The organism is Bacteroides celer, assembly GCF_002632415.2.
GTDB lineage: Bacteria > Bacteroidota > Bacteroidia > Bacteroidales > Bacteroidaceae > Bacteroides.
The window spans coordinates 1,441,786-1,557,128 of sequence record NZ_CP178209.1 but is presented as its reverse complement, the minus strand read 5'-3'; the positions used below and the strand labels follow the sequence as shown (position 1 = coordinate 1,557,128).

Below are 115,343 nucleotides of genomic sequence, written 5' to 3'. Positions count from 1 at the left end.
AGAAGAGATATCTCCATCAAACAGGTTTTCCGCTATTCCCAAGTTCTTATCAGCTTGTTCGCTGCTTACATAAACGACTTCCCATTTAGTTTTGTCAATCGGCTGTCCCTTATCATCTATCAGTTCCACTTCCGAAATGCAGGCCTGATTATCCTCTGTGTAGGAAGACAGAGTCTCTATACAGAAATGGCGGAGAGTAGTCGCAACCGGTAAATCGAATGACTGCCACTCATTAGTCTCCTGCAAAGTAGTTTTTAATGCAAGATCACCGTCTTCCAGAATCGGAGTGCCTGCCACTGCACGACGCTGGCCCTTCTGATAATTCTTATCAATACCTAGACTATCCAGAATGGGTTGATTCAATCCTTGCAAAACACGCTTACCCGTATCTTCCATTTCAAACACTACAATTTCGTTTTCTCCCTCTTTCAGCCATGGAGCGGGCAGATAGAGTGTTTGTTGAGGGCCGATATTCCAGAAACGTCCCAGAGATTTGCCATTTACCCAGACAGCACCTTTGCCCCATTGACTCATATCCACAAAGCAGTCACCTTTCTTCTCCACCGTAAACGTTCCTTTATGGAAAGCGGGAACGCCTTTGATGGTTTCGCCAAACTCCATTTCCGAAACTTTTTCTTTATACAGAGGCAATGGAGTAATAGACCATCCGGTCAACTTTTCATTTCCCCACAAAACTTGGCTGGTGATACCTTTCCGGTTAAACAGTATATCGGGGCCGTAGTTGACGCGTCCGGTATTTTCTACCAGAATCTCCAGTGTGGCAGGTGTCTTCGGCACATTCAAGGTCACACTGTTCTGATTGTAACGACGATCCAGACTGGCTACCTGCTTACCATCAATGAGGATCACAGCATAGTCACGCAAATCCTGTATGACAAGTTTCTGTTTTCCCGCTTTTTGAAGTGTGGTCTGATAATGAATATATCCGAAATCAACTCCCAAATCCTCCATCGACAGCACATTTTCAGACTGGGTAGTCTGATGAAATGCAGTCCTTAATGGAGCACTTTCCTTTAATTCGACTGTTGCAAAAGTGGTAGTCGGATTATCTGCCGGAACTTCCGGCAGTACTGTTCCCGCAGGCAGGTATTTCTGAATCACTTCCCTGAATGCATGATATTTGGGATAACAATTTCCCCATTCACCCAAGGGAGCGTCATAATCATAGCTTGTGGGCTGGGGCTGATAACCGCCTCCGGTATTGGCTCCATTGGTATACTCAAAGTTTGTACCACCGTGGAACATATACATGCTGACAGAAACACCGTGGCTCAACATCCAGTCCAGCTGTTCGGCGGGACGTTCATAAGCAACAGAGGAATGTCGTCTGCCCCACTCATCAAACCAAGCCGGATAAAACTCCGCAACAAAATAGGGACCGCCCTTTTGGTACTTATCTACCACTTTGAATATATCTTCACCAAACACTCCGTTCAATGTAGGCAGTGCGCCCTCAACATGTCCGGCTTCCACCTGTCCACCACCGTCACAGGTAAATAGCGGAACATTGAATCCTGCTTCTTTAATCATATCGCGGATAGCGGCAAGATACTCTTTATCCGCTGCATACGATCCATATTCATTCTCCACCTGCACCATAATAATATTACCTCCATTATTGATGGTCAAAGGAGACAGTTGTTTGCCAAGTTCTTTGATATATCGTTCACAATAGGACAGGAAACGCGGATCTTTACTGCGATAAGTCATATCCTTTTCTTTCAGCAGCCACGACGGGTAACCTCCGAAATCCCATTCTGCACAGACATACGGACCGGGACGAAGAATCACATACAGTCCCTCTTCCTGTGCCGTACGGATAAATTCCGCAATATCAGCCTGTCCACTAAAGTCAAACTCTCCCGGCTGACGTTCATGGAAGTTCCAGAAAACGTAGGCAGATACCGTATTCAGTCCCATCGCACGCGCTCTCTTCAGGCGGTCACGCCAATACTCGTGCGGAATGCGGGGATAGTGCATTTCTCCACAAATCAACTGGATATCCTTTCCCTCGATAGTAAAAGTACCATTTCCTATTCTAACCTGTTCCTTGGGGGAGGAACAGGAAGAAATTAGAAATGATACTATGATGTTAAGTATAACAAGTACGGTTTTATGATTTTTGTTCATCTTCATTCAAATAAGATGTAAGTTTCGAATACTCCGACCGCAACATGAGATCTGTTCTATACGGTCGGAAGTATTCATCAATTTATTTTTAGAATGTAACTGTTCCGAACAGGTTCACGGCATATTTGTCTGCATCATCATACCAATGAGTCACATTCTCTGTTTTAGCAAACTTAATGGCATATACCGAATTGTATTTCCAATCGGCTACTTTTTCCGGCATCCAGATTCCTACTTTATAGGTCCCGCTCACACCGGCTGCTACACTTCCTTTGATAGTGTATTTCGCAGCCTGATTCGGTTCCTGTTCGGTAGCTGGAATCCAGGTTTTAGGATCCACATCCAGTTTGAATTCTTTCACTACCTGACCGCTTTCGGAAACCAGTACGAGATATACCTCTTTCGGATTAATCACCGTAGCAAAACCGGTATTTGTAATCGTCAGATCGTATTCCAAATTTCCACCTTTTGCTTCTACTTTCGATTCACTTTGAAGATTCAGACGATAGCCCAAATGGTCGCGTACAAAATCATAGAATGAACGGACAACTTCATTGCCCTCCTCATCTTTGAAGTAACTCTCATCAAACAGAATGTGATTATCATTTAATAAAGCGGGATTTACCTTTACCCGTTTCCAACTCATGATATTCAAATCATAGTTTTGCGTCACATCAAATGCCGAGTAACGGTGTTCGCGCAAAATACGCAGTGATTTTATCGGACTAATCAACTCTGCCAATCCCCATTCTGTATCCTCATTATAAGGGATCTCACCACTCATATAGAAATTGTTCACTTTCACCTCTTCCGTTATCTGCTTGTAATCATCCGTATTAGGAACAAAGTCATTGCCCGGTGCAAGCGGATGTTCGCCGGCTGTAAAATAATCATTCGCATATCCGATGCGTCCACGAGATCCTTCCTGTTCCAGTGTCAACGCTTTCTTATGATTCGGATAACGCATTTCTACACAATAAGGTGCAGGCAAGGCTCTCAATAAAGCACTGACGATTGCATTCTTCGCACTCTGGTCATTCATCAACGGAGAAGTATGCCACTCTCCCCAAGCACCGATAAAACCCACCTGCATGGTAGCAATTTGTCCAATGTATTCATTCAACAGAGGAGTCAGTTGTTCGATGTGCCGGAGAATCCATTGTTTGGATTCGCCACCGGAAGTATTCAGTCCGGCGTGATTGTATGCAAAACGAAGAATGGCTTTATATCCCTGCGCTTTCATCAATTCGAATATCTTGCGGATATTTGACAGAGCTTCAGCATCCAGATCCTTACTCACCCAGTTAGTTAAGTAGATATATTGCTGCACAAGAGTCAGGTTATCGTCCTTTGCATCAAATTGCTCTACTTTCTTCGTATACAAATCATTGCCATAAACCTCATAATCATTATATGGACTTTTCATTTGGTCGGCAAGCAAATTACATTCCAAGTGGAATCCCCTATCGGGATTCCTAAGCGACTCGATCGGTACAATATTTCCTGTTACCTCCGGAGTCTCCGGTTCACTCGTTCCGTCTTCTTCTCCATATTGTCCCGCATATACATCTATTGTATCAGAACAAAAGCTACACATAATACCTAATAATAAGGTAGATAATATGGCCATAGTTTTCTTTATATTGATTAACATGATTGATATACTTTTAATTTTCACCCGATTAATTTTCATTGTAGATAAAACGTGCAGGAGCACCGGTTGTCCAAGGACTCCACAATGTTGCCCCTCCATCATGAAGAATACATTGATGAGACATATCATCAGTGACCAACAGATAACAGTACGGTCCGGTATGATTAGTGATTGCATCACCGCTCCATTGACCGGAAGCACACAAATTGAATTTCCAGTCGTTCAAATGCGCCTGTCCTTTTACTGATTCATAATATTCAGGATCTTTCAATACATTCCATTGACCTTCGGCAGTTCCGGCTTCTGCAAACAAATTCTTATATTCCTGTATGGTCGGCAAACGCCATCCCTTAGGTGCTATCTTATCACGAATATCGTAATGATAATGCACTCCATAGGCTTTCACTCTACCTTCTCCGAGCGACGCAGGTGTATTTTTGAAATTATTCGCTTCAATATCTGTACCATCAGCATATTTAGTCGCACGCAGGTTATCCGCCAACCAAACCAATGATGTTTTGTCACTATAAAATATACGAACAACACGATAAGTAATCTTTTCATCTCCACGAACATCTATGAAGCGCATCATTTCTGTCATATTCAGTACTCCGGAAGAACGTGACACCCATTGCCCATCATCAGTCTTCACATTCCAATACACAGAATTGGAAGTCCAACGTTTGATAGAAAGTTTATCGAGCAGTGCCTGAAGTTCTTCATGAGTCAATGATGATTTACCATTCACAACTCCCACACTATGTTCGGCAACCGTCTGTTTCATTTCAGGATCCAGTGAGAAACAAAGCGAGTACGAGGTAGATTCAGGCCATTCCTGGGTATCCCATTCAAACTGCACAGCAGTCTCCGGGGCATTTTCAGCCAAAGAAATCTTAGTCAAATCTTCCGGCTGCACTAATTTGCTAGTCATACGTTTCACCCGAATGGTGCGTGCTTCCGAAGCTGCTGCGGTTATATTACCGGTTTCTTTGACTGTCCAATACAGTACCGCTTCCTGCCCCGCTTTAATTCCCAATTGAGAAAAACTCTGATCGGCAGTCAGTGCAGATATCGCAACAGAAGTCGATTTTCCTGCATCAATTATCACCGGTTCTTTGAATTTCCTGTCAGTACAAATAAGTAGCTTTGCTCCATTTTCCAGAGGTTTCTCCCAAGAGAAACTATATTTCTCAATCGATAAATCATTCAAATCAATGATCGCTCCATCTTGAGGCGCGCTCAAGTAAATATCCGACATCGGAATGATTACATTGTACTTGTCTTCCTTACATCCGGCAAGCAACAAGATTCCTAATAGACTATATAATAAATGTTTCATAATGCTATCTATTTTTTAGTAACCGGGATTTTGAATTATAATGCCTTGTCCTTCAGTAATCAGATGAGTAGGCAACGGGAATTTCTCATATTTATATTGTCCATCCACTTTCGTTTCTATTTTACCTGTCGGCTGTCCAGCAAATCTTGCTTTGGCAAGTGCTGCTTCAATAAATTTTCCGTGGCGGATCAAATCCTGACGACGCACTCCTTCAAAATAAAATTCATGTCCACGTTCTTCCAACAATTTATCCAGAAAATCTTCTACAGATGAAAAATCACTCAATTGATAAGCTTTTAGTCCACCATGAGTAACCCGCACCTGATTCAACAGGCCAATCGCCTCTTGAGTGATACTGTTTCCATTGCGAACGATAGCTTCCGAAAGTAAAGTCAATACATCCGCATAACGATAGATGGGCATATCTATTTCGCACTTCTCACCTACTACCCCCTCAATTTTATATTTCACCGGAATTGCACCGTAGAAGAGTATACCTGTCGTACCACCGTCACGGTCAAGCGCCCGGCTATGGTGTACGCCCTCCGTACCTGTATATTCACCAATAATTCTTTCACGTCTCTTGTCTTTAGGATCATAAGATTCGTATGCAGGCCAGGATATTTTAAATCCTCCCCAGGCAGTCACCGACATTCCGGCAGGAAGCGGATAGTCAGAAGTCAGTACGTGAGCGAACCATTTCTGTTCCATCACACCGGCCTCGGCCACACATGAGAATATGACTTCCGAATTCTTTTCACCAGATAAAGAGAACAGAGAGTTATAATCGTCTACCAATTTATAACCGTATTCCGGTTTTGTCAATTCACGTCCTATTTTCTCCGCCTCATCCCATTGCTTGGTCATCATGTAGAATTTCAGCAATAATGTATTGGCCAATCCTTTGGTGAAGCGTCCGTAATTTGTATCTTCATACTTATAGGGCAACACATTAGCTGCATCTTTCAAGTTGGAAACAATGTATTCACGCATAGCTTCTTCCGACAAACGTGGAATAACAATCTCCGCTTCCGGTTTTTGCAAAGTCTCCAGATCGGCGATAGGTATCGGACCATACATATCATACATCAGAAAAGCCAGGAAACCACGTCCGCATTTCAATTCCGCCATATAGCGAGCTTTCAAGGTTTCATCCATATTCACGTCCTTGATGCGATCCATTGTCAAAGTCATGGAAGCCAAATACTGGGAATAGTCATACACACGACGATAGTCACCGTCGATATGCCAGTCATTAGCTTCATACGAATTGTATACGGTAGTCCATCCCCAAGTGTTTTCCACATAATCGGTTACCATTTCCGAAGTCGTCACATAGCCTGCCGCTACTTCAAAAATTCCCCACGGAGAAAACACATAATAAGCACTCGAATTGACCAAAGCATTTACATCTTCAGCATTTTGGGGAAACATTCCCGGATTAATTTTATTATATACTTCCTGCTCCAGCGTACAAGACGAAATGAGGAACAAGAGAGTTGCTATTGCAGTATAAATTGTCTTTTTCATATTCATCACTTATTAGAAAGATATTGATACACCAAAATTATATGAGGTTACATTCGGATATGCATAGGTCCCGTTGTCCGTTTCCGGGTCCAGACCTGTCCAGTTAGTAATCACAAACGGATTGTTCACGTCTACATATACACGGAGATTCTTGGCAATCTTCTGGCTGACAGGCACTTTATATCCCAATGTAATGCTTCCACAACGAACATAATAGATAGATTTCACATAGTAATCCCCCCATCCGCTTCCACCTCTGACAAATGTCGGATCTGTGGCTGTCAGGTTATTGCTATTAAAAGCTTTCAGGGCATAAGTAGAAACATTGATACCATTGTCCATACGTGTCCAGCCCTCATAATAACTGGCTCCTCTCTTTCTGCCGGCTTCTCCATAGAAATAGATATTCAAGTCGAAGTTCTTATATCTGAACGAGTTGTTCAGACCGTAGATAATTTTGGGATCACCATTACCCATATATACTTTATCCTCATCTCCCAATACTCCGTTTCCATCGCGGTCTTTCAACTTCATCATACCCGGAACCAAGTCTTTTTGAGCGTCCGGGACTTTTTCTCCCGGTTGCAGGATGCCAAGCGCTTCATATTCCCACCATGCACGAATCGGATCATTTTCTTTTTCATAAGGTTTGGGTTTCCAGTTCGGGTCACGTGTCAGCCAACGGTCATTGTAATGTGACAAGGTTAATGTCGTATCCCATTCAAAATCTTTAGTAACGATATTCACCGTATTCACTGTGATTTCCACACCCTGACTTTGTGTTGATCCTATATTACCCGCTATTTTATTTATTTCATTATAAAAAGGCAATGGTTTATTTGTCACCAACAAGTCTGTAATCTTACGTTTGAAATATTCGGCTGTCAACTTAAATCGGTTGTTGAGTATACCTAGATCCACACCTACATTAAATTCCGTAGTCGTTTCCCAAGTCAGGCTCCTGTTGCCCAAATCCGAAGCATATACTCCTGTTGATTCTGCACCTCCGATAATGGCACTTCTTCCCACTTCATAATAGTCGTAAATGCGATAACCGACATTAGAGTTACCCGTCTGTCCATAAGAAGTTCTTAACTTCAACATAGACAACCAGTTTGAAGCCCCTTTCATGAAATTTTCTTCACTTATCATCCAACCGGCTGATACGGACGGGAAATAACCCCAACGATTTTCCGGGGCGAAATTGGAAGCAGCATCAGCACGAACTGTAGCTTCCAGTAAATATCTGCCTTTATACGAGTAAGTGGCACGGGCAAACAAAGAAGCAATGCTGTTAATAGAAGCCCATGAACCTACAGATGGTTTCTTGTAATTTCCTGAACCCAAACTATTATATCCAAAGCCATCTACAAGAAAATCTTCATTTCCGGCACTCAATCCATCATTTTTAAATTTTTGGAACGAATAACCACCAATAGCTTTCACGTTATGATCGCCAAAGCTCTTGGAGTATTGAGCTGTCAGCTCCATCAGATAGGCAGTACTTGTTTCCTGCGAAATATCCGCTCTTCCGTTTTTGGTCTTTCCCTGCAAAGTTGTCTTAGGCAAATAGCTGGAACGTTTCTGGAAACTACGGTCGACACCTAACTGCAACTTCACTTCCAAGTCTTTCAACGGTTTCACGGATACGAATGCAGATCCTATGATCCGGTCTTTTACCGTATTATCCTTAATATCCAACAAAGACACCGGATTCGCAACGAAGGGACGTTTCGGATCAATGAAATAATTTCCTTCAGAGTCATAGATAGGAATTGTAGGATTGGATTGGATAGCACCGGTCAATACACCGGAATATTCATTGGCATTGTCTCCCAGAGGAACATTGTCATACTTATTCTGCGAGTAAGTAGCAGTCAGTCCGAAAGAAACATATTCACTCAATTCCTGATCCAGATTCAAACGGGCAGAAAAACGACTGACACCATTATTCTTGACAATTCCTTCCTGGTTCATATAGTTGACAGAAGCCAGATAACGGGTTTTCTCCGTACCACCATTCACAGAAAGATTGTGCTGTTGCGTATATCCATTGCGCATCACCGCATCCAACCAATCGGTACCGCTAGCAGTCAATATTTCATCATTATTGAAAGTGGGTTTATATTGAGTAGGCGGAGTGTCCTGCTTTTCAACATATCCTTCATAGATACCCATTCCGTTCAACTTTAACCACTCTTCATGCATCTGTTTATTATACATATCCATATACATACGAGTATCAAGCATCTTGTAGTTGGAACGAGCTACCTGCACCGACCCCATACCGGAATAAGTCACTCTGGGCTTTTGACTTTTACCACGTTTAGTGGTAATCAAAACAACTCCATGTCCGGCACGCGCACCATAAATAGCTGTGGAAGCAGCATCTTTCAACACAGAAATGGATTCAATATCATCCGGATTCAATGATTCCAGTACATTATCAATATTACCCGATTCATAGAAACCATTACCAGAACTTAAATTGGAAGTAGAAGACACCGGGAAGCCGTCGATTACAAATAAAGGTTCATTACCAGCACCGGTAGACGCTTCTCCACGAATACGAAACTTCGCCTCACCACCCGGTTGTGCAGAAACCTGGTTCACACGGAACCCCGCTGCTTTACCCGCCAACGCACGAGATACATTCGGTACGGTATTCATCTCCACATCTCCCATGTTTACCATAGAAACGGCACCGGTCAATGTCTTCTTGCTCTGTGTACCGTAACCCACCACTACCACTTCGTCAAGTTGTTTGGAATCTTCCTGCAAAGTGATTCTCATGTTTTTTCCGGGTTGTACGGCAACCGTCTGCGACTGATAGCCGATATAGGAGATATCGAGCTGTGCCTTCGATGAAGAAACGGAGAGTTTGAAATTCCCGTCAATATCTGTTATCGTACCGTTACCCTGTACTCCTTTTTCTAACACACTGGCCCCGATAATCGGTTCCCCCTGTGCATCTGATATAGTACCGGATATGGTTATTTTCTTTTCTTGTTCCGGAGACTGTGCCTCGATGGATAATATTATCTTCTTGTCCAGTACCGAATATTTTACATTAGTGCCGGAAAAGATTTCTTTCAACACACTAAAAATGTTGCTTTTATCAGCGGAAACTGATACGCGACGATTCAAATCGACATGCTTATTATTGAAGAAAAAATCGAAATCAGACTGCGCTTCAATCTCTTTCAAAATGTCCTCCACTCGCTGATTACGTACATCAATACTGATTAAAGCCTTTTGAGCGTAACTATCGGCTGCATAGCTCAATCCGATAGAACATACAAAGAACAAAACCAATAGTCTCATAGATAATGGGATTTTTTTTGAGGTTAGCCAAAGTGACTTTACCACCCACAAAAATTGGATGCTAAAATAATTTTGCATAATTTTGTAATGACTTAAAGTTAATAAAAAGTTTATCTAAGCTTGTCGCCAAACAAGCATCAAAAAGATTTACCGATTTCCATACGGGGAGATACGCCAATATCCTCCCGTATGTTTTTGTTTAAGGGGGTCTGTCTTTCATTGCATTTTTGTTTTAAGGTTAATCAATCAATATATTTCTATTTTACTCTTTTCATCTTTTATATCCGGCGAATCAAGATAACGCCAACGGATTTGAGAAGAAAGCTGGAAATATTCCAGAATACGCTCGAGGCGTTGATTTGTAAACGTGCCAGTAAATGAGTCTCCTTTCAAACGGTCGTTTTTAATAATGAATTCCACATTATACCGCTTCTCCAACATTCGCAATCCCTCTTCGAGAGGAGTATTTCTAAATATAATCTTTCCCTCTTTCCAAGCTATTTCCGACTCACCGGAGGTGGCATAAAGCTGCACTTTACTGTCTCTTATATCATAGACCAGCTTCTGTCCGGGATCCATCAGCACTTTTTTCGAGCCATTGTCAGATGAATAAATAAAACCTATCTTTCCTTCAACCAATGTTGCTGCAATCCGGTCTTCTTTTTCATAAGCCTCTACATTAAAATGAGTTCCCAGTACTTCGATCTGTGATTGGTGGGAAGTAGAAACTATGAACTTCTTTTCCGGGTTCTTGGCTACTTCAAAATAAGCCTCTCCCTGCAATGTTACATTTCTCGTGTCGCTATCGAAGCGTGAGGGATAACTCAAGGTAGATTCGGAATTCAGGAAAACCAATGTGCCATCGGGCAATGTCAGAGAAGTCATCATTCCGGGATTTGTTTTCACTTCCATCATTTGTGCCAATTCCTGTTCGCTTCCTCCCCAATGTTGTACCATCAGAGTAACGAGAAGTGGAATGAACAGCACTGCTGCCGCACGTTGCGCCCATTCCCACCATGTCGTTTTCCTTTGTCTGTTACCTGTCATTCTACTTTTCACCTTTGTCAATGCTTTCTCTGTGTCGACTTTCGTCATGATGTGAACGGTATCTGTAGCAAGATAAAGAGCATGTATCTGTTTGGCCATCCGCCGGTTTTCTTCCGACTCATCCATCCACATCTCAACCTGCAGACGCTCTTCTTCCGTTGCCAGTCCCTCACAATAACGGGGAAGCAATTCTTCTATTGTATTTTTATCAGTCTTATCCATATTCGTATTTTATTGCCTTTTACTATAAGACAAGAGAGACTTGTGGAATTCCTAAACCAAATCTCATTTTTTTTCAGAAAATCTTTGTTTTCTTATAAAAAAGCTATATTTGCAGTGAAATATCAAACTAATACATGAAAGAAGTTCACCTGTCAGAAAGCAATTTCCTATTATCTGCTATACAGCGAGGCGACCAAAAAGCATTTGATGCACTGTTTCGGAGGTATTATCCGGCACTGTGTGCCTACGGCCATCGCTTCGTCAATCTGGAAGATGCGGAAGAAATTGTGCAGGATTCTCTTTTATGGATTTGGGAGAACAGAGAAAATTTGTTTATCGAAACCTCGCTTAGTTCGTACCTCTTTAAAATGATATACCGCAAAGCTCTGAACAAGCTTGCACATATTGACGCCACTCAACGTGCCGACACTCGATTTTATGAAGAAATGCAGGAGATGCTACAAGATACGGATCTTTATCAAGTCGAAGAGTTGACACAACGCATCAAGGATGCCATTGCCACATTGCCGGAAAGTTACCGGGAAGCTTTCGTGATGCATCGGTTCCGGGATATGAGTTATAAAGAAATAGCGGAAATTCTGGGAGTATCTCCCAAAACTGTAGATTACCGCATTCAGCAGGCATTAAAGCAACTACGCGTAGATTTAAAGGATTATCTGCCTTTATTGCTACCAATTCTATTTCCTTAAAATAAACCAACTATCTATTTTCTTATCTATTACGTTCTATTTACTAAAGTACTAATAGATAACTTCCGTTGTATTAGGGATAAACTTACATTCCCCTACTGCCAAACTTCTTTTTGGCTAAGAGAAATCTATAATTGCAAGCTTCATTTATAAAAACGGAAGTTCTGATTATATAATTGCAAGTTTCGTTTATACAATCAGAACTTGCGTTTATAGTTTCTTCTTAGTCAAAGACAACTTATCCAATAAGGGAAAGGAAGTTTGCAATAAGAGCATAGCAACTTATCTACTGATAGATTGGAAAGAAATAAAGCATTAATTCTGCCGATAAGGTAAGGTAAACCAGAAAGTAGATCCTTTGTTTTCTTTCGACTCCACTCCTATTTTCCCTCCCAAGCGGTCTACAATCGTATGGCAGATAGAAAGTCCCAGTCCGGTACCTTGCACAAAGGAATTGTACTTCACAAACCGTTCAAAGACATGGATACACTGTTCAGAAGACATTCCACAGCCAGTATCCGACACATAAAAATAAATCGTTTCGGAGTCTAGCAGACGATACCCCATACGAATGGTACCCACTTCTGTAAATTTGATGGCATTAACAATGAAATTGGCAAGTAACTGAATCAAACGGTTCTTATCCGTATATAATGTACATTCGGGCAGTCTCTCCACAAATATGAAAGTCACATTATTGTGTCGCAGACGTAACTGCATACTCTGCTCGATTTCTTCAAGCGTCTGATTCACATCAATCAAGGCAGGATAGAAATCGAATGTACCGGCTTCAATCTTCGACAAATCCAGAATATCATTAATCAACTGGAGCAACAAATCCGTATTTGTTTCAATGAGGTCTGCATATTCGGACATTTCTTCACGGTTTTCGACATGAGGAAGCATATTGGAGAATCCTACAATAGCATTCAAGGGCGTACGTATCTCATGACTCATATTAGCCAGGAATGCGGATTTCAATTGATTGGCCTGTTCCGCTTTTTCCATTGCTTCATGCAGACGACTATATGCTTTCCGAAGAATGCTGATATAATATATGATAGCAACAATCAATATCAATAAAAAGAAAGAGCAGGAAAGGATTTGAACATAATACTGCTGGAAAAAAGTCCTGGGTTCATTGACATATACCGCATCGTCCGGATAACGGGAAGAAGGTATATTGTAGGATTTCAATACTTGATAGCAGAGATTGGCACTTCCTTGTCCTCCCACCTCACCGGGAATATTACGTGCCTGCTCTCCATCCAAAATACGACCGAGTATTTCCAACAAAGATTTACAGAACGATTCTGTCGAAACGTAATATCCTCCTGCAAAAGTATTGTTCGACAAGTCTTCGGGAGAAAGTAAAAACAATGGAGACGGAGTAAAATTGACAATCACCTCCTGAATATGATCGAAAAGATAGGTATTGTCATTTTTGTTATGTGATTCAAACCAAGAATAATAAATGATCCCCGTATTCGGTTTATAACCATGTAAAGTATCCAGCAACATTTCCGTAGACAACTGAGTGGTGGAAAGTAAATCCAGACGCAAGTCCGGAAAGTTCTCCTTTACAGCTTCCTGTACATCTCTGCGAGTTTCTTCACTGATATACCGATCGTCCGAAATGAATGCCAGACGTTCCATATCAGGTATCAGTTTGTAAATTAAGTCGATTGTCTCCTTTACATAATAATGTTGCTTCAAGATGGTTATATTATATCCGCGCCTCCATTCATCACCGGAAAGGGTATTGGCTTCCGTCAACGGAACGTGAGATAACAAGACCTCAAGGGAAGCCGGTAAATGGTCGCGGGCATTTGTCACGATTACCGGAACTTCTTTCCATACGTCATCAAACAATTCACGGCAGACTATCCATCCTGGATCTCCAATCAACACAACCGCAGTGGGAGGAGTCGGATATTTCTGGCGCAAATGGGTAACCAGAGCATTCACTTCCATCTCATTTTCCAAAGCAGGTACAGAAAGCGACTCCGCTTTGACAGAGATTCCCTGTTTCTGAAGAGCATCATGAAGACACCAATAAAAGTTTTTAGCCCAAGGCAGATTGAAATTAATCGAGTTTAAAACCAGTACTTCTTTATTTGTTTTTTCGGTTCGGGCTGACGCAGGGGATAAGAATCCTTCAATGAAAAGGAATAATCCAAGGAAAAATGGGATGATCCGCAGCGGTTGTTTCATTTGTGATATTCTATAAATAGCGAAAGCAAAGATAGTATTAATTTCTTTAGCGCAAAAAAAAGGCATCCCAAAACGAATTGAGATGCCCTTTATTATATAAAATTAAGTATCAGAGGACTATGATTTCTTCAAAGCCGCAATACTTTCTTTCAAAGATTTGATGATACTCTCCGCATCGGCCTGCTTCTTACGTTCCAGTTCAAGAACGGCAGCCGGAGCATTATTGACGAATTTCTCGTTGCTAAGTTTCTTCATCACTCCCTGCAAGAATCCTTCTTTATGTTTCAATTCGGCTTCCATACGGGCGATTTCGGCTTCCACGTCAATCTTATTGCCCAATGGCACGGCAAATTCGGTCGTTCCTATCATGAAAGAAGAAGCACCTTCTGATTTGCTTTCTACCACTGTTACGGAAGACAGGTTACACATCTTGATAATCACCGGATTCAATTTCTCTACCGGATGAGTGCCTACAACCTGCAATTCGAGTTCTTCTTTCAGAGCAATGTTCTTCTGCAAACGGATGCTACGGACATTACTGATGATTTCCTTAGCTACTTCAAACTCTGCCAGGAATTGTTCATTTGCTCCGACCGGTTCAAACAGTTGAGTAACCATCAAACTTTCACCCGGTTCACGCTCACGCAGTTGTTGCCACAATTCTTCTGTGATAAATGGCATAAAAGGATGCAGCAATTCAAGCAGACGCTCGAAAGAGCTAAGAACCATACTATAAATAAAGCCATTAACAGGCTGTCCATAAGCAGGTTTCACGATTTCCAACAGCCAAGAAGAGAATTCATCCCAGAACAGTTTGTAAACCAGCATCAACGCTTCGCTCAAACGATATTTGGAGAAGAGATCGGCCACTTCAACAGCTGCCGCATCCAGTCTTTGGTCAAACCACTGAACTGCCAGATGTGCATCGGTAGGGATCTCAATAGTACCTTTGGCATTTGTCCAGCCCTTAATCAGACGGAAAGCATTCCATATCTTGTTGCAGAAGTTACGTCCCTGTTCGCAAAGTGCGTCATCGAAAAGAATATCGTTTCCGGCAGGAGCAGAAAGCATCATACCCATACGTACTCCATCGGCTCCGTATTTCTCGATCAACTCCAACGGGTCGGGAGAATTACCGAGTGACTTGGACATTTTACGTCCCAGTTTATCACGAACGATCCCTGTGAAGTAAACGTTCTTAAACGGCATCTGTCCTTCGTACTCGTAGCCTGCCATAATCATACGGGCTACCCAGAAGAAGATAATATCCGGTCCTGTCACAAGGTCGCTGGTCGGATAGTAATAGTTGATTTCTTCGTTACCCGGATTGTTGATTCCGTCGAACAAAGAGATAGGCCACAACCAGGAAGAGAACCAGGTATCCAGACAATCTTCGTCCTGACGGAGATCTTCGATTGTCAAGGCGGCATTGCCGGTTTTCTCTTTCGCTTTTGCCAATGCTTCTTCTGCTGTAGCAGCTACCACATAACCGCCCTCCGGGAGGAAGTAAGCAGGAATGCGATGTCCCCACCACAACTGACGACTGATACACCAGTCTTTGATGTTCTCCATCCAGTGACGGTAGGTATTCTTGTATTTTGCAGGATAGAACTTCAGTTCATCGTTCATTACCGGAGGCAATGCCATGTCTGCAAAATGCTGCATCTTGAGGAACCATTGCATAGATAGTTTCGGTTCGATCACTACGTTGGTACGTTCCGAGTAACCTACCTTATTTGTATAGGCTTCTGTCTTGTCCAGCAGTCCGGCAGCTTCGAGGTCTTTCTCTATCTGTATACGAACATCGAAACGATCCATGCCGATATACATACCGGCAGCTTCGCTCAATGTACCGTTATCGTTGAAGATATCAATGCTAGGCAGGTTGTACTTTTCACCCAGCATATAGTCGTTTACGTCATGAGCAGGAGTCACTTTCAGGCAACCTGTACCAAATTCGATGTCTACATAATCATCTTCAATCACAGGGATGGCGCGGTTTACCAGCGGAACGATCACTTTCTTACCTTTCAGCCATTCGTTTTTCGGGTCGTTCGGGTTGATACACATCGCTGTGTCACCCATGATTGTTTCAGGGCGGGTAGTTGCCACTACGGCATAGCGTCCTTCCGGATCACCTTCTACTTTATAGCGGAGGTAATATAGTTTTCCGTGCTCTTCTTTGTAGATCACTTCCTCGTCAGAAAGAGCGGTCAATGCCTTCGGGTCCCAGTTTACCATACGGACACCACGGTAGATCAATCCTTTATTGAACAGGTCTACGAAAACTTTCAGTACACTTTCACTGCGTTTCTCGTCCATAGTGAAAGCAGTACGATCCCAGTCGCAGGATGCACCGAGTTTACGGAGCTGTTTCAGGATGATACCTCCGTGTTCGTCTGTCCAATCCCAGGCATGTTTCAGGAATTCCTCACGAGTCAGGTCGGTTTTCTTGATGCCTTGAGCAGCAAGTTTGTTTACTACTTTAGCTTCAGTAGCAATAGAAGCATGGTCAGTTCCCGGTACCCAGCAGGCATTCTTGCCTTCCATACGGGCACGACGAACTAAAATATCCTGAATGGTATTATTAAGCATGTGTCCCATGTGCAACACACCGGTGACGTTCGGGGGCGGAATGACGATGGTGTAAGGTTCACGGCCATCGGGTTTCGAACTGAATAAATGATGGTCCAGCCAATACTGGTACCATTTTCCCTCCACGTCAGCGGGATTGTACTTACTTGCTAATTCCATATTGTTTTATGTATATATGATAATGTATATTCTAAAAATAACGGGTGCAAAATTAATAATTTAAATTCAAATCTTACCACCCTCGGGGTGTTTCTTCCTACTTGTAGCCATCTTTTATCCGGTTTATGTTGAATGACTTTTCCTATTACACAAGTAATAAAGCCATTGTTAACAGATTTTTTGCAAATATAGAGGTATTTTTTCGCGCGACGTCTATTTAATGCATATTTTTGTTGACTGATATTAGACAAATGATGAAAAAGAAGCCAAATGTAAGATATTTAGCCCTAGGAGCAATCTTAATCCTGGTGTGGCTAACGCAATGGATTCCTGCTCTGGCAACGATCTATTCTCAAACAATCTATCCCTTTATCTCCTACGTCCTGTCGTTTTTTTCCGGTTTATTTCCTTTTGCCATAGGGGATTTATTTATTTTCCTTAGCATCACAGGCGTGATTGTTTATCCCTTTTATGCCCGTCTCCGCAAGAAGTTGCCTTGGAAGAAAATCTTATTGCGCGACGGAGAATACTTATTATGGATTTATGTATGGTTCTATCTGGCATGGGGACTGAACTACTCGCAGAAAAATTTCTATCAACGAACAGAAATCCCGTATACCGCCTATACTCCCGAGATTTTCCAAGAATTCGTAGATGATTATATTACTCAACTGAACCGTTCGTATACTCCTGTCAATAGTATCAATCAAGATTTGATACGAGAGGAAACTGTGCGAATCTATCATCAGTTAAGTGATAGTCTGGGCGTACATCGCCCTCCACACGAGCATCCGAGGGTAAAAACAATGTTATTCACTCCCTTCATTTCGATGGTAGGGGTAACGGGTAGCATGGGGCCTTTCTTCTGCGAGTTTACACTCAACGGAGATTTGCTTCCCGTTAATTATCCGGCCACTTATGCTCACGAACTAGCCCATTTATTAGGTATCACCAGCGAAGCGGAAGCTAATTTCTATGCTTATCAGGTTTGCACCCGTTCAGAAGCAATGGGAATCCGTTTTTCCGGATATTTTTCTATATTGGGACATGTATTGGGAAATGCGCAAAGATTACTTTCCGAAGAAGAATATACACAGCTTTTCAAACGTATCCGACCAGAAATCATTGAACTGGCAAAAGAGAATCAAGCGTATTGGGCAGCCAAATACAGTCCGGTGGTGGGAGCTGTACAGGAGTGGATATATGATCTTTATCTGAAAGGAAATAAGATAGAGAGCGGTCGGCAGAACTATTCGGAAGTGGTGGGTCTCCTGATTTCTTATCGGGAGTGGAAAAACAAATAAATTTAGATTGTGCCTTATTTTGGCACATCGCTTCACGATATTTGCAGCACTGATATAAAATGGATAAACTAATTTCTTTATGGCAAAAGATCTTTTTAATAGATATCTCTGGTTAGTAGATACAATCTATCGGGCTGGAACAATAACATTAGATGAAATTAACCGTAAATGGCTGCGGTGTGAAATGAGTAACGGAGAAGAAATTCCAAATAGAACTTTTCACAATCACCGGAAAGCCATTGAAGAACTATTCGACATAAATATAGAATGCGATAGACACAACGGATGCAATTATTATATAGAAAACACCGAAGAACTCAAAAAGGAAGGACTCAGAAAATGGTTGTTAAATATATTTGCAGTCAATACAGTCCTTAACGAAAGCCACAAATTAAGAGATAAAATACTACCGGAAGAATATCCTTCAGGAGAACAGTATTTGATACCAATCATTGAATCTATTGATAATCATAAAACATTGGAAATAACGTACCAAGGTCATTGGCAGGATAAATCATACACATTTCAAATTGAACCTTATTGTATAAAGGCCTTCAAACAACGTTGGTATGTGGCAGCAAGAAGTCCGTATTATGACAAAGTATTGATCTACTCCCTCGACCGAATACTCGAAATGGAACAAACAGACTTATCATTCGAGTATCCTCAAACCTTTAACCCTAAAGTCTACTTCGATAATAGTTTCGGGGTTATTGTTGATGAAGAATATGACGTAGAAAAAATCAGCATAAAAGTATATGGAAATCAATGCAAATACTTCCGTTCTCTCCCGCTGCATCATTCTCAGAAAGAAAGTGACACACACAGTAACTATTCCATTTTTACTTATAGATTACGCCCTACTTATGATTTCTGCCAAGCCATCTTATCACATGGAGATTTTGTAGAAGTATTGGAGCCTCAATGGTTCAGAATTCAAATTGGAGCAACTATTCAAAAAATGCATCAACTATATGAATAAGTAGTTATTCATAATTATTTCACATATGTCGAAATTGCATTATCTTTGTCTCGAACCAAACCGCAAGACAAATGAAAATCAAGAAATTGACGTTGAGCGATTCCGAACGTCGGGAACTTACCACCGGTTTCCGTACAGGCGAAAGCCATTGTTTTCGTATGCGTTGCCGCGCCATATTGCTCAAAGCAGAGGGCTTGAGTGCGCCCCAAGTGGGAGCACAAACGGAAATGACCGCCCAAACCGTTGGCAGTTGGGTCAAACGTTTCGAAAACCAAGGAATCCAAGGATTATATACACGTCCGGGACAAGGTCGCAAAGCCATCATGGACTGTTCGGACGAGGAAGCTGTGCGCAAAGCCATCGAGTCGGACCGACAGAGTGTGCGTGCAGCCAAAGAAGCCTGGCAGAATGCTTCGGGCAAGGAAGCGAGCGAATCGACGTTCAAACGTTTTTTATCCGCATTGGCGCAAGATATAGACGTATAAGAAAACGTCCTAAGGGTAAGCCCTCGCCGCAGCTCTATGCGTATAAGACCGAGAAGCTGCAAGAACTTGAAGTACTTTTTGAAAAAGGCTCCATCGACCTCTTCTATGGTGACGAATCTCATATCTGCACGGAAGGCTATGTCCCTTACGGGTGGCAGTTTTCCGGAGAAGACGTTTACATTCCTGTCGAAAAAGCCAAACGGCTCAACATCTTTGGTATGATTGACAGGAATAACCGCTTTGAAGGTTTCTGCACCTGCGATTCTGTTGATGCAGAGAAAGTCGTGGATTTCCTCGACAGGTTCTCTTTCAAGCTCAACAGAAAGACATTTGTTGTGCTTGACAATGCAAGTGTACACCGTAATGAGAAAATAAAGCGAATGCGTCCAATATGGGAAAAACGGGGACTTTTTCTTTTCTACATTCCCCCATACTCTCCTCATTTGAACATTGTGGAGACCCTTTGGCGTATTATGAAAGGGAAATGGCTCCGACCGCAAGATTATGTCACTACAGAATCGCTGTTTTATGCCACAAATAGGGCTTTGGCGGCGATAGGAACACAACTGAATATTAACTTTAGTCATTATGCTGCTTAATTTTGATTAGTTACTTATTAAATTCCTTCATCCACTCATCTCACTAATTTAATTAAGTCTTATTAACTATGAATATCTTATTTGCATTGCTTCAACTGCTCATGCAGATCAGCCGGAGGCACTCCCAATGAAATCGCTTTTTCAAAGTCAGCCTTTGCCAACCCTTTCTTTTTCTGTGCCAGATAAATATTTCCACGCAACAGATAAGCATCAGCCGAGGCAGCATCCAACCGGATGGCTTCCTCCAAATCAACCAACGCCAAATCTTCATGTTTCATCTCACGTTCTACATCGGCACGGGCAATATAGAGTGTCGCATCTTCCGGAGTGGCCGCAAGCATTTTATTCAGAATATCAAGAGCCTCCCGGAATTTTCCTTCTTTCTGCTCTAAAGTGGCCAATCCCAGCCGTCCGCTATAGCTCTGCGGATCAAGTTCCAGCAAACGATTATAATCGATTCTTGCAGCCGGATAATCGCGACGGAGCACATAAATATACGCACGCATCAACAAAGCTTCTTTGTTCTGCTTGTCCTCGTCCAACACCTGGCAATAATCCGTATAAGCACGGTCCGTTTTTCCCATTTCCATATAAATGGCGGCACGGTCGAGCAAAATAGGAACTGCCAAAGGAGCAAAATTCAATGCAAAAGAATAAGATTCCAACGCTTTATCAAACTCACCCAAACGGCGCTGCACTAACCCCAGGTTAGAAAAGAGCAATGCATTCTTAGCGTTCTTCGGTTCTAACTTCAAGGCCTGAAGCAAAAGTTCCTCTGCTTGGGGAAGACTATCTTTCTCGATACATTCAATGGCTCTCTCGGACAATTGCTGATAAGTTTGCGCAAAAGCAACAGCTGGAAAACAAAAAAGCAAAGCTATAATTATTCTTACCATGGTTCAGGTCTTTTTTATATTTAATGAATTAATCCAATGGATATGCATCAAAAGCAAACAGTTCGGTCGACAAATAACGCTCTCCCGTATCAGGTAACAACGCTACTATTTTTTTGTTTTTAAATTCCGGACGTTGTGACAGTTGACGGGCGGCATATACGGCTGCTCCCGAAGAGATTCCTGCCAATAACCCTTCTGTTGCCGCCAACTCACGCCCTGCACGAATCGCTTCATCGTCAGGCACACCCATTACCTCATTTACTACCGAAGCATCATAAAGTTTGGGAATAAAATTCGCTCCGATACCCTGAATACGATGCGGAGCTGCCTCTCCTCCTGCCAATACAGGAGACGACGCCGGTTCTACAGCGACAATATAAATATCCGGATTATGTTTCTTCAAAGCACGAGCTACCCCGCAAACTGTTCCCCCGGTACCCACTCCGGCTACAAAAACAGCCACTTCACCGTCTGTATCCCGCCAGATTTCTTCACCTGTTGTCCGCTCGTGGACAGCCGCATTGGCCGGATTCTCAAATTGTTGCAAGATCACCGAACCGGGAATGCTATCACGCAACTCCTGCGCTTTGGCAATGGAAGCTGCCATCCCTCCTAACCCGTCTGTCAACACAATCTGCGCACCCAGCGCCTTCAACAGATTTCGTCGTTCCAGACTCATCGTTTCGGGCATAGTCAATATCAGGTGATACCCTTTAATAGTAGCTACCATTGCCAACCCAACGCCTGTGTTTCCGCTTGTCGGCTCAATAATCGTTGCACCGGGTTTCAATGCTCCACGAGCTTCCGCATCTTCAATCATCGAAAGAGCTACTCTGTCTTTTACACTTCCCGCCGGATTAAAAGCCTCCAGTTTGGCAATAATATTTTGTTCCAGACCGTACTTTCCACTATAACCGGAAAGTTCCATCAAAGGGGTATTCCCCACTAAATCTGTTAGTTTCTTTGCAATCTTTGCCATCTTATTCCTTCATTCTTGTCACAGACACGACAAAGATATGGAAAAAAAGGTATGTTTTACATCACATCATGAGAAAGATAAGGAAAAGTATAGTAACTTTGTATCCGTTCAATCTTTTTAAGTTTACATATATGAAAAAGAGAATCATACAATTTCTCACGACCTATTTTTTATTTGTTCTTTTATTCGTTCTTCAAAAACCAATCTTCATGGTTTACTACCATGATTTATATACCAACGCATCCTGGGGCGACTACTTCCGCGTCATGTGGCACGGATTACCGCTGGATTTATCTCTTGCAGGCTATCTGACCGCTATCCCCGGCATCCTGCTCATTGCTTCCGCCTGGACTAATTCATCCATACTCCGCCGCATCCGGCAAGGGTACTTCGGAGTTATCTCCTTTGTCATGGCCTGCCTTTTTATCATTGACCTGGGATTGTATGGCTTCTGGGGATTCCGTCTGGACGCCACCCCTATTTTCTATTTCTTCTCTTCTCCCAAAGATGCTATGGCAAGTGTCAGTTTCTGGTTCGTACTACTTGGAATCCTGGCTATGCTGATCTATGCAGCAATCCTATACTGTATTTTCTATTGCGTCCTTATCCGGGAGAAAAAGCCTCTGAAAATACCTTATCAACGTCAGAATGTCTCCCTTGCACTCCTTTTGCTGACAGCAGCACTCTTCATCCCTATCCGGGGCGGATTCAGTGTCTCAACCATGAATTTGAGTAAGGTATATTTCAGTCAGGACCAACGCATGAATCATGCAGCCATTAATCCGGCATTCAGTTTCATGTATTCTGCCACTCATCAAAACAATTTTGATAAGCAATACCGCTTCATGGACCCGAAAATAGCCGACGAATTATTTGCAGAGATGGTAGATAAACCGGTCACAGCAACAGACAGCATCCCCCAATTATTGAATACACAACGCCCGAACATTATTTTCATTATCCTTGAGAGTTTCTCCACACACTTGATGGAAACTTTCGGAGGACAACCCAATGTGGCTGTCAATATGGATAAATTCGCAAAAGAAGGCGTACTATTCAGCAATTTCTATGGCAGCAGTTTCCGCACAGATCGCGGACTGGCATCCATCATCAGCGGGTATCCCGGACAACCAAGTACCAGCATTATGAAATATCCGGAAAAGACGGACAAACTTCCTTCTATCCCGCGCAGCCTGAAAAATGCCGGATACAACCTGGAATATTACTATGGCGGAGATGCCGATTTCACAAATATGCGCTCTTATCTGGTATCTTCCGGCATCGAGAAGATTATTTCCGATAAAGATTTTCCTCTGTCCGAACGTACAGGAAAATGGGGAGCACAGGATCACGTCTTATTCCAACGCCTGATGAAAGACCTGAAAGAAGAAAAACAAGAAGAACCGTTCCTGAAACTCGTACAGACATCAAGCAGCCACGAACCATTCGAAGTCCCGTTCCACAGGCTGGATGATAAAATCCTCAATTCTTTTGCGTATGCCGATAGTTGCGTGGGAGATTTCGTGAAACAGTATCAAGAAACACCGTTATGGAAAAATACACTGTTTGTACTCGTTCCCGATCATCAGGGTGCATATCCGTATCCAATAGAAAATCCGCTGGACGGCCAAACCATTCCGCTGATTTTAATCGGAGGTGCAATCAAACAACCTCTTGTGGTAGATACCTATGCTTCACAGATTGACATTGCCGCCACCTTGCTTGCCCAATTAGGATTGCCGCATGATGAATTTACTTTCAGCAAGAATATCATGAATCCGGCCTCTCCTCATTTTGCATACTTTACCCGCCCGAACTATTTCGGAATGATTACCGCTGATAACCAATTAGTGTACAATCTGGACGCAAATACTGTGCAACTGGACGAAGGTACCGCCAAAGGAGCCAATCTGGAAAAGGGAAAAGCGTTCCTGCAGAAGCTCTACGACGACCTGGCGAAACGCTAGGAAATGAGTTATATTGAATATTTATAAAGTAATATAGGACAATTTTCTATTCTTTATTGTATATTTGCGACATTAAAAATAGATCAATAAAGTCTGATGATACACACCGGAATTGTCCAATATCTTTCGGAGATAGATACAAATATCTTCCTGTATTTCAATGGTATACATTCCCCTTTTTGGGATTATTTCATGAGTTCTTTCACGGGTAAATTCATCTGGATTCCCATGTATGCCACTATATTGTATATTTTATTAAAAAACTTCCACTGGAAAGTAGTACTGTGCTACGTGGCTGCCATTGCACTGACTATCACCTTTGCCGACCAGATGTGCAGCAGCATCATTCGTCCGGTAGTAGCACGTCTGCGTCCCGCCAATCCGGAGAACCCGATTGTAGATCTAGTATATATCGTAAATGGTTACCGCGGAGGAAGCTACGGTTTCCCATCGTGCCATGCCGCCAATTCATTAGGTCTTGCCATGTTTGTCATATTCCTGTTCCGTAAACGTTGGCTAAGCATTTTCATCCTGACCTGGGCAATACTCAACTGCTACACACGTATATATCTGGGTGTACATTATCCCGGTGATTTACTCGTAGGAGGTATTATCGGAGGATTCGGCGGTTGGTTGTTCTGCACTATCGCCCACAAAGCAGCCATCTATCTGGAACCTTCCACCCGCACGAAGAGAAAAGAAATAAAACAATGGTCAGTCACTATTTATGTAGGATTACTGACTATACTCGGTATCGTTCTATACTCCACTATTAAAAGTTGGTAGAACACAACATATTTCGAACTAAAAAGTAAAAGCCTGACACCGTTATCCGATGCCAGGCTTTTACTTTTTTATCCGGGTTTATCAAGCTTTCCTGATATAATCAACAATCCACTGTCCTACTTCTTTTGTTCCGTACTTAGCACCGTCAGCCACCTGGATTTCCGGCGTACGTACATTCTCATCCAAAGAAGCATCTACGGCTTTACGAATCAATGCACCCTCTTCTTTAAGGTCGAAATACTCGAACAACATAGCTACAGAAAGAATCTGTGCCAACGGATTAGCAATGTTCAATCCCTTAGCCTGCGGCCATGAACCGTGAATCGGTTCAAATACCGGAGTACTTTCACCTGTAGAAGCAGAAGGAAGCAAGCCCATAGAACCACTGATTACAGAACCTTCGTCAGTCAGGATGTCACCGAATGTATTTTCCGTTACCATCACATCGAAGAAAGCAGGTTCCTGAATCATCTTCATTGCAGCATTATCCACAAACATATAATCAGTTGTCACTTCCGGATAGTTCGGAGCCATTTCCTGTGCAATCTGACGCCACAGACGGGAAGAAGCCAACACATTTGCCTTATCTACCACAGTCAGATGTTTTCTACGCTTCATCGCATATTCGAAAGCCACCTTCAAAATACGTTCGATTTCCGGACGAGTATAATAGTTTGTATCATACGCCTTATCATTATCCTGGTACTTTTCACCGAAATACATACCTCCGGTCAGCTCACGGATACAGATAAAATCGGCATTCTCTACCAACTCCGCACGCAACGGAGATTTGTGGATCAGGCATTTGAATGTCTGTACCGGACGGATATTAGCGAAAAGACCCAGTTTCTTACGCATAGCCAGCAAGCCTTGTTCCGGACGTACCTTGGCAGTAGGATCATTGTCAAATTTCGGATCACCTACGGCAGAGAACAAAACAGCATCCGCCTCTTTACAAACCTGATAAGTTGCTTCCGGAAACGGATCGCCTACTTTATCAATCGCATCAGCTCCACAGATTGCATATTCGTAACTTACTTTGTGACCAAACTTCTCGCAAACGGCACTCATCACATCTACACCTTGCACAGAGATCTCCGGTCCGATGCCGTCGCCTGCTAATACAGCAATTTTAAAATCCATAATCGTTTATTCTTCTATTTATATATTCTTATAAAAAACATTCTTCGGGCAAGTTGTTTCTCACTTGCTCTTCTCGTATTCATCTTCGATGAGGTTCAACATCTTCATAGTAGCCTTGATGGCAGCCTCTGTCTGGTCGGCATCGAGTCCGCGGGTACGGAACACCTGCTCATCATAACTCCACGTGATAACTGTCTGCACAAATGCATCCGTACGTCCACCGGGAGGAATGGTTACCGCATAATTGGTCAACATCGGGAATTTACGTCCTAATGTCACCTTATATATCTTACGCAGCGCACGAACAAAAGCATCATACTGACCATCGCCGCCTGAACTCTCTTCATACTCTTTTCCGTTGATTTCTATCTTCAACGTTGCCATCGGTTTCAACCCATGAGCCAGATTCACAAAATAGCTCTTCAGTTTAACCTTCTCACCCACTGCTCCATGTTTCAACACATCCGAAACAATGTACGGCAAATCTTCCTGTGTAACCAGTTCTTTCTTGTCGCCCAACTCGATGATGCGTTCCGTTACCTTGCGCATAGCATCTTCGTCCAGCTCCAATCCGAGATCTTCGAGGTTCTTACGGATATTTGCTTTACCGCTTGTCTTACCCAATGCATATTCGCGCTTGCGGCCAAAACGTTCGGGAAGCAAATCATTGCAGTAGAGATTATTCTTGTTATCCCCGTCGGCATGCACCCCGGCCACTTGCGTAAAGACATTCTCACCTACAATCGGTTTATTGGCAGGTATCACAATTCCCGAATAAGACTCCACTACCCGGCTGACATCATTCAAACGGCTTTCGTCGATATTGGTCACCGCATTGAAATGGTCTTTCAGGATAGCCTGCACACTTGCGAGAGGAGCATTTCCTGCCCGTTCGCCCAGTCCGTTGATGGTTGTATGCAATCCTTTGACACCGCTTAATACCGCGGCAAGGACATTACTCACAGCCAAATCATAATCATTGTGCGCATGGAAATCGAGATGAGTATTCGGATAACGTTTCTTCATCTTCCGCATATACTCTATCACTTGCAAAGGATTCAAGATACCCAACGTATCAGGCAACATAAAACGCTTGACACTCGTCTCTTTCAATCCATCCATCAACTGAAATACATATTCGGGAGAATCTTTGATACCGTTGCTCCAATCTTCCAGATAAACATTGACGGTTATATCCTGTTCGTCGGCATAATGCACCACACTTATGATATCCGCCAGATGTTCTTCCGGTGTCTTTTTCAGTTGTTGCGTACAATGCTTCAGTGAACCTTTACAAAGAAGATTTATCACACGGCAGCCGGTACGCTGAATCCAATCGACAGAAGTATGCCCGTCGACAAAGCCGAGCACTTCCACTTTATGGAGCAGACTACGACGGGCCGCCCAGTCGCAAATCATCTTCACGGCTTCAAACTCACCGTCCGACACACGCGCCGAAGCAACCTCCACCCGGTCTACCTTTAAATCTTCTAACAGTAAACGGGCGATCATTAGTTTCTCATGAGGCACGAAAGACACTCCGCTGGTTTGTTCACCATCACGGAGCGTTGTGTCCATGATTTCTATTTTCACGCCTTCTTTTCCCATTCTTCTATTTTATCTTTATTGCTCAACAAGAAATCGATATCGTCCAATCCGTTCATCAAACAAAGTTTCTTGTAAGCATTGATTTCGAAATGTTCACTTTTACCTGTCGCCTTGTTGGTGATGGTCTGTTCGGGAAGGTTCACTTCCACTTCCATCTTCGGGTCCGCTTCTATCGAATCAAACAACTCCTGCAGAAACTCCTCGGTAACAACCACCGGCAGCACAAAGTTGTTCAACTCATTATTCTTATGAATATCGGCAAAGAAACTGGATACCACCACGCGGAAACCATATCCTGCAATAGCCCAGGCAGCGTGTTCACGGCTGGAACCCGAACCGAAGTTTTTTCCTGCCACCAATATCTGTCCGCTATAAGTAGGATTGTTCAACACAAAATCCTTGTTCAGGGAACCGTCAGCATTATAACGCCAGTCACGAAAAAGATTATCACCAAAGAATTTTTCTTCACGAGTGGTTGCTTTCAGGAAACGTGCCGGAATGATCTGGTCAGTATCTACGTTTTCTAAAGGAAGAGGTACACAAGTACTTGTTATTATATTAAATTTTGTCTTAGCCATCGTCTTATTTACAATTTAATGATTTACGAATTACGGTTGAATTACATCAGCTCTCTCGGATCGGTAATCACACCTGTCACCGCAGCAGCGGCAGCTACCAGCGGACTAGCCAGCAAAGTGCGTGCACCGGGGCCCTGACGTCCTTCGAAATTACGGTTGCTGGTAGATACCGAATACTTTCCGGCAGGAATCTTATCATCGTTCATTGCCAGACAAGCAGAACATCCCGGCTGACGGATAGCAAATCCGGCTTCCGTCAATATCTTGTCGATTCCTTCCTTACGGATCTGTGCGTCTACCATCCATGAACCCGGAACCAGCCATGCAATTACATTCTCCGCTTTCTTACGACCTTTCACGATGGAAGCAAATGCACGGAAATCTTCAATACGACCGTTTGTACAAGCTCCGAGGAATACATAATCAATCTTTTTACCCAACAAAGACTCACCCGGTTGGAATCCCATATACTCCATTGATTTCTTGAACGAAACCTGTGCAGCTTCACTCATTCCTTCCATAGTAGGAATATGCTGTGTGATTCCCATACCCATACCCGGATTCGTTCCGTAGGTAATCATCGGTTCAATATCAGCCGCTTCGAAACGGACTTCTTTATCAAACACGGCATCATCATCACTCTTCAATGTTTTCCAATAAGCCAAAGCCTTGTCCCATGCTTCGCCTTGCGGAGCACTTTCACGTCCTTTGATATATTCAAAAGTCACTTCATCCGGAGCAACCATACCACCACGCGCACCCATTTCAATAGAAAGGTTGCAAAGGGTAAGACGTCCCTCCATTGTCAGATTGCGGATAGCCGAACCTGCATATTCCACGAAGTAACCCGTAGCACCACTGGTAGTCATCTTAGACATCATATACAGAGCCACATCCTTTGCAGTCACCCCTTTACCCAGTTCACCGTCTACAGTGATACGCATTGTTTTCGGTCTCGACTGGAGAATACATTGTGAAGCCAGCACCATTTCCACCTCGCTCGTTCCGATACCGAAAGCAATCGCTCCCATTGCACCGTGAGTAGAAGTGTGAGAGTCACCGCAAACAATCGTCATTCCCGGCAAGGTCAAACCACGTTCGGGACCTACCACATGGATAATACCATTCTTCGGATGCATCATGCCGTAGTGTGTCAGACCAAAATCCTTCGCATTCTGCGTCAACGTGTCCACCTGCGTTTTAGAAATCGGATCTTCAATCTCCTTATCCTGATCGTGTGTCGGTGTATTATGGTCGGGCATACAAAATACCTTTTCAGGACGCAATACTCCGATTCCACGTTCACGCAATCCCGCAAAAGCCTGCGGACTAGTCACTTCGTGACAATATAACCGATCAATATAAAGCTGTGTAGGGCCATCTTCCACAGTAGTCACCACGTGGGCATCCCATATCTTATCAAATAATGTATTCATCTGTTTATTTACTATTTTACTAATTACTATTTACTCTTTCAATCAATCTCTGTAATACCAAACCGACTGTCAATCTCTTTTTTACGATTTGAATTTGTTAATACAGTCGATGTAGGCTTCTACCGAAGCAGCAATAATATCTGTATTGGCACCAAAACCATAATAAATCTGGTTATCGTATTCTACCTGCATGTGCACTTTACCTACATCATCACTTCCCTTACTGATAGCCTGAATAGTAAACTCTTTCAGAGTCATGTGGCGTTCTACAATCTTTTTCAATGCTTTGATGGCAGCATCTACCGGACCATTACCACTGGCACAAGCTTCAAACTTCTCACCGGCAATATTCAATCCCAAACTAGCTACCGAACGAACACCGACACCACTCGTCACCTGCAAGTAATCCAGTTTGATACGATGGTTCTGGCTACGGTCTGCACCTGCCAATACTAAAATATCATCATCATTAATATCTTTCTTCTTATCAGCCAACTTCAGGAACTCATCATATACCTTATCCAGTTTTTCCTGATCCAGATTCACTCCCAATATAGAAAGACGATTTTTCAATGCAGCACGTCCGCTGCGGGCAGTCAATACGATAGAGTTATCATCAATACCCACATCATGCGGATCGATAATCTCATACGTCTGTACATTTTTCAATACGCCATCCTGATGGATACCTGAAGAGTGTGCGAAAGCGTTACGTCCAACGATTGCTTTATTGGGTTGTACCGGCATATTCATCAGGCTGGATACCATACGGCTGGTCGGATAAATCTTCTGCGTATTGATATTGGTTTGAATATCTATTTCGTGATGGCTCTTAATAATCATGGCGATTTCTTCGAGAGCAGTATTTCCTGCACGTTCGCCAATACCGTTGATGGTAACTTCCACCTGACGCGCACCGTTCAAAACACCGGCTATCGTATTGGCAGTAGCCATACCCAAGTCATTATGACAGTGAGTAGAAAGTATGGCATTATCAATGCCGTCTACATGGTCAACCAGGTATTTTATCTTGGCGCCATATTCTGAAGGCAAGCAGTAACCTGTTGTATCAGGGATATTCACTACGGTAGCTCCCGCTTTGATGACAGCTTCTACCACACGTGCCAGATATTCGTTATCCGTACGGCCTGCGTCTTCTGCATAAAATTCCACATCGTCTACAAAACGGCGGGCATATTTCACAGCAGCTACTGCACGTTCGATAATCTCTTCACGATTCGAATTGAATTTATATTTAATGTGCGAATCAGAAGTACCGATACCGGTGTGAATACGTTTATGTTTAGCAAATTTCAGTGCATCTACGGCTACATCAATATCTTTTTGAACTGCGCGGGTCAAAGCACAGATAGTAGGCCAAGTCACCGCTTTTGAAATCTCAATTACTGAATTAAAATCCCCCGGGCTCGAAATGGGGAATCCGGCTTCAATCACGTCTACTCCCAACGCTTCCAATGCCTTTGCTACCTGAATCTTTTCTACTGTATTCAACTGACATCCCGGAACCTGTTCACCATCTCTAAGAGTGGTATCAAAAATAAATAACCTATTGTCCATATTCTTATGTATATTATATAATTATTAGCATTAAAAAAAGCCTTTCACACTTGGAAGTGAGAAAGGCTTTCGTATATTTTCATTTATACACATTTACGCGCAGCACTCACTTCCACTAACCTTTGATAGTAGAATAATAATACCGCATAGTAGAATATGTATAAACATCTGATTCATTTCTTGTCTCTTTTATTAGTTTGACGGTGCAAAGGTATGGATTATTTCTTTACCACCAAATAATACGTTACTTTTTTATCGAAAAAAATATCATTTCATAAGTTAAAGCCGATTATTAGCAAAAATGTATCACGAATAAAGCGATATGTTTATTAAAACAGAAAGAGGGAGTAGAATGTTTGAACCATTCTCTCCCTCTCCTTCTTTATTGTTCTAAATCAATAGATTACTTCTTATCGCAACATTCTTTCTTTTCTGCGCAATCAGCTTTTTTGTCGCAAGCAGTAGCACAAGAGTCCTTAGCCTGGCAGCAAGAATCAGTTTCAACAACAGCTTCCACTGTTTCTACAGTTGTCTCTTCACCTTCAGAAGCAGCGTTAGTAGTTTTGTTACCAGTACAAGACATCATTGCAAAAGAAAATGTTACTGCTACAGCAGCCAAAAATAATTTAGTTTTCATACCTTTTAAATTTGCTTTAAACGTTTAATAAAATAATTGTCGGTCGCAAATATAGCACTTTTTTCGCAAAGTACCAAATAACAGAAGCCCCTTGACTCAAAATGAATCAAGGGGCTTCTTAAAAACGGCGGCTACCTACTCTCCCACTGTTACGCAGTACCATCGGCGTGACGAGGCTTAACTTCTCTGTTCGGAATGGGAAGAGGTGGAACCCTCGTGCTATAACCACCTGAATAAGGTTATGACATGATGAAAAGTAAAATCCTAGTGTCTAGAAAGCTAAACGTATATACCCAACCGGTACATGTTCGAAAGAAAGTGAACGGGCAATTAGTAATGCTCGGCTTTGATGTTACCACCTTTACACCTGCATCCTATCAACGTCATCGTCTTTGACGACCCTAAGAAATCTAATCTTGTGGCTGGCTTCGTACTTAGATGCTTTCAGCACTTATCCAATCCCGACTTAGATACCCAGCAATGCACCTGGCGGCACAACTGGTAAACCAGCGGTCAGTCCAACACGGTCCTCTCGTACTAGTGTCAGAGCCACGCAAATTTCATACGCCCACGATAGATAGAGACCGAACTGTCTCACGACGTTCTGAACCCAGCTCGCGTGCCACTTTAATGGGCGAACAGCCCAACCCTTGGGACCTTCTCCAGCCCCAGGATGTGACGAGCCGACATCGAGGTGCCAAACCCCTCCGTCGATATGAGCTCTTGGGAGGGATCAGCCTGTTATCCCCGGAGTACCTTTTATCCTTTGAGCGATGTCCCTTCCATACGGAAACACCGGATCACTATGCTCTAGTTTCCTACCTGATCGACTTGTCTGTCTCCCAGTCAAGCGCCCTTATGCCATTACACTCTACGGACGGTTACCAATCGTCCTGAGGGCACCTTTAGAAGCCTCCGTTACACTTTTGGAGGCGACCACCCCAGTCAAACTACCCACCAAACAGTGTCCTCGTATCTACGAGTTAGAACTCAAATAATCAAAGGGCCGTATTTCAACAGCGACTCCACAAATACTGGCGTACCTGATTCAAAGTCTCCGGCCTATCCTACACATCAATTACCCAAATTCAATGTTAAGCTATAGTAAAGGTTCACGGGGTCTTTTCGTCCCATCGCGGGTAATCGGCATCTTCACCGATACTACAATTTCACTGAGCTCACGGTTGAGACAGTGTCCAGATCATTACACCATTCGTGCAGGTCGGAACTTACCCGACAAGGAATTTCGCTACCTTAGGACCGTTATAGTTACGGCCGCCGTTTACTGGGGCTTCAATTCAATGCTTCTCTTGCGATGACATCTCCTCTTAACCTTCCAGCACCGGGCAGGTGTCAGGCTGTATACGTAATCTTTCAATTTGGCACAGCCCTGTGTTTTTGTTAAACAGTTGCCTGGACCTATTCTCTGCGCCCAACTCTCGTTGGGACCCTTTATCCCGAAGTTACAGGGTCAATTTGCCTAGTTCCTTAACCGTGAATCACTCAAGCGCCTTAGTATATTCAACCCGACTACGTGTGTCCGTTTGCGGTACGGGTACCTTAAAGATTAAGTTTAGCGGATTTTCTTGGGAGTATGCTTACACGCACTATTACCTTATTCCGAAGAATTTGGTATACTATCAGGTTCGACTCTTATCCTGGATTTGCCTGGGATAATCAACATCTACACCCTTCAACGGACTATTCCGTCAGTCCGCGGCGCTGTCACTCCTCCGTCTCCACGTCACTCTTTAAGGTAGTACAGGAATATTAACCTGTTCTGCCATCGGCCTCACCGTTCGGCTGAGCCTTAGGACCCGACTAACCCTGATCCGATTAGCGTTGATCAGGAAACCTTAGTCTTTCGGCGAGGGGGTTTCTCACCCCCTTTATCGTTACTTATACCTACATTTGCTTTTCCACACGCTCCAGCAAAGCTCACGCTTCACCTTCGACGCAGAGTGGAATGCTCCCCTACCGATCATTACTGATCCCATAGCTTCGGTAAATTGCTTGATGCCCGATTATTATCCACGCCAAACTCCTCGACTAGTGAGCTGTTACGCACTCTTTAAATGAATGGCTGCTTCCAAGCCAACATCCTAGCTGTCTTAGCAATCTGACTTCGTTAGTTCAACTTAGCAATTATTTCGGGACCTTAGCTGATGGTCTGGATTCTTCTCCTTTAGGACATGGACCTTAGCACCCATGCCCTCACTCCTGGGATCGAACTACTGCGCATTCGGAGTTTATCAAGACTTGATAGGCGGTGAAGCCCTCGCATCTTATCAGTCGCTCTACCTCACAGTAGTAATTCCCAAGGCTGCACCTAAATGCATTTCGGGGAGTACGAGCTATCTCCAAGTTTGATTAGCCTTTCACCCCCACCCTCAGTTCATCCGGAAGCTTTTCAACGCTTATCGGTTCGGTCCTCCAGTTAGTGTTACCTAACCTTCAACCTGACCAAGGGTAGATCACTTGGTTTCGCGTCTACTCCTTCCGACTAATCGCCCTGTTCAGACTCGCTTTCGCTTCGGCTTCATGTCTTGAGACACTTAACCTTGCCGGAAAAAGTAACTCGTAGGTTCATTATGCAAAAGGCACGCCGTCACAACCGAAGTTGCTCCGACCGCTTGTAGGCGCACGGTTTCAGGGACTATTTCACTCTTCTATTCGAAGTGCTTTTCACCTTTCCTTCACAGTACTGGTTCGCTATCGGTCTCTCGGGAGTATTTAGCCTTACCGGATGGTCCCGGCAGATTCACGCAAGATTCCTCGTGTCCCGCGCTACTCAGGATACCACTACGCTTCGTTTAGCTTCGAATACCGGACTATCACCGTCTATGGTCCCATTTTCCAAAGGGTTCTTCTCACTAAAGTTCTTGCGATATCGTGGTCCTACAACCCCAATATTGCCGTAACAACATTGGTTTGGGCTAATCCCCGTTCGCTCGCCACTACTAGGGGAATCATTATTATTTTCTTTTCCTACAGGTACTAAGATGTTTCAGTTCCCTGTGTTAGCCTCTTGCTATGCAAGATGTCATTCCTTCAGAATGACGGGTTGTCCCATTCGGAAATCTTCGGATCAAAGGTTATTTGCACCTTCCCGAAGCTTATCGCAGCTTATCACGTCCTTCATCGCCTCCGAGAGCCAAGGCATCCGCCATGCGCCCTTGCTTACTTTCTTTCAAACGTTTTATTCTTATACTGGTATTGGTATGGGAATTGCTTCCTTTTATCAATATTGCATACTCGAACACGTACGGTTTGATATATACTTTTAGCTCTTACTAAAATTTTACTTTTTGTACATCATGTCAAAGATCGTTTCTCTTTTCAGAGATGGTGGAGAATAACGGATTCGAACCGTTGACCCTCTGCGTGCAAGGCAGATGCTCTAGCCAGCTGAGCTAATCCCCCAAGAGGTTATCAAGAATTGCTTCATTCCGCTGACGCGTCATTCCTTCGTTCTTGAGCTTGGTAGTCCCAGGCAGAGTTGAACTGCCGACCTCTACATTATCAGTGTAGCGCTCTAACCAACTGAGCTATAGGACTAGTTCAACCTTGTCTACCTGTATGTTAGACTCGGCTTCTTTTTTCTCTTGTTTATCTCTATCTATACTTCTATAGATGGTTGATCTATATGTTATAAATAAACAAGTACCAGTAGTACAAAAAACAGAACCTTTAAAGTCTATAAGTGGCTGTCACGTTTGTGACAGTTACGACATCGCTCCAGAAAGGAGGTGTTCCAGCCGCACCTTCCGGTACGGCTACCTTGTTACGACTTAGCCCCAATTACCAGTTTTACCCTAGGACGCTCCTTGCGGTTACGTACTTCAGGTACCCCCGGCTTTCATGGCTTGACGGGCGGTGTGTACAAGGCCCGGGAACGTATTCACCGCGCCATGGCTGATGCGCGATTACTAGCGAATCCAGCTTCACGAAGTCGGGTTGCAGACTTCGATCCGAACTGAGAGAGGTTTTTGGGATTAGCATCACGTCGCCGTGTAGCTGCCTTCTGTACCCCCCATTGTAACACGTGTGTAGCCCCGGACGTAAGGGCCGTGCTGATTTGACGTCATCCCCACCTTCCTCACATCTTACGACGGCAGTCTCTCTAGAGTCCTCAGCATCACCTGTTAGTAACTAAAGATAAGGGTTGCGCTCGTTATGGCACTTAAGCCGACACCTCACGGCACGAGCTGACGACAACCATGCAGCACCTTCACAAATGCCTTGCGGCTATTCTGTTTCCAAAATATTCATTTGCAATTTAAGCCCGGGTAAGGTTCCTCGCGTATCATCGAATTAAACCACATGTTCCTCCGCTTGTGCGGGCCCCCGTCAATTCCTTTGAGTTTCACCGTTGCCGGCGTACTCCCCAGGTGGAATACTTAATGCTTTCGCTTGGCCGCTTACTGTATATCGCAAACAGCGAGTATTCATCGTTTACTGTGTGGACTACCAGGGTATCTAATCCTGTTTGATACCCACACTTTCGAGCATCAGTGTCAGTGACAGTCTAGTGAGCTGCCTTCGCAATCGGAGTTCTTCGTGATATCTAAGCATTTCACCGCTACACCACGAATTCCGCCCACCTCTACTGTACTCAAGACTGCCAGTTTCAACTGCAATTTTACGGTTGAGCCGCAAACTTTCACAACTGACTTAACAATCCACCTACGCTCCCTTTAAACCCAATAAATCCGGATAACGCTCGGATCCTCCGTATTACCGCGGCTGCTGGCACGGAGTTAGCCGATCCTTATTCATATGGTACATACAAAATTCCACACGTGGAAAACTTTATTCCCATATAAAAGAAGTTTACGACCCATAGAGCCTTCATCCTTCACGCTACTTGGCTGGTTCAGGCTCTCGCCCATTGACCAATATTCCTCACTGCTGCCTCCCGTAGGAGTTTGGACCGTGTCTCAGTTCCAATGTGGGGGACCTTCCTCTCAGAACCCCTATCCATCGTAGTCTTGGTGGGCCGTTACCCCGCCAACAAACTAATGGAACGCATCCCCATCGATAACCGAAATTCTTTAATAAAAATATCATGCGATATTCGTATACTATCCGGTATTAATCTTTCTTTCGAAAGGCTATCCCGGAGTTATCGGCAGGTTGGATACGTGTTACTCACCCGTGCGCCGGTCGCCATCTCTTCTATTGCTAGAAAAATGCTGCCCCTCGACTTGCATGTGTTAAGCCTGTAGCTAGCGTTCATCCTGAGCCAGGATCAAACTCTTCATTGTAAAAGTATTTTTTATCATCGGTTAAGATGACTTTTTTGCTCTGTTCAGGACGCCGTAAATTTATTGACCTTATTCAAATACCTATCAGTCTTAAGTGTATCACTACTGCATAAGACAAGTATTGACGGTTCTATTTTTTTTACTTGTACTACTTGTATTGTTTATCAATATTTCAAAGAACTTGTTGCTTTCGTTTTAAAAGCGGGTGCAAAGGTAAGGGCTTTATTTTTAACTACCAAACTTTTTCGGAAGTTTTTTTTTAGTTTTTCTTTTTACTCGGTTTCTCTGGCTCTCTATGCGAAAGGGAAAGAATGTATGAAAGAATAACTCTTGCCGTTTTTCTTTGCGAATCGGACTGCAAAGATAAGAACTTTATTTATTATAATCCAAACTTTTTCGGAAGTTTTTTGTTCTTTTCTTTAAGTGGGATTCCGCTTTTCACTAAGTCAATTTGTCAAGGCTTTCTTCTCTTGGAAAGCGGGTGCAAAAGTACGCCCTTTTCGTATACACTCCAAATATATCAAACTATTTTTTCTAATTATTTTTGAATACATTTGCTAAAGTGCTGATGCATAACGATGTTGTAGAACATATTTTTTAAGTATGGGGAAATTGTGTGCGGAAATGACGAGAGGGATACACATTATTATATCACACGCGGGCGCGTAGGTGTGCCGGGAATCAGTTTGCATTAGGGAGCAATTAAAGAATCAGTTCATAAAAATAAGAGGAAAGAAAGATAGATATAAGGATAGTGGTTTTATAGTAAATTCCATTCCTTAGTTTGATTCATTAACATGATACTTGTATGAGAATGATACGTAGAATCTTCACTTTACTGAAAAGGATTTTTCTTTTTCATTTCTCATGTTCTCATAACATACATAATAATCAGCTGTAAATCAAACAGATAATACTATGAGAAATAAAACACAAAAGGGCATTTCTCATAGCTTTTCCGTGATTTAGTCCGTAAAATCGAGCATTTCTCATAGGGTTTAAACCATTTCTCATAGTATTCTCATATTCCGTCTATACATTTTACTCATTTCTCATACAGTATAATTGTAGTTTTTCCGGACTTTTGCCGGATTTACGATTACTCCTTTCCTTCTTCGGTTTTATTAAGCAACTTCTTGCTATTTAATGCTTTCCTGTATGTTATTCACCTTATACCTTTATGTTTTTCCCTAATCATTGTTATTTCTTCCTACCACTATTCGTATCGTTGCACTCTAGTGAACAGATCGTTGCACTGGAGTGAACGGTTCTATCCACTCTAGTGAACAGATCTTTCCACTCTAGTGGAACGATTCAGATACCGGTAGGAAAACATGCGAATATCTACTCCATACACTTTCATAAACGCTTTATAATATATTATTAATCAATGCATAACTGAATATGTAGCATTGAATCTATTACAATTAATTAGCCTCTTTGCCCTACGAAAGATTATGAGAAATGCCTTAAAAAGCTATGAGAAATACTTTGTTTTGTGGACAAAATGCTGGTAATACTATGAGAAATACCCTTTCTTCTTTTATTTCTCATAGTGTTATATAACTGATTTACAAATTGTTATCACATGTATTATGAGAACATGAGAAATGAAAATGAAAAATCATTTGCAGGAGCTTTGATATAAATACAGGAAACTATCCACACCTATGTTTTTCGAGAAAATGATAAATCGGTTCAGTTCATATCATAGATTTATTTCGTACCTTTGCCATTCTATTTATATAAAAAGAAAAAATGAGTAAAGAATACACACTCGCAGATTTCACAGATATTTTTGATTACTCCACAGGATGGTTCAGCGACAGTAGCATTTGTAGTCTATTCTATCAGATATTCAAACGATTCCCTTCCATGAAAATGGTAAAATATAAAGTAAACCAGGATTTTCTGAAAGAAATCAAGGAACTTTATCAGCAAGATGACGCGTTCGATATATTCGAGCATGTGTACTGCAATCATTTTGAAAATGAAAAAGAAGAAGAGGAGGAAGAAGAAGATAATACATCTACAAAAGAGTTATACGACTGTATCGTTATCTGCAAAAAGAATTTGATGATCGGCTATTTTGATAATTGCGTAAAGATTGTCTATTCCAATATCGACAAGGAGGAAATCAATCAGATCAATCAGATTTGCGAAAACCACAAGAAGGAAAATGAGAAACTTAACAATCTATTTATAGTAACATACTCTCATAACTACTTCAGCCTGAAACAATCGCAAGTTAATGAACCTGCTATTCAGATTGATCGTCACTATAACGATGATTTTGTTCCCGTAGCTGCCGAGATCGAAAACTTTCTGCTGGAGGACAACAAAAGCGGATTAATCATTTTGCATGGAAAACAGGGTACAGGAAAAACGACTTATATCCGCCACCTTATCAATCTTGGAAAAAAGAGAATGATCTATATGAGTGGAGACCTGGTAGATAAACTTTCGGATCCGAGCTTTATCACTTTCATCCGCCAACAAAAGAATTCTATCTTCATCGTAGAGGATTGCGAAGAACTATTGTCAAGCCGCAACGGAGGCAACCGTATGAATGCCGGCTTAGTCAACATACTGAATATTAGCGACGGGCTATTGAGCGATGAATTGTGTATCAAATTTATCTGCACCTTTAATGCTCCATTAAAAGATATCGACGAAGCATTGCTTAGAAAAGGACGTCTGGCTGCCCGATACGAGTTTAAAGACCTGACTACTGATAAGGTTAATCAACTAATCAAGGAAGAAAGCCTGGATATTCCCGAACAGACACACCCCATGACACTGGCTGAAATCTATAATTACGAAGGAATGGATTTCTCCCAGGGAAGAAAACGGGTAGGATTCTAAAGATATTCTCCGGAATAGAATTGCCAGAGAAAAAACAGGCAATTATTATTGTGGAATACAAGTATATAAATTTTATCTACATCCGGACACGATTCGACATTTTTATACGTTTATTATACGTTAAAAGAGTTGCCCTATTATTGAGCAACTCTTTTAAATATAAAACTTCTTAAGTTCAAACTTAACTTGTGATACCTTATACGGACATATTCTTACTTATAAGTTAACGGAACTTCAAAGATATTCACTCACAAAACCTGCTATTATCCAAAGCTGAAGGGAAAAGCGCTTTCATCAGATAAAGCAATTAATCCATTTTTCCGTTGGATACAAATTTTGTTCTCTCGTCCCAACCAACCGGCGGCCAATGCTGTACTTTCTACGCTTAGGTTTAATCTTCTCGCCAATTCAGGTATTGAAATTTCACCAATTTCTTTCAGGGCATACCAGACCTTTCCGGCATTGTTCCCTACAATTGTTTTATCCATGGCTATTTTTATTAATAATTCGGTTACAATATAATCATTTTAATAATAGTTTATAACAAAACCGGCTTTTTTTATTTTAGTTTTTGACATTATTTAAAACAAGAAAATCAATTTCGCAATTAACGGTTAAAAATTTGGTCATGGTTCACACCATAACACCACTGTAAGGTACATTATATATCAAAATAAATTCTCAAAACAAGTATAGGGCAACCATAGAAAGAAAATAGAAAGTTGACATTTCCGCAATATCGGACAAGTCATTTCGCTTTTTTACCAATACCTTTGCGAAGTGAAATACCAAAATTAGTTATGCAACAGAAAAAAACAACGAAAGAGGAATATCAAAAGTGCGTAAATGTTGTAGTGGAATACATCATCCAACATTTAGGAGAAGATATTGATTTAAAATCTCTGGCCAGAATTTCAAACTTTTCTCCTTTTTACTTTCACCGGATCATGAAAGCTTTTCTCGGTGAACCGATTGGTACGTTTATTGTCCGGACGCGGACAGAAGCTGCCGCACGCCTACTCCGCTACTCGGATATTCCGATTGCTGACATCGCCTACCGGATTGGTTACGCATCCCCTTCTTCATTATCGAAAGTGTTCAAGCAATTTTATGGCATTTCACCTTTAGAATATAGAAACAATAAAAACTTTGTAATTATGAAACCAGCGATTATCAGGCCAGACCTGGAACTAAAAAAAGAGATCAGAAATGTCTCCGAACGGAATGTGATTTATATCCGCCTTACAGGCGACTACAAACTGAATGATTACGGTGGCACTTGGGGCCGTTTATTCCAATTCATCAAAGAACAAAAACTGCCGATGGGAGATTTCAGCCCGCTTTGCATCTACCACGATGATCCGAAAGTGACGCCAGCCGAGAAACTGCGTACAGACGTATGCATGGTAATGCCTGTAAAGGTTGCCCCCAAAAGTGATGTGGGATTCAAGGTTATCCCAGCCGGACGTTATGCTATTTTCCTTTATAAAGGCCCGTATAACAATCTGCAAGCTGTGTACGATACGATTTACGGAAAGTATCTGCCCGAAATGGAATGTACGATACGTGATGAAGCCAGTGCTGAACGCTATCTGAACAATCCATGTGACACTCCCCCCGAAGAGTTGTTGACGGAGATCTATATTCCGGTAGAATAATCAGGATAAGGGGACGAAGGAACAGCAGTCACTTCCAGACAGGCTGTTCCCTCTTCCCTACCTGTTATTTTTCAGCATAGACGCCAATCCTGTTTCCTTCACTATCCGTGAATACGGCAAACCATCCTTTATCGTCTGCCTCAATCTTTGTTTTGGGAATGACAACTTTCCCTCCTTTCAGAAGCACTTTTTCCAACGTTTGTTCAATATCCTCACAGTTGAAATGGATAAGTACGCCATGCGTTGAAGGAAGAAAGTCGAAATTTGAAGCATAAGAAATAGCACCGACAGTTTCACCTTCTTCCGTGAAACAAGCCATTTTCTCTGTTTCACATTCAAAAGTCGGAAGTTGCACCCCCAACACAGTTTCGTAAAAATCGACAGCCCGACGGAAATCGGTAGCAGGAATCTCAAAAAATGCAATTAATTTTTTCATCTCGTTTCTTTTTTATGGTTACTACTAAGCCTTTGCAAAGACATTGCAAAAGTAGGGTAACACGAGGAAGCCCGATAGGAAAAAAGAGACATCTTTAGAGTTCAGAGAAATAATCGGAATAAGGGGCGCATACAGAAAGATACTCCGCAGGGGTATAACCGGAAAAGAGTTTGAATTCCTTTATCATGTGAGACTGATCGGAAAAGCCACATTCATAAGCCACTTGTACAAAAGGAATCGTAGCATCCTGTTGCAGCATGGATAACGCCCGTTGCATACGGATAATACGAATAAATTCCTTGGGAGTAGTGCCGACATAATCGGCGAAGATACGCCCAAACTGCTTACTGCTCAAACAGGCTGTTTCCGACAAATGAGAAATGTTGATTTGCGGCCGGAGGTTTATTTCATGAAAGACAGCAGACATCCGCTTGAGATTATACTCGGGAAGAGTGTATAAACGACGAAGAAAAAACTGCTCTATCAACCGAATACAAACTGCATTATCAGAAGTATCCGTGACCTGTTTCACTAAATCCGACAGTTCTACATCTTCCATCGCATCGGTATCTACAGTTTGCCCGCGGAATAAATGACTGGGTATGTGAAACAATGCTTTTACTGCATAAGGTTGAAAAACAACAGTAATCATCTCTATCCTGCCTGTAGACATCACATCCGAGAAACCGACCGATTGTCCGGAAATAAAGGATTGGGGTTGCAGCTCCGACTCACCCAACAAAAGAAGTTGTTTCCCTTTATGGAATACCAGTTGCATACAGCCAATAGGCAGAGTCCGTTCGGAGACAGGAGCTATTGAGTCGTCTTGCAATATCCAGTAATGCCGTATATAGGGAGCCAGTGCAAAACAGGGTTTTATCAGTTGAAATGATTGCATATAACAAAGATATTATTTCTTAATCCAAATGCAAAAGTAAAACTCCTGTTTAAAAGGGGATAGTAAAAAAAGGACTTCTTTACTTAATTAAAAAAGCATCCCCTGCTTGAAGAAACATGATTGCAACTCATTCAAACAGAGGAAGAATTCTTTAGATAACGGAAAGTCCATATTCGTAGGCTTCCGACATCGCATTGTAATCTGCATCGGAATATGCGCCTTTATCTCTTGCTTTCTGCATATCTTTCATAAACGATTCCACAGAAGACAGGAAGCTATAATAATTCTTTTGCTCTTCATCATAGCCTGTGACAGCAGGAAGTTTCTTTGCAGCTTCGAGTTCTTTCTTCAATTCTGCCATCTTCACATCAATGCGAGCACCCTCCAGTACATGTTTGCGGGAATAAAGATTCATTATGCTTTGCACAGTGCCGGACATCTTACGCATAGCCATGATTTGATCTTTCAACGGTTCGTCGGCAAGAAGTTCTTTTTCAGCCTGTTCCGTGAGAGGGCTTAGAATATCAAAAATCACTTGTTTATATTCGGACATTTCTACACTTAGCCGATAGTTTTCATCCAAGAGCTTGCCAGCCTTGGCTGTCTCTTTGGCCTGCTTGTAAGAGAGAAACTTATTAAAATTATCATAGAATTGCGCCCGTGCACTGAAAAGTCCTCTATAACTCTGCTTCAGATTCTGACGGACTTGTATATTAAAGTAATCTCCCGGATCCATCAATTCCGCAGTGTCTCTGGCAGATACTTCAGGCGGTGCTATCGGAGATACTTCAGGAACTTTTCCTGTCTGTTCCATATATCCCAAGACCGCATTTACGTCTTTTGCATTAGCTACATGCCTCAACACGATGAGCGATGTATGATAATAGTTTATCACTTTACTGGCATTATCCAATTCTTCCGGAGTGACGGAGGACGCAGCCTGTTTCTTGTTTCCTCCCGAACAGGAAACCAATAAGAAAGCACCTATCAGTGCTCCAAACAATAAGATATTCTTCTTCATAATAATGGTTAGTTTATTGAGTCTTTCGTACTATAACAATAAAAATCTTTTTTTGTTATAGACAAACAATGCATATTCGAAAAGTGTTCTCTATATGATATTAACTTAAAAATAAAACAAATATGGAACAATCATTTCAAAAAGGAGTTGTGCTCCATTTGGCTTCTCTCATTGAATATACTGAAGGAGGCGTTATCAGCAAACAGTTAATCAAAAGTCCGGTAGGAAATATCACTTTATTTTCTTTTGATAAAGGAGAAGGGTTAAGCGAACATCGTGCCCCGTTTGATGCGCTCGTGCAGGTATTGGAAGGGGTAGTGAATATTACCGTAAACGGAACTCTGTTCACCGTAAAAGCAGGAGAAAGTATCGTATTTCCGGCGAATGCGCCGCATGCCCTTACAGCAGTGGAGAGATTTAAGATGCTGTTGACTATGATTAAGGAATAAACAATCATAGTGTATAAAAACAAAAAATGGCTACTCATCACGAGCAACCAATCTTTTGTTAACCTTAAATCTAATACTTATGAAAAAAACACTGTACAAAGGTACCATATTTCAGGTAAATAGCAAATTTTAGAGCCTAAACAGCCCATATTATAACAGGGTTTAATACTCTGGGAAGCGTATTAACATTTCAGACTTTTCACGTTAACATTTAACATATTCATTCACACAAGTTACTTCTTGGGTAAGTAAGAATACAAAAAAGGGACATCATTGAAACAACATCGGCTTTTTTTTTGTAACTTTGAACTATGATAATCAGTGCCAGCCGCCGGACAGATATTCCGGCATTCTATTCCCAGTGGTTTTTTAACCGGATTAAAGAAAGATATGTATTAGTGCCCAATCCATATCATCCGAAAATGATTAGCAAGATCTCTTTATCTCCTGCTGTAGTAGATTGTTTTGTTTTCTGGACCAAGAACCCGGCACCTATGCTCAACCAACTGGAGAAATTGCAGGATTACAACTATTACTTCCAATTTACACTTAACCCTTACGGAGAAAAGCTGGAAAATCATTTGCCCTCCATCGATAAACGAATGGATACCTTTAAAAAGCTGGCTGATAAAATCGGCAGGGAAAGGGTGATCTGGAGATACGATCCGATACTGACGAACGAGGAATACAATGTTTCTTTCCATCAGGAAGCATTTGCCCGGATTGCCGACGGACTCAAAGACCACACTGCCAAATGTATGCTAGGATTCATAGATCATTACCAGCATATCCGGAACTCTGTACGGTCATTCAACATCTATCCGCTGACTCAAGAGGAAATAGAAGAAATGGCTGTCTCTTTTAAAAAAACAATAGACGCTTATCCCGACATACAGTTGGATACTTGTACTGTGAAGGTGGATTTAAGACATTTGGGTATTCCGAGCGGCCTGTGTATCGATAAGAATCTGATAGAAAAGATCATCGGTTATTCCATCCTCGCCCAAAAGGATAAAAACCAGCGTAACATCTGCAACTGCATTGAAAGCATTGATATCGGAACTTATGAAAGTTGTCTGAACGGATGTATTTATTGTTATGCCATCAAAGGCAATTATAACACGGCAGTATATAATAGGAGGAAACATGATAAAAACTCACCGCTACTTATCGGTCATTTATCCGAAGAGGATATCGTAAAGGAACGGGAGATGAAAAGCCTGCGGGATAACCAATATTCGTTGTTTTAATCTCTTCGGTCTGCAGTTGACTTACAGGCATAAAAAAAGGCTATCTATCCCAGACAGCCAATCTTTTGTTAACCTTAAATCTAATACTATGAAAAACACAGTACAAAGATACGTACTTTTCGGTTATCTCCAAATTTTGAGGCCAAAGCAGCGTATCTTATAACATGGTTTAATAGAATCAGAGCCGTATTAACAAATGAGTGGGCAGGCATTAACATTTAACAGTTTTCTTAAATAATCAGAGCGTAAAACTGGAAAAGATGCAAAAGTTTTCGAATCGAACACCTTATCTTATTAAAGAGAGTTTATGAGGGCTAACAAATTCCTCTGCCAGCTGTTTCTAATAGAAGGTAACCATCAAATTCCCATTATATGAACAGATTCGAAAATAAAGTAGTTGTCATCACCGGTGCCGCCGGTGGTATCGGCGAAGCAACCACACGCCGCATTGTCTCCGAAGGAGGCAAAGTAGTCATCGCTGACCATTCCGAGAAAAGAGCGGAGCAGCTTGCCAACGAACTCACGCACGCAGGGGCTGACGTGCGTCATGTCTATTTCTCCGCCACCGAACTCCAGAGTTGCAAAGAGTTGATTGATTTTTCCATGAATGAATATCAAAGAATAGACGTACTGATTAATAATGTAGGAGGAACTGATCCCAAACGTGACCTTAGCATCGAAAAGCTGGACATCAACTACTTTGACGAAGCATTCCACCTGAATCTCTGCTGCACGATGTATCTTTCCCAACAGGTCATTCCTATCATGACTGCCAATGGCGGCGGGAACATTGTCAACGTAGCTTCCATAAGCGGACTTACGGCTGATGCCAACGGTACTTTATACGGCGCCAGCAAAGCGGGTGTCATCAACCTGACGAAATATATCGCTACTCAAATGGGAAAGAAAAACATCCGTTGCAACGCCGTAGCTCCGGGACTGGTACTTACTCCCGCTGCATTGGACAACCTGAATGAGGATGTACGTAATATCTTCCTCGGTCAATGTGCCACTCCTTATCTGGGAGAACCGGAGGATGTTGCAGCTACCATCGCTTTTCTGGCTTCGAACGATGCCAGATACATCACCGGACAAACGATTGTGGTGGATGGCGGACTGACCGTTCATAATCCGACAGTGGCGTTATCATAAAACGACCGGATAACGTATTATCGGTAAAGATGATAGGTTATTAACCGGCAACCATTACAAAAAATAATCTCTTTTTCCTTGATGTTACCGATAGGAAACATATCTTTGTGACCAGTCAGTAACAAAAGTATCAAAGTATGGAAAAAGAGATTACTAAAAACAGACAGGCTACGGAAATGACCCTGATTACAGCCGTCAACGACATCATTGAAGAAAGCGGTTTCGAGGGGTTGGGGATCAATGCGGTAGCAGCCAAGGCCAAAGTTTCAAAAATGCTTATCTACCGTTATTTCAATTCGCTGGATGGACTGATAGCAGCCTACATTCAGCAGAACGACTATTGGATTAATTTCGATGAAGAGTTACCGGATCAGGCTCATTTAGCCACATTTATCAAGCAGATATTCAAAAGACAAATCATGTGGTTACGGGAGAATTATACATTGAAACGCCTGTATCGCTGGGAACTGACAACGGACAATAAGTTTGTGAAAGAGTTGCGCAACAAACGGGAAGAGAAAGGAATCTGGCTGGTAGAGGCAGTCAGCAAACTTTCAAAACATCCGAAAAAAGAGATTGCCGCTATGGCTTCCATCATCACCGCAGCCATCAGTTATCTGGCATTGCTCGAAGAAAACTGCCCGGTCTACAACGGCCTCAAGATTCAGCAGGAAAGCGGCTGGGAGGAATTGGAAGAAGGCATCAATCTATTAGTAGACCTCTGGTTACAAAAACAACTCTAATCAAATGAATAAAATGACAATAATGGGAATATGGTTTCTTTCTCTATTGATAAATAGTGGATGTAACCGGGATTTAGTAGAATACGACAGTAACGATCTTAAAATATCTATTGAAAAAGGGGAAGAGTGGTTGCATAATTTTCCTTTGTTTCTAGGCATCAACATCAAAAATCCGCCCCAGATTGCAATCTGGACTGAAGACATGGAAGGGAATTATCTGTCCACCGTGTATGTGACACACAAAATAGCCACTCAATCCTGGCAAGCCTCCGGCGGTAACCGCCGAAAGGAAGCGCTGCCGCATTGGTGTTATCAGCGGGGAATCCAATATGAAGACGGGTTATATCTCCCTAGCAAAAAGGAACCGTTGACGGACGGTATCAGCGGAGCTACTCCGAAAGGTAGTTTTAATGTGAAGATGTCGCCAACTGGGAAGTTGAAGAAGTTTATAGTCAAAATTGAAATCAATCATTCTACAGATTTCAATGATGCATATCCGAAATCGGCCAAAGAAGGAGACGCCAATTACTCCGGTGGAAAAGAAGGGAGCGGACAGCCTGCCCTTGTCTACGCAGCAGAAGTGGATTTGACTTCCGGCAAGAAAGAATTTACAGCCAAACTGATCGGACACAGCAGCCCGGATGGAAGTAATGGAGATCTTACCAGAGATACTTCTTCACTCACAACTGCATTGCATATCGTTAAAAGCATAACCGTGTATGTGCAATAGCAGTAGCTAACCATCGTATTATCAGACTCTATCCTTGCATCATTATGAAGAAATTTATATTCATTTTGCACTGCTATCTTTCATTACTGTATGTGCCGACGGACAAACAGACAGCAGACGTCTCTCTTACACTACATATATCGGGACAGGTTTTTCCATGAATCAACCTTCTTATACGCCTTTCAACTGGCAAATCGTCAGTCATTACCACATCAGTCAACGGTTTGCCATCGGTGCGGGCAGCGGACTTTCTGTTTACGAGAAGTTGCTTATCCCGCTTTATGCCAGTGCGCAATTTTATATAACGAAGCCCAGGAGACTGACTCCTTATCTGGAATGTCATATCGGTGGGTCTTTTGCCACAGACAGAGAAGCAAACGGAGGCTTTTACCTCTCTCCTTCCATCGGTGCACAATTCAAAGTCAACCGGAAAATTAAACTGAATTTGATGGCAGGTTATGAACTCCAGAAACTGGAACGGACAAAGAAACAGGAAGATCCGTATTTCCATACGACGTTTAAGGAAGAATTGTCGCACCATTCCATTACGCTGAAAATCGGCTTGACTTATTGAGGTAAGTATAATAAGAGATAAGGAATTTGCCATTGCAAACAGAATATATATTCAGATCCTGACTTTATTCCCCCGAATAAAAAAAGGCATAATTATTAATGATGCGAATCAGTAGTTGAACTCTGATTCTTTGTTTTAGAAAATTAAATAAATGAATGCGATGGCAATTTTTCCCATCGTATGTACAAGAAGCCCAGATGTAGATCTGACCTTCATCGCTCTTTGAATATTTGTTTTCTCATTCAGCCAGTTGAAAAAAGATTCTATGGGTTGTCTGACCTTTGAAACAGCTGTAGATAACAGGTCTCTGCCTGCTTTCTCCCTTTGAGTAATAATGTTGTCTTCTCCCTTTATTGCTTTTACAGGTGTGAGCATAGTAACCTCCTGTTCCTGCTGCTTGTTTCCCCAGAAAGAGAAATCCGAGTATATCTTATCTGCAAAGATATTCCTGTGGGTCAGTTTATCAGCCGCCTCTCTTTTAAGAACAGTCAAATCATTTTCCTCTGCCGATGATAAGATTATCATTTCAGGGAATGGGATGGTTCCTTTTCTGCGGAAAGCTACGGTGTGAAGTTTGAGCCCGAAATAATACATGTTCTTGGTTGAGCAGTATCCTTTAGTTGCAATTTCAGTAGCAACTTTACCGGTTTTGTTCTTTCCTGCACAGGTAATAATGGGCATAGAGTCAATAAGTGATGTCATAGAATCGCACTCCTCTGGTTTAAAGGATGTAATGAGATGCTTTACAAGTTCGCTAATTGCTTCACTCATCCGATTCAACCGATAGTTGAATGTCTGATACGAGGGAAGATTAGGAAACCATGAAAGCAGATATTCTTTAGTGAATGTATGCATATCTTTGATATTGAAGTAACGTTGATACGCTCCGCAGAACAGATATACAGTAAGCAGTTCCTCATCTGTGAAGACAGGATTGGCATTGTTACTGAATCTCTGGCAATTGAATTTCAGGGAAAACTGGTAAATATCGCAGATATACATATATATTTTTATAAGTTTTAACTCTTTCTCCTTGGGAATCATAATTAGAATAATGAGTGGTTTTATTCTTCTAATATACTGATTTTCAAGGAGATTAAGAAATAAACAAACGAGATAATTAACTGAATAATAACATTTTAAATAACAGAATCAGAAAGTGGTTTCAACTACTGATTCGCATTAATGATTAAGTCGTTATATTATTCAACAAATACTAACTTTACGACGTTATAAAATATAAAGAGCGAACGAAATGATTGTTAAGACATTACTAGATACCGATCTTTATAAGTTTACCACATCGTATGCTTATATCAAACTGTTTCCCTATGCAATGGGCACGTTTAGTTTCAACGACCGGAATGAAACTCAATATACCGAAGATTTCCTGAAGGCACTCAAGACAGAGATTATGAATCTTAGTCAGTTGAGGTTTACGGAAGAGGAGCTGGAATATATGACGAAAAACTGCAGATTCCTTCCGAGGGTCTACTGGGAGTGGTTATCTTCTTTTCGTTTCGACCCTAATAAGATTGATATTCATCTGGATGAAGCCTGTCATCTCCACATCGAAGTGACTGACTTGCTTTATAAAGTGACTTTATACGAAGTGCCTTTGCTCGCTATTGTCTCCGAAATCAAAAACCGTTTCTTTGGCAATGTAGCAGACATGAACGAGATTCTTTGCAAGCTGTCGGAGAAAATAGAATTGTCGAATCAACATCAGCTTCGCTTTTCAGAGTTCGGCACACGGAGAAGATTCTCCATTGATGTGCAGGAAACGGTTATCAAGAAGCTGAATGAGACGGCACATTATTGCACCGGAACTTCCAACTGTAACTTTGCAATGAAATATGGAATGAAAATGATGGGGACTCATCCACATGAATGGTTTATGTTTCATGGAGCACAGTTCGGATATAAACATGCCAACTATATGGCACTCGAAAACTGGGTGAATGTTTATGACGGGGATTTGGGTATCGCACTTTCCGATACATATACTTCCGGTATCTTCCTTAGTAACCTTAGCCGCAAACAGGCTAAACTATTTGATGGAGTGCGTTGCGATTCCGGTAATGAGTTTGAGTTTATCGACAAGCTGGTTGCCCGTTACAGAGAGTTGGGAATTGATGCGACGACCAAAACCATCGTTTTCAGCAATGCCCTCGACTTTACAAAGGCATTGGATATTCAGGAATACTGCCAGAACAAAATACGCTGCTCTTTCGGAATCGGTACCAACCTTACCAATGATACCGGATTCGAGCCTTCGAACATCGTGATGAAACTGACACAATGTAAGATGAATGTCAATCAGGAATGGAGAGAATGTATCAAACTGTCTGATGATGAAGGAAAACATACCGGCAGTCTTGAAGAGGTACAGGCTTGCCTGTATGAGTTACGACTCAACAGACAGCAATAAAAACAAAGAAAATAAAGAAAAGCAGGAAGTACCTCACCGGAGAATACTTTCTGCTTTTCTTTATGCATATTAGAAGTATGCCAGACAAAGACACACCAACATAGAATCAGCCACGTATATCATTGTGATAAGCTATGCAATAATCGTCAGGATTTGAATCCTTTCACTGCTCTTTCCAGTCTTTCCAAAGGTAATTCGCCGGATTGTCTCCAAAGCTGTTGTCCTTTTCTAAAAAGAATAAAGGTAGGAGTCGACTCAACCGTATAGAAATCTGTAAGGGCAGGTTCCTGGTCGATGTCTACCAATACCACTTCCAATGTTCCCTCCATCAGTTTCTTAAATTCTTCAACAACCGGTTTCATACGTTGGCAATGAGGACACCACGTTGCATAAAACTCTGCCATTACCCAATCACCGTTAGCCAGTTTCTCCTGATTTCTTTCTTCACGAGCTATTTTCTTTTCTTTCATACGAATATCTCCTTTTAATTAATTACTATCAACTTAACAATATCAGGAGAAATATAGTTTAGAAAAGTAGCAAGGTTACACACTAATTAAAGAATCAAACCCGTTTACATTTGCCCGACCAGTTATCAATATCCAGACGAATGATCTCCGTGCGATGGAAAGACTTCTCCGCATACTTCATTCCTACCACTTTATCTTCAGGAGAGAGTTTATCCAACAGCAGTTCAAGCGCCTTCATCCGTTCGGCTTCCGAAAGTCCAGTATGGGCTGTCCCTGTCAGTACAATACTCTCATACCCCGTCGTAAACTTGTCGGGAACAAGATGAGTGGCTCCTACCACACAAAAAGAAACTCTCTCACAAGCAGAGATACAACGCAGTTTCTCCCCTTCGGGTGCACAATGAATATAAATAGAATGAGCACCATCCCACACATAATTGACAGGAATTCCATAACCGCCGCCTCCTACTGCCTGCATCGACAATATTCCGTATTCTGCAGTTTGTAATAAACGAAGAGCTTTTTCTTCTTCCAGCAGACGATCCTGGCGCCTGACGGGTTCATTTAAATATTTCATTTTTACTATATAATTAATGACATTACAAAGATATACAATATTCTTAATCGAAGACAAATCCCCGTTTTAAAGATAAGCATTGCACAAAAATGAAACTTTCGTGCAAAAAAGGAACATCTTATTTAATATTTATTTATCTTTGCCCCCCGAAATGGTTCAGAATCCGTATCCAACGGACGACGATTAATAGGGAATCGGGTGTAAGTCCCGGACAGTCCCGCTGCTGTGAAGCTCTGTTCAATGTCTTATAATTGAACTAGTTTAACGCCACTGATGTTAATCGGGAAGGCAAATAAGACAAGAGTCAGTCAGAAGACCTGCCATTTTGTGTAAGACGCTCCCCTCCTCGTGGGTTAGGAGAAAGAGCATCACTTGTTAAGCCCCAAATCAAAAAAATACTGTTTTTCGTCGGGTGGAGTATGTCCATTAGATAGGAAGACATTAATAAGTATGTACTTAATTGAAAAAAGTATGATAAAAAAAATCTTAGTAGCCAATCGCGGTGAAATTGCCGTAAGGGTGATGCGCTCCTGCCGGGAGATGGAGATAACGAGTATCGCTATCTTTTCCGAAGCAGACCGGACCGCGAAGCACGTGCTTTATGCAGACGAAGCTTATTGCGTAGGGCCGGCAGCATCCAAAGAGAGTTATCTGAATATAGAAAAAATCATCGAAGTGGCGAAAGCAGCTCATGCGGACGCCATCCATCCGGGTTACGGCTTCTTGTCCGAGAATGCTACCTTCGCCCGTCGATGTCAGGAAGAAGGAATCATCTTTATCGGACCTAATCCGGAAACAATGGAAGCCATGGGGGATAAAATTGCTGCCCGTATCAAAATGATCGAGGCGGGAGTACCCGTTGTTCCCGGCACACAAGACAATTTGAAAAGTGTGGAAGAAGCCATAGAACTTTGCAATAAGATCGGATACCCGGTGATGCTGAAAGCTTCTATGGGCGGTGGTGGAAAGGGTATGCGCCTCATCCACAGTGTCGAAGAAGTGAAAGAAGCTTATACCACTGCCAAGAGCGAATCGTTGTCTTCCTTTGGCGATGACACGGTTTATCTGGAGAAGTTCGTTGAAGAGCCTCATCATATCGAGTTCCAGATTCTTGGTGACAAGCATGGAAACGTCATTCATCTGTGCGAACGCGAATGTTCCGTGCAACGCCGTAACCAGAAAATCGTAGAAGAGACTCCTTCGGTTTTCGTCACTCCCGAACTGCGGAAAGACATGGGTGAAAAAGCGGTAGCCGCGGCTAAAGCAGTAAACTACATTGGTGCGGGTACTATCGAATTTCTTGTTGACAAACACCGCAACTATTATTTCCTTGAGATGAACACCCGTTTACAGGTGGAGCATCCGATTACGGAAGAAGTGATTGGGGTAGATTTGGTGAAAGAGCAGATTAAAGTTGCCGACGGACAGGTGCTTCAACTGAAACAAGAAAATATCCAGCAACGCGGACACGCTATTGAGTGTCGTATTTGTGCCGAAGATACAGAAATGAATTTCATGCCGAGCCCGGGTATCATCAAACAGATTACAGAGCCGAACAGTATCGGTGTACGTATCGACAGTTATGTGTACGAGGGATATGAAATTCCAATCTACTACGACCCGATGATCGGCAAACTGATTGTATGGGCTACCAACCGCGAATACGCTATCGAGCGGATGCGCCGCGTACTCCACGAATATAAGTTGACCGGTGTGAAAAACAACATCAGCTATCTGCGTGCCATCATGGACACTCCCGATTTCGTGGAAGGTCACTATGATACAGGATTCATCACCAAGAACGGCGAATATCTGCAACAACGTATCATGCGCACTAGCGAACATTCCGAAAATATTGCTTTGATTGCCGCCTATATGGACTACTTGATGAACCTCGAAGAGAACAACAGCGGTATGGCTACCGACAACCGTCCTATCAGCAAATGGAAAGAGTTCGGACTGCACAAGGGAGTGTTGAGAATCTAATTTTAACAAAGAGAATTCAATTATGGAAATTCATATAGGAAACCGTGTGGCCGAAGTAGAGTTGGTCAGCAAGGAAGATAACAAGGTGGTGCTTACCATTGATGGAAAACCGTTTGAAGCAGATGTAGTGATGGCGGAAAACGGCACTTGCAACATCTTGATGGACGGACGCAGTTCGAATGCACAGCTGATTCGCCGTGATAACGGGAAAAGCTATAAAGTGAATACGCATTATAGCAGTTTCAATGTAGAAATTGTGGACAGCCAGGCAAAATATCTACGGATGCGCAAGAAAGGGGAAGAGGAACAGAACGACTGCATCATTTCTCCGATGCCGGGCAAGGTAGTGAAAATACCTGTTGTAGTCGGTCAGGAAATGAAAGCGGGAGATACTGCCATCGTTATCGAAGCAATGAAAATGCAGAGCAACTACAAAGTGACTTCGGATTGCCGCATTAAAGAAATTCTGGTTCAAGAAGGTGATAGCATAACCGGCGAACAGACATTAATAACATTAGAACCGATTGCATAATAATAAGAACGGATTGCATTATGGAAGAAATAAATAAAGCATACGCCACGTTCGAGGAACGTGACCGCATCGCTTCTCTTGGTGGAGGCGTTGATAAAATAGAGAAGCAACATGAAAGCGGTAAAATGACTGCTCGCGAACGTATCGAGATGTTACTCGATAAGGGTACTTTCGTTGAACTGGATAAGTTGATGGTTCACCGTTGTACGAACTACGGTATGGATAAGAACAAAATTCCGGGAGATGGTATCGTATCCGGTTACGGAAAGGTGGACGGTCGCCAGGTGTTTGTTTACGCTTATGACTTTACGGTATATGGCGGCTCACTGTCAGCTTCCAATGCTAAAAAGATTGTGAAAGTACAACAACTTGCATTGAAGAACGGTGCCCCGATTATCGCTTTGAATGATTCGGGCGGTGCACGTATCCAGGAAGGGATCGAGAGCCTTTCCGGTTATGCTGATATTTTCTATCAGAATACAATGGCCAGCGGTGTGATTCCACAGATTTCGGCAATCCTGGGTCCTTGCGCCGGAGGTGCCTGCTACTCTCCTGCCCTGACCGATTTCATCTTTATGGTGAAAGAAAAAAGTCACATGTTTGTGACTGGTCCGGATGTAGTAAAAGCTGTGATTCATGAGGAAGTAAGTAAAGAAGAGCTGGGTGGCGCAATGACACATAGTAGCAAGAGCGGTGTGACTCACTTTATGTGCAATACCGAAGAAGAATTGCTGATGAGCATCCGTGAACTGCTTTCTTTCTTACCGCAGAATAATATGGATGAAGCTAAGAAAAAACCTTGCACTGACGAAACAAACCGCGAAGATACTTCTCTGGATACAATCGTTCCGGTAGACCCGAACGTACCGTATGACATGAAAGACATTATCGAACGTGTTATAGACAACGGCTATTTCTTCGAAGTGATGCCGAACTTTGCTAAGAATATTATCATTGGCTTTGCCCGTATGGCAGGTCGTTCGGTAGGTATCGTAGCGAATCAGCCAGCTTATCTTGCCGGTGTTCTCGATATTGATGCCAGCGACAAAGCAAGCCGTTTTATCCGTTTCTGCGATTGCTTCAATATTCCATTGATTACATTCGAAGATGTTCCGGGATTCCTTCCGGGATATACACAGGAAAACAATGGTATCATCCGTCACGGTGCAAAAATAGTTTATGCATTTGCAGAAGCCACTGTTCCCAAACTGACAGTGATTACCCGCAAAGCTTACGGTGGTGCTTATATCGTAATGAACTCCAAGCAGACCGGAGCTGACGTGAACTTCGCTTACCCAAGTGCAGAAATTGCTGTGATGGGTGCGGACGGCGCCATCAATATCCTGTTCCGCAAAGCTGACGAAGCAACAAAGGCCAAGGAACTGGAAGCCTACAAAGAAAAGTTTGCCACTCCGTATCAGGCTGCCGAGCTGGGATATATTGACGAAATCATTTATCCGAGACAGACTCGCAAACGTCTGATTCAGGCACTGGAAATGACGGAAAACAAGATGCAGACAAACCCGCCCAAGAAGCATGGTAATATGCCTTTATAACAACTAGATAAGGTGCGCAAAAGCACCACTCATAAAACGAGCTTGCAGAGATTCTATGATATACTTTAGGAGATTTGTAAGCTCGTTTCTTATTTGTAAGCCTGCCGTTTCTTTATATGTGACAAAAAAACGGCACCTCGATTCACATCGCAGCACCGTCACAACACAAACACAAAATAAAACACGACAAAACTACTATGCAATCTTCCTGTCATGCCGGGGAGGCATACCTTGCTTGACTTATCTATATTCGCATACACACAAGAAGCTTTATCAGGCGATTTGCACAATAAATAACATACATTTCCGGATTTTGTTCACAGGATTGATAAGATTTTATTCAATAATATGATAAGAAAATGAAATAGCACGCCCTTTAAGGAATTCAAGAGAAACGAAAAAACGGTACCCCGATTCACATCGCAGCACCGCCACAACACAAACACAAAATAAAACACGACAAAACTACTATGCAATCTTCCTGTTATGCCGGGGAGGCATATTCACTAGCCTATATATATTCGCATACCTACAAGTAGCCATCAGGCGATTTGCATATATAAAACATTCAGATTTTTATTTTGTTCACGAAAGGAGAAGTAAAAATGTTATTTCTTCTCCTTATAGTCTTTCAGGAAGCCTTCCATCAGCCATTTGGCGAGTGCCTGACGATTGGAATTCATCACCAACCGACGCTGATCGAACGTATTCTGGATATTACCCAACTCCACAAAGACGGAAGCGGGAGTGGTATGGGAAAGTACGTATAAGTTACGCCCACTTACTGTGCCGGAAAAGCCCCGGTTGGGTTGATGTTTATCGTACTTTGACTCAAACGTATTTTTCATATTATTCGCCAATCGTTTGCTTTCTCCCTTTTTATTCGAATAATAGAAAAAGACATCCGTTTGTTTTCCCTTACTACGGCTATCAATATGAATAAAAATCGCCCTGCAATAAGAGTAGTTCTTACGGTCTTTCCGGTAAAGAGCGTTTATTTTATCACAGCGTTGCTGTAAGCGTTGCACCTGATTCAAAGGAATTGGATCACCCATACAAGTCTCCCGTTTACTGTTTGACAGGTATGAATCATCACGGATACCATCTTTAGCATCTTGAATGATAATACGGACTTCGGCCCCTTCCTGCATCAGGTTACGTGCCAGACGAAGGGCAATATCATAAGCGTATTCATCTTCGTGCAGTTCGTATTTACCAACTTTCCCGATAGCACCCGGATCAGGACCTCCATGTCCGCTGACCACATAGAAGCAAGCACCGGCAAGACGGTTGGAAGTGACTTTCACATCAGCCAGTTGTTTTCCAAACAGAGGATGATTGAGGGTAGTTCCTATTTTTGTTGATTTAGCTTTCGGAGATTGTTGCTTTGTCCCGGTATTTCCGGAAGGTGATTTCTTGATGGGAGGAATAACATACGTCACGCCCACTTTAAGCACATTGTTCTTTCCCAGTTTCTGTTTATTCAGCTCAATAAAGTCGTCGTAATACTTCTTCGGAGAGCGGTTGTGCCTCAACAGAAAAGAAGAGATACCTTCACCCGCCTTCGGGGTTGCCTTCTGCTGTGCCCAAAGAGTTGTGCCCGAAAAAAGAAAAGCTAAGAATAAAAGAATATAGAGTTTATTTTTCATAACTACATTAACTATCTCCTTCGCAAGAGTATCATTTCACTCATAAACAGGGCAAAAATACAATTATTTTCCCTACTTTTGCAGCATTAAAACATTTTTTGAAATAAAACATTAAAACCCGATAACATTATGGCAAAACAATTCAAACCGGAAACCCTGTGTGTACAGGCAGGATGGACGCCTAAAAAAGGCGAACCACGCGTATTGCCCATCTATCAAAGTACAACTTTCAAATACGATACCAGCGAGCAGATGGCCCGCCTGTTCGACCTGGAAGACAGTGGTTACTTTTATACCCGCCTGCAAAATCCAACGAATGACGCTGTTGCCGCCAAAATCGCTGCCCTTGAAGGTGGTGTAGCCGCTATGCTGACTTCCAGCGGCCAGGCTGCCAACTTCTATGCCATTTTTAATATCTGTCAGGCAGGAGATCACTTTGTTTGCTCTTCCGCTATTTACGGAGGTACGTTCAACCTGTTTGGCGTGACCATGAAGAAGCTAGGCATCGATGTGACTTTCGTTAATCCGGATGCCAGCGAAGAAGAAATTTCTGCAGCTTTCAAACCGAATACAAAAGCTTTATTCGGTGAAACGATTTCCAACCCTTCTCTTGAAGTACTGGATATTGAGAAATTTGCACGCATTGCACACAGTCACGGGGTTCCCTTGATTGTTGACAACACTTTCCCGACCCCGATCAACTGCCGCCCATTTGAATGGGGAGCTGACATCGTGGTTCATTCTACTACCAAATACATGGACGGACACGCTACAAGCGTAGGTGGCTGTATCGTAGACAGCGGTAATTTTGACTGGGATGCTCATGCTGAAAAATTCCCGGGACTTTGTACTCCGGACGAGTCATACCACGGACTGACTTATACCAAAGCATTCGGCAAAGGTGCTTATATCACCAAAGCAACTGCCCAACTGATGCGTGACCTCGGCAGCATCCAAAGCCCGCAAAATTCTTTCTTATTGAATCTGGGACTTGAAACGTTGCACCTGCGTATGCCTCAACACTGCCGCAACGCGCAGAAAGTAGCCGAATATCTTTCTAAAAATGAGAAAGTTGCCTGGGTAAACTATTGCGGACTGCCGGACAATAAATATTATAGCCTTGCACAGAAATATATGCCGAATGGTTCCTGCGGAGTCATCTCCTTCGGACTGAAAGGCGGACGTGACGTATCTATCAAGTTTATGGATTCACTGGAATTCATTGCGATCGTTACTCACGTGGCGGATGCACGTAGTTGCGTGCTCCATCCGGCGAGCCATACTCACCGCCAGTTGACGGATGAGCAACTGATGGAAGCAGGTGTACGCCCGGACTTGATCCGTCTATCGGTAGGTATCGAAAATGCGGATGATATTATTGCTGATATCGAACAGGCATTGAACGCATAAGAATACCGTAAAGGTATAAAATAATAAGAGAAGGCACGGGAATGAAATATTTCCCGTGCCTTCTTATTTTCCACAAAAAGAAAGTTAATTTCGCAAAGAATCATTTCAAATATGAACCGATAAATCTTCTCGGATGTTTATCTTTGCAGGGAACCAAATTCTGTACAGATATGAAAAAGAATCTATTATTAGCATTCGTATTATGCTTTTCTTACGGATTTTCTTATTCCCATTCATTTAACAACCCAACTAACCTGACTACAAAGATGCAAAACTTTGAAATGGATTCATTTACCACCCAAAATGGGAAAAGCCTGAAGATCACTTTCTTCAGACATGCGAGCTTATTGCTGGAATATGCAGGACAAAAAATATTCGTTGATCCAGTATCCGATTACGCCGACTATACACAACAGCCGAAGGCGGATTTCATCCTGATTACGCATGAACATGGAGACCATTTCGATACCAAAGCAATAGCAGCTATCGAAACAAGCGGGACTAGAATTATTGCTAATCCTAATTGCCGGAAAATGCTGAACAGAGGACAGGAAATGAAGAACAGTGATGTGCTTCAACTGGCAGATGATATGAAACTGGAAGCCGTACCGGCCTATAATACGACTCCCGGCAGAGATAAGTTCCATCCCAAAGGACGTGACAACGGCTATATTCTTACTCTGGGAGGGACCCGCATCTATATCGCCGGAGATACAGAAGATATTCCAGAACTAAACCAAATGAAAGATATTGATATCGCTTTCCTGCCAGTCAACCAACCCTACACCATGACACCGGAACAAGCGATACGTGCAACTCAAATTATCAAGCCGCACATTTTGTATCCTTATCATTACGGAAATACGGATATCAATAAAGTAAAAGAAGGATTGAAAAATGAGAAAACAACCGAAGTACGTATACGGGCTTTACAATAAAGCCCGTACAAATGATTACAAATCCTCCGCAGATAAATTGAAGATCATTGTATCCACCCAATATACAACCGTTCTATCTGCAGGTAAAACATCTTCGAGATAAGGTGAATCAGATACATCTTCCAACCATGCCGTAGTAATCGGACCTCTTTCTCTTGTAAGACTTTGAGTTCCTAAATACGGGCTAAAATTAAAGAAGGTGTGTTGTTTCTCTACATCATTTTCACCTTTATATGTAAAGACACTTCCCATCCATTAAGATACAGGACTGTAGAAGAAATCGTGTTCGTACAGGTTCCCGTTTCGTCGATTAATTCGGAACCGCTAAATAAAATAATCTCTGCATCATCTTGACAGGCTGATATACAAAAAGTCATGAGAGAGAGGAGAAAGAAGCCTAATAAAGTTTTTGTTTTCATATTTTCAGTGGTATGGTTAAATCGCGATTTATGTCATTGTTTTACAAAGATATAAAGTATTTGTATAGTATCATCATACAAATATGATGAATTATGTTTTCTTTATATACACCCGATGTGTTCCTCTACCATCAATCCCGATACCGGAACCGGGCGTATACGCCCATTGGCGCAATTCATTGGTAGCCGCCGTGCGCAGCAGACCTGTCAGTTTCCGGTATTCGTAGACCGTCAGAAAAGGATGTTCCTCCAGATATCTAACAGCCAATGCTAGTCGTTGCTCCGGTGTATACTTCTGTGAAGAGCGTTGCGACTTCCACGGAGCTCTTTCCAGCAGACATCTTCCGTTGATACGCCTCACCATCTTCCTGTCTACACGAAAGTTCACGCTCCCCACCACAATGCTTCGTGCGTTACGATGGGTTTCACCCTCTCCGGTCTTTTCGCGTTCTTTATCTTTGCATAACGCCAACGAAGGAGAGAATGTTCCGATACCATCCAGCTTCACAGACTTGCCTTCTGCCATCTGATGTGCCATTTCAATACCGATCTGTGTAATTACGCCTTCCACATCTCCGACATTAAAACCACTGCTGGATGCTATCTGACGTATTAAATCCTCGGTAGATACCTGATCTATCATTGCAAACCGAGGATAAAGTACCTGTTCGCCCGTTCCATGAATATCGGGCATTTCTTCCATTACGTACATTGCCATAATACTAAAGTTTATTTGAAATATTGATTATTAATAGAAAACTTACTCGCTATAGGTAGAAAACTTGTTCTCCCCTACAGGAAAAGTTGTTTTTCCTATAGGACAAACTAAAACCGCAAGTTCTGGTTTTATAACTGAAACTTCTGATTACATAATCAAAAGTTCCGGTTTTATAATCAGAACTTGCGGTTATAGTTTTCTTACCAACAAAGATACGTTTTCCTGCCGGGATAAGCAAGTTTAATCCCTATGAAAAAGAAGTTTGATTACAATTCAGTTACTTATTACCGCTTCTTTACTTTATATCCTTTCAGGGTAAAACCAACTTCAAACAGGTTCAAAAGGGCTATCCGGATGTTATCTTCTATATAGGTCTCCATATTATCATATTTTGCAAAGTTGACGGGAAGGAGTCTGTTATTCCTCCTAAAGCTTTCATCCGGTATTTTACCCGTAAAACGTCCTTTCTTCTTCACTCCCCAACGAATGGTTTTACTACAAGGAAGAGGTATACCTATCGTCAGCACTTTTTCTTTAGTTACCGTATCGGTGATTCCATGTTTCCAGATACTGATATGGTTGGCTCCCAAATAAGTGCCGATATAAAGGACAACGGTCAGCGTCCAATCGTCCAAAGCCTCATCGGTTTGAATACCATTCACCAAATCAGAGAAATAGCCTTCAACCATTTCTCTGTCAAAACAGTTTAGTTCAGGCCATTCACATTTCTCAAACAGTTGATGCACATTGACAGGAACCAGTAAGGTGGTTATTTCTAACTGATATTTCATTCATTTCGTTTTTATATCATTGCATCTAAAATCGTCTCAAGTATCTTATCGACTATAAATATACAATTTTACCAGATCAAATACTAAAGAATAGAGCTTTTTTAAACCTATTTCTGAAAAAGAAAGGATTGTTTGATACACCCCCTCCTATGTAAACAGGGTTTATCAGACAGTCCTTTCCGTGCGGAGTATGATTCGTTCGTTATTCAGTGGACGATCCTTGCTTTTCGTCCTTACGGCATTTCAGTTTCTATCTGGAATTTACGGCTTACTTTCATCAAATTGATGGTATAAGTGACTACGTTCTGTGCTTCCTGAACCATCGTGAGATACACCATGCTCACCCGGATGCTTCCTGATTGGCTTTGGATGCGTTGCAGTTCCTTACGTTTCAATAGTGAAAGCTGTCCGTTGAGGTCGTTGGCACGACGGATTTCTTCTTCGAAGTCGTTGTACTCGTTGTTTTCCATTTTCTTACGACACTGCTGAATCAGATAGGTGATATCTTCGGATACATCGCTGAATTCACCTTTCTGGATGGCGTCCAATGGGTTGAAGTTGTTGTCGATATGTTCGAGGCAAGGTTCGCAGAGGCGGGAAATACTGTAGACCAATTCGCTGGCGAAGTCGTTGCCTTGATAGTAATAAAGTCCTTTTTCGAGTACGGTGTTATTGTCGAGACGACACATGGCGACGGTGCCCGAACGTTTCATCTGTTTGATGAGCTGTTTCTCAAATTTAGTGGACCCCATGGCACGACGCAATCCTCGCAGATTTTCATGAAGGAATGAAGTGACAGTCAGTTCGAAATTTGTTTCTGCATATTCCAATACTTTGGAAAGTTCTTCGCGGGTGTGCTTACGCATCAGTTGCAGGGCTTCTGTGCTGTCTGTGGTTTGCATCAGTTGCTTCAGCGTTTCGTTACCTTGTTCTTTCGCTTTACGTTTCTTGTACATCACCTGGCTACGGATCAAGATGAATACAGCTATACCGATGAGGGCGATGATAGAGATGTTACCTCCATAATGGAGTACGAGAGCTACGAAGAAACAGATGGTGAAGGCGGCTCCGGCGGTGATGAACCAGCCTCCGATGACGCTTAATACGCCGGTGATACGGTAAACGGCTGAATCACGTCCCCAGGCGCGGTCGGCCAAAGAAGTACCCATAGCTACCATGAAGGTTACGTAGGTGGTGGAAAGGGGAAGTTTCAGGGAGGTTCCCAAGGCGATGAGCAGACCGGCCAATACCAGGTTGACAGAAGCGCGGACAAGGTCGAAAGCAGCTCCGTCGGCAATGATTGCTTCGTCTTTGCGGAAGCGGGAGTCAAGCCATTTTTTGCTGCCGTCCGGCATTATTCGGGAGATTCCATTGGCAAGTGTCATGCTGATGCGGACTACTGTGCGGGCGATCGGAGTACTTCCGAATGCTTCTTCTCCTTCATCTTGGCGGGAAAGGTCGACAGATGTTTTAATTACAGCATGTGCTTTTTTAGAGGTGCAGAGGGCGTAGACCATGACGGCTCCGGCTCCGATAAGAAAATACCACGGTGTTTTAGCAGGTCCCAGCAAGGAGGTCATCAGGAAGCCGTTCGGATTTCCTTCTCCGTTGGCGGTGTAATCTAAAAAAGAGGAGAAACCTGCGAGGGGAACGCCAATAAAGTTGACAAGGTCGTTACCGGCAAAAGCGAGAGCCAGAGCGAAGGTTCCCATCAGTACGACGACTTTGAAAACATTGATTTTCATCCAGTGAAGGATTTGCATCAGTACGGTGAAGAATACAAAGAAAACGGTGATTAGCATCAGTGTGTTGTCTTGTATCCAGTGTTTGTTTTCAGAGGTCATGAAGGAGCTGTCTTTCAGTCCTTTGATAAGCATGAAATAGATGATGGCAGTAGCGGCTATCCCCCCAAAGAGGGCGATGCTGTATTTCATCTTTTTCGTATAGTTGAAAGTGAATATCACACGGGCAAGCCATTGTACAAGCATTCCGAAGAAGAAGGCGATAGCGACGGAGACGAAGATCGCCATGATGACGGAGAGGGCTTTGTCGGTGTTTATGAGGTCGCCCAGACCGAGGGTATCGCTATTATGTACTTTGATAAGTGAGAGGGCAAAGGTACCTCCGAGTAGTTCAAAGACTAGTGAAACGGTGGTAGAGGTGGGCATCCCCATGGAGTTGAATACGTCCAGCAGTACTACGTCGGTCAACATGACGGCCAGCAGAATGCACATGATTTCGGCAAAGTAGAAGTGCTCGGGCTGGTAGATGCCGTGCCGGGCAATGTCCATCATACCGTTGGACAGGGAAGCGCCAATGAATATACCAATACCGGCTATGAAAAGAATGGTTTTAAACGAAGCGGCCTTGGCGCCTACCGCAGAGTTCAAAAAGTTAACTGCATCATTACTGACTCCGACTATCAGATCGAAAACAGCTAGTACAAAGAGGAAGATGATAATGCATAAATAAATAGTCTCCATAATAAATATATGTGTATGTTGTTTCCGGCTGCAAAGGACGGGATTTGACGTTGCAGGGAGGTGTCATACATGTTACATTTATGTTACAATCGTCTTTCTTTTGTCTCGTAATCTTCTTTCTTTTGTCTTGAAACAAAAGAAAGAAGCAAAGAAAAATTCAAGGCTGACTTTTTTCTCCTACTCGCTCCCTGCACTGCGCTAAAGGGCAGAAACTCGCTACGCTCAAACAGTCTGCCCTTTTTGACGCTCCGTTACGGGGGCTCGCTTGACGGAGAAAAAAGTAGGCCGGAGGGGCGTGCGGGGTGGGCGTTGTGGAGGAGGTTGCATGAGATGTCGGTGTGGTTGTTGCGAGGGAAGCCATGTAGTAAGGGCGTATAACGGGGGATGTGCAGCGGGAACGTTGCGGGAAGGCCGTGTGGGGCGTTGTAAGTTGCAGGACACGGGTATGGGATTCTTATGTTAGTTAATTAGTTGGTTGTTTTTTAGTTATTTGTTTTGTTTAACCAGTCATAGAAGGTGTATTGGGCTCGTACAGCGGGGGTGCCGGGCGCTCTTTTTTTGAATATATTTCGCAGGTTGTCGTCTACCCAGCAGGCTTTTTGGTTGTCGGCGAGCTGGATATTAAGCATTTCGATGAGGCTGTCACGCAGGTCGGGGGCGAGAATGGGGGTGATGGCTTCGATGCGGCGGTAGAGGTTACGACGCATCCAGTCGGGGGAGCCCATGAAGACTTTGGGTTTGCCGTCGTTGCCGAAGTACCAGATGCGGGCGTGTTCGAGGAAACTGTCTACAATACGGGTGACACGAATGTTACGACTGTATGACTGTCCGGGGATAAGACAACAGATTCCACGGACGATGAGGTCTATTTGTACGCCGTGTTCGGAGGCTTCGTAGAGACGGTCAATCATGGCGGGGTCTTGGAGGGCGTTCATTTTTAGGATGATACGGCCTTGTTTGCCTTCGTCGGCGAGGGCGATTTCCCGATCAATCAGGCGGTTCAATTCGGGGATGAGGTTGAAACGGGCGACAAGAAGGGTGGTGAACTTCGGGTCTTCTTTTCCTTGCAGGGTGCGGAAGAGGTTATAGAGGTCGGCCACTATCTTCGGGCGGCAGGTGAAAAGGCCACAGTCGGCGTAGAGGGTGGCGGTCTTTTCATTAAAGTTACCGGTGCTGATATAGGCGTAGCTGGGTATTTTTTCACCGTTCAGTCCGCGGCGGCGGATAAGGGCTACTTTGGCGTGTACTTTCAGACCGGGTATGCTGTATATTATTTTAATGCCGGCGGCTTGCATCATTTCGGCCGTGGCAAGGTTGTTTTCTTCGTCGAAACGGGCTTTCAGTTCCACGAATACGGTGACTTTCTTGCCGTTTTGGGCGGCGGCTATCAGGGTGTTGATGACGGCGGAGTTTTCAGCTACGCGGTATTGGGTTACCATGATTTCACGGGTTTCCGGGTTGTGCACGGCTTCATACAGGAAGTGGATGAAGTGCTCGAAAGAGTGATAAGGGTAATATAATAACAGGTCCTTCTTGGCAACGTAGTTGAAGATAGATTCTTTTTCGTCGAGGATGGTCAGCTTCATTGGCTTCGGCTTTTCGAGGCTGTGAAGAGATTTGTTCGGGTTGGGAAGATGACGCAGGTCTTCAAGATTCAGGTGCTTGTCGCCGGGGACAAGTTCATCACGCTGAATATGGAAGGCGTCTACCAGAAAGTCCAGAAAGTCATGAGGCATACCACGGTCGTAGACGAAACGGCAGACGTCACCGATCTTACGTTTCTTCACTTTCTTCTTGAGTTGAGCGACAAGGTCGGCACTGCTGGCGGTGTCGTCAATTAATATGTCAGCGTCACGGGAGATTTTGATGCAGTAGCTGGAATCAACATCGTAGCCGGGGAAAATAAGGTTGAGGTTTGCCTTGATTATATCTTCGGTAAACATCAGGTAATGATTTTTCTCGCGGGATGGAAGTTCGATGAAGCGGGGTACTTTGGCGTAGGGCTGCTTCATTACGAAGTAAAGGGGCTGCCGATATTCTGTTACATTTGTATCTGCTCCATCACTTTTTCTTCGAGTTATGCGTTCTTCTGTATATTTTTCTTTGTTAATAGATTCTTCTGTTTTTTCTTTATCTTCTTTCCTTTCGTCTTTTGCTTCTTTCTTCGGATAGACTCGTATCGCCAGATAAAGTCGGTTATCTCGTAGGAAGGAGACTATTTTATCTTTGGATACAGGCACAGGTTGCAGGTAGGGAAAGATTTCTTCCCGGAAAAAGTCTTTAATAAACTGCTGGTGGAACGGTTCGACATGGCTGTCCTGATAAAAAATAATGTGGTTTTTGCGCAGGGCAGGTAATAGTTTCTCTTCATAAATACGTACACGGTCATCCAACTGGCGAGTGACTTCTTTATTGATTTCTTCTACCAGTTCACGGGCGGATTGTACGGTTTCTTCATCGCTTTCCGTAGCACCGGAGGCAACTGCTTTATGATCGGCTACCCGGATTTTGTAGAATTCTTCGAGGTTGGAAGAGTAGATAGAGATGAAGTTGATACGTTCGTAGAGCGGCAGACGCTCGTCCAGAGCCTCCAACAATACGCGATAATTGAATGAGAGCCAACTGATATCTCGCTTGAAATAATTATATTTGCTTTCCATGTGCTTTAAGATTTTTCCAAATATAGTATCTTTGTGGGATTAAACAAAGAAATTTATGACAAGAATTGGATTATTATCTGATACTCACGCTTACTGGGACGAGAAATATCTGGAATATTTTGAACCATGTGACGAAATTTGGCATGCCGGAGACATCGGTTCGCCGGAGGTAGCGGAAAGGTTAGCCGCCTTCCGTCCATTCCGGGCGGTATATGGAAATATTGACGGACAGGAAATCAGAAAGCTGTATCCGCAAATAAACCGTTTCACGGTGGATGGTGCAGAAGTGCTGATTAAACATATCGGCGGTTATCCGGGGAAATACGATCCTTCCATCATCGGCAGTCTGATGGCACGTCCGCCCAAACTTTTTATCAGCGGACATTCTCATATATTAAAGGTGAAATATGATAAAACACTGGATATGTTGCATATTAATCCGGGAGCTGCCGGCATGTCCGGTTTCCACAAGGTACGGACTTTGGTACGTTTTGTTATCAACCAGGGGGCCTTTCAGGACTTGGAAGTCATCGAATTGGCGGACAAATAAAATAAATGTTCCTGCCAGATTGAAAAATTATTTTAAAATTTTGCCACGTCGGAATTCTTTCCGACCTTTGCACGCAGTTAATGAATAACTCAGACGAACATGAAAGGAATTATTCTAGCCGGTGGTAGTGCCACCCGACTTTATCCGCTCTCTAAAGCGATTTCCAAACAAATCATGCCTGTGTATGACAAGCCGATGATTTATTATCCGTTGTCAACACTTATGTTGGCAGGAATACGCGAAGTGTTGATTATTTCGACTCCACGCGACTTGCCGATGTTCCGCGACTTGTTGGGAACGGGTGAGGAACTGGGTATGTCTTTCTCCTATAAAATTCAGGAACAACCTAACGGACTGGCACAAGCTTTCGTATTGGGAGCCGATTTCCTGAACGGCGAACCGGGCTGTCTGATTCTTGGGGATAATATGTTTTACGGACAGGGCTTCTCCGCCATGCTCCGCCGAGCTGCCAATATAGAAAAGGGCGCCTGCATCTTCGGTTACTACGTGAAAGACCCGCGCGCTTATGGTGTAGTGGAATTTGACGAACAGGGAAAAGTGATTTCACTGGAAGAAAAGCCGGAAGTGCCGAAAAGTAATTATGCCGTTCCGGGACTTTATTTCTACGATGCCAGTGTGACGGAAAAAGCAGCGGCTCTTCGTCCTTCAGCACGTGGAGAATATGAGATAACAGACCTGAACCGTCTGTATCTGGAAGAAGGTACATTGAAAGTGGAACTTTTCGGACGCGGATTTGCATGGCTCGACACGGGTAACTGTGACAGTCTGCTGGAAGCTTCCAACTTCGTGGCCACTATTCAGAACCGGCAAGGTTTCTACGTCAGCTGCATTGAAGAAATTGCTTGGCGTCAGGGATGGATTCCGACGGAACAGTTGCTTCTACTGGGTCAAAAACTCGAAAAAACCGAGTATGGGAAGTACCTTATCGAATTGGCTAAACAATCCTAAAATCAACATAAAGAATAAAATATGAAAACTTATCTAGTGACCGGTGCCGCAGGATTTATCGGGGCAAATTACATCAAGTACATCTTAGCCAAACATAACGACATCAAAGTCGTGATATTGGACGCTTTGACGTATGCAGGTAACTTAGGAACGATTGCCAAAGACATCGACAACGAACGCTGTGTCTTTATCAAAGGAGACATTTGCAACCGCGATGTGGTAGACGGTCTTTTTGCTGAGTATCGTTTTGATTATGTAGTGAATTTCGCTGCCGAGAGCCACGTGGACCGCAGCATTGAAAATCCGCAGCTGTTTCTGATTACCAACATTCTCGGAACACAGAACTTACTGGATTGTGCACGCCGTGCATGGGTAATGGGGAAAGACGAACAAGGATATCCGACTTGGAGAAAAGGTGTACGCTATCATCAAGTATCTACCGATGAGGTGTATGGTTCATTGGGAGCCGAAGGATATTTCACAGAAACAACTCCGCTTTGCCCTCACAGCCCGTACAGTGCTTCTAAGACAAGTGCAGACATGGTGGTAATGGCTTACCACGACACTTATAAAATGCCGGTAACGATTACCCGTTGCTCCAACAACTATGGTCCGTACCACTTCCCGGAAAAATTGATTCCGTTGATTATCAAGAATATCCTCGAAGGAAAGCATCTTCCCGTTTACGGTGACGGTAGCAATGTGCGCGACTGGCTTTATGTGGAAGACCACTGCAAAGCAATCGACCTCGTTGTGCGTGAAGGTCAAGACGGAGAAGTGTACAACGTTGGTGGACACAACGAGAAGACAAACCTCGAAATCGTGAAACTGACAATTTCGACTATCCACCGTCTGATGGCAGAAAATCCCGAATATCGTCAGGTTCTCAAAAAGAAAGTGAAAGACGAAAACGGCGATATTTCAATCGACTGGATCAACGAAGATCTGATTACTTTCGTCAAAGATCGTCTGGGACACGACCAACGTTATGCTATCGACCCTACCAAGATAACAAATGCCTTAGGATGGTATCCCGAAACTAAATTCGAAGTCGGCATCATAAAGACAATCGAATGGTATTTAGCCAACCAAGCTTGGGTGGAAGAAGTTACCAGCGGAGATTATCAGGGTTACTACGAAAAGATGTACGGGAAATGATTCTCAATTTATCAACATTCCTATTGCAATAAGAATACCCATAAGCAGCATATTACGCGAAGTCTCGCCTAATATGCTGTTTAATTTTTTACCGCTGTATATTTTCACCATCCGTTTCCAGGTAAGGAAATGAGGGATCAGATAAAGTTGTGGAAGAAAAGCGGCGTAGAAATGACCTTCACGGAGGAAACACAGGCAGAGAAGAGAAGCAGTAATCCCCAACATCAAATAAAAATAGCGACCGAATTTCTCGCCGAAACGAACGATCACTGTCCTTTTTCCACTGCGTGCATCCGCTTCGCGGTCACGATAATTATTGACTACCAACAAGGTATCGATAAGCAGTCCGCAGATTAAAGAGGCAATAGTGACATCCGGTGTCCAAGTTAGCGCCTGTACGTAATATGTTCCGCCTACGGGTACAAAGCCGAAGAAGACAATCACCAATACATCGCCCCAACCGTTGTAAGAAAGAGGATAAGGACCGGTGGTATAAAGAAAGGCAAATAACACACAAAGCACTCCTACGATCATCAATTCCCACCCGGCAAAAAAGAGTAACGTACAGCCGATAAGGCAGGCAAGAGCAACCGTAATAATAATCCCGGTTTTCATCGCTTGCGGAGAAATCCATCCTTGCGCACAAGCACGTTCGGGACCTAACCGGTCTTCCCGGTCTGTTCCTTTGAGGAAGTCGAAAAGGTCATTGATGAAATTAGCGGCAATTTGCATCAGACTTGCAAACAGACAGCAGATCAGTGCAGGCAACCAGTGAAAACGTCCGTCCATTGCAGCAAGAGCAGTACCGATCATAACCGGGGTTATGGCCCCTGTCAGCGTTTTGGGACGTGCAGCTAATATCCATGCTTGTAGCGAGTTACGTTTTACTTCTTCCATACTTTAATATATTATAAATAGTTTTGACGGACAAAGATACATGATTTTTCGTATCTTTGCACCCCGAAAAACTTCAAACTAAGAGAAGATGAAGAAAATAAAAACAATCTACCCTGTTATCCTGTTGACATTACTTTTGTTGTTTTCCTGTAAGTCGAAAAAGAATATGGTGGCTACCTTGCCACGCCCTGTTTTAAATTCAGATTCTATTTATCCGGATACGGCTAATGCCATAGCCGGGTTATTCTCCCCCGACCACTCGCAACTCAAAGAGCTGAATGTTTCCAAAAACAAAAAGCAGAATACAAAGGAAAAGACTTCTACCGATACACACGAATCGTCGGATCTGGTACTGCGGGGAACAAAAATCACTTCTTCCAGCGTAGATGTATCTTCTGTCTATACCGGAGTGGACCGTGTAGTAAAATATGACTTTACACACCGCGATGTTCCCGAAGCCTTTGAAGGTTTCCGTATCGCTTTCATTTCCGACTTACACTACAAAAGTCTGCTGAAAGAAAAAGGTCTGAACGACCTTGTCCGCCTACTGATTGCTCAAAAGGCTGATGTGCTTCTAATGGGTGGTGACTATCAGGAAGGTTGTGAATATGTGGAACCTTTGTTTTCCGCACTGGCACGCGTAAAAACACCGATGGGCACTTATGGGGTAATGGGCAATAACGACTACGAACGTTGCCACGACGATATTGTGAATACAATGAAACATTACGGCATGCGTCCGTTAGAACATGAAGTAGATACGCTTCGTAAAGACGGGCAGCAGATCATTATCGCTGGAGTGCGCAATCCTTTTGATCTGGGGCGCAACGGAGTATCGCCTACTCTGGCACTCTCTCCCAAAGATTTTGTCATCTTACTGGTTCATACTCCGGATTACATCGAAGATGTTTCAGTAGCTAACACCGACCTTGCCCTGGCAGGACACACCCACGGCGGACAAGTCCGTGTATTCGGAGTTGCCCCGGCACTTAACTCACACTATGGCAATCGTTTCATCACCGGACTGGCATATAATTCTGCAAAAATACCTTTGATTATAACAAACGGAATAGGAACCTCCAAATTACCAATCCGTGTCGGCGCTCCGGCGGAAATCATCGTTATTACTCTTCATCGATTAACGGAGTAAACTGGATAGCCTCCCAAGCCTTTGGATGCACAAAGTATCGAACATCTTTCCCTGCATCCAGTGCTTCTCGAATAAAAGTAGAACTGATTTCAAATACAGGAGAATGAACGAGACGCACCGTTTCCGGCAATTCCTCCTCTTTGACGGGAAAGCCGGGACGGGGGTAAATAAGAATCTGATTCTCTTTAATGATACGTTCGGACTGATACCAATATCCAAAACGTTCCCAATTATCGGAACCGATAATGAAATAAAACTCGCGATCGGGAAATGCCTCACGCAGTTTCTCCAACGTATATACGCTATATGAGGGGCGAGGCAAATGAAACTCAAAATCTGAAGCCTGAAAACGAGGATAGTCACTGATGCTCAACTTTACCAGTTCGAGACGTAATTCATCATTCCATAACTTCTCCTGTGCTTTCAAAGGATTCTGCGGACTCACCATAAACCAGATTTCATCTAATCCTTCATACTCACAAAGGTAGTTGGCTAGAGCAAGATGTCCGATGTGAATCGGATTGAATGATCCGCTGAAGATTCCGGTTTTCTGCTTATTCATTGTTCCAAAAACTCTTTGATAACTTTCAAAGCTTCCGCTTTAGCAGTTTCCAAATTGTCATTGACAATCACACAATCGAATTGCGGAGCAAAACCCAATTCATATTCCGCCTTAGCGATGCGACTTTCAATCACTTCCGGCGCATCCGTTCCACGTCCTTCCAACCGGCAGCGTAATTCTTCCACCGAAGGCGGCTGGATAAACACCGACAACGCACGATCGCCATAAAACTTCTTGATATTGCATCCGCCAACCACATCTACGTCAAACACCACATTCTGACCCGCTTCCAATTGCTTTTCTACCTGCGCTTTCAGCGTTCCGTAATAACGGTCCTTATACACCTCCTCATACTCCAGAAATTCGTTGTTCTCAATGCGTTGGCGAAATTCTTCCGGCGTAAGGAAGAAATATTCAACCCCATGCTGCTCCGTTCCACGCGGAGGACGGCTGGTAGCAGAAATTGAAAACGCTAAATTCAAATTCTGCGTCAGCAGATAATTGATTATAGTAGATTTGCCCGAACCCGACGGAGCAGAGAAAATAATTAGCTTACCGGTCATAAGTTTAATGAAGAATTAAGAATTAAAAATGATAGATACTGTTTTACATCACGTTCAGTACCTGTTCCTTAATCTGTTCCAGTTCATCCTTCATCTGAACTACGATCTTCTGCATTTCAGCATGATTGGACTTGCTGCCTAACGTATTGATCTCCCGACCCATTTCCTGGGCGATAAAACCAAGCTTCTTACCCTGTCCGCTACCACTTTCCATCGTGCTGATGAAATATTTCAGATGGTTGCTAAGACGTTGTTTTTCCTCGTTGACATCCAGTTTTTCGATGTAGTAAATCAGTTCCTGTTCCAGACGATTCTTGTCGTAGTCTACGCTTAACGTCTTTTCGAGAGCATCAGTGATGCGTTCCTTCACTTTCTCTACACGTTCTTTCTCGTAAGGAGTAATCTGTTCGAGCAAACTGTTGATGTTGGCAATCTTCTCACGGAATTTCTTTTCCAATGCAGCCCCCTCCTGTTTGCGGAAATCGACCAAATGACTGATGGCTTCAAGTATGGTAGCATGCACCATGCTCCATTCCTCTTCCGTCAGTTCCTGGATTTCCGTTTTCGTCATCACGTCCGGCATGCGGAGTAATAGTTGGAGCCAGTCTTCCGGTGCGGGACAAGGAATCCCCAGTTCGCGGCTTATCGAATCCAACTGGCTATAATAACTTTTCAGTACATCCTTATTGATGGGAGCAGCATCCGCACCCTCCTTCTTCTCTATCCACAGGCTGAAGTCAGCTTTTCCACGTTCCAGAACTTTAGAAATCTCATTACGGATTTCAATCTCTTTTTCACGATACGCCGGAGCGATGCGAGTGGACAAATCCATTGCCTTGCTGTTGAGCGACTTGATTTCTACATTTATTTTTTTATCAGGAAGTTCGGCCGTAGCTTTACCGTATCCTGTCATAGACTGTATCATAACCTTAAAGTTTTGTGCAAAAGTACACGAATATTTTAAGAATTGGAAATAATCATGTAAATTTGCGACAATTTAATAAGCTGATTTTTATGTCGTGTATACTGAATATTGAAACCTCTACCTCTGTTTGCTCGGTAGCGGCCAGTCAAGACGGACAGACGATTTTTGTGAAAGAAGACTTGAAAGGCCCTTCACACGCCGTGTCTTTAGGAGTTTTTGTAGATGAAGCATTGTCGTTCATAGACAGTCATGCCATCCCTTTGGATGCCGTTGCAGTGAGTTGCGGACCGGGTTCGTACACCGGACTCCGAATCGGGGTTTCTATGGCGAAAGGAATTTGTTACGGGCGCAATATCCCCTTGATCGGTATCCCGACGCTGGAAGTATTGAGTGTTCCGGTGCTGTTGTATCACGACTTGCCCGAAAACGCTTTGCTTTGTCCGATGATCGACGCCCGCCGCATGGAAGTATATGCAGCCGTCTATGACCGTCGTCTACAAGTGAAACGTACAGTTGCCGCCGACATCGTAGATGAGAACTCTTACCTGGAGTTCCTGAACGAACAACCGGTTTATTTCTTTGGAAACGGAGCCGACAAATGCCGCGAACAGATCACGCATCCGAACGCACATTTTATCGACAATATCCATCCGTTGGCTAAAATGATGTTCCCACTGGCAGAAAAAGCAGTGGCCGATGAAGACTATAAAGACGTGGCTTACTTCGAACCTTTCTACCTGAAAGAATTCGTTGCCTCCATGCCGAAAAAGCTTCTTTAATTTTTTAATTTTTAATTCTCAATTTTAATTTAACAAATGCAATACAATACTCAACAGAAAAGAATGCCGCTTCCCGAATACGGACGTAGCATCCAGAACATGGTAGATTATGCGTTGACCATTCAGGATCGTGCAGAACGTCAGCGTTGTGCCAACACCATCATCAACATTATGGGAAATATGTTCCCCCATTTGCGTGATGTACCCGATTTCAAGCACAAGCTTTGGGACCACCTGGCTATCATGTCCGGTTTTGAGCTGGATATTGACTATCCGTATGAAATCATCCGCAAGGACAATCTGGTGACCCGCCCGGACCATATCCCCTACTCCACTGCCCGTATGCGTTACCGTCACTACGGACATACGCTGGAAGTACTGATAAAAAAAGCGATCGAATTCCCTGAAGGAAACGAAAAGAGAAACCTGATTGCCCTTATCTGCAACCACATGAAAAAGGATTACCTGGCATGGAACAAAGATACAGTGGACGACAAAAAGATTGCCGAAGACCTATACGAACTGTCTAACGGGGAACTCCAAATGACCGACGATATCGTCCGGCTGATGGCAGAACGCCTGAATCAGAACTACCGTCCGAAGACGAACTATACCAACAATCGTCAAAACAATAAAAGAAGATACTAAAACACTTTATACTTAATACTAAAAAAATTAATGGCTTCATTTGTAATCGAAGGAGGACATCGGCTTAGCGGAGAAATCCACCCGCAAGGAGCTAAAAACGAAGTTTTGCAGATAATCTGTGCCACGTTGCTGACCGCAGAGGAAGTGACGGTGAACAATATACCTGACATTCTTGATGTCAACAACCTGATTCAGCTCTTGCGGGAGATGGGAGTGACGGTTGCAAAGAAAGGCATTGATTCTTATAGTTTTAAAGCAGAAAATGTAGACCTGGCTTATTTGGAAAGCGATGAATTCCTAAAGAAATGTTCCAGTCTGCGAGGCTCTGTGATGCTTATAGGTCCCATGGTGGCACGTTTCGGCAAGGCATTGATTTCCAAGCCGGGAGGAGATAAAATCGGTCGCCGCCGTCTGGACACTCACTTTGTAGGTATTCAGAATTTAGGGGCCGACTTCCGCTACGACGAAGAGCGGGGTATCTACGAAATAACGGCCGACAGACTTCAGGGAAGCTATATGCTACTGGACGAAGCATCTGTCACCGGAACAGCCAACATCGTCATGGCAGCCGTACTTGCCAAAGGTACGACCACCATTTACAATGCCGCCTGCGAACCCTACGTGCAACAACTCTGCCGGTTACTCAACCGGATGGGAGCCAAAATCAGCGGTATCGCATCCAACCTGCTCACCATCGAAGGCGTGGAAGAACTGCACGGCACGCAACACACCGTACTGCCCGACATGATTGAAGTGGGCAGCTTCATCGGCATGGCGGCAATGACGAAAAGCGAAATTACCATCAAGAATGTTTCTTACGAAAATCTTGGAATCATCCCCGAGAGCTTCCGCCGTCTGGGCATCAAGCTCGAACAAAGAGGAGACGATATTTACGTTCCCGCACAGGAAACATACCAGATAGAATCATTTATCGACGGCTCCATCATGACGATAGCCGACGCCACTTGGCCGGGACTGACTCCCGACTTGCTAAGTGTGATGCTCGTTGTAGCCACACAAGCCAAAGGCAGCGTACTGATCCATCAGAAAATGTTCGAAAGCCGCCTGTTCTTTGTGGACAAGCTGATCGACATGGGTGCACAGATCATTCTCTGCGACCCTCACCGCGCCGTAGTCATCGGACACAACCACGGCTTCAAGCTGCGCGGCGCCCGCCTGACTTCACCGGATATACGTGCCGGTATCGCCCTTCTGATTGCCGCCATGAGCGCCGAAGGAACCAGTACCATTAGTAACATCGAACAGATAGACCGTGGTTATCAGAACATCGAAGGACGTCTGAACGCTATCGGAGCTAGAATCACCCGGATATGATAAAGAAAGAAGAAGTATACAAGATAGGATTATTCAATAAACCGCACGGCATCCACGGCGAATTGCAATTTACCTTCACGGACGATATTTTCGACCGTGTGGACTGTGATTACCTGATATGCCTGCTCGATGGCATTTTCGTGCCTTTCTTCATCGAAGAATACCGCTTCCGTTCAGACTCCACCGCCTTGGTGAAACTGGAAGGAGTCGACAGTGCCGAACGTGCCCGAATGTTCACCAACATTGAAGTCTACTTCCCCGTGAAACACGCCGAAGAAGCGGAAGACGGCGAACTGTCCTGGAACTTCTTCATCGGTTTCCAAATGGAAGACATCCATCACGGACTTCTGGGAGAAGTCATAGATGTAGATACCACTACGGTAAACACCCTTTTCGTGGTTGAAGGAGCGGAAGAAGAGGAACTGCTCGTTCCCGCCCAGGAGGAATTTATCGTAGGAATAGACCAGAAACAGAAACTCATCACGGTGGAACTTCCCGAAGGGTTGCTCAATCTGGAGGAATTGGAAGATGACCGGTGAGAACGAATCAAACGATGAGCCGCTCATCCACTGAAAATAGTAAATAGTAAATCGTAAAAACAGTAAATACCCGAGATGCCAAAGAGAAGACGAAGTAAAGCTTTCTGGAAAAATTTCAAGTTCAAGTATAAACTAACGATCGTTAATGAAAATACACTTGAAGAAATTGTCGGACTTCGCGTATCCAAGCTCAATGGACTTTCCGTATTACTTTGCGTGCTGGCGGTACTTTTCCTGATCGCTTCCTGCATCATCACCTTCACCCCGCTGCGCAACTACCTCCCCGGATACATGAACAGTGAAGTCCGTACACAAATCGTGGACAATGCCCTGCGTGTAGACTCTTTACAACAAGTGCTCAACAAGCAGAATCTTTACATCATGAACATTCAGGATATCTTCAGTGGAAAAGTATCCATCGACAGCGTGCAGACACTCGATTCACTGACCACTGCCCGCGAAGACACACTGATGGAACGTACCAAACGGGAAGAAGAATTCCGCCGTCAGTATGAAGAGAATGAAAAATATAACCTGACCTCCATCACTTCCCAACCGGACGTGACCGGACTCATTTTATACCGTCCGACACGAGGTATGGTGTCCGACCACTTCAATGCCGAGAAGAAACATTACGGCACCGACATCGCCGCCAATCCCAACGAAAGCGTATTGGCAACCATGGACGGGACCGTCATCCTAAGTACATACACCGCCGAGACAGGTTATCTGATTGGCGTACAACATAACCAGGATTTAATTTCAATCTATAAACACTGCGGCTCCCTCCTGAAAAAGGAAGGTGAACGCGTGAAAGGAGGCGAAGCCATCGCTCTGGTAGGAAACAGCGGCACACTTAGTACAGGGCCGCACCTCCATTTCGAACTTTGGTATAAAGGTCATCCGGTAAATCCCGAAAAATACATCGTATTTTAAGTGATAATAGAAAAATGAATATAGAGACTAACAAAAAGAAAAAACAAATAGCTATCCTAGGCTCAACAGGCTCCATCGGGACGCAGGCTCTGCAAGTCATCGAAGAACATCCCGACCTGTACGAAGCCTATGCGCTGACAGCCAACAACCGCGTGGAACTACTGATTGCCCAGGCACGGAAGTTCCAGCCGGAAGTGGTAGTGATAGCCAACGAAGAAAGGTATTCCGAACTGAAAGAAGCATTGAGCGACCTGCCTATCAAAGTGTACGCAGGCACAGACGCTATCTGTCAGATTGTAGAAGCAGGCCCCATCGACATGGTGTTGACAGCCATGGTCGGTTATGCCGGACTAAAACCAACCATCAACGCCATCCGCGCCAAGAAAGCGATTGCGTTGGCCAATAAAGAAACATTGGTAGTAGCGGGCGAACTGATTAATCAGTTGGCACAACAATATCGCACTCCGATTCTGCCGGTAGACTCTGAACACTCTGCTGTTTTTCAGTGTTTAGCGGGAGAAGTGGGTAACCCGATCGAGAAAGTGATATTGACAGCCTCCGGAGGTCCGTTCCGCACTTGCACCTTGGAACAGCTGAAATCCGTCACAAAGACGCAAGCCTTGAAACATCCCAACTGGGAAATGGGAGCAAAAATCACAATCGACTCCGCTTCCATGATGAATAAAGGTTTTGAGGTGATCGAAGCCAAATGGTTGTTCGGTGTTCAGCCCAGCCAGATCGAAGTGGTGGTGCATCCGCAATCAGTCATCCACTCGATGGTGCAGTTTGAAGACGGAGCTGTCAAGGCACAACTTGGGATGCCAGATATGCGCCTGCCCATCCAGTACGCATTCTCCTACCCCGACCGTATCAGCTCTTCTTTCGACAGACTCGATTTCTCCCAATGCACGAATCTGACGTTTGAGCAACCCGATACGAAACGGTTCCGCAACCTGGCACTCGCCTACGAAGCGATGTACCGCGGAGGGAATATGCCCTGTATCGTCAATGCTGCCAATGAAGTAGTGGTAGCCTCTTTCCTGAAAGACGGCATCAGCTTCCTCGGCATGAGCGACGTAATAGAGAAAACAATGGAACGGGTTGCCTTCATCGCCAATCCGACATACGACGATTATGTAGCTACGGATGCGGAAGCAAGGAAAATAGCAGCCAGTCTGATATGATCCGCTTCATCCCATTGATGAACAAAGAAAATAAAGAAATTGATTAGTATTAATATAAATTGAAAATAGCCTTTATATCCTCTCTTCGGTAGAGAATTAGTTGAAGGCTTTAAACTGTAAATAGACTATATGGAAACATTTTTGATTCGTGCCCTGCAATTGATTATGAGCTTATCCTTGCTCGTTATCGTTCATGAAGGCGGGCATTTTCTTTTTGCCCGTTTGTTTAAGGTGCGTGTAGAAAAATTCTGCTTATTTTTTGACCCTTGGTTCACCCTTTTTAAGTTCAAACCCAAGAAAAGTGACACAGAGTATGCAGTAGGCTGGTTGCCATTGGGCGGTTATGTCAAAATAGCCGGCATGATTGATGAGTCGATGGATACCGAACAGATGAAACAACCCGAACAACCGTGGGAGTTCCGTTCCAAGCCGGCGTGGCAACGTCTGCTGATAATGGTGGGTGGCGTACTGTTCAACTTCCTGTTGGCACTGTTCATCTACTCCATGATTCTTTTTGCATGGGGCGACCAATATATAAAGGTACAGGAAGCCCCTCTTGGTATGGAATTCAACGAGACTGCCAAAGCGGTAGGTTTCCAGGACGGTGATATCCTCCTTTCTGCCGACGGTGTTCCTTTCGAACGTTATGACGGCGACATGTTGAGCCAGATTGCCGATGCACGCGAAGTAAGCGTCATCCGTAACGGGGCAAAAGCCTCCGTCTATATCCCGGAAGACCTGATGCAACGCCTCTTGGCAGACAGTGTCCGCTTCGCCTCCTACCGTTTCCCGTACGTTATAGACAGCGTAATGGTGAACTCTCCTGCCGCACAAGCAGGAATCCAGGCAGGTGACAGCATCATCGCCCTGAACGGAACACCGATCTCTTTCTCCGACTTCAAAGAAGCGATGGCAGAACGTAAGAAAAACGAAGCAACCCTGCTCAAAGACAGCATAGATCCGCGTCTAATCACGCTGACTTATGTGCGTAACGGTGCAACAGACACGCTAAGTATGCGTGTAGACTCCGCCTACCTGATGGGTGTAACCGCCTGTCTCGTCACAGACCGTCTGCTCCCTATGGTAAAAAAAGAATATGCTTTCTTTGAATCCTTCCCCGCAGGTGTCTCCCTCGGTGTGAAAACCCTGAAAGGCTATGTAGGAAACATGAAATACCTCTTCTCAAAAGAAGGAGCCAAACAACTGGGCGGCTTCGGAACGATCGGCAGCATCTTCCCCGCTACCTGGGACTGGCACCAGTTCTGGTATATGACAGCCTTCCTTTCCATCATCCTGGCTTTCATGAACATCCTCCCTATCCCCGCATTAGACGGTGGCCACGTGCTCTTCCTCTTCTACGAGATGATAGCCCGCCGCAAACCGAGCGACAAGTTTATGGAATACGCCCAGATGACCGGTATGATTCTGCTCTTCGGTCTGTTGATATGGGCTAACTTCAATGATATTTTGCGATTCTTCTTCTAGCGAATATAACAATAGAAAGATAGAGAAAACATATAAAAAGAATCATCCCGGATGAAAAAGGTTTTAAAAACCAATTTTCATCCGGGATCTTTTTTTATTGTTGTTTGTCTTTAAATCTTCAACATCTTCTTCTCTCTCTCCAAATCCGTCTCATCCAACTTAGGTGAAGGCACCGTGCACGTTTTGATATAATCTCCCTCCTGACACGTATAATTATAGTACACCTCCAATTCCGGAGTCAATTCCGCCCGCGGAACCAGACACCCTTCCATCTCCAGAAACTGATTAACATCCGTACTATCCGACTGTTTCACCAGTACAATACGACGCGCAATCGGATTATGATTGTAGTCCAGACAGAGATAAAGCCCTTTCAGCATATTCGGAAACTCATAATGCGGAAGTTGCAGGTAAATAGTCACCAGCGCAAACTGTGGCAAATCCCTTTCGTTGAACATCAGGTAAGAGTTCTGATGATTACTGATAATCCCGCTCCCCCAATGCACCGACTTATACGCATTAATCATCCCCACCTTCACATACTCATTATTCTCGGAAGCACAAATCATGTACGGCTCGATCTTCAAGCTATCCGTAGAAGACGACAAACTGTAACTAAGATACATACCGCTATAATTATACACCTCCTGCACAGACTCCTTCGCCTCTTTCCCCAGCAACTTGATAAAAGAGTTGCCATTCTCCGCCTCGCTCTGCACGTCCGGTTCCATCTCCTGAAGCAACAGCCTCACCGATCCCACATTATTTAATAAGCGTTTCTTGGAAACATTATTCACCAGTGCCAAAGCTTCATCCAGCGCCTCGTCCGGTGTGCGTGTTTTCAATAAGTCGATATAAGCGGGAAGCACACTCGAATACAAAGCAGACAACACACTCGGAGCCATATCCACCCGGTCGGCAATTTCTTTCATCTTCACCCCGTTGTTGCGCAGGTACTCTATTCTTTTATAAATATCCGTAAGTTCGTCCATGATTTTTCGGTTTGTTAATTGATTCCGTTGCAAAGGAATGACTAAGGTATTATGTTTGTATTGCATGAATATTACATTAATATTTCAGTACACTTAAAGGCTCATATATACAATATGATTCATTGAAATTCATTTTTTCGTTCGCTCCGACACCCTACTTTTGCACCGGAAACAAAAAAAATAGCATTATGAATTTCAAAGAAAAACTGTCGCCTTCGGCCCAAAAGAAACTTTCCGATTTACTCTTTATCCTTTATGCGGGAGGAGCGGCACTGCTATCCTATTCATTAGTCTACGCACTACGCAAACCGTTCACCGCCGCCACGTTCGACGGCATGGAACTATTTGGTATGGACTATAAGATAGCCACCAGCATCATCCAGATATTCGGATATATGGTATCCAAGTTTATCGGGATCAAACTTATTTCCGAACTGAAGAGAGAAGGCCGCCTGAAATTCATTCTTGTTTCTATTTTAGTGGCCGAACTCTCTTTGGTTCTTTTCGGATGCCTACCCCGCCCGTTCAATGTGTTGGCGTTGTTCTTCAACGGACTGTCGCTTGGCTGTATGTGGGGAGTCATCTTCAGCTTCCTCGAAGGACGCCGGGTGACGGATCTGCTCGCTTCCCTTTTCGGACTTAGTATCGCAGTCAGTAGCGGCACAGCCAAATCCATCGGACTTTTCGTTGTCGACACCCTGCATGTCAGTGAATTCTGGATGCCTGCACTGATCGGTGCGGTAGCATTGCCCTTGCTGGCAGGACTGGGCTATATCCTCGATCACCTGCCCAAACCGACTGCCGAAGACAAAGCACTGCGTGTGGAACGTGTCACTCTCAACAAACAACAACGCTGGAACCTGTTCCGCAGCTTTGCTCCCATATTGACACTGCTTTTCTTCGCCAACCTCTTTCTCACCGTTTTGCAAGATGTCAAGGAAGACTTTCTGGTGAAAATCATAGACGTCAATGCCGCCGGACTTTCCCCGTGGGTATTCGCCAAAGTGGACGGTGTAGTCACACTGATTATCCTGGCTATTTTCGCCACCCTGGCAGTGATGAAAAGCCACATCAAAGTACTTTCCGTTCTATTGACCCTTGTCATTGCGGGAGCAATCACACTTAGCACTGTGGCATTCAACTACCATACCCTGCAACTTTCTCCGCTCGTGTGGTTATTTATCCAGAGCCTCTGCCTCTATTTTTCCTACTTGAGCTTTCAAACCATTTTCTTCGACCGCTTCATCGCCTGTTTCCGCATCAAGGGAAATGTAGGTTTCTTCATAGCGATGGTCGATTCCATCGGCTACACAGGCACAGTGGTGGTATTGGTAGTGAAAGAATGTTTCAACCCGGATTTAAATTGGCTGGAATTCTACAATACGATGGCAGGGACAGTAGGAATCGTCTGCACCTTTGCGTTCACCTTAGCAATGATTTATCTGACACAAAAATACAGAAAAGGGAAACAGGGTGAAATACGCGGGAACGAATCTTGCCCCGTCCCCTCCCTCGCTTCTTACTAATTTCTGACGAATAAACCAATATTATATAGAAACAAGAATGAAAAAGATTGAATGTATTATTATGGACTGGGCTGGTACAGCCGTTGACTATGGATGTTTTGCCCCCGTGGCTGCTTTTATCGAAGCATTTGCCGAAAAAGGACTGGTAATCGATGTTGTACAGACCCGCAAACCAATGGGACTACCCAAAATTCAACACATCCGCGAACTACTTTCCATGCCTGACGTGAACGAACAGTTTACCGCCCGTTACCAACGCGCCTGGACGGAAGAAGACGTGGTAGAACTAAACCGCCTTTTCGAGAAGCATCTCTTCGCCTCTCTCGAAAACTACACAGACCCTATTCCGGGAGTAATCCCAACTTTGGAAAAATTGCGTGCCGCAGGTATTAAAATAGGATCGACCACCGGCTATACCCGCGAAATGATGGATGTAGTTCTCCCCGCCGCACAGGCAAAAGGATACCACGTGGATTATTGCGCCACTCCCAACCTACTTCCCGCCGGACGTCCCGCTCCTTACATGATTTTTGAGAACCTGACGAAATTAGCAGTCCCCAGCCTCGACGCCGTTATAAAAGTGGGTGATACGATTGCCGATATTCTCGAAGGAGTGAACGCGAAAGTGTATAGTGTAGGCGTGATTCTCGGCAGCAATGAAATGGCACTTACCGAAGCAGAAACAAAATCAATGCCTGCCTCCGAACTCGAAGCCCGCATCGCCGATGTCAAAGAGCGCATGCTTGCCGCAGGAGCTTCTTACGTGATACGCACTATCGAAGAACTTCCCGCACTGATTGAAACGATCAACGCCGGCAACTAACATTCAAGCCCGCACCCAACAATCAGAAAAGAAACAAAATCATTTATTTATTCATTTCTAAAGAAAACATCATTATGAAACCATATTTGTTATTAACTCCGGGACCTCTAACCACCTCTGAAACAGTAAAAGAAGCCATGATGACCGACTGGTGTACATGGGACGAAGACTACAACCTCGGCATTGTTCAGGAACTCCGCAAAGACCTGGTTAACATCGCCACTAAAAAACCGGAAGAATACACTTCCATCCTTTTACAGGGAAGCGGAACCTATTGCGTGGAGGCCGTTTTAGGCGCCACCATCACCCCGAAAGACAAACTCCTGATTTGTAGCAACGGAGCCTATGGCGACCGTATGGGCAACATTGCAGAATATTACCATCTCGACTACGACATGCTGGCTTTTGAAGAAACAGAGCAGGTATCAGTTGAATATGTAGACGATTATCTTAGCAATAACTCCGATATCACACATGTCGCTTTCGTTCATTGCGAAACAACGACTGGTATCCTGAATCCGATCAAAGAACTGTCCCACATCGTCAAGATGCATGGTAAAAAGCTGATTGTAGACTGTATGAGCAGCTTCGGAGGTATCCCCTTAGATGTAAACGAACTCGGTATCGACTTCCTAATCAGCAGTTCCAACAAGTGTATTCAGGGTGTACCGGGATTCGGATTCATCATCGCCCGCCGTTCGGAATTAAAATATTGCAAAGGAGTGGCACGCTCTCTTTCCCTGGACATCTACGACCAATGGGAAACAATGGAAAAAGGACACGGAAAATGGCGCTTCACTTCACCGACACACGTTGTCCGTGCTTTCAAACAAGCCCTGACCGAATTGATTGAAGAAGGAGGCGTAGAAGCACGTTACCAACGTTATTGCGAAAATCACCGTATTTTGGTGGAAGGAATGCGTGCACTCGGATTCAAAACACTGCTCGAAGATGACATCCAGTCGCCTATCATCACTTCTTTCCTTTATCCGCATGAAGGATTCGACTTCAAAACATTCTATTATGCACTGAAAAATAAAGGATTCGTGATTTACCCGGGAAAGATTTCAAAAGCAGATACCTTCCGTATCGGAAACATCGGTGATGTGCATCCGGAAGACTTCCGCCGTCTGGTAGAAGTCATACGGGAAACGAAATACTAGAAAGTCAAATCTTTCAAGTTCATCTTGAATGATTACTTACTGATATGTTGTATGATGTTCCTGTGAAGTTCTGAAAGACTTAATCCTCTTTCAGGACTTCATTATTTTCTTTTCAGGGTGGAAGGCTGTGATAGCCTCAAGCTACTGACGATAGCTGCCACAACGGCAAACCCACTCCCCACCATCAGGCAAACAGCCGTGCTCCGGCTATGAGTGACAAAGCTGAAAAGCAAGGCAACCAATGTTGTTCCGGTGGTCTGTCCCAACAGGCGGGCCATTCCCAGCATCCCACTGGCCCCTCCCGAACGCTGCGTAGGAGCGGAAGAGATAATTGTACTGTTGTTTGGCGTCTGAAACAATCCGAAGCCTGCACCGCATAACATCAAACGCAGGATAATACTTATATCAGATGATTCGGCAGTCAGACTGGAAAGCGAGAAAAGCCCGATGGCAAACAAAACCATCCCGATACTTCCCAGTATACCGGGGTGAATACGCTCCACGAGATACCCTGCCAATGGAGCCGTGACCAGCGTAGCCAACGGCCACGGAGTAAGCAAAAGTCCGGTCATCACCTCACTGTGTCCTAAAGTGTTCTGCAGGAAAAAAGGCAGGGAAACCATTGCCGACATTTGAGCGATAAAAGAACAAATGGAAGTCAGGATAGATAACCGGAAAATAGGAATCCGCAACAGGTCGAGCGGCAGTAACGGAGTAGTTTGCGTCAGTTGCCGGCGCACATAGTACGTGCCTACCACTGCCAATACAACCAGTTGGATGAAAAGGAAATCCATTTCCTCGTGATGGGCGAATCCGTCCAGCGTATATATAAGCAGGCCGAAGGTAACCGCATTCGCTATGGCGCTGATATAATCGAATTTGCGTTTCGAGCGTTCCTCCTGCCTTGGCAGATGTTTGATGCCGAGAAACAATGCGGTAAGTCCTAACGGAACATTAATAGCAAATAACCAGTGCCAGCTGGCAATAGAAAGAATACCGCTCGCCACAGAAGGCCCGGCGGCAGCCGATATGGCAACGACCATCGCATTAATCCCCATTCCCCGCCCAATCTGGCTCTTCGGATAGATGTAACGTAGCTGTGCCGTATTCACGCTGGTGATGGCAGAGGCACTGAACCCCTGAAAAATACGGGCGACGGTTAGCGTCCAAAACGAATCGGACAAGGCACAAATCAACGAAGTGATGCAAAACAGACCGATACCTGAAAGAAAGACTTTCCGGTAACCGATGATTTCACCCAAAGCGGAAAAAGACAGTAGCGATATGACGATGGCCAGCTGATAGCCGTTGATAATCCAGGTGGTTACAGCGGGAGAAGTCCCAAAATCATGCGAAAGCGTGGGTAGTACGATATTGACGATGTTAATATCCAATACCGACATACAAAGAGCAAATCCGACGGACACCACCGCCCAAATACGCTTAGGCATCGGCAATCCGTCGGTTTCCTCTATTTTTTGAGTTGGATTTATTGATTGTACCATAAAAACTTATTCTTGTAAGTAGTCATTCTTTTTTCACCATAAAGCAACGCAGGGATGCAAACACAAACACCACCGACTACAAAAAAAGCACCGCGTTACTCTGTGATGAAAAATGAGTCACTTGGTTTCGTAAAGGTAAACAAAACAATGGTACAGGTGTTTTTGTTTCCTTTGAAAAATAAGTTTTTTTAGTGCAGTTTATTTCAGCTTCAAGATCCGTTGATTGCTGCTTCCCCTGAACTCCAGATACGGAGAGAAAAGAGCCTGCTCGAAGCGTCCGTCCACCAATACGTCTATATAATCAAGGGCAGCGCTCAAGCGGGGCTGTGCCTTGATTTCTTCGTAGCTATATCCTGTATAGCACCACACATTCATCCCCGTCTCCTCTTTCACCCGTTTCAGTAGAAGCAGAAACTCCTCCGGATGGAAAAACGGATCACCACCGGAAAAAGTAACACCGTCCAGCAAAGGATTTGCCTTGATTTCACGGATGATGGACTGTATTTTTTCTTCCGTCAATTCTTCCCCCGCCCCCGGATTCCAGCTCTCCGGATTGTGGCAACCGGGACAGTGATGGGAACATCCGGCAAGATAAATAGAGTACCGGATGCCTTCACCATCGACAATCGTTTCAGGATAAGTTCCTAATAAATTCACTTCTTAAATTGAAAATTGAAAGTTGAAAATTAAAAAATTAAAGATAGAAGCCTATTAGTGAGGCCATTTTCAACTCCTTACAGGTGTTTTACGCGGTCTTGTTCTTCTGCCCGTTTAGCAGAGTTCCAGGAACTTAAATCGCCTGTCAGGTAACCAGTTATACGGCGCATACGGAGGATGCTTTCACTCTGGCACACCGGACATTTATCGAAGATAACCCCTTTATAACCACAGTTATGACAAGTATCTACCGGGTGATTGATAGAGCCGTAGCCAATCCCCTCGTCGTGCATCACTTTCACAATCTTGGCGATGGCACGTACATTCTTCTGTGCTTCACCGTCCAGTTCTACATACGTGATATGTCCGCCGCGCGTAATGGCGTGGAACGGAGCTTCACGCTTGATTTTCTCAACGATGCTGATCGGTTCTTTCACATCTACGTGGAAAGAGTTGACATAATAGTCGCGGTCTGTCACTCCGGGGATTTTTCCATATTTCCGACGATCCATTTTGGTGAAACGTCCCGAAAGTCCTTCGGCAGGAGTAGCCAGAACGGAGTAGTTCAGGTTATATTTTTCTTTATATTCGTTTACCACTTTATTCATTTCCATCACAGCTTCATACAGCGTGTCCCATGCTTTCTGGTTGTGTCCGTGACCTTGTCCGTAGAGAGCCACCATCGCATTGTGTCCGCCGATAAATCCGATACCCAGCGTGCCGCTGCGCAATGCATCCCCCACCTGCTCGTTCGGGTTCAGCTCACCACCACCCTTCCACACATTATTTCCCATCATGAACGGGAACTGACGTGCCAGGGCCGTACGCTGATACTGATAACGCTCATAAAGCTGATCGGCTACAAGAACCGACATAGTATGTACGGATTCGATGAAAATTTCTTTTGCCTTCTGTTCAATGGCATCCTTGTTGCGTTCATCCTCTATCAGGTTTTCCGCCTTGATGCGGGCTTCGATCGCCAGTCTCGGCATATTCAGTGTAGTGAACGAAAGATTGCCACGACCTAAAGAAGATTTTTCTCCTGCCACGTTTTCAAATACACGGGTGCGGCAACCCATCGTCGCCAATTCGTAGACGTAACGTTTCGGATCGTCTGCTCTCCATTTCTCGTTCTGGTTGAAAGGTGCGTCGAGGAACATGAAGTTCGGGAACAATGCTTTCGCCGTAGTCTGGCAAGCCTTCAACAGCAAGTCGAAGTTGGGAGCCTCGTAACGGTCGGTCATTGCCTCTTCGATATTTCCCGCTTTCATTGCTTTCTCAAAGTCTTTCTCCGAGTAAGAAACTCCGTCTTTCACCTTGAAAATCTGAATCGGGAATACAGGTACTTCGCCTCTTGTGCCCAATCCTTCAATGGTAGCTTTCAGCAATTCTTCGATCACCATGCGACCTTCGGCAGAAGTGTCCGTACCGTAGTTGATGGAGCTGAATACCACCTGATTACCGCCGCGTGAATGCATCGTGTTCAGGTTGTGGATAAATCCTTCCATGGCCTGATGGGTATCTTTGCGAGTCTGCTGATAAGCTTTCTCAACGATACGGGCAAGGTGTTCCTTATCTATAATGATTTGTAAAGCTATCAAAGCAATGCGCAATGTTTCGCGTTCGGCTTCGGTAGCCTTGATAGACGGAAGATATTCTTTAATCAATGTGCGGATGGATTTCTCATCGGCCTGATTTCCGTTTTCCATGGCGACATAGAAATTGATGAACGATGCCAGATGCTTACGGAAAGATTTGGCCACACCTTTTGCCATGAAGAAATCAAAAGCAGGAATCGCCTGTCCGCCATGCTGCTCATTCTGGTTGGTCTGGAAGATAATGGTAGCCAGCGTAGCATAACTCTGGATGCTTTGCGGGGTACGAATACTACCGTTCTTTGTGCGGAAACCACGTTCAAAGAGGTCGTCCATATCATATTGGATACAAGTTGTCGTCTTTGTCGGATAATAATCCAAGTCGTGAATGTGAATATCTCCCAACTGGTGTGCTTCGGCAAAACGTTTCGGCAACAGGTATTTATACGTATAATCTTTGGTTACTTCGGAAGCGAATGTCATCATCTGTCCGGCAGGCGTGTGACTGCTCATGTTGGCATTGCTCAAGTTGACATCGTTCTTGTCGATGGCAACGATGCCGTCCATCACTTGCTTCATCTGGGTTTTCTTATCGCGCTCCGTATTCCGCCATTCGCGATAAATAATATATTTCTTCGCTACTTCCGGGCGTACTTTCATCAACGACTTTTCTACTAAATCTTGAATCTCTTCTACGGTAATAGTAGGAGTAGTAAACTGACTGATTACGTTCATAGTGATGTCAGCCACCAACTGCTGCTCATCCTGAAAACCGGTTGCACTGAATGCCTTACTGATTGCATTCTTGATCTTACTGATAGAGAAATCTTCTCTTTTACCATCACGTTTGATGATACAAATTTCCGCGTAGTTCATAACTTTAACTCCCGAAAGCTTATTAAATTAAAAATTGAAAATTAAAAAATTCCGGCAGGTCTTCTGACTTATCCCTCCCTCGCAACACCTTCCCACACCGCCATCGATGCAGTGGCTTATTGTGCGGATTCTTAGAGAATTACAGCAGCGGGTACTGTCGCCGATTTACACAGCGTTCCCTCATTGACTAAACCTCTTTTTAGCTCCGAAACCGGATACAAAGATAGAAGATTATCTAATAGCTTGGTTAGCTTTTAACATTAAATTTCGGGAAACTTTTCTTTCTCGCTGATACAGAAAGTTTTCCAAAACGGAAAACTTTTTTCTGATTTTAACGCAAGAAGTATTCTGTTTTCATTCATCCTTTTTCCAGAAAGTAGACATCCCACAGGGCGCCTATCCCCTATTGCAGCTACAAAAGTGGGAAATTATTTTCTTTTGTTCTATACAAAATCAAAGAAATATTTCTGCCTTTTAAAATTTACTACTGATTTTTTCTTTTTCACTATGTTTCCGAAAAAGGATTTTCGGAATGCGAAAAAAAGAAAAGGTAAACAGGAACAAAATAGAAAAAGAGAGAGAGAATAGAAAAAGGAAAAAGAGAGGAAAAAGGAAAGAGAGAAAAGGAAAATAAGAGACAAAAAAGCTGAATATGGAAAGAAGAAGAGAACACCTTATTTATAATATGTATTCCCGTCTCCTCCTTTATTTAAAATAGCTACTCACCTTTTTGCAAGCTTCCCCGTATCGCTCCATGTTCTGCTCGGATAAAGGAAAATCTTTAGCGGGAAGGATGGGAATCACTTTCACCGCAAAGTTTTTGGCATCATAACAATTACCACAGACTTGGATAAATGCTTTGCCGTCTACCGGTTGGTAAAAAGGCTGATAGTTTTCAGTTCCTGTGCGCCGGGGTTCGGCAGCTGATAGAAACTCGGCACTACCTTCGTAGAACCCGCCTTTCTGAAGCCAGTAATTGGTTTGCAACGACATGGCAAACACATATTCGATGGTGGGATTCTGTGATAAAATCCATTCGATGTGTTCAATTCCTTTCAGAGCTTTATCTTCGGGTATGAGAACCCTCTTTCCTTTGGGGGCAGGTTCCAAGTTATCATTGCATAGATTGGTGATATAGAAATCTTCGGGAGTCATTTGGTTACCCGTCAGTTTGATGATATAATTGAAAAGGTTGCGCGCCTCTACATTACGGCTGCGTTCACCATGATCTTCGGGAAAGCCACGGAAGTAGTAATCGGCAAACATTACATATTCAGGCACAGTCTCCGACCATTGTAAATTAGAATCTTCACCCACTACCAGCACTTTGGCATTATTTATTGCTTTCCAGTCTTTTGTCCTCATTTTGTTCCTTATTTAATTCAGTGTACAAAAGTAGGATATTCTAATTGGATTTAGGCTGATTATCCGGATTAATTGTTTCTGATGTTTCATTTACTAAAGTCATAAAGGTTTTAAACGAAGCAAGCTGAAACTTAGTAGGTTTCAGCTTGCTGGATATTAAATTTTGCTTAATTCATTGGCGCTATTGATTGAATTAAAGTTAATAAGCATAGCAAGCACGCACTTTGTAACTCGGTTTACCAGAAGTTGAACTACCACCACCATTAAAGGAAATAGCTGAATCGCTGCCAGAATCAGTATTGGAAGTCCAATAGTAATTCTTAAACGTATCTAAATTTATGGCTGTTCCACCTGCATTGGTAAATTTCGTATTATAAGTTGTTGGATTCGCATACCAAATGTTGCCAAATCCAGTCAATTCACCTTTAGCAGGCAAATACCATCCTACACCTTTGGCTACACACCATGCTGCGGCAGGATATTTCGTATCAGCCTCTGCTTGTTCCATTATTATCTTGGTATTTGCAGCACCATCATTATAATCATTTATTGTGAAATAGTGATTCACCGTACTCCACTGTGCGGTAGTCTCATCCAATGATATGACTTTACCATGAACGCCTCCATTAGTAATTTTAAATACTACACCTACAGCAGTGCTTGAATCGTCCGCATCAGGATAATAATCTCCGACATTATAAGCCTTTAAAGGTATGCTCGTTACTTCCACTTTGCAAGTAGCAGTTTTACTTCCATCTTCGGTAGTTACAGTAACGGTTGTTTCACCTGCGGCTTTACCTTCTATTGTACCATCAGTGCCAATAGAAGCAATCTCTGGGTTACTGCTGTTCCATATAATTTTTTTATTCGTAGCATTGGCTGGGGCAATAGTAGCAGTGAGCTTTACCGTTTCACCTATGGCTATGGCTTTGTCTCCCTCAAGCGTAACACCAGTCACGGCAACGCTCTTCACGGTCACGGTGCAAGTAGCAGTCTTAGTAGCATCGGCTGTAGAAGTAACAGTGATAGTTGCAGAACCAACCTTAACCCCCGTCACTTTTCCAGCTGCATCTACGGTTACAATCTCATCATCACTACTTTCCCACTTTAGAGTTTGAGTAGTAGCGTCGGCAGGTGTGATGGTAGCTATTAAATTCGCTTCGTCACCTACATTGACATCAATTGTGACCTGATTAAGTGTTACACTTTCCACAGCTACTTTCGTACTATATACGATGATACGTGTAGCAGCATGCTCCTGCCCTTTGGTATCAATTACTGTTACTTTCAGTAGGGCAAATTCGTCTTCGGCTACATCGGTAGGGAAGTCGAAGGTAACTACGGCGTTCTCTTTAATCGACTTATCAGCATTGAATGTTGGCTCTTTGAGTGTTACACCCCACGGACTACCGGCTGCGGCACGAGTGGCTTTTACGATAGCTGTCGTCATGCCTTTACTGCTGGTGAGTTCAGCTTTAATAGCTGTGTATTCGTCCTGTTTCAAGTTCAAATCAAGTGTTAGAGTCTTCATCGCTGGGCGCACCATACAGTCAGTAAACTCTTTAAATATCTTCATTTCGCTTGCCATAGGCAGGGTAAATGTTGCACCGTCTTCACCTGCAAGGGTAAAGGTCACCGTGCCTTTGGTTTTGTCTACCGTTACACCGTCTGCGGCAAATACGGCATCGCCTTGTGCACCGTCTGCTCCGGCAGCACCTGCTGAACCTGTTTCACCCTTGTCGCCTTTATCACCTGTGGCTTGTACTTTCTTTCCGCTGTTCAACAGCCATTCACCGTTTACTTTCCAATAAACTTTACCATCGGTGTCTGTAACTACGCTTAATACGGGAGACTGACCGTTTATACCTGCGCTTCCGTCCACACCCTTATCGCCAGTGGTGCGAATCTTCTTGCCATCGGCATCGAGCATCCAAGTGGCGGCAGTAGTACCAATCTTTACCGTCCAGTAATACTCTCCTTCGAATTTGTCTACTCCGATAACAGGAGTCACACCGTCCGCTCCTTTGGCTCCATCCTTGCCGTTGTAGATGGTGATGGATTCGCTCTTGCTGAAATTGATAGTGTAACCATTGGTCACGGGTGAAACTCCTGTCACGTAGTCTTTCGCTTCCAACGCGGTGACCAAACCTTGCAGGGCACTGATTTGCCCATTGACGGTGGTGCACCACGTTTCCAACTTTTCCACTCTTGACTGAAGATCGCTAATGTCCTGCTTCAATTCGGTGTCGTCATAGTCTTTTGAACAACCGAATACTGCCATTGCCGTAACCAGTAGTAAGGCGTAATGTCTGAATTTCTTCATTGTTTTGTTGCTTTAGTTAATAATTTGAGTACGTCCCGTTACTTCGTAGGTAACGGAAAAACCTTTGTTTACGCCTGTTGCAAGGTAAATGATACATGGAAAATAAAAAATAGTAATCAAACTCTCCGCCCCTGCTTTTCAGGAGAATGGTAGGGGGAGAATGTCTTTTGCAAATTTTAGATGTCGATGAAGCTCTAATGCAAAGAAGTAATATGTTTTGCTCGTGTTATTTCCCTTTTGGAACTATTTGTTAGAAATAATGTTTGTTTCCGTTTGCTTATTTTAGTAAATATGCATACTTTTGCTGCATATTCAAAATCCCGTTACCTACGAAGTAACGCCTTATTTATCAAGCGATTGCTTTCCCTATCGACCGCTCTACAAAATCAATAATCCTCCTGTTCGCATCATCTATTTTCTTGCTGTGGAATGGTTTCAGGTAGGTTTCTGTCACCGTGATGGACGAATGTCCCATCGCTTCGGAGATCACTCCCGGATGAATCTCGCAATAATAAGCAGTCGTAGCCCATGTATGGCGGGCAGTATAAGAACTTAACTTGCCTTTGATTCCCAACAGTTCACCCAACAAAGCCAGCTGGTGATTGAATCCCCGCAATACCAACTGATATTCCCGATATGCCTCTTCCGTTCCCTCACCACTCCGCAGGATGGGAAACAGATAGGGAGAAACGACATCCCGATTCATATACCGCTGCAACAGAAACATCGCTTCCGTTGTCAATGTCACGGACAATGTGCGGCCTGTCTTTCTGCGTCGATACGTGATAACATTCTCCTTCAAATCATTCTTGCGTAGATAAGCCAGATCGACGAACGGCAATCCGCGGAGCAGGAACATCAGGATAAACCAATCCTGTGCAGTGCGCATGGCAGTAGTGGCGGAGGATTGTGTAGCCAGACGGGTGAACACTTTCTTCATGTCCTCATTGTCCAATGCCCGCTGACGGTCTGCCCTTGTACCCGTGTAAACCGAACGGAATAAATGAGGCACATACGTCGCTTTCCGCTGGCTGACCGCACGGTTATAGACCGCCCGCAAGGTGCGCAGATAAGTAGACACTGTGTTCCAACTGCATCCACGTTCCCGCAGACTGTTCTCAAAACGCTTCAACCATTCGGGCGTCAGTTGCCGGAACGGCATCTTGTCCGAACCCAGAAAGGTGCGGATTGCATTCAAACTGCTCCGGTACACATGAGCAGTCCCTAAATTTCCCCTTCGCTGCAACTCGGCAGCGATTTTTTTCATAAACGAAATTAAATCTTCTTTCTTCATCAACTTTTTTAATAATTACTATGAGCTAGTTTAACAGCCGAATTTATTCGAAAAAAGCAAAACTACAAATAAATTTTAGCACATGCGATTTGCGTTATAAAGATTCAAAAAATAGGAAAATCGAACTATATATTTTAATATATATAGTTTATTATTTATATATTTATAATAATACCGGTAAGTGTTCAGGGGGGTCTTTTTTAGGTAGGTGTAACCATCTGCCATATAGCGAGTTATCTGCCTTTGGAGAGTGTTCCACTATGCGTTCGGCAAAAAGGCGCTTTTTTATCCCCTAAATGGAGGCTCTAAATCCATGCGGAAGAGCCTCCGTTTGATACATTCAGAGGTTCTGTTTCAAGCAAACAGAGCCTCTGTTTTTTTGCTCTTGTTTCTTTCTGTCTCTAATTCTTTCTGCTTATCCAGACACTCCAAAAAAAGTTATTAATGTACTTACGTGACTGTTTAGAGCCAAACTCGGCCGAAAAGAATCGATAGTTTGGGAAACTTCTGGTTCATGGAGTATTTTTGTTGAAAATTTCAAAAAGGAACAAATATGCAAAATATAAATCCACAACAAATAGTCGGAAACGATTATAAACAAACTTCGACATACGCTTTCACAATATTTCATGATAATAATATCTTGAATATTTTTCTGTTTTTATTTCAATCTACCCAATATACAAATAAGAAAAAGTTAAACTTCATCTTTCACTCTTTGAATATTTACGATGTCATAAGAACAGAAAACATAATTACTTAAATCTTAATCTTTTTCAATTATGGACGTATTAGTGGAGTGCTATCAGCGCAGAAAAACACCAAATAAAGAACAGGAGTAATACATAAAAAAACGAGAAACCTTTTTATTTTTACCGCAAAAGAGATGGAAAGCCAAGAATTATTGTACCTTTGTAATACGAAGAAAAAGCCTCTTTTTTATGTATAAAGAGAAACGTCTCTTTGCAAAACATAAAAAGAAGCGACCCAAAACAATGAGTAAATTTATCAATCCGTTCACCGACTACGGATTCAAACTAATATTCGGCAGAGAAGTGTCTAAGGATTTACTAATCGAATTTCTGAACGACCTGCTCGAAGGTGAACGAGTGATAACGGACTTACAGTTTTTGAATAATGAGCAATTGCCGCTCTATCCGGAAGGACGAGGTATTATCTATGATGTATATTGCACCACGGACACAGGCGAAAAAATCATCGTTGAAATGCAGAACCGTATGCAAAGCAACTTCAAAGAACGCTCGATTTATTATTTATCGCGTGCCATCGTCAATCAAGGAAGGGTAGGCAATGAATGGAAGTTTGAAATAAAAGCCGTATACGGAGTTTTCTTGATGAATTTCATTATCGATAAGAACATAAAACTCCGCACGGATGTTATTCTAAGTGACAGGGAAACAGGAGAACTCTTCTCGGATAAGTTCCGGGAAATCTTTATCGCCCTCCCTCTCTTCAACAAAAACGAAGAGGAATGCGAAACGAATTTTGAACGTTGGATTTATATATTAAATAATATGGAAACTTTAAAACGCATGCCGTTCAAGGCACGAAAAGCTGTCTTCGAGAAATTGGAAGATATCGCTGATGTGGCTTCTATGTCTCCGGAAGACAGGGAGCGATACGACAATAGCGTCAAAGTGTACCGAGATTATTTGGTGACAATGGATGCAGCTGAACAAAAAGGTGCACAAGAAACCCAGCTGAAAATAGCCCGGAACATGAAAGCCAAAGGGATAGACAATGAGTCTATCGCCGAATGTACCGATTTACCTTTAAGCATAATCGAAGGGTTATAAAGTAATCGGATTCATAAAGGCACTATGTTGTAACCAACCGTTTACGAACGAAGAAAATAAAAAGAGGTGAGCTCCCTTTGCAGGGTAGTCCACCTCTTTCTCTTCATACACAAACATTCAAATTATCAGGTTTCAGGTGTTCGTCAATATAACGGATACCGTCCATCTTAAAAAGCCCCCGCAGAAGCGTATAGTTCAACATACGCTGTACCAGGTACGGGGTGCCTTGCAAGCTGCTCTGGTAGATGACCTCCTGCAAATCCGGTGCAAAACGGTCGGGATCGACTCCGGGAAGCAGATAACCGCAAATCTTACAATGCGTCAAGACATCAATCAACTGCTGCAACCAGAAAGCCTCCTCCCGCTCGAAAGCAGCACGGTATTCCCTGTCGGCAGCAATATCCATCAGCAACTTCTTCCCCAGCGAATGAAGCAGGGTGAGATAGCCATCCACTGTGATGAAAAGTGCCTCCATGCACGAGCTGTCCATCCGTATCTGTTTTTGCTGGATCCGGCTTCTGATTCCGTTGGCAAAATCAGAAAGACAGACACGGAACAGACTCGTTTTGCTGGGAAAGAGCTTGTAGAGTGTCCGCTTCGACATCTTCATTCCCCTGGCTATATCATCCATCGTCAACCCGTCGGCACCATGCTGGTACATTTCCCGCTTGGTGTAGTCGAGTATCCGGCAACGCAGTGTTTCTGGATTCATACATACCTCCCTACATACGGCCGCCACCCAATGCCTGATACAAAGTGATTACGCCTTGGATTTCGGTAAAGCGGTTCGCTACTTGTGACAGTTGCGCGTTGAGCAACGTCTGTTGGGCGGTCAATACTTCCAGATAAGTGGTGTTGCCATGTTTCATCAACAGGCTTGTGCTTTTGGCTGCTGTTTGCAGGGAAGCCACCTGCTTGTTGTAGTAGTCGGCTTTCTCGCGGGCAGTCTGGTACTGCACCAGTGCCTCGTTCACTTCCACGCCTGCGTTCAGCAAGGTCTGTTCGAAACTAAGGCGGGCTTCCTCCTGTTGGGCTTTCGCTATTTTCAGTTGGGCGATGTTCGCTCCTTTATTAAACAAAGGCTGCGTCAGGGAAGCCACGGCGGAGGCCAGGAACTTACCCGGGTTGACAATCATGCTCCCTGCACTGTTGGTCCACCCTGCGCTGCCGCTCAACGTGATGGAAGGATAGAAAGCGGCACGTGCGGCATTCGTTGTATAGAAAGCCTGTGCCAACGAAAATTCTGCGCTACGCACGTCAGGACGGTTGGCAAGCATCTGTAAGGGAACACCCACGGAGAAGTTTTCCGGCAACTGTTGATTTCCCAGTTTGCCACGCTGTATTTGGTGGGGAGTTTCTGCCAGTAAAAGTGCCAGTGAATTTTCCGCCTGATTGATTTGCTCTTTCAGGTCGAGCACGGTGGTACATATATTGAAGTAGGTAGCCTCCGTCTGCGCCAGTCCGGCCTCATTCACCATTCCGGCCTTTTTCATGGCACGGGTGGCATTCACACTTTCTTTCCAGGCAGCTTCGGTAGCCACAGCTATCTCATACTGCGAATCGAGCATCAGCAAGGTGTAATACGTATTGGCAACGGATGCTACTAACTGCGTCTTGACAGCCTGTTCATATTCCTTGCTCTGTTCGTAGGCAGCTTTCGCACGACGCTTTGCTGTTGTCACCTTTCCAAAAATATCCAGTTCCCACGAAGCAGTCACGGGCAGCGAATAAGTTTGTGTAGCCTTTCCACGGTCGAAGCTGCTGACAGCTCCTTCCGGTGCCAGAAACAAAGAAGGCAGATAAGACAGTTTGGACGTCAGCAGCGTGGCTTCCGCTTCTTTCACACGCAAATGGGCAGTCTGCATATCGGTGTTGCGCAAGAGTGCCGAATCCACCAAATTCTGCAGATAAGGGTCGGTAAAGACCTCCCGCCACGAGAGGTTACCGAAGTTTGCCGTATCGGTGGCAGCAACAGACTCGCTGCCGTAAAGTCCTTCGGGAACTTCCGATACCGGTTTGTATTTATTGTAGATACCGCAACTACTCAATATAAGCGTTGCTGCGGACAGAATGATTATTTTTCTCATTAGTTCTTATTTTAATTCAGGTCTAAAACCTTTAATCATCAATTATTCTTTTCCAGCTTTAGATTTTTCTTCCTCGCTCACTTTGATTTCTTCTTCAATCTGCCAGTCATGCGTCGGGACGCTCTGCACGGGACGCAAACGTTCCTGCAACCACTGGAAAGCAATAAACAAAGTAGGCACGATGAAGAGCAACGCCAACGTACCGATGGTCATACCACCTACTACACCCGTACCCAATGAACGGTTACCGTTGGCTCCCACTCCACTTGACATCATCAACGGGAACAGACCGAAAATCATCGTCAATGCCGTCATCAGAATCGGACGCAGACGGGCTTTAGCCGCACTGACCGCAGAAGCAATCAGCCCCATACCTGCTTTACGACGTTCGGCAGCATATTCCGTCAGCAAAATAGCCGTCTTCGCCAGCAGACCGATCAACATAATCAAACCTGTTTGCAGATAAATATTATTCTCCAGTCCGAACATCCAGGCGAAAAGGAAGCTACCCATCAATCCGCAAGGCACACTCAAAAGCACAGCGAACGGAATAATGAAGCTCTCATAAAGCGCACTCAAAATAAGGTAAATCATCAGGAAGCAGATACCGAAAATAATGATCGTCGTACCGCTCTGCTGGTTTTCCTCACGGGTGATACCTCCGTAATCATAGCCATAGCCTTTCGGAAGAGACTGTTCGGCAGTTTCCTGCACAGCCTTGATGGCGTCTCCCGTACTATATCCGTCGGCCGGCATCGCATTTACCGCAATGGAGTTATACATATTGAAACGGCTCAACGATTCCGCACCGTAGCTACGGGTCAGCGTAACGAACTGGCTCAATGGCGCCATCTCTCCATTCGACATACGCACAAAAGCATTATCGAGGGAAGTTTCGTCCAAACGGAACACCGGATCGGCCTGAATCATGACACGGTACACTTTAGAAAAACGGTTGAAATTGGACACATACTGTCCACCGTAATAACCGGACAGCGTACTCAACACAGCGTCGGGCGTGATACCTGCACGCTTACATTTAGCTGCATCCACCTCTACCGTCCACTGCGGATAGCGAACGTCGAACGTCGAATAAGCCATCGATATTTCAGGCCGCTGGTTCAAAGCTCCCAAGTATTGCTGGGTGGTGGTAAAGAACTCGTTCATATCGCCGCCCATCTTATCCTGCATGTGGAGTTCGAGCGCATTACCCATACCGTAACCCGGAATCATACCCGGAGAGATGGCGAACACACTGGCATCCTTGATATCAGCCGTACGCGCATATACCTGACCGATCACCGACTGCACATTGTCCTCATCACCCGGACGTTCGTCCCACGGTTTCAGTTTGAGAATCAACATACCGAACGAACTACCCTGTCCTGCCAACAATCCGTAACCGGCCACTTTCTGCACGTGTTTCAGTTGAGGTATTTCCATCAGGCGTTTTTCGATACGTTCCATCACCTTATCCGTCGTTGTCAGCGAACTGCCTGCCGCCGTACTTACATTCACGAAAATAACACCCTGATCTTCGTCGGGTACCAGACTGGTCTTCGTGTTATTCATCAGTAACACAAGCAATACCACGGAACAAGCCAGCAACGACCATGTCAACCATCTGCGCTTGATAAAGAACAATACAATCGTCTTATATTTATCCACCATCACATCGAAAGCCGAATTGAAAGCCTTACGGAAACGTGCCGCAAAGTTGTTCTTCTGCGTTCCGTCTTCATTAATATAAGGTTTCAGCAGCAATGCACACAAAGCCGGACTCAAAGTCAACGCGTTAATAGCGGAGATACCTACCGCAACCGCCATCGTCAAACCGAACTGGGTATAGAACGTACCGGAAGTGCCGCCCATGAAGGACACCGGAATGAACACCGCCATAAATACCAGCGAAGAGGTGATAACGGCATTACTGATACCTTTCATAGCGTCGATACTTGCCATATATGACGACCTGTAGCCCACATCGAACCGCGCCTGCACCGCCTCGACGACAATAATGGCATCATCCACCACCGTACCGATAACGAGCACTAGCGCAAACAGGGTCAGCAGGTTGATACTGAATCCGGCTATCGCCATGAAAGCAAACGTACCCACCAGGGAAACCACAATTCCGACCAGCGGAATCAATGTAGAACGGAAGTCCTGCAAGAAGACGTACACCACAAGGATAACCAGAATGATAGCCTCGATCAACGTTTTCACCACCTCATGAATGGAAGCGAACAGGAAGTCGTTGGAGCTCATCATCTGCGTCAGTTCCACGCCTTTCGGAAGGTCTTTGCTTGCCTCTTCGAGGAGTTTGTCGATATTCTGGTTTACTTCGGTCGCATTGGAACCTGCCGTCTGGAACACCATACAGGATACACCCGGATGACCGTCCATACCACCGTGGTAAGCGTAGCTGTCCTGTCCCAGTTGGATATCGGCAACGTCTTTCAGTTTCAAGACTTCGCCATTGTCGGTGGAACGGATGACGATATCCCCGAATTCTTCGGGAGTAATGAGACGTCCGGTGTACTTCATCGTATACTGATAAGTCTCATCGGAATTTTCACCGAACGAACCGGTAGCCGATTCGATATTCTGCTCGGCAAGCACACCGGTGATATCGGACGGAATCAGTTTGTACTGCGCCATCACGTCCGGTTTCATCCATACACGCATACTATATTCACCGCCCATAATCATCAGGTCGCCCACACCGGAGATACGAAGAATCTGCGGTTTCAGGTTGATGCTGATATAGTTGGACAGGAAGTTCTCGTCGTAACTGTCGTCCGGACTATACAATGAGAACATCTGCAGAATACTCGTCTGACGCTTGGAAGTGGTCACACCGACCTGGGTTACCTCCGCCGGAAGCTGTCCCGTAGCACGTGATACACGGTTCTGCACGTTGACAGCCGCCATATCGGGGTCTGTGCCCTGCTTAAAATAGACGGTGATGCTCACCGAACCGGAATTGGTGGCGGAGGAAGTCATGTAGGTCATGTCTTCCACTCCGTTGATCGCCTCTTCCAAAGGCGCAATAACACTCTTCTGCAATGTTTCCGCACTGGCGCCATAATAGGTGGTACTCACCATAATGGTAGGCGGAGCAATATCGGGATACTGCTCAACGGGCAAGCTGAACAGCCCGATGATACCCACTACGACAATCGTGATAGAGATGACTGCCGATAATACGGGGCGTTCTATAAAGGTTCTTAAATTCATGAATGATTCCTCCTTGGTTTAATTTTCAGTAGTAGTTGCCGGAGACTTCATTGTTGTCTCTGTTGATGAGGATTGATTAGCATTTGTCACTCCTGCCACTGGAGTTTGAGCAGCCTTTGCCTTGACCGGAGTACCTTCACGAAGCAAACCTACTCCTTCTGCCACGATCACATCTCCCGGTGCCAATCCTTCATCTACAATAAATTCCCGACCGCCATTGACACGGGTCACTTGTACCTGGCTGGATTGAGCCTTGCCGTCCACTACCTTATAGACATATCTCTTATCTTGTATTTCGAAAGTGGCAGCCTGTGGAATGGTCAGCGCAGCTGTTTTTTGAACAGGAACAATCACATTACCCGCACCACCGCTATGCAGCAATCCTTCCTTGTTCGGGAAAACTGCACGCAGGCTGACCGTACCCGTCGAACGGTCGATCACTCCGCTGATAGATTCAATCTGTCCCCGTTCGGAGTAGGCTGACTTATCGTTCAGTTGCAGGTCGATGGCAGGCATATTTTTCAATGCTTCCTCTTTAGAACCGTATTGGCGGATCAGTCCCAGTAATTGGTTTTCCGTCATGGAGAAGTAGACGTACATATCCGAATTGTCGGAAACGGTAGTCAACGGCTGGGCAAGAGCGGAACTAACCAAAGCTCCTACACGGTAAGGCAACGTGCCTACCACTCCGTCGGCCGGACTTTTCACAACCGTATAAGAAAGATTATTGCGGGCACTCACTTCCTGCGCCTTGGCCTGTGCCAACTGTGCTTTGGCAGCCAACAGGGAGTTTTTTGCCGTACTCAAATCGAAAGAGGAAATTACGTTCTCTTTATACAGTTCCTCTTTACTGTCATACGTCAGTTGCGCTGTAGCCAGAGAGGCCTTGGCCGATTCAACGTTTGCCACTGCCGTCTGCAAAGCAGCTTCATACGGCACTTGGTCGATGATGAACAATGTCTGTCCGTTCTTTACACGCTGCCCTTCCGTTACACAGACTTTAGTCAGCGTACCACTTACCTGGGGGTAAATATCAATATCCTGACGTCCGCGGATGGTCGCCGAGTAGGCGCTTGAAATCATCCGGTCGGCCGGAGAAACGGTCATCACTTCGTATTCTGTTTCCATTTGTGCCGGAGGAGCTTGTTTACAGCCCGTAGCAGCTACCATACAGCAGAGCAACAATAGCCCTTGCTTCACTTTACATACCTTTTTACTCATTTTCTGTTACCTATTTAACTATTTTTAAACGCGGCAAAGGTAGACTGTTTTCTTCATAGGAAACTGGACTTAGTATCTTCAGTTTTGTTCATTTTAGGAACATTAAAACCGATATTTAGTGAAAAAGTCCTATTTTTGTACCCAAAATAAGAACAACAATGGAATCAAAAAACTCTAGCCTAGCCATACTTCATGAACCGTTCGTTGCCGGAATGGACGAAAACCTGTCTCCAATTATGCAACGCCTGTGGAAACTGGAAGGGGGTGCCATCTATTTTTGCAGAAGCGGATGGGCACACGTCACAATCGACCTGAAAGACTATGAAATAGTAGAAAACACTCAAATCGTGCTCTTGCCGGGAACGATTATCCGCATCAATGGCAACAGCAGCGATTTCACAGCTTCTTTCTTCGGATTTCCCAAAGAAATGTTTCGCGAAGCCTGCCTCCGTTTCGAGCCGATCTTCTTCCGGTTCATCAAAGAAAAACCGTGCTATACACTCAAGGATGAAAGCACAGGAGCAATCAACGGGTTAATGCGTGCCACAACAGCTATATACAACGATCGTGAAAACCGTTTCCGCAACCAGATCGCCAAAAATCATCTCCAGTCGTTTATGCTGGATATTTATGATAAGTGTTACCGCTACTTCGACCGACAGGAAATCGAAGGAGGAAGCCGGCAGGATGAAATCTTTAAGAATTTCATCGCACTGGTACATGAAAACTGTATCTCACAACGGGAAGTGACTTTCTACGCCAGCAAACTGTGTATCTCCACCAAATACCTGACAGGTATCTGCAAAAGCGTGACGGGCGAGGCTGCCAAAAAGATTATCGACGACTTTGCCATCCTGGAGATAAAAGTGTTGCTTCAATCCACCGGACTGACGATTCAGGAAATAGCCGACCGACTTGGTTTTCCCGATCAGTCGTATTTAGGAAGGTACTTCAAACGGCACGAGGGGATGTCGCCGAAAGAGTATCAGAGTAAGTATTCTATCTAATCAAGTAAAATAATCTTTTATTATTAGATTATTAGACACGGATTACGCGGTTCTTTTATTAACTAAAACCGTGTAATCCGTGCCTCCATTTATTTTATTAATTTGTATTTATCGCACAACACAGATTGTTAACAGATCTGTAATACTATCTTAATCTGCCTTGCATTCCTTTGCACCGTGAAACAAAAACACGGGTGTGAATAACTTTATTTCATTTAATAAATTAAAAGAAGCAAGGTAAAAGATTATGAAAAGAAACAAATGGCTGCTTTCTCTGTCGATTGGGCTCTTGTGCTGTGGCTCTGCATACGCACAGACAACAGTGAAAGGAAAAATCACAAGTGAAGGCGGGGAACCGTTAATCGGGGCTACCGTAGCTGTGAAAAACTCGACAGACGGCACGGTGACCGACATCGACGGAAACTACTCCCTGAAGACTAAGAAAACATTGACTCAAAAGGATTTGCTTGTATTCAGTTATGTGGGATATAAAACGCTACAGAAGAACTATGCAGGCAATACGATGAACGTAAAACTGGCGGAAGAGTCGCAACAACTGAATGATGTGGTGGTGACTGCCCTGGGGATCAAACGTGAAGAAAAAGGATTGGGATATGCCACGGAAACCGTGAAAGGGGATATGATTACGAGTGCCCTGCCCACCAACTGGTCGACGGCACTGAACGGCAAGGTAGCCGGATTGAGTGTTATCTCTTCCGGTGGTCCGCTTAATTCGAGCCGTATCTCGCTGCGGGGGGACGTCTCGCTGAACCAGAACGGAAACGACGCATTGGTGGTAGTGGACGGTGTACCGATGAGTAGTCCGATGACCAATCCGGGTGTTGCCTACGGTGCAGGTTCAAACAGCGAACTTTCCGTGGACTATGGTAACGGATTCTCCGACATCAATCCGGATGATATCGAAAGCATCCAAGTATTAAAAGGGGCCAGTGCGACAGCCTTGTACGGTACGCGTGCAGCCAATGGCGTGATTATGGTGACTACCAAATCGGGAGCGGGTGCACCCAAAGGTATCGGTGTGTCTTACAGCGGTAACTTCAGTATTGACGATGTGATGAGATGGCCCGATTACCAGTATGAATTCGGACAAGGATTGCCGAGCAATATCGGTCCGGCAGGTTCTATCTACGAAGGCCAGCCCTATTACTCTTACGGGAAAGCGGAAGACGGCAGTTACGCAAGCACCAGCGGAACCAGTAGCGCCTACGGAGCACGTTTCGACGCCAACAGGTTGTTCTACCAATATGACCCCGTAACGCAGGGACGCGCTTCTGTTGCCACCCCTTGGGTAGCGTACAAAAACAACCGCAAAGATTTGTTCCAGACAGGATACACCCTGACCAACTCGGTAGCCTTGACCGGAAAATCCGACCGGGGCAGCGTACGGGCATCCATCACCCACACTAAGAACGAATGGATTCTCCCCAATACAGGTTTCCAGCGTATCACCGCCATGGTTTCCGCCCAACAGCAGATTTCGAGGGCACTGCGCATTAATTTCAAGTCGAGTTATACGTACCGCAAGCTCAACAACACGCCTGCACTGGGATATAACAGTAACTCTATCTCCTACTTCCTTATCTTCCAGAATCCGAATGTCAACCTCGACTGGTTGCGTCCGATGTGGCGTACCGGACAGGAAAATGTGAAACAGCTCCAACCGTACAGTTCCTTTATCGGAAACCCGTATGTCATTCTATACGAATCTGAAAATCCTTCGGAGAAACACAGTAATGTATCATCCGTTTCTGCCAATCTGCGCATCAACAGTAAATTCGATTTCATGATCCGGTCCGGTATCCAGTTGTCAGCAGACCAACGCGAACAGCATCGTCCTATCAGTGACGTGGTTTTCGGAAACGGTTTTTTCAAGAAGCAGAATGTGTTCGATTATGAATTAAACAGCGATGCTTTATTTACTTACCATGATTCATTCGCCAACGGATTGCGTGTCAACGCTTCGGCAGGTGGAAACATGATGCAACAAAGCTACGATATGTTGGCTGCCTCGGTGGTAGGATTGATTACGCCGGGAGTATACAAACTGGCAAACGGTGTTTCCAACCCGAACGTGCAGACGGTTATCAAAAAGAAAGCGTTGAACAGTCTTTATTTCACGGCCAATTTCTCGTATAAGGATAAACTGTTTCTCGATGTCACCGGGCGCAATGACTGGTCGTCTACCCTGCCGAAAAGTAACCGTTCTTTCTTCTATCCGTCGGTCAGCGTCAGTGCAGTGATGAACGAGTGGTTCACGTTGCCGGAACAGATCAGTCTGTTGAAAGTGAGAGGTTCGCTGGCACAGGTCGGCAACGACACAGACCCTTACAAGACATCGCCCTATTATGGCACGAGCGATTTCCCCGGATCGGCCATCGTATCTTCTACGCTCTATAATCAGGATTTCAAACCGGAGATTTCGACCAATTACGAAACGGGATTCGACTTCCGTATGTTTCACAACCGCATCGGACTCGATTTCACGTTCTATTATAACCGCACCAAAAACCAGATTCTGGATGCTCCGATGGACCCGACCACAGGTTACCGCAAAGCTACCATCAATTCGGGATGCGTCCGCAACCGCGGTTACGAAATCCAGTTGGACGTTACTCCGGTAGTCAGCAGGGATTTCCGATGGAATGCTACTTTCACCTGGTCTAAGAACGAGAACCGGATTCTCTCACTGGCGGAAGGGGCGGATGAGAACCAGTTAATCAGCAGTATCGGTAGTGTGTCTATCATCGGACGTGTGGGTGGAACTACGGGCGATCTCTGGGGATATAAACTGGTACGCGACCCGGAAGGAAATGTGGTCATCAACGACAACGGATTGCCCGAACGTTCGGGAGAGATCGAATACGTCGGCACGGCCTATCCGAAATGGAAAGCCGGACTGTACAATGAATTTTCTTACAAGAACTTCACGCTTAGCGTCCTGCTCGACGGACAGGTGGGAGGTAAAATGTACTCGCACTCGCACCACAAAATGACGGAACAGGGAAAACTGCAACATACCCTGAACGGACGTCTGCCGGGAACGGAATTTTATATGTCGAAAGACGACCCGCGCATCGCTGCCGCCGGACTTTCACCACAAGACGGGATGTACATGATTGCTCCGGGAACAGTGAAGAACGATGACGGAACTTACTCGCCAAACACCAAAGTGGTGACCGTGGAAAGTTATTATAAGGAATATTACCGGATGGCCAATGTGGAAACTAACACGTTCGACACTTCATTCCTCAAGTTGCGCGAAATGAGACTGGAGTACAAGTTGCCGAACAGCACACTGAAGAAAACACCGTTCAGCAAAGCATCGGTGGCACTCTACGCACGCAACCTGTTCTGTATCACTGACTATCCTCTGTTCGACCCCGAATCTGCCGCCCTCAACGGAAGTTCGATGGTGACCGGTGTGGAGACGGGCTCACTGCCTACGGCACGTACTTTCGGACTGAATATTAACGTATCTTTTTAAACACTGACTTATGAAAACCAATAAACTTTTCAAAAATATAGTATGGGGAATGACTTTGTGCGGAGCTCTCTGCACGACTTCCTGCACCAGCTTCGACGAACTCAATACAGACCCCACCCGCATGGATGAGGTGAATCCCGGCACGCTGCTCAACCCGATTTTATACGAAACATCGGTCTACAACTGGAAACGCTACAACAGCTATACCTACGACCTGATGCAATGTGCCGTATCTACCAGCAGCACCAACGGTGTGGGATGGTGGTATATGACGGACAGCGAAGGAGACGGCACATGGACTACTTATTATAAATGGATCAACAACGCCAAAGAGATGATGCGCCTCACCGGAAAATTGCCGGAAGCCTCCAAACAACCCAACTACGATGCTATATCGCTGACTTTGCAATGTTGGCTATACCAGATTCTGACGGATGCCTTCGGTGATATTCCGATGAGCGAAGCCTGCTCCGCCGACGAGGGAATACTTGCACCGAAGTTCGACACCCAGCAGCAGGTGTACCAACAGATTATCGACAATCTGAAAACAGCTAACGAGTTGTTCGACAAAGCTAACGGGTTGATCTACAACCAATCGGGCGAAATGTTGTACAAGACGTCCAAAGGGGATGCAACCGGTATTTTGAAATGGAAGAAGTTCTGCAACTCGCTCCGTCTGCGTGCACTGCTCCGGGTGATCGACGTGCCGGAATTCAACGCGAAACAGGAGCTGCGTACCATGCTGACCGATCCCGCCACTTACCCGGTATTCGAATCGAACGATGATGCTGCCCTGCTTGCCATCAGCGGAACTTATCCGGAGGAAGCTCCGCTCACCCGTCCACAGGATTTCACTTCTTATGTTCAGATTTCAGAGTTCTTTGTTAATCTGCTGAAAGGTTGGAACGATCCCCGTCTGCAGGTGTATGCAACACAGGTCACTCTCCCCGACCAGACTAAAGATTATGTGGGTTTGCCCAGCGGTTATCAGACGTTGCCTTCAATCACTGCTTCGGGACTGAATCAGGAAATGGCGAAGGCACCTATGAAACTTGCCATGATGCCTTATGCCGAAGTGGAATTCATCAAAGCGGAATTACTGAAAAAAGGAGTGATCGACGGAGGAAGTAGCGCTGCCAAAGAGGCTTATCAGAAGGGAGTGCAGGCGGCTATCGAACAGTGGGGACAGAAAATGCCTGACCATTATTTTGAAAATCCGGAAGCTGCTTATGATGATACGCTGGAACGAATCATGAACCAGAAGTTTGTCGCACTGTTCTTCTGCGATTATCAGCAGTGGTTTGAATATAACCGTACCGGTTTTCCTGTGTTACCTGTGGGGCCCGGCATCGCAAATGCTAATAACAAAATGCCGAAACGCTTTAAATATCCATCTGCTCTGCAGCGTACTAATCTGAAGAATTATCAGGCGGCTAAAGCGAACATGGGAGGCGATGACTTCCATATCCGACTGATGTGGCAGCAATAAATGAATGTGTCGGTCACCAAGATTGCGGCAATAATCATCATTTCAATCAATCTTTAAAATTCAATGAATATGAAAAGAATAATCAGTATGGCTGTTGTGTTAGTTATAACGATGGCAGCAACGGCGCAAAAAGGAGAGCTCGCCATGAACGAGAATATCTCCGGAAAAGACCATGTTTCCAAAAACGAAAAAGAAGCTACTCCCGTAGGCAAAAAGCCGAAAGCGGCGTTTATATTCGACGTGTATGGAGAAATCCCGACTACCAAACCAGTGTTTGAAGCGGAACATTATCTGGGGAGTGACATTACCGGAAAATGGAATACTTTCATCCAGAATTATACGCATGAGTATGATGTAACAATCGGATTTACGGATTCTTCGGTCGAAATTTTGAAGCCTTCTATTTACAAGGCGGTTAATAAGGTGAATAAATATTATAAGAAGGCATTGAAGAAAGAAGAGGTGAGCCGGGAAGTTGCTACATTCAACATGGGTCATATTCTGGATTGCGCCAATGTGATGTGTTTCGATGATAACAGCAAGTCTTTTGAGGAGGCTCTCAAGTCGGCAGATGAACCGGAAGAAATTATCGCATTATTCAATCAGGTTACTTTAAGAAAGTTATAAGCAATGAAAAAGATCAATTTTAGAAAAACGCTGTTTGCAGCGGTTTTGCTTTTCCAGCTGAACGCTATTGCCGCCTTTGGTCAGACGGTGGTGAAAGGTAGTGTGAAAGATAATACAGGTAAACCCATCAGCGGTGTAGTGGTGACAGACGGGGCACATTTCAATACGACTGATGCAGAAGGAAATTATGTTCTGAACACTGATCCGGCACGTTATCCAATGGTTTACATCTCTACTCCGGCAGCGTATGAGCTTCCTTCCAAAGAGGGGGTAGCCGATGGTTTCTATCAATATCTGGATGCCGGGAAAAGCGAGAACCAATATGACTTCGTATTGACTAAACGGCAGAAACCGGTGGATGAATTTGTCTACATCGTCCTTTCCGACCCGCAAGTGAGAAACGAAAAGCAACTGGACCGCTTCCGCACGGAAACAGTGCCCGACCTGAAACAGACTGCCGACTCACTAAAGAACTTCGAAATCGTCGGCATGGGACTGGGGGATCTGGTGTGGGATGCCATGAACCTGTACGCTCCTTACCGGCAAGCGGTGTCCAACTTGGGAATGACGATGTTCCAACTGATGGGAAACCACGACTTCAACCTGCTCTACAAATCTATAACGCAGACGGATCATCCGGCGGATGGTTATGGGGAACAGAATTATTATCAGTCATTCGGCCCGGCTAACTATTCATTCAATATCGGTAAAGTTCATGTGATAGCAATGAAGGATATTGATTACGACGGCAACAAGAAATACACGGAACGCTTCACGCCGGAAGATTTGGACTGGTTGAGAAAAGATTTAAGTTATGTGCCTAAAGGAAATATCGTGTTCCTGAACGTTCACGCTCCAGTGGCTAATAACACGGTAGCTGCGGGGGGAAATGCGCGCAACGCCAATGCGCTTTTCCAACTGTTGAGGCCTTACCAAGTACATATTTTCTCCGGACACACGCACTTTTATGAAAATCAGTTGCCCGCCCCTACCATTTACGAACATAATATCGGAGCGGCCTGCGGCGCATGGTGGGCAGGACACGTGAATCGTTGCGGAGCACCAAACGGTTATCTGGTGGTACAAGTGAAAGGTGATGATGTGAAATGGCGTTACAAGGCAACAGGGTGTTCGCCGGACTATCAGTTTCGGCTTTACCAACCGGGAGAGTTTGAAAGCCAGAAAGACTATGTGGTAGCCAATATCTGGGATTGGGACTGGACGTATACGGTAAACTGGTACGAGGATGGAGTGTTGAAAGGTGCTATGCAGGCTTTTGACGATGAGGATCAGGATTATATCAATATGGTAAAGGGAAAGAAAACGGGTTATCGCACACGTCATCTTTTCCGTGCACAGCCTTCTAAAGATGCAAAATCTGTCAAGGTGGTGGTTAAGAATCGTTTCGGGGAGATATTCACGGAAGAGATAAAACTCTAGTTTTATTTCAGTCTGTTTATACTGGTAGTAATTATAATTATACTGGTAGTAAATTATAAAAGTCATGAGGGAGTTTAAGCTTTAACTTCCTCATGACTTTTATTTTTGAAACAATCTCACTTTAACGGAAAATCCGGCACATTGCTACTTTCATCGGTACTTTCCTCATCGCCCATAGTGCACAAAGCAGGGAACAGATGGCGCAGACCACAAATGTAACTCCGGTAGATACAAGGATATTTCCCAAGCCGACCAACGGAGAAACAATACCTCCGGAAGCAAAACAGAGTGCTCCCAGCAGGGCGGAAGCTGCTCCGGCGTAACGGCGTTCGCTATCCATCGCCAAGGTAGTGGAGGAAGTAAAGGTCAGTCCCATTGTGAAAAGTAATGCGAACATCAGCAGTTCATAGGTCCAGAAGCCGCATCCGTTATACAAGGCAATCATCACACAGACGGACAGGCACAACATACCGATGCATCCGGTCAGCGTCCCAGTTTCAGGTTGGCGGAATTTCACGGAGATAGCTGCTGCCACCCCGATAGCTACCGCATTCACCGCGAAGCAGATACTAAATGCAAAGGGGGAAAATCCGTAATGTTGTTGCACAATAAAAGGTGAGGAAGCTATGTAAGCAAAGAGGATGCCTTGTGCAAACGCCAGTTGCAGAACATAGAGCATGTAACGGGGGTTATGAACGATTGCACCGAAGTTACGGAAAGTAGAAACGATTCCCGTCTTCGAGCGTTTCTCTACGGGAAGTGATTCTTTAAAACGGATGCAGCCTATCCACAGCAGTACGCCAATAAACAGCAATATCACAAAAATCCCTTTCCATCCGATCGTCCCGGTCACCAACCCTCCGACTACCGGAGCTGCCACGGGAGCCACTCCATTAATCGCGCCGATCACGGCCAGCATCTTGGCCAGTTCCTTCCCCGAAAACTTGTCCGTAGCCACCGAACGGGATATGACAATACCGCCTGCCCCTCCGATTCCCTGTATCAACCTCAATGTGATAAACGAATAAATGTCCGGCGCAAAAAGACAGAATACCGTAGACACGATGAACAGTATCATCGAGACGAGCAACAACGGACGCCTGCCATATTTATCACTCAATGGTCCGAAAAAGATTTGTCCCAATGCCAGCCCTATCATGCTGGTGGTAAGTCCCAGTTGCACCATCGACGAGTGGGTAGAAAAATAGTCTGCCATTGCTGGCAGACTAGGCAAATACATATCCGTTACAAAAGGTCCGAACGCTGACAACATACCGAGTAAAATCAGCAAAAACACCTTTGAGTTCTCCTTATTTATTATTGCAGTCATACACTATTGATTAAAATTCGACTGCAAAGGTATCGGTTTTCTTTTATTTACTTATAGGCTTAATCAGAACAAAAAAGGAGCTTTTCAAAACAATTTTTCTTATTTAGTCGTATAGCTTCACCTTACGATCCATGTTATACCGTATCTTTACTTCAAATGGAATATAACGGAAGTTGTGTTCACGCAACACTTCCAGAATATTCGCCTGCGGATGAGCGTTCATATAGAGATTTAGTTTCTGCACATTACCCATAACCAGTTTTTTATTCCACAGATCGACAAATGAACGCAAAGGCAACAACACATTCCGGTCTCTCCGGCGCAGTCCTCTGCGGTGCAAATGATATACATACCCCGTAATCGGATATTCACGGGGTGCAAGGACGGAAAGTGACCTCTTCTCATTCATCCGGTCCATTATCTTCTGTTTGTTCTGTACATCCGGCAACATTCCTTCTTCCGCACAGATTTTTTCAAGAATGACATTACGCACTTTCAACGGACTCCAACACTCTTCGCCATTGATTTCAGCGGCTTTAATGGTACAACACAAAGCAAAATGATCGCTATCCGACAAGCACACATCTACTCCTCCCAACCCTTTCCGATGAAAATAGAGTTGTCCGAAACGTCCGGATTGCATCTGCCATATTTCCGCATCTGTTTTCGGATCAAGCATGCAGTGCATATTCGAATCAACATAAGGATGCTTTGCTTTCCGGTTCACATAGTAGATTTCAACTTCTTTGGGCAGAATCTGCAACCCACTACTGATGTTGAGTTGATAATCCTTTAATAACGCCTCATTAATCTGCTGCAACAAGGGAGCATGACTACCGGTTGTTTCCAGCAGTGCATGTACCATTTTTTTTATATTCTCCATATACAATACATTTATTGTTTACGTATTAATCCGGCAATAAATATACAAAAAAACGATGATTCAGGCAAGGGGGATATTGGTTATAAGCAAGTGTACATACAAGCACTAAAACATTGAAATGCAAGCAAATAACAAAAAGTTAAATTTTAAAAAAGAAAGAAATACCTAGCTAAAAAGAGACTATTATGTACTTCCATTTTATCCATTAAAAGCTTCGGTTTAATTCATCATAACAAGTACATCTCCGACCTGAATATTGTACATATTTCCGACAATCCGAGTACATCATTGCCCTTATTCGAATAGAAAACAGGTATCAAGATGAAACCAAGATATTATCAAAAGGACATTTGTTACAAGAACAAAATGGATGATTTCCATAGTTGGGGTGTAGCAGTGCAAAGTTGATAATCCTATTTTCACTACAGAAAATTCTAACTTCTACTATTAATTAAATTTCTTTTCACTTTATGAGCAAAAAGATATCAATAGAGTTTATGCCATCCGGCTACGAAAACAAACTGTCGTAGCTATCCGGCATAAACTCTACTTTTTCAAACCTGTCACCGACCTCTTATATCTTTATAAAAATTTGCTTTTTGTACAGCACCCATACAATTAGATAATTGAATCCGATAAACAGAAGGCCGTAAATCAGAGAGGCCAGATGAGCATCGGGAAGAACGCTCCAAATGGAAGTGTAAATCTTCTCCTGCAAGCTACTCTCCCCAACCGTAATTACCTCCAACAAAGTAGCTAACACACCGGCCACTATATAAATAAACAATGGATTCGTACCAAAAACATGGAAAGGATATCCCCATTTCTGCTTTTTACGAATATCAATCAGCCAAGTGAGAAACACAAGAAACAAAGAGGCAAAGCCACAAGTCACCAGAACAAAAGTCGGACTCCATACTTTCTTATTCAACGGGCAGCCGTAACTCAACAACCATCCTGCAAACAAAAGAGCAATACCCAGTATGGAGATCTGCAACAGCCGGTGATGGATTTCAGTCTTCTCCCGCAAAATATTTCCGCAGAAATAACCGATAATCACTTGCGCAATGCACGGCAAGGTACTCAACAGGCCTTCCGGGTCGAAAAAGATACGCCCGCCATCCGGCAACCACTCCCGATACAAATGGGCTTCTCCGAATAGTGTGCGATCTGTAACGGCAATAATATTCTGTTCGGAAAGTTCAAATCCGTGTCCCAAAGCCAGCAAGATGGAATAACCTGCCAGAATGATCCCGGAGATCCATGCCAGATTTGCCGGACGCCGGACACCCACAATCAGCAAGGAACCAAA

Annotated in this window: 86 protein-coding genes, 2 tRNA genes, 3 rRNA genes, 2 pseudogenes and 2 riboswitches (2 of these 95 only partly in view); of the genes and pseudogenes, 41 read left to right on the top strand and 52 right to left on the bottom strand. The window is 44.0% G+C overall.

Annotation, left to right across the window (positions count from 1 at the left end; all coding sequences use genetic code 11):
* The 6 genes from CJF29_RS05815 to CJF29_RS05790 form a co-directional block, all read right to left on the bottom strand.
* Positions 1 to 2,151, bottom strand: the 5' portion of a protein-coding gene (locus tag CJF29_RS05815) for a beta-galactosidase (protein ID WP_074637645.1). Its footprint begins 177 nt before the window's first position; the window shows 2,151 of its 2,328 coding nt (coding positions 1-2,151); the start codon lies at positions 2,149 to 2,151; the stop codon falls past the left edge of the window.
* Between the two features lie 88 nt (positions 2,152 to 2,239).
* Positions 2,240 to 3,805, bottom strand: a complete 1,566-nt coding sequence (locus CJF29_RS05810) for a DUF4874 domain-containing protein (protein ID WP_099146249.1) — start codon at positions 3,803 to 3,805, stop codon at positions 2,240 to 2,242.
* A 28-nt stretch (positions 3,806 to 3,833) separates the two neighbouring features.
* Entirely contained in the window at positions 3,834 to 5,144 is a 1,311-nt protein-coding gene (locus CJF29_RS05805) for a SusE domain-containing protein (protein WP_099146250.1), read from the bottom strand.
* A gap of 15 nt (positions 5,145 to 5,159) precedes the next feature.
* The gene (locus CJF29_RS05800) at positions 5,160 to 6,674 is read right to left on the bottom strand and encodes a RagB/SusD family nutrient uptake outer membrane protein (protein WP_004325012.1); all 1,515 of its coding nucleotides are present in this window, start codon (positions 6,672 to 6,674) and stop codon (positions 5,160 to 5,162) included.
* 12 nt (positions 6,675 to 6,686) lie between these two features.
* Positions 6,687 to 10,076 (bottom strand): TonB-dependent receptor, encoded by a 3,390-nt coding sequence (locus CJF29_RS05795; protein WP_099146251.1) that lies wholly within the window; start codon positions 10,074 to 10,076, stop codon positions 6,687 to 6,689.
* 168 nt (positions 10,077 to 10,244) lie between these two features.
* Positions 10,245 to 11,267, bottom strand: a complete 1,023-nt coding sequence (locus CJF29_RS05790) for a FecR family protein (protein WP_004301856.1) — start codon at positions 11,265 to 11,267, stop codon at positions 10,245 to 10,247.
* A 134-nt stretch (positions 11,268 to 11,401) separates the two neighbouring features.
* Between CJF29_RS05790 and CJF29_RS05785 the strand changes: the two genes are divergently transcribed.
* Positions 11,402 to 11,977: an RNA polymerase sigma-70 factor gene (locus tag CJF29_RS05785; protein ID WP_074637624.1), complete on the top strand. Its 576-nt coding sequence runs from the start codon at positions 11,402 to 11,404 to the stop codon at positions 11,975 to 11,977.
* Between the two features lie 315 nt (positions 11,978 to 12,292).
* Here CJF29_RS05785 and CJF29_RS05780 read toward each other — a convergent pair whose 3' ends face one another.
* Positions 12,293 to 14,191, bottom strand: coding sequence for a sensor histidine kinase (locus CJF29_RS05780; RefSeq protein ID WP_099146258.1), 1,899 nt, complete (start codon positions 14,189 to 14,191; stop codon positions 12,293 to 12,295).
* Between the two features lie 117 nt (positions 14,192 to 14,308).
* Positions 14,309 to 16,945 carry a valine--tRNA ligase gene (locus tag CJF29_RS05775; RefSeq protein ID WP_099146252.1) on the bottom strand — a complete coding sequence of 879 codons (2,637 nt, stop codon included), beginning with the start codon at positions 16,943 to 16,945 and terminating at the stop codon, positions 14,309 to 14,311.
* Between the two features lie 251 nt (positions 16,946 to 17,196).
* Between CJF29_RS05775 and CJF29_RS05770 the strand changes: the two genes are divergently transcribed.
* From CJF29_RS05770 to CJF29_RS05755, 4 genes are all read left to right on the top strand, one after another.
* Positions 17,197 to 18,249, top strand: coding sequence for a DUF3810 domain-containing protein (locus CJF29_RS05770; protein ID WP_099146253.1), 1,053 nt, complete (start codon positions 17,197 to 17,199; stop codon positions 18,247 to 18,249).
* Between the two features lie 79 nt (positions 18,250 to 18,328).
* A complete protein-coding gene (locus tag CJF29_RS05765; protein WP_099146254.1) occupies positions 18,329 to 19,231 on the top strand; it encodes a helix-turn-helix transcriptional regulator in 903 nt (300 codons plus the stop codon).
* Between the two features lie 71 nt (positions 19,232 to 19,302).
* The gene (locus CJF29_RS05760; protein ID WP_099147678.1) at positions 19,303 to 19,716 is read left to right on the top strand and encodes a helix-turn-helix domain-containing protein; all 414 of its coding nucleotides are present in this window, start codon (positions 19,303 to 19,305) and stop codon (positions 19,714 to 19,716) included.
* Complete coding sequence (locus CJF29_RS05755) at positions 19,632 to 20,315, top strand: IS630 family transposase (protein WP_141561047.1); 684 nt, start codon at positions 19,632 to 19,634, stop codon at positions 20,313 to 20,315. The genes CJF29_RS05760 and CJF29_RS05755 overlap by 85 nt, the downstream gene beginning before the upstream one ends.
* Before the next feature lie 77 nt (positions 20,316 to 20,392).
* Here the strand turns inward: CJF29_RS05755 and CJF29_RS05750 are convergent, their stop codons facing one another.
* Positions 20,393 to 21,211 carry a tetratricopeptide repeat protein gene (locus CJF29_RS05750; protein WP_099147581.1) on the bottom strand — a complete coding sequence of 273 codons (819 nt, stop codon included), beginning with the start codon at positions 21,209 to 21,211 and terminating at the stop codon, positions 20,393 to 20,395.
* A gap of 28 nt (positions 21,212 to 21,239) precedes the next feature.
* The gene (cysK, locus tag CJF29_RS05745) at positions 21,240 to 22,190 is read right to left on the bottom strand and encodes a cysteine synthase A (RefSeq protein WP_099147580.1); all 951 of its coding nucleotides are present in this window, start codon (positions 22,188 to 22,190) and stop codon (positions 21,240 to 21,242) included.
* A 131-nt stretch (positions 22,191 to 22,321) separates the two neighbouring features.
* Here cysK and CJF29_RS05740 point away from each other — a divergent pair, with 131 nt between their 5' ends.
* Positions 22,322 to 24,157 carry an LTA synthase family protein gene (locus tag CJF29_RS05740; protein ID WP_176553187.1) on the top strand — a complete coding sequence of 612 codons (1,836 nt, stop codon included), beginning with the start codon at positions 22,322 to 22,324 and terminating at the stop codon, positions 24,155 to 24,157.
* Between the two features lie 96 nt (positions 24,158 to 24,253).
* A complete protein-coding gene (locus CJF29_RS05735; protein WP_008774840.1) occupies positions 24,254 to 24,943 on the top strand; it encodes a phosphatase PAP2 family protein in 690 nt (229 codons plus the stop codon).
* An 81-nt stretch (positions 24,944 to 25,024) separates the two neighbouring features.
* Here CJF29_RS05735 and leuB read toward each other — a convergent pair whose 3' ends face one another.
* The 11 genes from leuB to CJF29_RS05680 form a co-directional block, all read right to left on the bottom strand.
* Positions 25,025 to 26,086 carry a 3-isopropylmalate dehydrogenase gene (gene leuB / locus CJF29_RS05730; RefSeq protein WP_008774841.1) on the bottom strand — a complete coding sequence of 354 codons (1,062 nt, stop codon included), beginning with the start codon at positions 26,084 to 26,086 and terminating at the stop codon, positions 25,025 to 25,027.
* A 60-nt stretch (positions 26,087 to 26,146) separates the two neighbouring features.
* Positions 26,147 to 27,694 carry an alpha-isopropylmalate synthase regulatory domain-containing protein gene (locus CJF29_RS05725; RefSeq protein ID WP_004301119.1) on the bottom strand — a complete coding sequence of 516 codons (1,548 nt, stop codon included), beginning with the start codon at positions 27,692 to 27,694 and terminating at the stop codon, positions 26,147 to 26,149.
* Positions 27,676 to 28,272 carry a 3-isopropylmalate dehydratase small subunit gene (gene leuD, locus CJF29_RS05720; protein ID WP_004307192.1) on the bottom strand — a complete coding sequence of 199 codons (597 nt, stop codon included), beginning with the start codon at positions 28,270 to 28,272 and terminating at the stop codon, positions 27,676 to 27,678. The genes CJF29_RS05725 and leuD overlap by 19 nt, the downstream gene beginning before the upstream one ends.
* A gap of 41 nt (positions 28,273 to 28,313) precedes the next feature.
* Positions 28,314 to 29,708 carry a 3-isopropylmalate dehydratase large subunit gene (gene leuC, locus CJF29_RS05715; RefSeq protein WP_004301124.1) on the bottom strand — a complete coding sequence of 465 codons (1,395 nt, stop codon included), beginning with the start codon at positions 29,706 to 29,708 and terminating at the stop codon, positions 28,314 to 28,316.
* An 81-nt stretch (positions 29,709 to 29,789) separates the two neighbouring features.
* Complete coding sequence (locus CJF29_RS05710) at positions 29,790 to 31,286, bottom strand: 2-isopropylmalate synthase (RefSeq protein WP_004301125.1); 1,497 nt, start codon at positions 31,284 to 31,286, stop codon at positions 29,790 to 29,792.
* A gap of 403 nt (positions 31,287 to 31,689) precedes the next feature.
* Positions 31,690 to 31,923 carry a hypothetical protein gene (locus tag CJF29_RS05705; protein WP_004307193.1) on the bottom strand — a complete coding sequence of 78 codons (234 nt, stop codon included), beginning with the start codon at positions 31,921 to 31,923 and terminating at the stop codon, positions 31,690 to 31,692.
* A gap of 122 nt (positions 31,924 to 32,045) precedes the next feature.
* Positions 32,046 to 32,156 (bottom strand): 5S ribosomal RNA (gene rrf, locus CJF29_RS05700).
* 77 nt (positions 32,157 to 32,233) lie between these two features.
* Positions 32,234 to 35,113 (bottom strand): 23S ribosomal RNA (locus tag CJF29_RS05695).
* A 156-nt stretch (positions 35,114 to 35,269) separates the two neighbouring features.
* Positions 35,270 to 35,346: transfer RNA gene (locus CJF29_RS05690), tRNA-Ala, on the bottom strand.
* Between the two features lie 58 nt (positions 35,347 to 35,404).
* Positions 35,405 to 35,481: transfer RNA gene (locus CJF29_RS05685), tRNA-Ile, on the bottom strand.
* Positions 35,482 to 35,665: 184 nt separating this feature from the next.
* Positions 35,666 to 37,190: ribosomal RNA gene (locus CJF29_RS05680) — 16S ribosomal RNA — on the bottom strand.
* The 16S, 23S and 5S rRNA genes sit together here with 2 tRNA genes alongside, the layout of an rRNA operon.
* Before the next feature lie 1,758 nt (positions 37,191 to 38,948).
* Here CJF29_RS05680 and CJF29_RS05675 point away from each other — a divergent pair.
* On the top strand, positions 38,949 to 40,055 hold the full coding sequence (locus CJF29_RS05675) for an AAA family ATPase (protein ID WP_004306902.1): 1,107 nt from the start codon (positions 38,949 to 38,951) through the stop codon (positions 40,053 to 40,055).
* Positions 40,056 to 40,318: 263 nt separating this feature from the next.
* On the opposite strand, the gene CJF29_RS05670 is transcribed toward CJF29_RS05675, so the two are convergent.
* Complete coding sequence (locus CJF29_RS05670; protein WP_099146385.1) at positions 40,319 to 40,543, bottom strand: winged helix-turn-helix domain-containing protein; 225 nt, start codon at positions 40,541 to 40,543, stop codon at positions 40,319 to 40,321.
* Between the two features lie 312 nt (positions 40,544 to 40,855).
* Here CJF29_RS05670 and CJF29_RS05665 point away from each other — a divergent pair, with 312 nt between their 5' ends.
* Positions 40,856 to 41,713 carry an AraC family transcriptional regulator gene (locus CJF29_RS05665; protein ID WP_074559090.1) on the top strand — a complete coding sequence of 286 codons (858 nt, stop codon included), beginning with the start codon at positions 40,856 to 40,858 and terminating at the stop codon, positions 41,711 to 41,713.
* Positions 41,714 to 41,777: 64 nt separating this feature from the next.
* On the opposite strand, the gene CJF29_RS05660 is transcribed toward CJF29_RS05665, so the two are convergent.
* From CJF29_RS05660 to CJF29_RS05650, 3 genes are all read right to left on the bottom strand, one after another.
* Complete coding sequence (locus tag CJF29_RS05660; RefSeq protein WP_004296844.1) at positions 41,778 to 42,149, bottom strand: VOC family protein; 372 nt, start codon at positions 42,147 to 42,149, stop codon at positions 41,778 to 41,780.
* Between the two features lie 94 nt (positions 42,150 to 42,243).
* The gene (locus CJF29_RS05655) at positions 42,244 to 43,047 is read right to left on the bottom strand and encodes a helix-turn-helix domain-containing protein (RefSeq protein ID WP_004326035.1); all 804 of its coding nucleotides are present in this window, start codon (positions 43,045 to 43,047) and stop codon (positions 42,244 to 42,246) included.
* Positions 43,048 to 43,198: 151 nt separating this feature from the next.
* Entirely contained in the window at positions 43,199 to 44,068 is an 870-nt protein-coding gene (locus CJF29_RS05650) for a DUF6845 domain-containing protein (protein WP_004296841.1), read from the bottom strand.
* A gap of 122 nt (positions 44,069 to 44,190) precedes the next feature.
* Here CJF29_RS05650 and CJF29_RS05645 point away from each other — a divergent pair, with 122 nt between their 5' ends.
* From CJF29_RS05645 to CJF29_RS05620, 6 genes and pseudogenes are all read left to right on the top strand, one after another.
* Positions 44,191 to 44,517: a cupin domain-containing protein gene (locus tag CJF29_RS05645; RefSeq protein WP_074559088.1), complete on the top strand. Its 327-nt coding sequence runs from the start codon at positions 44,191 to 44,193 to the stop codon at positions 44,515 to 44,517.
* A gap of 311 nt (positions 44,518 to 44,828) precedes the next feature.
* On the top strand, positions 44,829 to 45,767 hold the full coding sequence (locus CJF29_RS05640; protein WP_074559087.1) for a DUF1848 domain-containing protein: 939 nt from the start codon (positions 44,829 to 44,831) through the stop codon (positions 45,765 to 45,767).
* 372 nt (positions 45,768 to 46,139) lie between these two features.
* The gene (locus tag CJF29_RS05635) at positions 46,140 to 46,919 is read left to right on the top strand and encodes an SDR family NAD(P)-dependent oxidoreductase (protein ID WP_004296838.1); all 780 of its coding nucleotides are present in this window, start codon (positions 46,140 to 46,142) and stop codon (positions 46,917 to 46,919) included.
* 137 nt (positions 46,920 to 47,056) lie between these two features.
* On the top strand, positions 47,057 to 47,662 hold the full coding sequence (locus CJF29_RS05630) for a TetR/AcrR family transcriptional regulator (RefSeq protein WP_004306899.1): 606 nt from the start codon (positions 47,057 to 47,059) through the stop codon (positions 47,660 to 47,662).
* A 4-nt stretch (positions 47,663 to 47,666) separates the two neighbouring features.
* A complete protein-coding gene (locus CJF29_RS05625; protein ID WP_074559086.1) occupies positions 47,667 to 48,392 on the top strand; it encodes a hypothetical protein in 726 nt (241 codons plus the stop codon).
* A 44-nt stretch (positions 48,393 to 48,436) separates the two neighbouring features.
* A pseudogene (locus CJF29_RS05620) lies at positions 48,437 to 48,966 on the top strand (hypothetical protein).
* 135 nt (positions 48,967 to 49,101) lie between these two features.
* On the opposite strand, the gene CJF29_RS05615 reads toward CJF29_RS05620, so the two are convergent.
* Positions 49,102 to 49,968: a transposase gene (locus CJF29_RS05615; protein WP_074635739.1), complete on the bottom strand. Its 867-nt coding sequence runs from the start codon at positions 49,966 to 49,968 to the stop codon at positions 49,102 to 49,104.
* Between the two features lie 253 nt (positions 49,969 to 50,221).
* Between CJF29_RS05615 and pncB the strand changes: the two genes are divergently transcribed.
* Positions 50,222 to 51,397 (top strand): nicotinate phosphoribosyltransferase, encoded by a 1,176-nt coding sequence (pncB, locus tag CJF29_RS05610; protein WP_008998720.1) that lies wholly within the window; start codon positions 50,222 to 50,224, stop codon positions 51,395 to 51,397.
* A gap of 146 nt (positions 51,398 to 51,543) precedes the next feature.
* On the opposite strand, the gene CJF29_RS05605 is transcribed toward pncB, so the two are convergent.
* Both CJF29_RS05605 and CJF29_RS05600 read right to left on the bottom strand, forming a co-directional pair.
* A complete protein-coding gene (locus CJF29_RS05605; protein ID WP_004296832.1) occupies positions 51,544 to 51,867 on the bottom strand; it encodes a thioredoxin family protein in 324 nt (107 codons plus the stop codon).
* A gap of 94 nt (positions 51,868 to 51,961) precedes the next feature.
* A complete protein-coding gene (locus tag CJF29_RS05600; RefSeq protein WP_074559091.1) occupies positions 51,962 to 52,444 on the bottom strand; it encodes a pyridoxamine 5'-phosphate oxidase family protein in 483 nt (160 codons plus the stop codon).
* A 135-nt stretch (positions 52,445 to 52,579) separates the two neighbouring features.
* Positions 52,580 to 52,784, top strand: a riboswitch (cobalamin riboswitch).
* 131 nt (positions 52,785 to 52,915) lie between these two features.
* Between CJF29_RS05600 and accC the strand changes: the two genes are divergently transcribed.
* The 3 genes from accC to CJF29_RS05585 are packed head-to-tail and all read left to right on the top strand — an operon-like array spanning position 52,916 to position 56,518.
* Complete coding sequence (gene accC / locus CJF29_RS05595; RefSeq protein ID WP_074559085.1) at positions 52,916 to 54,430, top strand: acetyl-CoA carboxylase biotin carboxylase subunit; 1,515 nt, start codon at positions 52,916 to 52,918, stop codon at positions 54,428 to 54,430.
* 22 nt (positions 54,431 to 54,452) lie between these two features.
* Positions 54,453 to 54,962, top strand: coding sequence for an acetyl-CoA carboxylase biotin carboxyl carrier protein subunit (locus CJF29_RS05590; RefSeq protein WP_004306894.1), 510 nt, complete (start codon positions 54,453 to 54,455; stop codon positions 54,960 to 54,962).
* Between the two features lie 20 nt (positions 54,963 to 54,982).
* Positions 54,983 to 56,518 (top strand): acyl-CoA carboxylase subunit beta, encoded by a 1,536-nt coding sequence (locus tag CJF29_RS05585; RefSeq protein WP_004308982.1) that lies wholly within the window; start codon positions 54,983 to 54,985, stop codon positions 56,516 to 56,518.
* Positions 56,519 to 57,126: 608 nt separating this feature from the next.
* On the opposite strand, the gene CJF29_RS05580 is transcribed toward CJF29_RS05585, so the two are convergent.
* Entirely contained in the window at positions 57,127 to 58,167 is a 1,041-nt protein-coding gene (locus tag CJF29_RS05580) for an N-acetylmuramoyl-L-alanine amidase family protein (RefSeq protein ID WP_099146384.1), read from the bottom strand.
* Positions 58,168 to 58,296: 129 nt separating this feature from the next.
* Here CJF29_RS05580 and CJF29_RS05575 point away from each other — a divergent pair, with 129 nt between their 5' ends.
* Both CJF29_RS05575 and CJF29_RS05570 read left to right on the top strand, forming a co-directional pair.
* Entirely contained in the window at positions 58,297 to 59,577 is a 1,281-nt protein-coding gene (locus tag CJF29_RS05575; RefSeq protein ID WP_004306892.1) for an O-acetylhomoserine aminocarboxypropyltransferase/cysteine synthase family protein, read from the top strand.
* Between the two features lie 41 nt (positions 59,578 to 59,618).
* Positions 59,619 to 60,515 (top strand): MBL fold metallo-hydrolase, encoded by an 897-nt coding sequence (locus CJF29_RS05570; RefSeq protein ID WP_004308978.1) that lies wholly within the window; start codon positions 59,619 to 59,621, stop codon positions 60,513 to 60,515.
* Positions 60,516 to 60,530: 15 nt separating this feature from the next.
* Here CJF29_RS05570 and CJF29_RS05565 read toward each other — a convergent pair.
* From CJF29_RS05565 to ppk1, 5 genes and pseudogenes are all read right to left on the bottom strand, one after another.
* A pseudogene (locus CJF29_RS05565) lies at positions 60,531 to 60,934 on the bottom strand (hypothetical protein).
* A 91-nt stretch (positions 60,935 to 61,025) separates the two neighbouring features.
* A complete protein-coding gene (locus CJF29_RS05560; protein ID WP_004296814.1) occupies positions 61,026 to 61,652 on the bottom strand; it encodes an HU family DNA-binding protein in 627 nt (208 codons plus the stop codon).
* A 284-nt stretch (positions 61,653 to 61,936) separates the two neighbouring features.
* Positions 61,937 to 62,443 (bottom strand): Imm9 family immunity protein, encoded by a 507-nt coding sequence (imm9, locus tag CJF29_RS05555; protein ID WP_004296812.1) that lies wholly within the window; start codon positions 62,441 to 62,443, stop codon positions 61,937 to 61,939.
* 233 nt (positions 62,444 to 62,676) lie between these two features.
* Positions 62,677 to 64,926, bottom strand: coding sequence for an inorganic phosphate transporter (locus tag CJF29_RS05550; protein ID WP_099146383.1), 2,250 nt, complete (start codon positions 64,924 to 64,926; stop codon positions 62,677 to 62,679).
* A 482-nt stretch (positions 64,927 to 65,408) separates the two neighbouring features.
* On the bottom strand, positions 65,409 to 67,586 hold the full coding sequence (gene ppk1, locus CJF29_RS05545; RefSeq protein ID WP_099146382.1) for a polyphosphate kinase 1: 2,178 nt from the start codon (positions 67,584 to 67,586) through the stop codon (positions 65,409 to 65,411).
* A gap of 55 nt (positions 67,587 to 67,641) precedes the next feature.
* Here ppk1 and CJF29_RS05540 point away from each other — a divergent pair, with 55 nt between their 5' ends.
* The 3 genes from CJF29_RS05540 to rfbB all read left to right on the top strand — a co-directional run bounded on the left by CJF29_RS05540 (position 67,642) and on the right by rfbB (position 70,263).
* On the top strand, positions 67,642 to 68,136 hold the full coding sequence (locus CJF29_RS05540) for a metallophosphoesterase family protein (protein ID WP_099146381.1): 495 nt from the start codon (positions 67,642 to 67,644) through the stop codon (positions 68,134 to 68,136).
* A gap of 99 nt (positions 68,137 to 68,235) precedes the next feature.
* A complete protein-coding gene (gene rfbA / locus CJF29_RS05535; RefSeq protein ID WP_074559082.1) occupies positions 68,236 to 69,105 on the top strand; it encodes a glucose-1-phosphate thymidylyltransferase RfbA in 870 nt (289 codons plus the stop codon).
* A gap of 21 nt (positions 69,106 to 69,126) precedes the next feature.
* Positions 69,127 to 70,263 (top strand): dTDP-glucose 4,6-dehydratase, encoded by a 1,137-nt coding sequence (rfbB, locus tag CJF29_RS05530; protein WP_074559081.1) that lies wholly within the window; start codon positions 69,127 to 69,129, stop codon positions 70,261 to 70,263.
* A gap of 3 nt (positions 70,264 to 70,266) precedes the next feature.
* Here the strand turns inward: rfbB and CJF29_RS05525 are convergent, their stop codons facing one another.
* Positions 70,267 to 71,160, bottom strand: a complete 894-nt coding sequence (locus tag CJF29_RS05525) for a 1,4-dihydroxy-2-naphthoate polyprenyltransferase (RefSeq protein WP_099146380.1) — start codon at positions 71,158 to 71,160, stop codon at positions 70,267 to 70,269.
* Between the two features lie 88 nt (positions 71,161 to 71,248).
* Between CJF29_RS05525 and CJF29_RS05520 the strand changes: the two genes are divergently transcribed.
* A complete protein-coding gene (locus CJF29_RS05520; protein WP_074559079.1) occupies positions 71,249 to 72,310 on the top strand; it encodes a metallophosphoesterase in 1,062 nt (353 codons plus the stop codon).
* Here CJF29_RS05520 and nadD read toward each other — a convergent pair.
* The 3 genes from nadD to CJF29_RS05505 are packed head-to-tail and all read right to left on the bottom strand — an operon-like array spanning position 72,285 to position 74,360.
* Positions 72,285 to 72,872, bottom strand: a complete 588-nt coding sequence (gene nadD, locus CJF29_RS05515; RefSeq protein ID WP_004326037.1) for a nicotinate (nicotinamide) nucleotide adenylyltransferase — start codon at positions 72,870 to 72,872, stop codon at positions 72,285 to 72,287. The genes CJF29_RS05520 and nadD overlap by 26 nt on opposite strands.
* Positions 72,869 to 73,435 (bottom strand): guanylate kinase, encoded by a 567-nt coding sequence (gene gmk, locus CJF29_RS05510; RefSeq protein WP_004306884.1) that lies wholly within the window; start codon positions 73,433 to 73,435, stop codon positions 72,869 to 72,871. The genes nadD and gmk overlap by 4 nt, the downstream gene beginning before the upstream one ends.
* Positions 73,436 to 73,478: 43 nt before the next feature.
* On the bottom strand, positions 73,479 to 74,360 hold the full coding sequence (locus CJF29_RS05505) for a YicC/YloC family endoribonuclease (RefSeq protein ID WP_004296799.1): 882 nt from the start codon (positions 74,358 to 74,360) through the stop codon (positions 73,479 to 73,481).
* An 89-nt stretch (positions 74,361 to 74,449) separates the two neighbouring features.
* On the opposite strand from CJF29_RS05505, the gene tsaB reads away from it, so the two are divergent.
* From tsaB to rseP, 7 genes are all read left to right on the top strand, one after another.
* On the top strand, positions 74,450 to 75,139 hold the full coding sequence (gene tsaB / locus CJF29_RS05500) for a tRNA (adenosine(37)-N6)-threonylcarbamoyltransferase complex dimerization subunit type 1 TsaB (RefSeq protein WP_004306883.1): 690 nt from the start codon (positions 74,450 to 74,452) through the stop codon (positions 75,137 to 75,139).
* Positions 75,140 to 75,175: 36 nt separating this feature from the next.
* Positions 75,176 to 75,787, top strand: a complete 612-nt coding sequence (locus CJF29_RS05495; RefSeq protein ID WP_004296797.1) for a DUF4290 domain-containing protein — start codon at positions 75,176 to 75,178, stop codon at positions 75,785 to 75,787.
* A 30-nt stretch (positions 75,788 to 75,817) separates the two neighbouring features.
* Complete coding sequence (murA, locus tag CJF29_RS05490; protein ID WP_004296796.1) at positions 75,818 to 77,122, top strand: UDP-N-acetylglucosamine 1-carboxyvinyltransferase; 1,305 nt, start codon at positions 75,818 to 75,820, stop codon at positions 77,120 to 77,122.
* Positions 77,119 to 77,661, top strand: coding sequence for a ribosome maturation factor RimM (gene rimM / locus CJF29_RS05485; protein ID WP_004296795.1), 543 nt, complete (start codon positions 77,119 to 77,121; stop codon positions 77,659 to 77,661). Before murA ends, rimM begins: the two co-directional genes overlap by 4 nt.
* A gap of 75 nt (positions 77,662 to 77,736) precedes the next feature.
* Entirely contained in the window at positions 77,737 to 78,597 is an 861-nt protein-coding gene (locus tag CJF29_RS05480; protein ID WP_004296794.1) for a M23 family metallopeptidase, read from the top strand.
* Between the two features lie 14 nt (positions 78,598 to 78,611).
* On the top strand, positions 78,612 to 79,781 hold the full coding sequence (locus tag CJF29_RS05475) for a 1-deoxy-D-xylulose-5-phosphate reductoisomerase (protein WP_074559077.1): 1,170 nt from the start codon (positions 78,612 to 78,614) through the stop codon (positions 79,779 to 79,781).
* 129 nt (positions 79,782 to 79,910) lie between these two features.
* Positions 79,911 to 81,266: an RIP metalloprotease RseP gene (rseP, locus tag CJF29_RS05470; protein ID WP_004296792.1), complete on the top strand. Its 1,356-nt coding sequence runs from the start codon at positions 79,911 to 79,913 to the stop codon at positions 81,264 to 81,266.
* 110 nt (positions 81,267 to 81,376) lie between these two features.
* Here rseP and CJF29_RS05465 read toward each other — a convergent pair whose 3' ends face one another.
* On the bottom strand, positions 81,377 to 82,258 hold the full coding sequence (locus CJF29_RS05465) for a hypothetical protein (RefSeq protein WP_008998748.1): 882 nt from the start codon (positions 82,256 to 82,258) through the stop codon (positions 81,377 to 81,379).
* Between the two features lie 188 nt (positions 82,259 to 82,446).
* Here CJF29_RS05465 and CJF29_RS05460 point away from each other — a divergent pair, with 188 nt between their 5' ends.
* The 3 genes from CJF29_RS05460 (at position 82,447) to CJF29_RS05450 (ending at position 85,770) form a co-directional block, all read left to right on the top strand.
* Complete coding sequence (locus tag CJF29_RS05460; RefSeq protein ID WP_004296790.1) at positions 82,447 to 83,784, top strand: DUF5690 family protein; 1,338 nt, start codon at positions 82,447 to 82,449, stop codon at positions 83,782 to 83,784.
* A 37-nt stretch (positions 83,785 to 83,821) separates the two neighbouring features.
* Positions 83,822 to 84,607, top strand: coding sequence for a phosphonoacetaldehyde hydrolase (gene phnX / locus CJF29_RS05455; protein WP_004306877.1), 786 nt, complete (start codon positions 83,822 to 83,824; stop codon positions 84,605 to 84,607).
* A gap of 74 nt (positions 84,608 to 84,681) precedes the next feature.
* Positions 84,682 to 85,770 (top strand): 2-aminoethylphosphonate--pyruvate transaminase, encoded by a 1,089-nt coding sequence (locus CJF29_RS05450; protein ID WP_004306876.1) that lies wholly within the window; start codon positions 84,682 to 84,684, stop codon positions 85,768 to 85,770.
* Positions 85,771 to 85,871: 101 nt separating this feature from the next.
* Here the strand turns inward: CJF29_RS05450 and CJF29_RS05445 are convergent, their stop codons facing one another.
* The 6 genes from CJF29_RS05445 to CJF29_RS05420 form a co-directional block, all read right to left on the bottom strand.
* Entirely contained in the window at positions 85,872 to 87,275 is a 1,404-nt protein-coding gene (locus CJF29_RS05445; protein ID WP_099146379.1) for an MFS transporter, read from the bottom strand.
* Between the two features lie 198 nt (positions 87,276 to 87,473).
* On the bottom strand, positions 87,474 to 87,932 hold the full coding sequence (nrdG, locus tag CJF29_RS05440) for an anaerobic ribonucleoside-triphosphate reductase activating protein (RefSeq protein ID WP_074638832.1): 459 nt from the start codon (positions 87,930 to 87,932) through the stop codon (positions 87,474 to 87,476).
* Between the two features lie 77 nt (positions 87,933 to 88,009).
* Entirely contained in the window at positions 88,010 to 90,403 is a 2,394-nt protein-coding gene (locus CJF29_RS05435; RefSeq protein ID WP_074559075.1) for an anaerobic ribonucleoside triphosphate reductase, read from the bottom strand.
* Positions 90,404 to 90,438: 35 nt separating this feature from the next.
* Positions 90,439 to 90,628: riboswitch (cobalamin riboswitch) on the bottom strand.
* A 480-nt stretch (positions 90,629 to 91,108) separates the two neighbouring features.
* Positions 91,109 to 91,768, bottom strand: a complete 660-nt coding sequence (locus tag CJF29_RS05430; RefSeq protein ID WP_074559074.1) for a hypothetical protein — start codon at positions 91,766 to 91,768, stop codon at positions 91,109 to 91,111.
* A 199-nt stretch (positions 91,769 to 91,967) separates the two neighbouring features.
* Positions 91,968 to 94,091, bottom strand: a complete 2,124-nt coding sequence (locus CJF29_RS05425) for an Ig-like domain-containing protein (RefSeq protein WP_081352768.1) — start codon at positions 94,089 to 94,091, stop codon at positions 91,968 to 91,970.
* Positions 94,092 to 94,440: 349 nt separating this feature from the next.
* Complete coding sequence (locus CJF29_RS05420; RefSeq protein WP_074559073.1) at positions 94,441 to 95,385, bottom strand: tyrosine-type recombinase/integrase; 945 nt, start codon at positions 95,383 to 95,385, stop codon at positions 94,441 to 94,443.
* Between the two features lie 995 nt (positions 95,386 to 96,380).
* Between CJF29_RS05420 and CJF29_RS05415 the strand changes: the two genes are divergently transcribed.
* On the top strand, positions 96,381 to 97,202 hold the full coding sequence (locus tag CJF29_RS05415; RefSeq protein WP_099146386.1) for an Rpn family recombination-promoting nuclease/putative transposase: 822 nt from the start codon (positions 96,381 to 96,383) through the stop codon (positions 97,200 to 97,202).
* A gap of 103 nt (positions 97,203 to 97,305) precedes the next feature.
* Here the strand turns inward: CJF29_RS05415 and CJF29_RS05410 are convergent, their stop codons facing one another.
* From CJF29_RS05410 to CJF29_RS05395, 4 genes are read right to left on the bottom strand one after another with little or no spacing between them, the layout of a single operon-like run.
* Positions 97,306 to 97,914 carry a TetR/AcrR family transcriptional regulator gene (locus CJF29_RS05410; RefSeq protein WP_004296744.1) on the bottom strand — a complete coding sequence of 203 codons (609 nt, stop codon included), beginning with the start codon at positions 97,912 to 97,914 and terminating at the stop codon, positions 97,306 to 97,308.
* Between the two features lie 10 nt (positions 97,915 to 97,924).
* Complete coding sequence (locus CJF29_RS05405) at positions 97,925 to 99,289, bottom strand: TolC family protein (RefSeq protein WP_099146378.1); 1,365 nt, start codon at positions 99,287 to 99,289, stop codon at positions 97,925 to 97,927.
* A 42-nt stretch (positions 99,290 to 99,331) separates the two neighbouring features.
* The gene (locus CJF29_RS05400) at positions 99,332 to 102,529 is read right to left on the bottom strand and encodes an efflux RND transporter permease subunit (protein WP_061448622.1); all 3,198 of its coding nucleotides are present in this window, start codon (positions 102,527 to 102,529) and stop codon (positions 99,332 to 99,334) included.
* A gap of 18 nt (positions 102,530 to 102,547) precedes the next feature.
* On the bottom strand, positions 102,548 to 103,750 hold the full coding sequence (locus CJF29_RS05395; RefSeq protein ID WP_099146377.1) for an efflux RND transporter periplasmic adaptor subunit: 1,203 nt from the start codon (positions 103,748 to 103,750) through the stop codon (positions 102,548 to 102,550).
* A 158-nt stretch (positions 103,751 to 103,908) separates the two neighbouring features.
* Here CJF29_RS05395 and CJF29_RS05390 point away from each other — a divergent pair, with 158 nt between their 5' ends.
* The 5 genes from CJF29_RS05390 (at position 103,909) to CJF29_RS05370 (ending at position 111,818) form a co-directional block, all read left to right on the top strand.
* A complete protein-coding gene (locus CJF29_RS05390; protein WP_004296739.1) occupies positions 103,909 to 104,757 on the top strand; it encodes a helix-turn-helix domain-containing protein in 849 nt (282 codons plus the stop codon).
* Between the two features lie 247 nt (positions 104,758 to 105,004).
* Positions 105,005 to 108,262 (top strand): SusC/RagA family TonB-linked outer membrane protein, encoded by a 3,258-nt coding sequence (locus tag CJF29_RS05385; RefSeq protein WP_099146376.1) that lies wholly within the window; start codon positions 105,005 to 105,007, stop codon positions 108,260 to 108,262.
* A 10-nt stretch (positions 108,263 to 108,272) separates the two neighbouring features.
* A complete protein-coding gene (locus tag CJF29_RS05380; protein ID WP_004296736.1) occupies positions 108,273 to 109,751 on the top strand; it encodes a SusD/RagB family nutrient-binding outer membrane lipoprotein in 1,479 nt (492 codons plus the stop codon).
* Between the two features lie 69 nt (positions 109,752 to 109,820).
* Positions 109,821 to 110,378: a hypothetical protein gene (locus CJF29_RS05375; RefSeq protein WP_004321758.1), complete on the top strand. Its 558-nt coding sequence runs from the start codon at positions 109,821 to 109,823 to the stop codon at positions 110,376 to 110,378.
* 3 nt (positions 110,379 to 110,381) lie between these two features.
* Positions 110,382 to 111,818 (top strand): calcineurin-like phosphoesterase C-terminal domain-containing protein, encoded by a 1,437-nt coding sequence (locus tag CJF29_RS05370; RefSeq protein ID WP_099146375.1) that lies wholly within the window; start codon positions 110,382 to 110,384, stop codon positions 111,816 to 111,818.
* Positions 111,819 to 111,939: 121 nt separating this feature from the next.
* Here CJF29_RS05370 and CJF29_RS05365 read toward each other — a convergent pair whose 3' ends face one another.
* The 3 genes from CJF29_RS05365 to CJF29_RS05355 form a co-directional block, all read right to left on the bottom strand.
* Positions 111,940 to 113,148 (bottom strand): multidrug effflux MFS transporter, encoded by a 1,209-nt coding sequence (locus tag CJF29_RS05365; RefSeq protein ID WP_004306867.1) that lies wholly within the window; start codon positions 113,146 to 113,148, stop codon positions 111,940 to 111,942.
* Between the two features lie 103 nt (positions 113,149 to 113,251).
* Entirely contained in the window at positions 113,252 to 114,031 is a 780-nt protein-coding gene (locus CJF29_RS05360; protein ID WP_099146374.1) for a hypothetical protein, read from the bottom strand.
* 574 nt (positions 114,032 to 114,605) lie between these two features.
* On the bottom strand, positions 114,606 to 115,343 hold the 3' portion of the coding sequence (locus CJF29_RS05355; RefSeq protein WP_099146373.1) for an acyltransferase family protein. 378 nt of this gene lie beyond the right edge of the window; 738 of the gene's 1,116 nt are visible here — the last part of the coding sequence; its start codon lies off the right edge, out of view — the gene reads right to left on this strand; it ends in the stop codon at positions 114,606 to 114,608.

Excerpts from the sequence above, each read along its gene's own strand:
- CJF29_RS05465 (WP_008998748.1), bottom strand. The coding sequence starts at position 82,258 with ATGGACGAACTTACGGATATTTATAAAAGAATAGAGTACCTGCGCAAC.
- CJF29_RS05520 (WP_074559079.1), top strand. The coding sequence starts at position 71,249 with ATGAAGAAAATAAAAACAATCTACCCTGTTATCCTGTTGACATTACTT.
- CJF29_RS05380 (WP_004296736.1), top strand. The coding sequence starts at position 108,273 with ATGAAAACCAATAAACTTTTCAAAAATATAGTATGGGGAATGACTTTG.
- CJF29_RS05800 (WP_004325012.1), bottom strand. The coding sequence starts at position 6,674 with ATGAAAAAGACAATTTATACTGCAATAGCAACTCTCTTGTTCCTCATT.
- CJF29_RS05375 (WP_004321758.1), top strand. The coding sequence starts at position 109,821 with ATGAAAAGAATAATCAGTATGGCTGTTGTGTTAGTTATAACGATGGCA.
- CJF29_RS05725 (WP_004301119.1), bottom strand. The coding sequence starts at position 27,694 with ATGGGAAAAGAAGGCGTGAAAATAGAAATCATGGACACAACGCTCCGT.
- rseP (WP_004296792.1), top strand. The coding sequence starts at position 79,911 with ATGGAAACATTTTTGATTCGTGCCCTGCAATTGATTATGAGCTTATCC.
- CJF29_RS05710 (WP_004301125.1), bottom strand. The coding sequence starts at position 31,286 with ATGGACAATAGGTTATTTATTTTTGATACCACTCTTAGAGATGGTGAA.
- CJF29_RS05635 (WP_004296838.1), top strand. The coding sequence starts at position 46,140 with ATGAACAGATTCGAAAATAAAGTAGTTGTCATCACCGGTGCCGCCGGT.
- CJF29_RS05395 (WP_099146377.1), bottom strand. The coding sequence starts at position 103,750 with ATGAGTAAAAAGGTATGTAAAGTGAAGCAAGGGCTATTGTTGCTCTGC.
- CJF29_RS05705 (WP_004307193.1), bottom strand. The coding sequence starts at position 31,923 with ATGAAAACTAAATTATTTTTGGCTGCTGTAGCAGTAACATTTTCTTTT.
- rimM (WP_004296795.1), top strand. The coding sequence starts at position 77,119 with ATGATAAAGAAAGAAGAAGTATACAAGATAGGATTATTCAATAAACCG.
- CJF29_RS05480 (WP_004296794.1), top strand. The coding sequence starts at position 77,737 with ATGCCAAAGAGAAGACGAAGTAAAGCTTTCTGGAAAAATTTCAAGTTC.
- CJF29_RS05560 (WP_004296814.1), bottom strand. The coding sequence starts at position 61,652 with ATGGCAATGTACGTAATGGAAGAAATGCCCGATATTCATGGAACGGGC.
- rfbB (WP_074559081.1), top strand. The coding sequence starts at position 69,127 with ATGAAAACTTATCTAGTGACCGGTGCCGCAGGATTTATCGGGGCAAAT.
- CJF29_RS05550 (WP_099146383.1), bottom strand. The coding sequence starts at position 64,926 with ATGGAGACTATTTATTTATGCATTATCATCTTCCTCTTTGTACTAGCT.
- leuD (WP_004307192.1), bottom strand. The coding sequence starts at position 28,272 with ATGGCTAAGACAAAATTTAATATAATAACAAGTACTTGTGTACCTCTT.
- CJF29_RS05665 (WP_074559090.1), top strand. The coding sequence starts at position 40,856 with ATGCAACAGAAAAAAACAACGAAAGAGGAATATCAAAAGTGCGTAAAT.
- CJF29_RS05780 (WP_099146258.1), bottom strand. The coding sequence starts at position 14,191 with ATGAAACAACCGCTGCGGATCATCCCATTTTTCCTTGGATTATTCCTT.
- pncB (WP_008998720.1), top strand. The coding sequence starts at position 50,222 with ATGATTGTTAAGACATTACTAGATACCGATCTTTATAAGTTTACCACA.
- CJF29_RS05405 (WP_099146378.1), bottom strand. The coding sequence starts at position 99,289 with ATGAGAAAAATAATCATTCTGTCCGCAGCAACGCTTATATTGAGTAGT.
- rfbA (WP_074559082.1), top strand. The coding sequence starts at position 68,236 with ATGAAAGGAATTATTCTAGCCGGTGGTAGTGCCACCCGACTTTATCCG.
- CJF29_RS05435 (WP_074559075.1), bottom strand. The coding sequence starts at position 90,403 with ATGAACTACGCGGAAATTTGTATCATCAAACGTGATGGTAAAAGAGAA.
- CJF29_RS05495 (WP_004296797.1), top strand. The coding sequence starts at position 75,176 with ATGCAATACAATACTCAACAGAAAAGAATGCCGCTTCCCGAATACGGA.
- CJF29_RS05660 (WP_004296844.1), bottom strand. The coding sequence starts at position 42,149 with ATGAAAAAATTAATTGCATTTTTTGAGATTCCTGCTACCGATTTCCGT.
- CJF29_RS05370 (WP_099146375.1), top strand. The coding sequence starts at position 110,382 with ATGAAAAAGATCAATTTTAGAAAAACGCTGTTTGCAGCGGTTTTGCTT.
- CJF29_RS05785 (WP_074637624.1), top strand. The coding sequence starts at position 11,402 with ATGAAAGAAGTTCACCTGTCAGAAAGCAATTTCCTATTATCTGCTATA.
- murA (WP_004296796.1), top strand. The coding sequence starts at position 75,818 with ATGGCTTCATTTGTAATCGAAGGAGGACATCGGCTTAGCGGAGAAATC.
- CJF29_RS05795 (WP_099146251.1), bottom strand. The coding sequence starts at position 10,076 with ATGCAAAATTATTTTAGCATCCAATTTTTGTGGGTGGTAAAGTCACTT.
- CJF29_RS05605 (WP_004296832.1), bottom strand. The coding sequence starts at position 51,867 with ATGAAAGAAAAGAAAATAGCTCGTGAAGAAAGAAATCAGGAGAAACTG.
- CJF29_RS05650 (WP_004296841.1), bottom strand. The coding sequence starts at position 44,068 with ATGAAGAAGAATATCTTATTGTTTGGAGCACTGATAGGTGCTTTCTTA.
- CJF29_RS05410 (WP_004296744.1), bottom strand. The coding sequence starts at position 97,914 with ATGAATCCAGAAACACTGCGTTGCCGGATACTCGACTACACCAAGCGG.
- CJF29_RS05390 (WP_004296739.1), top strand. The coding sequence starts at position 103,909 with ATGGAATCAAAAAACTCTAGCCTAGCCATACTTCATGAACCGTTCGTT.
- CJF29_RS05585 (WP_004308982.1), top strand. The coding sequence starts at position 54,983 with ATGGAAGAAATAAATAAAGCATACGCCACGTTCGAGGAACGTGACCGC.
- CJF29_RS05615 (WP_074635739.1), bottom strand. The coding sequence starts at position 49,968 with ATGTATATCTGCGATATTTACCAGTTTTCCCTGAAATTCAATTGCCAG.
- phnX (WP_004306877.1), top strand. The coding sequence starts at position 83,822 with ATGAAAAAGATTGAATGTATTATTATGGACTGGGCTGGTACAGCCGTT.
- CJF29_RS05460 (WP_004296790.1), top strand. The coding sequence starts at position 82,447 with ATGAATTTCAAAGAAAAACTGTCGCCTTCGGCCCAAAAGAAACTTTCC.
- CJF29_RS05655 (WP_004326035.1), bottom strand. The coding sequence starts at position 43,047 with ATGCAATCATTTCAACTGATAAAACCCTGTTTTGCACTGGCTCCCTAT.
- CJF29_RS05475 (WP_074559077.1), top strand. The coding sequence starts at position 78,612 with ATGAATATAGAGACTAACAAAAAGAAAAAACAAATAGCTATCCTAGGC.
- CJF29_RS05645 (WP_074559088.1), top strand. The coding sequence starts at position 44,191 with ATGGAACAATCATTTCAAAAAGGAGTTGTGCTCCATTTGGCTTCTCTC.
- CJF29_RS05805 (WP_099146250.1), bottom strand. The coding sequence starts at position 5,144 with ATGAAACATTTATTATATAGTCTATTAGGAATCTTGTTGCTTGCCGGA.
- CJF29_RS05740 (WP_176553187.1), top strand. The coding sequence starts at position 22,322 with ATGAAAAAGAGAATCATACAATTTCTCACGACCTATTTTTTATTTGTT.
- CJF29_RS05575 (WP_004306892.1), top strand. The coding sequence starts at position 58,297 with ATGGCAAAACAATTCAAACCGGAAACCCTGTGTGTACAGGCAGGATGG.
- CJF29_RS05415 (WP_099146386.1), top strand. The coding sequence starts at position 96,381 with ATGAGTAAATTTATCAATCCGTTCACCGACTACGGATTCAAACTAATA.
- tsaB (WP_004306883.1), top strand. The coding sequence starts at position 74,450 with ATGTCGTGTATACTGAATATTGAAACCTCTACCTCTGTTTGCTCGGTA.
- ppk1 (WP_099146382.1), bottom strand. The coding sequence starts at position 67,586 with ATGGAAAGCAAATATAATTATTTCAAGCGAGATATCAGTTGGCTCTCA.
- CJF29_RS05430 (WP_074559074.1), bottom strand. The coding sequence starts at position 91,768 with ATGAGGACAAAAGACTGGAAAGCAATAAATAATGCCAAAGTGCTGGTA.
- leuB (WP_008774841.1), bottom strand. The coding sequence starts at position 26,086 with ATGGATTTTAAAATTGCTGTATTAGCAGGCGACGGCATCGGACCGGAG.
- CJF29_RS05775 (WP_099146252.1), bottom strand. The coding sequence starts at position 16,945 with ATGGAATTAGCAAGTAAGTACAATCCCGCTGACGTGGAGGGAAAATGG.
- CJF29_RS05540 (WP_099146381.1), top strand. The coding sequence starts at position 67,642 with ATGACAAGAATTGGATTATTATCTGATACTCACGCTTACTGGGACGAG.
- CJF29_RS05570 (WP_004308978.1), top strand. The coding sequence starts at position 59,619 with ATGAAATATTTCCCGTGCCTTCTTATTTTCCACAAAAAGAAAGTTAAT.
- CJF29_RS05735 (WP_008774840.1), top strand. The coding sequence starts at position 24,254 with ATGATACACACCGGAATTGTCCAATATCTTTCGGAGATAGATACAAAT.
- CJF29_RS05420 (WP_074559073.1), bottom strand. The coding sequence starts at position 95,385 with ATGAAGAAAGAAGATTTAATTTCGTTTATGAAAAAAATCGCTGCCGAG.
- CJF29_RS05765 (WP_099146254.1), top strand. The coding sequence starts at position 18,329 with ATGGCAAAAGATCTTTTTAATAGATATCTCTGGTTAGTAGATACAATC.
- CJF29_RS05425 (WP_081352768.1), bottom strand. The coding sequence starts at position 94,091 with ATGAAGAAATTCAGACATTACGCCTTACTACTGGTTACGGCAATGGCA.
- leuC (WP_004301124.1), bottom strand. The coding sequence starts at position 29,708 with ATGAATACATTATTTGATAAGATATGGGATGCCCACGTGGTGACTACT.
- CJF29_RS05445 (WP_099146379.1), bottom strand. The coding sequence starts at position 87,275 with ATGGTACAATCAATAAATCCAACTCAAAAAATAGAGGAAACCGACGGA.
- nadD (WP_004326037.1), bottom strand. The coding sequence starts at position 72,872 with ATGAATAAGCAGAAAACCGGAATCTTCAGCGGATCATTCAATCCGATT.
- CJF29_RS05625 (WP_074559086.1), top strand. The coding sequence starts at position 47,667 with ATGAATAAAATGACAATAATGGGAATATGGTTTCTTTCTCTATTGATA.
- CJF29_RS05590 (WP_004306894.1), top strand. The coding sequence starts at position 54,453 with ATGGAAATTCATATAGGAAACCGTGTGGCCGAAGTAGAGTTGGTCAGC.
- CJF29_RS05360 (WP_099146374.1), bottom strand. The coding sequence starts at position 114,031 with ATGGAGAATATAAAAAAAATGGTACATGCACTGCTGGAAACAACCGGT.
- CJF29_RS05760 (WP_099147678.1), top strand. The coding sequence starts at position 19,303 with ATGAAAATCAAGAAATTGACGTTGAGCGATTCCGAACGTCGGGAACTT.
- CJF29_RS05640 (WP_074559087.1), top strand. The coding sequence starts at position 44,829 with ATGATAATCAGTGCCAGCCGCCGGACAGATATTCCGGCATTCTATTCC.
- imm9 (WP_004296812.1), bottom strand. The coding sequence starts at position 62,443 with ATGAAATATCAGTTAGAAATAACCACCTTACTGGTTCCTGTCAATGTG.
- gmk (WP_004306884.1), bottom strand. The coding sequence starts at position 73,435 with ATGACCGGTAAGCTAATTATTTTCTCTGCTCCGTCGGGTTCGGGCAAA.
- CJF29_RS05365 (WP_004306867.1), bottom strand. The coding sequence starts at position 113,148 with ATGACTGCAATAATAAATAAGGAGAACTCAAAGGTGTTTTTGCTGATT.
- CJF29_RS05630 (WP_004306899.1), top strand. The coding sequence starts at position 47,057 with ATGGAAAAAGAGATTACTAAAAACAGACAGGCTACGGAAATGACCCTG.
- CJF29_RS05770 (WP_099146253.1), top strand. The coding sequence starts at position 17,197 with ATGATGAAAAAGAAGCCAAATGTAAGATATTTAGCCCTAGGAGCAATC.
- CJF29_RS05505 (WP_004296799.1), bottom strand. The coding sequence starts at position 74,360 with ATGATACAGTCTATGACAGGATACGGTAAAGCTACGGCCGAACTTCCT.
- CJF29_RS05675 (WP_004306902.1), top strand. The coding sequence starts at position 38,949 with ATGAGTAAAGAATACACACTCGCAGATTTCACAGATATTTTTGATTAC.
- CJF29_RS05450 (WP_004306876.1), top strand. The coding sequence starts at position 84,682 with ATGAAACCATATTTGTTATTAACTCCGGGACCTCTAACCACCTCTGAA.
- CJF29_RS05670 (WP_099146385.1), bottom strand. The coding sequence starts at position 40,543 with ATGGATAAAACAATTGTAGGGAACAATGCCGGAAAGGTCTGGTATGCC.
- CJF29_RS05790 (WP_004301856.1), bottom strand. The coding sequence starts at position 11,267 with ATGGATAAGACTGATAAAAATACAATAGAAGAATTGCTTCCCCGTTAT.
- CJF29_RS05810 (WP_099146249.1), bottom strand. The coding sequence starts at position 3,805 with ATGTTAATCAATATAAAGAAAACTATGGCCATATTATCTACCTTATTA.
- cysK (WP_099147580.1), bottom strand. The coding sequence starts at position 22,190 with ATGGCAAAGATTGCAAAGAAACTAACAGATTTAGTGGGGAATACCCCT.
- CJF29_RS05400 (WP_061448622.1), bottom strand. The coding sequence starts at position 102,529 with ATGAATTTAAGAACCTTTATAGAACGCCCCGTATTATCGGCAGTCATC.
- CJF29_RS05525 (WP_099146380.1), bottom strand. The coding sequence starts at position 71,160 with ATGGAAGAAGTAAAACGTAACTCGCTACAAGCATGGATATTAGCTGCA.
- CJF29_RS05385 (WP_099146376.1), top strand. The coding sequence starts at position 105,005 with ATGAAAAGAAACAAATGGCTGCTTTCTCTGTCGATTGGGCTCTTGTGC.
- CJF29_RS05750 (WP_099147581.1), bottom strand. The coding sequence starts at position 21,211 with ATGGTAAGAATAATTATAGCTTTGCTTTTTTGTTTTCCAGCTGTTGCT.
- accC (WP_074559085.1), top strand. The coding sequence starts at position 52,916 with ATGATAAAAAAAATCTTAGTAGCCAATCGCGGTGAAATTGCCGTAAGG.
- CJF29_RS05600 (WP_074559091.1), bottom strand. The coding sequence starts at position 52,444 with ATGAAATATTTAAATGAACCCGTCAGGCGCCAGGATCGTCTGCTGGAA.
- CJF29_RS05580 (WP_099146384.1), bottom strand. The coding sequence starts at position 58,167 with ATGAAAAATAAACTCTATATTCTTTTATTCTTAGCTTTTCTTTTTTCG.